Origin of the sequence: Chryseobacterium sp. 2VB (genome assembly GCF_005503635.1) — a bacterium.
Taxonomy (GTDB): domain Bacteria; phylum Bacteroidota; class Bacteroidia; order Flavobacteriales; family Weeksellaceae; genus Chryseobacterium; species Chryseobacterium cupriresistens.
On record NZ_SCNC01000012.1, the window covers coordinates 1 to 115343 of the forward strand.

103 protein-coding genes, 9 tRNA genes and 1 other RNA gene (1 of these 113 running past the window's edge) are annotated in these 115343 nt (G+C 37.0%); 30 read left to right on the forward strand and 83 right to left on the reverse strand.

Features of this window, described 5'->3' with window-relative positions; all coding sequences use genetic code 11:
- Positions 1-189 precede the first annotated feature (189 nt).
- The 5 genes from FFS26_RS12580 to truA form a co-directional block, all read right to left on the reverse strand.
- Positions 190-1947 (reverse strand): ABC transporter ATP-binding protein, encoded by a 1758-nt coding sequence (locus FFS26_RS12580; RefSeq protein WP_110008191.1) that lies wholly within the window; start codon positions 1945-1947, stop codon positions 190-192.
- 131 nt (positions 1948-2078) lie between these two features.
- Positions 2079-2849, reverse strand: a complete 771-nt coding sequence (locus FFS26_RS12585) for an alpha/beta hydrolase (protein WP_110008192.1) — start codon at positions 2847-2849, stop codon at positions 2079-2081.
- Between the two features lie 86 nt (positions 2850-2935).
- The gene (locus FFS26_RS12590) at positions 2936-3523 is read right to left on the reverse strand and encodes a Crp/Fnr family transcriptional regulator (RefSeq protein WP_137905177.1); all 588 of its coding nucleotides are present in this window, start codon (positions 3521-3523) and stop codon (positions 2936-2938) included.
- Between the two features lie 69 nt (positions 3524-3592).
- Positions 3593-3934: a hypothetical protein gene (locus tag FFS26_RS12595; protein ID WP_110008194.1), complete on the reverse strand. Its 342-nt coding sequence runs from the start codon at positions 3932-3934 to the stop codon at positions 3593-3595.
- Between the two features lie 29 nt (positions 3935-3963).
- Positions 3964-4695, reverse strand: coding sequence for a tRNA pseudouridine(38-40) synthase TruA (gene truA, locus FFS26_RS12600; protein ID WP_110008195.1), 732 nt, complete (start codon positions 4693-4695; stop codon positions 3964-3966).
- Positions 4696-4803: 108 nt separating this feature from the next.
- On the opposite strand from truA, the gene lpxK reads away from it, so the two are divergent.
- The 6 genes from lpxK to FFS26_RS12630 all read left to right on the forward strand — a co-directional run bounded on the left by lpxK (position 4804) and on the right by FFS26_RS12630 (position 10695).
- Complete coding sequence (lpxK, locus tag FFS26_RS12605; protein ID WP_110008196.1) at positions 4804-5829, forward strand: tetraacyldisaccharide 4'-kinase; 1026 nt, start codon at positions 4804-4806, stop codon at positions 5827-5829.
- Positions 5813-6628, forward strand: a complete 816-nt coding sequence (locus tag FFS26_RS12610; protein WP_137905178.1) for a purine-nucleoside phosphorylase — start codon at positions 5813-5815, stop codon at positions 6626-6628. Before lpxK ends, FFS26_RS12610 begins: the two co-directional genes overlap by 17 nt.
- Before the next feature lie 210 nt (positions 6629-6838).
- Complete coding sequence (locus tag FFS26_RS12615; RefSeq protein WP_110008320.1) at positions 6839-7354, forward strand: TlpA family protein disulfide reductase; 516 nt, start codon at positions 6839-6841, stop codon at positions 7352-7354.
- Positions 7355-7435: 81 nt separating this feature from the next.
- Positions 7436-7891 carry a GNAT family N-acetyltransferase gene (locus FFS26_RS12620; protein WP_137905179.1) on the forward strand — a complete coding sequence of 152 codons (456 nt, stop codon included), beginning with the start codon at positions 7436-7438 and terminating at the stop codon, positions 7889-7891.
- 189 nt (positions 7892-8080) lie between these two features.
- On the forward strand, positions 8081-9178 hold the full coding sequence (dinB, locus tag FFS26_RS12625) for a DNA polymerase IV (protein WP_110008199.1): 1098 nt from the start codon (positions 8081-8083) through the stop codon (positions 9176-9178).
- Between the two features lie 44 nt (positions 9179-9222).
- A complete protein-coding gene (locus tag FFS26_RS12630) occupies positions 9223-10695 on the forward strand; it encodes an alpha-amylase (RefSeq protein ID WP_110008200.1) in 1473 nt (490 codons plus the stop codon).
- Between the two features lie 60 nt (positions 10696-10755).
- Here FFS26_RS12630 and FFS26_RS22525 read toward each other — a convergent pair whose 3' ends face one another.
- The 3 genes from FFS26_RS22525 to FFS26_RS12640 form a co-directional block, all read right to left on the reverse strand.
- Positions 10756-10923 carry a hypothetical protein gene (locus FFS26_RS22525; RefSeq protein WP_171006304.1) on the reverse strand — a complete coding sequence of 56 codons (168 nt, stop codon included), beginning with the start codon at positions 10921-10923 and terminating at the stop codon, positions 10756-10758.
- A gap of 247 nt (positions 10924-11170) precedes the next feature.
- Complete coding sequence (locus tag FFS26_RS12635) at positions 11171-12511, reverse strand: carboxylesterase family protein (protein WP_171006305.1); 1341 nt, start codon at positions 12509-12511, stop codon at positions 11171-11173.
- Between the two features lie 225 nt (positions 12512-12736).
- On the reverse strand, positions 12737-13639 hold the full coding sequence (locus FFS26_RS12640; protein WP_137905180.1) for a helix-turn-helix domain-containing protein: 903 nt from the start codon (positions 13637-13639) through the stop codon (positions 12737-12739).
- Positions 13640-13905: 266 nt separating this feature from the next.
- On the opposite strand from FFS26_RS12640, the gene FFS26_RS12645 reads away from it, so the two are divergent.
- On the forward strand, positions 13906-14961 hold the full coding sequence (locus tag FFS26_RS12645; RefSeq protein WP_110008202.1) for an NAD(P)-dependent alcohol dehydrogenase: 1056 nt from the start codon (positions 13906-13908) through the stop codon (positions 14959-14961).
- 53 nt (positions 14962-15014) lie between these two features.
- Here FFS26_RS12645 and FFS26_RS12650 read toward each other — a convergent pair whose 3' ends face one another.
- Complete coding sequence (locus FFS26_RS12650; RefSeq protein WP_110008203.1) at positions 15015-15443, reverse strand: winged helix-turn-helix transcriptional regulator; 429 nt, start codon at positions 15441-15443, stop codon at positions 15015-15017.
- An 82-nt stretch (positions 15444-15525) separates the two neighbouring features.
- Between FFS26_RS12650 and FFS26_RS12655 the strand changes: the two genes are divergently transcribed.
- A complete protein-coding gene (locus FFS26_RS12655; protein WP_137905181.1) occupies positions 15526-16404 on the forward strand; it encodes an NAD(P)H-binding protein in 879 nt (292 codons plus the stop codon).
- A 96-nt stretch (positions 16405-16500) separates the two neighbouring features.
- Here the strand turns inward: FFS26_RS12655 and FFS26_RS12660 are convergent, their stop codons facing one another.
- The 40 genes from FFS26_RS12660 to rpsU form a co-directional block, all read right to left on the reverse strand.
- Positions 16501-17784: an ectonucleotide pyrophosphatase/phosphodiesterase gene (locus FFS26_RS12660; RefSeq protein ID WP_110008205.1), complete on the reverse strand. Its 1284-nt coding sequence runs from the start codon at positions 17782-17784 to the stop codon at positions 16501-16503.
- A 110-nt stretch (positions 17785-17894) separates the two neighbouring features.
- The gene (locus FFS26_RS12665; protein WP_110008206.1) at positions 17895-18740 is read right to left on the reverse strand and encodes a GNAT family N-acetyltransferase; all 846 of its coding nucleotides are present in this window, start codon (positions 18738-18740) and stop codon (positions 17895-17897) included.
- A 175-nt stretch (positions 18741-18915) separates the two neighbouring features.
- Entirely contained in the window at positions 18916-19665 is a 750-nt protein-coding gene (locus tag FFS26_RS12670; RefSeq protein ID WP_110008207.1) for a DOMON domain-containing protein, read from the reverse strand.
- 1 nt (position 19666) lies between these two features.
- A complete protein-coding gene (locus tag FFS26_RS12675) occupies positions 19667-20191 on the reverse strand; it encodes an ankyrin repeat domain-containing protein (protein ID WP_137905182.1) in 525 nt (174 codons plus the stop codon).
- Positions 20188-20733 (reverse strand): YceI family protein, encoded by a 546-nt coding sequence (locus tag FFS26_RS12680; protein ID WP_110008322.1) that lies wholly within the window; start codon positions 20731-20733, stop codon positions 20188-20190. Before FFS26_RS12680 ends, FFS26_RS12675 begins: the two co-directional genes overlap by 4 nt.
- 11 nt (positions 20734-20744) lie before the next feature.
- Positions 20745-21092: a hypothetical protein gene (locus FFS26_RS12685; RefSeq protein ID WP_228406421.1), complete on the reverse strand. Its 348-nt coding sequence runs from the start codon at positions 21090-21092 to the stop codon at positions 20745-20747.
- A 1-nt stretch (position 21093) separates the two neighbouring features.
- Positions 21094-21936, reverse strand: coding sequence for a DUF5777 family beta-barrel protein (locus tag FFS26_RS12690; RefSeq protein ID WP_110008210.1), 843 nt, complete (start codon positions 21934-21936; stop codon positions 21094-21096).
- Positions 21937-22061: 125 nt separating this feature from the next.
- Entirely contained in the window at positions 22062-22712 is a 651-nt protein-coding gene (locus FFS26_RS12695; protein ID WP_110008211.1) for a Crp/Fnr family transcriptional regulator, read from the reverse strand.
- 294 nt (positions 22713-23006) lie between these two features.
- Complete coding sequence (locus FFS26_RS12700) at positions 23007-23312, reverse strand: DUF3467 domain-containing protein (RefSeq protein ID WP_002976436.1); 306 nt, start codon at positions 23310-23312, stop codon at positions 23007-23009.
- A gap of 87 nt (positions 23313-23399) precedes the next feature.
- Positions 23400-27665 carry a DNA-directed RNA polymerase subunit beta' gene (rpoC, locus tag FFS26_RS12705; protein ID WP_110008212.1) on the reverse strand — a complete coding sequence of 1422 codons (4266 nt, stop codon included), beginning with the start codon at positions 27663-27665 and terminating at the stop codon, positions 23400-23402.
- A gap of 127 nt (positions 27666-27792) precedes the next feature.
- Entirely contained in the window at positions 27793-31614 is a 3822-nt protein-coding gene (gene rpoB / locus FFS26_RS12710; protein WP_137905183.1) for a DNA-directed RNA polymerase subunit beta, read from the reverse strand.
- A 581-nt stretch (positions 31615-32195) separates the two neighbouring features.
- A complete protein-coding gene (locus tag FFS26_RS12715; RefSeq protein ID WP_137905184.1) occupies positions 32196-32645 on the reverse strand; it encodes a hypothetical protein in 450 nt (149 codons plus the stop codon).
- A 269-nt stretch (positions 32646-32914) separates the two neighbouring features.
- The gene (rplL, locus tag FFS26_RS12720) at positions 32915-33283 is read right to left on the reverse strand and encodes a 50S ribosomal protein L7/L12 (RefSeq protein WP_062675820.1); all 369 of its coding nucleotides are present in this window, start codon (positions 33281-33283) and stop codon (positions 32915-32917) included.
- A gap of 46 nt (positions 33284-33329) precedes the next feature.
- Positions 33330-33917, reverse strand: a complete 588-nt coding sequence (gene rplJ / locus FFS26_RS12725) for a 50S ribosomal protein L10 (protein WP_110008215.1) — start codon at positions 33915-33917, stop codon at positions 33330-33332.
- Between the two features lie 17 nt (positions 33918-33934).
- Positions 33935-34627 carry a 50S ribosomal protein L1 gene (gene rplA / locus FFS26_RS12730; RefSeq protein WP_002976422.1) on the reverse strand — a complete coding sequence of 231 codons (693 nt, stop codon included), beginning with the start codon at positions 34625-34627 and terminating at the stop codon, positions 33935-33937.
- 11 nt (positions 34628-34638) lie between these two features.
- Positions 34639-35082, reverse strand: a complete 444-nt coding sequence (gene rplK / locus FFS26_RS12735) for a 50S ribosomal protein L11 (protein ID WP_047435399.1) — start codon at positions 35080-35082, stop codon at positions 34639-34641.
- Between the two features lie 266 nt (positions 35083-35348).
- Positions 35349-36017 (reverse strand): hypothetical protein, encoded by a 669-nt coding sequence (locus FFS26_RS12740; RefSeq protein WP_137905185.1) that lies wholly within the window; start codon positions 36015-36017, stop codon positions 35349-35351.
- A 7-nt stretch (positions 36018-36024) separates the two neighbouring features.
- Entirely contained in the window at positions 36025-36672 is a 648-nt protein-coding gene (locus FFS26_RS12745) for a hypothetical protein (protein ID WP_137905186.1), read from the reverse strand.
- Positions 36673-36683: 11 nt separating this feature from the next.
- A complete protein-coding gene (locus FFS26_RS12750; RefSeq protein WP_137905187.1) occupies positions 36684-37304 on the reverse strand; it encodes a hypothetical protein in 621 nt (206 codons plus the stop codon).
- Positions 37305-37822: 518 nt separating this feature from the next.
- Complete coding sequence (nusG, locus tag FFS26_RS12755) at positions 37823-38365, reverse strand: transcription termination/antitermination protein NusG (protein WP_002976412.1); 543 nt, start codon at positions 38363-38365, stop codon at positions 37823-37825.
- A 19-nt stretch (positions 38366-38384) separates the two neighbouring features.
- Positions 38385-38591, reverse strand: coding sequence for a preprotein translocase subunit SecE (secE, locus tag FFS26_RS12760; protein WP_002976410.1), 207 nt, complete (start codon positions 38589-38591; stop codon positions 38385-38387).
- Positions 38592-38603: 12 nt separating this feature from the next.
- Positions 38604-38674, reverse strand: a tRNA-Trp gene (locus FFS26_RS12765).
- A gap of 65 nt (positions 38675-38739) precedes the next feature.
- Positions 38740-39927 carry an elongation factor Tu gene (gene tuf / locus FFS26_RS12770; protein WP_110008219.1) on the reverse strand — a complete coding sequence of 396 codons (1188 nt, stop codon included), beginning with the start codon at positions 39925-39927 and terminating at the stop codon, positions 38740-38742.
- A 260-nt stretch (positions 39928-40187) separates the two neighbouring features.
- Positions 40188-41294, reverse strand: a complete 1107-nt coding sequence (locus FFS26_RS12775) for a hypothetical protein (protein WP_137905188.1) — start codon at positions 41292-41294, stop codon at positions 40188-40190.
- Between the two features lie 2 nt (positions 41295-41296).
- Positions 41297-41863 carry a hypothetical protein gene (locus FFS26_RS12780; RefSeq protein WP_137905189.1) on the reverse strand — a complete coding sequence of 189 codons (567 nt, stop codon included), beginning with the start codon at positions 41861-41863 and terminating at the stop codon, positions 41297-41299.
- 160 nt (positions 41864-42023) lie between these two features.
- A complete protein-coding gene (locus tag FFS26_RS12785; protein ID WP_137905190.1) occupies positions 42024-45122 on the reverse strand; it encodes an efflux RND transporter permease subunit in 3099 nt (1032 codons plus the stop codon).
- A 69-nt stretch (positions 45123-45191) separates the two neighbouring features.
- Positions 45192-46277: an efflux RND transporter periplasmic adaptor subunit gene (locus FFS26_RS12790; protein WP_110008224.1), complete on the reverse strand. Its 1086-nt coding sequence runs from the start codon at positions 46275-46277 to the stop codon at positions 45192-45194.
- A 4-nt stretch (positions 46278-46281) separates the two neighbouring features.
- Complete coding sequence (locus FFS26_RS12795; RefSeq protein WP_137905191.1) at positions 46282-47523, reverse strand: TolC family protein; 1242 nt, start codon at positions 47521-47523, stop codon at positions 46282-46284.
- Positions 47524-47736: 213 nt separating this feature from the next.
- Entirely contained in the window at positions 47737-49101 is a 1365-nt protein-coding gene (locus FFS26_RS12800; protein WP_110008226.1) for an ATP-binding protein, read from the reverse strand.
- The gene (locus FFS26_RS12805; protein ID WP_137905192.1) at positions 49102-49782 is read right to left on the reverse strand and encodes a response regulator transcription factor; all 681 of its coding nucleotides are present in this window, start codon (positions 49780-49782) and stop codon (positions 49102-49104) included.
- 251 nt (positions 49783-50033) lie between these two features.
- A tRNA-Thr gene (locus tag FFS26_RS12810) sits at positions 50034-50105 on the reverse strand.
- Between the two features lie 41 nt (positions 50106-50146).
- A tRNA-Gly gene (locus FFS26_RS12815) sits at positions 50147-50219 on the reverse strand.
- An 86-nt stretch (positions 50220-50305) separates the two neighbouring features.
- Positions 50306-50386, reverse strand: a tRNA-Tyr gene (locus tag FFS26_RS12820).
- 18 nt (positions 50387-50404) lie between these two features.
- Positions 50405-50481: transfer RNA gene (locus FFS26_RS12825), tRNA-Thr, on the reverse strand.
- A gap of 89 nt (positions 50482-50570) precedes the next feature.
- Positions 50571-50643, reverse strand: a tRNA-Gly gene (locus FFS26_RS12830).
- Positions 50644-50732: 89 nt separating this feature from the next.
- A tRNA-Tyr gene (locus FFS26_RS12835) sits at positions 50733-50813 on the reverse strand.
- A 17-nt stretch (positions 50814-50830) separates the two neighbouring features.
- Positions 50831-50904: transfer RNA gene (locus FFS26_RS12840), tRNA-Thr, on the reverse strand.
- A 109-nt stretch (positions 50905-51013) separates the two neighbouring features.
- Complete coding sequence (locus FFS26_RS12845; protein ID WP_002976393.1) at positions 51014-51304, reverse strand: HPF/RaiA family ribosome-associated protein; 291 nt, start codon at positions 51302-51304, stop codon at positions 51014-51016.
- Entirely contained in the window at positions 51301-52188 is an 888-nt protein-coding gene (locus tag FFS26_RS12850) for a tyrosine-type recombinase/integrase (protein WP_110008229.1), read from the reverse strand. The genes FFS26_RS12845 and FFS26_RS12850 overlap by 4 nt, the downstream gene beginning before the upstream one ends.
- 79 nt (positions 52189-52267) lie before the next feature.
- On the reverse strand, positions 52268-52465 hold the full coding sequence (rpsU, locus tag FFS26_RS12855; protein ID WP_034693154.1) for a 30S ribosomal protein S21: 198 nt from the start codon (positions 52463-52465) through the stop codon (positions 52268-52270).
- Between the two features lie 270 nt (positions 52466-52735).
- Here rpsU and ssrA point away from each other — a divergent pair.
- The 7 genes from ssrA (at position 52736) to pyk (ending at position 58618) form a co-directional block, all read left to right on the forward strand.
- Positions 52736-53137, forward strand: a transfer-messenger RNA (tmRNA) gene (gene ssrA, locus FFS26_RS12860).
- A gap of 368 nt (positions 53138-53505) precedes the next feature.
- Positions 53506-53961, forward strand: coding sequence for a hypothetical protein (locus FFS26_RS12865; protein ID WP_110008245.1), 456 nt, complete (start codon positions 53506-53508; stop codon positions 53959-53961).
- A gap of 475 nt (positions 53962-54436) precedes the next feature.
- The gene (locus FFS26_RS12870; RefSeq protein WP_002976354.1) at positions 54437-54676 is read left to right on the forward strand and encodes an acyl carrier protein; all 240 of its coding nucleotides are present in this window, start codon (positions 54437-54439) and stop codon (positions 54674-54676) included.
- Positions 54677-54710: 34 nt separating this feature from the next.
- Positions 54711-55955, forward strand: a complete 1245-nt coding sequence (fabF, locus tag FFS26_RS12875; protein ID WP_002976350.1) for a beta-ketoacyl-ACP synthase II — start codon at positions 54711-54713, stop codon at positions 55953-55955.
- Positions 55956-55964: 9 nt separating this feature from the next.
- Positions 55965-56729, forward strand: coding sequence for a ribonuclease III (rnc, locus tag FFS26_RS12880; protein WP_137905193.1), 765 nt, complete (start codon positions 55965-55967; stop codon positions 56727-56729).
- The gene (locus FFS26_RS12885; RefSeq protein ID WP_110008247.1) at positions 56707-57180 is read left to right on the forward strand and encodes an IPExxxVDY family protein; all 474 of its coding nucleotides are present in this window, start codon (positions 56707-56709) and stop codon (positions 57178-57180) included. The genes rnc and FFS26_RS12885 overlap by 23 nt, the downstream gene beginning before the upstream one ends.
- On the forward strand, positions 57173-58618 hold the full coding sequence (gene pyk / locus FFS26_RS12890) for a pyruvate kinase (protein ID WP_110008248.1): 1446 nt from the start codon (positions 57173-57175) through the stop codon (positions 58616-58618). Before FFS26_RS12885 ends, pyk begins: the two co-directional genes overlap by 8 nt.
- 213 nt (positions 58619-58831) lie before the next feature.
- Here pyk and FFS26_RS12895 read toward each other — a convergent pair whose 3' ends face one another.
- The 3 genes from FFS26_RS12895 to hutI all read right to left on the reverse strand — a co-directional run bounded on the left by FFS26_RS12895 (position 58832) and on the right by hutI (position 62480).
- The gene (locus FFS26_RS12895; RefSeq protein WP_137905194.1) at positions 58832-60124 is read right to left on the reverse strand and encodes an aldehyde dehydrogenase family protein; all 1293 of its coding nucleotides are present in this window, start codon (positions 60122-60124) and stop codon (positions 58832-58834) included.
- Positions 60125-60262: 138 nt separating this feature from the next.
- Positions 60263-61183: a formimidoylglutamase gene (gene hutG, locus FFS26_RS12900; protein ID WP_137905195.1), complete on the reverse strand. Its 921-nt coding sequence runs from the start codon at positions 61181-61183 to the stop codon at positions 60263-60265.
- Positions 61184-61256: 73 nt separating this feature from the next.
- Positions 61257-62480, reverse strand: a complete 1224-nt coding sequence (hutI, locus tag FFS26_RS12905; RefSeq protein WP_110008251.1) for an imidazolonepropionase — start codon at positions 62478-62480, stop codon at positions 61257-61259.
- Positions 62481-62657: 177 nt separating this feature from the next.
- On the opposite strand from hutI, the gene ruvB reads away from it, so the two are divergent.
- From ruvB to coaE, 4 genes are read left to right on the forward strand one after another with little or no spacing between them, the layout of a single operon-like run.
- Complete coding sequence (ruvB, locus tag FFS26_RS12910; RefSeq protein WP_110008252.1) at positions 62658-63680, forward strand: Holliday junction branch migration DNA helicase RuvB; 1023 nt, start codon at positions 62658-62660, stop codon at positions 63678-63680.
- A gap of 57 nt (positions 63681-63737) precedes the next feature.
- Positions 63738-64349, forward strand: coding sequence for an FMN-binding negative transcriptional regulator (locus tag FFS26_RS12915; protein WP_110008253.1), 612 nt, complete (start codon positions 63738-63740; stop codon positions 64347-64349).
- A gap of 13 nt (positions 64350-64362) precedes the next feature.
- Entirely contained in the window at positions 64363-65229 is an 867-nt protein-coding gene (locus FFS26_RS12920; RefSeq protein WP_137905196.1) for an MBL fold metallo-hydrolase, read from the forward strand.
- A gap of 9 nt (positions 65230-65238) precedes the next feature.
- A complete protein-coding gene (gene coaE / locus FFS26_RS12925; protein WP_110008255.1) occupies positions 65239-65868 on the forward strand; it encodes a dephospho-CoA kinase in 630 nt (209 codons plus the stop codon).
- Positions 65869-66011: 143 nt separating this feature from the next.
- Here coaE and FFS26_RS12930 read toward each other — a convergent pair whose 3' ends face one another.
- The 12 genes from FFS26_RS12930 to lpxB all read right to left on the reverse strand — a co-directional run bounded on the left by FFS26_RS12930 (position 66012) and on the right by lpxB (position 86212).
- Positions 66012-70442, reverse strand: a complete 4431-nt coding sequence (locus FFS26_RS12930) for a GEVED domain-containing protein (protein ID WP_137905197.1) — start codon at positions 70440-70442, stop codon at positions 66012-66014.
- Positions 70443-70609: 167 nt separating this feature from the next.
- Positions 70610-73645, reverse strand: coding sequence for a reprolysin-like metallopeptidase (locus FFS26_RS12935; RefSeq protein WP_137905198.1), 3036 nt, complete (start codon positions 73643-73645; stop codon positions 70610-70612).
- Between the two features lie 277 nt (positions 73646-73922).
- Positions 73923-74588 carry a DUF6048 family protein gene (locus tag FFS26_RS12940; protein WP_110008258.1) on the reverse strand — a complete coding sequence of 222 codons (666 nt, stop codon included), beginning with the start codon at positions 74586-74588 and terminating at the stop codon, positions 73923-73925.
- Positions 74554-75030 carry a hypothetical protein gene (locus FFS26_RS12945; RefSeq protein ID WP_110008259.1) on the reverse strand — a complete coding sequence of 159 codons (477 nt, stop codon included), beginning with the start codon at positions 75028-75030 and terminating at the stop codon, positions 74554-74556. The genes FFS26_RS12940 and FFS26_RS12945 overlap by 35 nt, the downstream gene beginning before the upstream one ends.
- Positions 75031-75060: 30 nt before the next feature.
- Positions 75061-76473 (reverse strand): 23S rRNA (uracil(1939)-C(5))-methyltransferase RlmD, encoded by a 1413-nt coding sequence (gene rlmD, locus FFS26_RS12950; RefSeq protein WP_110008260.1) that lies wholly within the window; start codon positions 76471-76473, stop codon positions 75061-75063.
- Positions 76474-76581: 108 nt separating this feature from the next.
- Positions 76582-78123, reverse strand: a complete 1542-nt coding sequence (locus FFS26_RS12955) for a TlpA family protein disulfide reductase (protein ID WP_110008261.1) — start codon at positions 78121-78123, stop codon at positions 76582-76584.
- A 309-nt stretch (positions 78124-78432) separates the two neighbouring features.
- The gene (locus FFS26_RS12960) at positions 78433-79200 is read right to left on the reverse strand and encodes a succinate dehydrogenase/fumarate reductase iron-sulfur subunit (RefSeq protein WP_062675785.1); all 768 of its coding nucleotides are present in this window, start codon (positions 79198-79200) and stop codon (positions 78433-78435) included.
- 24 nt (positions 79201-79224) lie between these two features.
- Positions 79225-81237, reverse strand: a complete 2013-nt coding sequence (locus FFS26_RS12965) for a fumarate reductase/succinate dehydrogenase flavoprotein subunit (protein ID WP_110008262.1) — start codon at positions 81235-81237, stop codon at positions 79225-79227.
- Between the two features lie 15 nt (positions 81238-81252).
- Positions 81253-81915 carry a succinate dehydrogenase cytochrome b subunit gene (locus tag FFS26_RS12970; protein WP_110008263.1) on the reverse strand — a complete coding sequence of 221 codons (663 nt, stop codon included), beginning with the start codon at positions 81913-81915 and terminating at the stop codon, positions 81253-81255.
- 145 nt (positions 81916-82060) lie between these two features.
- Entirely contained in the window at positions 82061-83833 is a 1773-nt protein-coding gene (locus FFS26_RS12975; RefSeq protein ID WP_137905199.1) for a ComEC/Rec2 family competence protein, read from the reverse strand.
- Between the two features lie 141 nt (positions 83834-83974).
- Positions 83975-85066, reverse strand: a complete 1092-nt coding sequence (locus FFS26_RS12980) for a glycoside hydrolase family 99 protein (RefSeq protein ID WP_110008265.1) — start codon at positions 85064-85066, stop codon at positions 83975-83977.
- A gap of 42 nt (positions 85067-85108) precedes the next feature.
- The gene (lpxB, locus tag FFS26_RS12985; RefSeq protein WP_137905200.1) at positions 85109-86212 is read right to left on the reverse strand and encodes a lipid-A-disaccharide synthase; all 1104 of its coding nucleotides are present in this window, start codon (positions 86210-86212) and stop codon (positions 85109-85111) included.
- 78 nt (positions 86213-86290) lie between these two features.
- On the opposite strand from lpxB, the gene FFS26_RS12990 reads away from it, so the two are divergent.
- From FFS26_RS12990 to FFS26_RS13000, 3 genes are all read left to right on the forward strand, one after another.
- A complete protein-coding gene (locus tag FFS26_RS12990) occupies positions 86291-86800 on the forward strand; it encodes a DUF2480 family protein (RefSeq protein WP_110008267.1) in 510 nt (169 codons plus the stop codon).
- Between the two features lies 1 nt (position 86801).
- Positions 86802-88061, forward strand: coding sequence for a protein O-mannosyl-transferase family (locus tag FFS26_RS12995; protein ID WP_137905201.1), 1260 nt, complete (start codon positions 86802-86804; stop codon positions 88059-88061).
- Between the two features lie 80 nt (positions 88062-88141).
- On the forward strand, positions 88142-88801 hold the full coding sequence (locus tag FFS26_RS13000; RefSeq protein ID WP_137905202.1) for a DUF937 domain-containing protein: 660 nt from the start codon (positions 88142-88144) through the stop codon (positions 88799-88801).
- A gap of 57 nt (positions 88802-88858) precedes the next feature.
- Here the strand turns inward: FFS26_RS13000 and FFS26_RS13005 are convergent, their stop codons facing one another.
- Together FFS26_RS13005 and FFS26_RS13010 are read right to left on the reverse strand one after the other, a co-directional pair.
- Positions 88859-88978, reverse strand: a complete 120-nt coding sequence (locus FFS26_RS13005) for a 30S ribosomal protein THX (RefSeq protein WP_065119703.1) — start codon at positions 88976-88978, stop codon at positions 88859-88861.
- A 120-nt stretch (positions 88979-89098) separates the two neighbouring features.
- Positions 89099-90493: an MATE family efflux transporter gene (locus tag FFS26_RS13010; protein WP_110008270.1), complete on the reverse strand. Its 1395-nt coding sequence runs from the start codon at positions 90491-90493 to the stop codon at positions 89099-89101.
- 112 nt (positions 90494-90605) lie between these two features.
- On the opposite strand from FFS26_RS13010, the gene FFS26_RS13015 reads away from it, so the two are divergent.
- The 3 genes from FFS26_RS13015 (at position 90606) to FFS26_RS13025 (ending at position 94705) form a co-directional block, all read left to right on the forward strand.
- Complete coding sequence (locus FFS26_RS13015) at positions 90606-90968, forward strand: ankyrin repeat domain-containing protein (protein ID WP_137905203.1); 363 nt, start codon at positions 90606-90608, stop codon at positions 90966-90968.
- A gap of 138 nt (positions 90969-91106) precedes the next feature.
- A complete protein-coding gene (gene aspS / locus FFS26_RS13020; protein ID WP_110008272.1) occupies positions 91107-92861 on the forward strand; it encodes an aspartate--tRNA ligase in 1755 nt (584 codons plus the stop codon).
- Between the two features lie 512 nt (positions 92862-93373).
- Entirely contained in the window at positions 93374-94705 is a 1332-nt protein-coding gene (locus FFS26_RS13025) for a M12 family metallopeptidase (RefSeq protein ID WP_137905204.1), read from the forward strand.
- 82 nt (positions 94706-94787) lie between these two features.
- Here the strand turns inward: FFS26_RS13025 and FFS26_RS13030 are convergent, their stop codons facing one another.
- Both FFS26_RS13030 and FFS26_RS13035 read right to left on the reverse strand, forming a co-directional pair.
- Entirely contained in the window at positions 94788-96065 is a 1278-nt protein-coding gene (locus FFS26_RS13030) for an adenylosuccinate synthase (protein ID WP_137905205.1), read from the reverse strand.
- 171 nt (positions 96066-96236) lie between these two features.
- Positions 96237-96806 (reverse strand): Crp/Fnr family transcriptional regulator, encoded by a 570-nt coding sequence (locus FFS26_RS13035; protein WP_110008275.1) that lies wholly within the window; start codon positions 96804-96806, stop codon positions 96237-96239.
- A 146-nt stretch (positions 96807-96952) separates the two neighbouring features.
- Here FFS26_RS13035 and FFS26_RS13040 point away from each other — a divergent pair, with 146 nt between their 5' ends.
- From FFS26_RS13040 to ligD, 3 genes are all read left to right on the forward strand, one after another.
- Positions 96953-97738, forward strand: a complete 786-nt coding sequence (locus FFS26_RS13040) for a Ku protein (RefSeq protein WP_110008276.1) — start codon at positions 96953-96955, stop codon at positions 97736-97738.
- Entirely contained in the window at positions 97738-98343 is a 606-nt protein-coding gene (locus FFS26_RS13045) for a DNA polymerase ligase N-terminal domain-containing protein (RefSeq protein WP_137905206.1), read from the forward strand. The genes FFS26_RS13040 and FFS26_RS13045 overlap by 1 nt, the downstream gene beginning before the upstream one ends.
- Before the next feature lie 71 nt (positions 98344-98414).
- Complete coding sequence (gene ligD, locus FFS26_RS13050; RefSeq protein ID WP_137905207.1) at positions 98415-100286, forward strand: DNA ligase D; 1872 nt, start codon at positions 98415-98417, stop codon at positions 100284-100286.
- A gap of 31 nt (positions 100287-100317) precedes the next feature.
- Here the strand turns inward: ligD and FFS26_RS13055 are convergent, their stop codons facing one another.
- The 6 genes from FFS26_RS13055 to FFS26_RS13080 all read right to left on the reverse strand — a co-directional run bounded on the left by FFS26_RS13055 (position 100318) and on the right by FFS26_RS13080 (position 105820).
- Positions 100318-101853 carry a T9SS type A sorting domain-containing protein gene (locus FFS26_RS13055; protein WP_171006306.1) on the reverse strand — a complete coding sequence of 512 codons (1536 nt, stop codon included), beginning with the start codon at positions 101851-101853 and terminating at the stop codon, positions 100318-100320.
- Between the two features lie 149 nt (positions 101854-102002).
- Complete coding sequence (locus FFS26_RS13060; RefSeq protein ID WP_137905209.1) at positions 102003-102848, reverse strand: mechanosensitive ion channel family protein; 846 nt, start codon at positions 102846-102848, stop codon at positions 102003-102005.
- Between the two features lie 269 nt (positions 102849-103117).
- Positions 103118-103852, reverse strand: a complete 735-nt coding sequence (locus FFS26_RS13065) for an SDR family NAD(P)-dependent oxidoreductase (protein WP_110008280.1) — start codon at positions 103850-103852, stop codon at positions 103118-103120.
- A gap of 184 nt (positions 103853-104036) precedes the next feature.
- Complete coding sequence (gene yajC / locus FFS26_RS13070) at positions 104037-104396, reverse strand: preprotein translocase subunit YajC (protein WP_002976292.1); 360 nt, start codon at positions 104394-104396, stop codon at positions 104037-104039.
- Positions 104397-104406: 10 nt separating this feature from the next.
- A complete protein-coding gene (locus FFS26_RS13075; RefSeq protein WP_110008281.1) occupies positions 104407-104913 on the reverse strand; it encodes a DUF1573 domain-containing protein in 507 nt (168 codons plus the stop codon).
- A gap of 1 nt (position 104914) precedes the next feature.
- Positions 104915-105820 (reverse strand): transcription antitermination protein NusB, encoded by a 906-nt coding sequence (locus FFS26_RS13080; RefSeq protein ID WP_110008282.1) that lies wholly within the window; start codon positions 105818-105820, stop codon positions 104915-104917.
- A 91-nt stretch (positions 105821-105911) separates the two neighbouring features.
- On the opposite strand from FFS26_RS13080, the gene FFS26_RS13085 reads away from it, so the two are divergent.
- Both FFS26_RS13085 and FFS26_RS13090 read left to right on the forward strand, forming a co-directional pair.
- The gene (locus FFS26_RS13085) at positions 105912-107573 is read left to right on the forward strand and encodes an ABC transporter ATP-binding protein (protein ID WP_137905210.1); all 1662 of its coding nucleotides are present in this window, start codon (positions 105912-105914) and stop codon (positions 107571-107573) included.
- A 99-nt stretch (positions 107574-107672) separates the two neighbouring features.
- Positions 107673-108008, forward strand: coding sequence for a DUF3276 family protein (locus tag FFS26_RS13090; protein WP_027375472.1), 336 nt, complete (start codon positions 107673-107675; stop codon positions 108006-108008).
- A gap of 128 nt (positions 108009-108136) precedes the next feature.
- Here FFS26_RS13090 and FFS26_RS13095 read toward each other — a convergent pair whose 3' ends face one another.
- The 9 genes from FFS26_RS13095 to FFS26_RS13135 all read right to left on the reverse strand — a co-directional run.
- Positions 108137-109339, reverse strand: coding sequence for a hypothetical protein (locus tag FFS26_RS13095; RefSeq protein WP_110008284.1), 1203 nt, complete (start codon positions 109337-109339; stop codon positions 108137-108139).
- Between the two features lie 259 nt (positions 109340-109598).
- A tRNA-His gene (locus FFS26_RS13100) sits at positions 109599-109674 on the reverse strand.
- Positions 109675-109709: 35 nt separating this feature from the next.
- Positions 109710-110429: a bacillithiol biosynthesis deacetylase BshB1 gene (gene bshB1 / locus FFS26_RS13105; protein ID WP_062675760.1), complete on the reverse strand. Its 720-nt coding sequence runs from the start codon at positions 110427-110429 to the stop codon at positions 109710-109712.
- 82 nt (positions 110430-110511) lie between these two features.
- The gene (locus tag FFS26_RS13110; protein ID WP_137905211.1) at positions 110512-112164 is read right to left on the reverse strand and encodes a tetratricopeptide repeat protein; all 1653 of its coding nucleotides are present in this window, start codon (positions 112162-112164) and stop codon (positions 110512-110514) included.
- Between the two features lie 91 nt (positions 112165-112255).
- Positions 112256-113128 (reverse strand): PstS family phosphate ABC transporter substrate-binding protein, encoded by an 873-nt coding sequence (locus FFS26_RS13115; RefSeq protein WP_137905212.1) that lies wholly within the window; start codon positions 113126-113128, stop codon positions 112256-112258.
- Positions 113118-113315 carry a DUF308 domain-containing protein gene (locus FFS26_RS13120; RefSeq protein ID WP_171006307.1) on the reverse strand — a complete coding sequence of 66 codons (198 nt, stop codon included), beginning with the start codon at positions 113313-113315 and terminating at the stop codon, positions 113118-113120. The genes FFS26_RS13115 and FFS26_RS13120 overlap by 11 nt, the downstream gene beginning before the upstream one ends.
- A gap of 75 nt (positions 113316-113390) precedes the next feature.
- On the reverse strand, positions 113391-114233 hold the full coding sequence (locus tag FFS26_RS13125; RefSeq protein ID WP_062675757.1) for an energy transducer TonB: 843 nt from the start codon (positions 114231-114233) through the stop codon (positions 113391-113393).
- A gap of 29 nt (positions 114234-114262) precedes the next feature.
- Positions 114263-114832 carry an ExbD/TolR family protein gene (locus tag FFS26_RS13130; RefSeq protein ID WP_110008287.1) on the reverse strand — a complete coding sequence of 190 codons (570 nt, stop codon included), beginning with the start codon at positions 114830-114832 and terminating at the stop codon, positions 114263-114265.
- A gap of 11 nt (positions 114833-114843) precedes the next feature.
- Positions 114844-115343: the 3' portion of an ExbD/TolR family protein gene (locus FFS26_RS13135; protein ID WP_047435560.1), read on the reverse strand. Its footprint extends 109 nt past the window's final position; 500 of the gene's 609 nt are visible here — the last part of the coding sequence; the start codon falls outside the window, past its right edge — the gene reads right to left on this strand; it ends in the stop codon at positions 114844-114846.

Genomic DNA, 115343 nt, shown 5'->3' on the forward strand with positions numbered 1-115343 from the left:
TTTGAAGTTTTAAACTTAAACTGTAATCCTTCTGTGTACGTTTAATGTACGTGGATGTTAATGTTTCTGCCATAACGATTCTTTTTTGTGTATCGCTATTTCAGGACGAGACAAATTATAAAATAAAAAAGAGAGTCATTGCTGACTCTCTTTTTTGTTTATCTCATTCAAAAGAAAATTTCTTCCCGATTATGATTCTTTTTTTTCTTCCATTTCCACTTCATGTCGAAGCTGAGCTTTGTAAAGCGTGGCATAATATCCGTTCTTATCCAGAAGTTCAAGATGCTTTCCTTCTTCTACGATTTTACCATGCTCCATCACAATAATCTTGTCTGCTTTCTCAATGGTGGAAAGTCTGTGGGCAATAATAATGGAGGTCCTGTTTTTCGTAATTTTCTCTGTAGCTCTCTGAATCAGCTTTTCACTTTCATGATCAATGGAAGAGGTAGCTTCATCCAGAATTAAAATTTTCGGATCTGATAAATAAGCTCTCAGGAAAGACAGTAACTGTCTCTGACCTAAAGAAATTGAAGAACCTCTCTCACTCACTACATAATCGTATCCGCCAGGAAGCTGTTCAATAAACTGATCTACCTCAATTTCTCTCGCTCCCGCTTTTATTTTTTCCAGTGTGATACTATCATCCCCGAAGGCAAGGTTTTCAAAAATACTTCCGTGGAAAAGGAATACATCCTGCAGCACCACGCCGATATGACTTCTAAGATTATAAAGCTCGTAATCTTTTAAATCCACATCATCAATGAGGATATTTCCGGAATTGATATCATAGAGTCTTGTAATCAGACTGATAATGGTAGACTTTCCGGCACCTGTTGCCCCAACGATGGCTACCGTTTCTCCCGGATTTACTTTAAAGTCAATTCCTTTCAGTACTTCCTGCTTTTCATCATAAGCAAAGTGTACTTTCCGGAATTCAATTTTTCCTGCAAAATGATCTTTCTTCACGGTTCCGTTATTCGGCATCGAGTTTTCTTCATCCATTAATCCCAGCACTCTTTCTGCTCCTACAATTCCTCGCTGGATATTGTTAAAACGGTCAGCAATCTGTCTCAAAGGACGGATCAGCATTGAAATATACTGGATAAATGCAATCACGACTCCGGCACTGATGGTAATATATCCTCCATAGAAAAGAATAAATCCTATGAATAATGAAGAAATAAGTTCCACCACAGGGAAGAACAGTGAGAAAATAAATACGGTTCTCAGCAATGCTCCTTTCAGGGTAATATTGATATCATCAAATTTCTTAAACTCAGATTCCTGTCTGTTGAATACCTGAATAATAGACATTCCTGCCAGTCTTTCCTGAACAAAAGAGTTTTGATTGGCTGTCCAGTTTCTCTCATCCCCGAAAGCTTTTTTCAGCCTTTTCTGGAAGAATCTTGTAATGACTACCATCAAAGGTAAGATGGCCAGTGTAATATAACTGAGGTGAACATTGGTACTGAACATCATCACCAATACAAACAGAATTCTCAGGATATCTCCAAATACCATCAGGAAACCATCTGTATATACGGTCGCAATGGTTTCCACATCTCCTACAGCCCGCGTTACCAGCTGTCCGATGGGTGTTTTATCAAAAAATGAAGTTTTGAAATAGATCAGTTTAGCATATAATCGCTCTCTGATATCCCTGATCACATTCTGTGAGATAAAATTTGAAAAATAAACCAGGAAAAAGTTTAATATCGTTTCAGCAAACACCAATCCCACAAGGATGTAGATGTGTTTCATCATCAAAGCTTTATCATGCAGCTTTGTAATGTCATTATCCACCACCTGCATGGTAAGATAAGGCCTGTAGGTGGAAACGATGGAAAGGAATATGGAAATGATAAGGGTAAGGATGAACCAAGAACGAAATTTCATTCCGATAAAGAACAGCCTCTTTATAATTCCCCAGGTATCTTGTTTTTTCATTGTACGAATCGAAAGAAAGAATTAAAATAAAATTCTATGCAAAAATAAGACATTATAACCGGACTGCCTTTACAACTTTTGCAAATCGTCATAGAAAATATCAGATACTTACCATTTACAATATGAATAGATTAAGTATTCTTTTGTATCCAGCCTAAAACATATTCTGCTACTTCTTCCCAATTTTTCTCTCCACAGATGAAATGACTTCTCCCTGCAAACTCTTTAAAATCTACAATGCTTCCCGGATCTTTGTAAGCCCCTGCTATTTTCTTTGAAAATGCTGCCGGGAAAATATGATCATTAGAGCCTGCAATGAACAGCAGCGGTTGATGGGGTTTCTTTAAATCTAATTTTGCAGAAGCTTTAAACAAAGGATCTTTTGCCAATTTTCTGCTTTCAGGAACTGCTACTGTCTCGTAAAGCCTGTCACTTTCTTTCTTTGAATAATTATTGAAAAAAGCTTTGTGATACCATTCTTTTTTTCCCATATATGGACTGTTTCCTTTGAAGAAATTCACTACAGGCCAAACAATTTTAATGGTAGAAAAAGGAGCCATGATATTTTTCGGAGGAGCACCGTCAATACTTATACCAGCTACTGCTTTTCCCATGTCAATCAGCTTCTGAACCATAAGTCCTCCAAAAGAATGTCCGATAACAATAGGCTTTTCGGGAAGACTGTCAATCAGTTTCACAAGATTGTCCACGGTATCGTCAAAACCGACATGTCTTAATTCTCCGGGAATATTATTTTTTAAGTATACGGGATCCCCTCCATGTCCCGGATTTGAGGGTGTATGTACAGTATATCCCTGCGCTTCAAAATAAGTTTTCCATTCTTTCCAGCTTGTATTATTCACAAATAACCCATGAATGAATACGATCGTTTTTGTTTTCATAATTTTCACTTTTTTGTTTTGTTAAATTGATGAAACAAATTTCTGCAGATAAAATGACGAAAACTTTAACCCAGGTTAAAATCGTACTATTTGCCTGAAATTTTTTTTCTTATCCTGCTCAGAGAAGGCCCCTGAATCCCTAGATAAGAAGAAATATGATACAGCGGAACATTACTGAAAATATCCGGATGCTCTTTCATCAGATCCAGATAACGTTCTTCCGGAGACTTTAATAAAAATCCTTCTACCCTTGTCATGGTAACGTTAAATGCTGCCTGTGCCAGAAGTCTCCCAAATTTTTCCCATTGATGCGACTGCTGGTAAAGAGAAATAAGATCTGCATGCCGGATAAAAATAATAGATGCATTCGTAAGGGCCTGTGTAAAATAATCACATGGGATCTGATTGAGAAAACTTTTAAAAGAAACTACAAAACCATTGGCCGAATAAAGAAAAACATTCTTTTCTTCACCCGTATCTCCATTGATGACATAAGAACGAAAAACTCCATCGACAATAAATCCTAAATAAGAACAGACGTTTCCCTGAAGATTATAAAATTCTCCTTTTTTATATTCTTTTGGAAACCAAAAATTTTCAGACAGTCTGAAATCTTCTTCTGAAAGTCCCGCAAAATGATATAATGCGAAGGCTAATTTATCAATTTCAGTCATGGCTATTTTTTTAGTATTTCTTACAGTATTTAAAAATAATCTTAATTTCCGATACTAAAAAAAGAAATCTTACTGATCAATAGTCTTCCCAATCTCCTCGATTTCGATGGTCTTTGCCGGTCTTTCTTTTATAAATTTATTTTCAAGGAATTTATAAACTCCCCAAACCGCAACAATAGAGATTAACCAGCCAACGATATTCACTGCTGAAAATCCTGTATAATTGACATTTTCTGCGGATTCAGGATCTGTTAATCCCATATACATACCATAACCGAAGCCTAACAAAAGCTGGGTCCCCAGATAAATACCGATAGCCAGAACACCATACTGCCACTTTGTTTTTCCAAACCTTTCTGCTAATTGTGCATAATACCGGTAAGCGCCGATAAGAATAAAAATTGATAACATGATTATTATTTTGTTTTTTAAGTTTTTATTTAAAATTCATATCCCACGTCTACAAGATACAGCCCGTGTCCCGGAGCTGAAGTTCCCGCAGCGTTACGGTTTTTGTCTTCAATCACTTTACGGAGATCTTCAGGCTTCAGTTTTCCGGTTCCTATTTCTACCATCGTTCCGACAATCGCGCGAACCATATTTCTTAAAAAACGATTGGCAGAAACCGTGAACTTCAGCTCTGAACCGTTCTGCTCCCATACTGCTTTGTAGATTTTACAGATATTGGTTTTGTTGTCGGTTTTTAATTTGGCAAAACTGGTGAAATCTTCATATTCAAAAAGAATTTTACAGGCTTCATTCATGGCATTAATATCCAGTGATCTTTTCCAGTGCTGCCATGCAGATTCCTGAGTGAAGGGATTTTTTTCCAGGGAAATATAATATTCGTAGGTTCTGTACGTCGCATCAAAACGGGCATGAAAATCGTCTTTTACCGGAAAAATTCTTTTAATGGAAATATCGGGCGGAAGAAAACTGTTCAGCCTTCTTGTAAGCTGATCATCCAACTCTTTTTCCGTATCAAAATGGGCAAATATTTTTTTGGCATGAACGCCTGTATCGGTTCTTCCTGCTCCTGTTGTTTTAATCTCTTCGCGCAAAATGGTAGACAGCGCTTTTTCCAGTTCTTCCTGTACAGAAATAGCATCCGGCTGTATCTGGTAGCCGAAATAATTCTTTCCGTTGTAAGAAAATTCAATAAAGTATCTCAATGTATTGTAATAACTCCACAAAAATACTTTAATTTAACGAAATATTTGTTGAAAAGTCTTCGAGAATATTACATCAATGCTTATGAAAATTCCTATTTTTGCAATCGTATGAAAAGATGGTACCTTTATCCTTTTTCCCTTGGTTATCATTTGGTAACGGGTATCCGGAACACAATGTATGATCTGGGAGTTTTTAAGTCGACGAAATTCAAAACACCGATAATCAATGTCGGGAATCTTTCTGTGGGCGGAAGCGGAAAGTCACCAATGGTGATGTATCTTGCTCAGTTCCTGTCCAAACATTACAGAACCGGAGTGCTTTCACGGGGTTACGGAAGGCTTACAAAAGGCTATGAAGTAACCAATTACGACAGCAACTACAAAATGGTGGGTGATGAAGCGATGCAGCTTTTTGAGCGTTTTAAAAACCGTTTTGTCATTGCTGTTTCCGAAGAACGTGTTCCCGGTGCCAAAAAGGTGATCGATGATATGGACCTTGAAGTTCTTGTACTGGATGATGCCATGCAGCACAGAGCCATCAAAGCCGGATTCAATATTCTGATGACCGATTTCAGTGATCCTTTTTTCAAGGATTATCTTCTTCCTGCGGGGGATCTGAGAGAATCAAGAGCCGGATATAAAAGGGCTGACATCATCATGGTCAGCAAATGTCCTGATGAACTGACAGAGGAAACAAAAAGGTATTATATTTCAAGAATACGACCTTCTTACGGACAGAAAGTATTTTTTTCATCCATCGGTTATGACGAAAATGTCTACGGAAAAGACAAAATGCTTCCGGATAACAACCTGAATTATTATGATATTTTGCTGATCACCGGAATTGCGAACCCTAAACCGCTTCTGGAACATCTGGCAAAATTCTCAAAAAGGGTAAAACATTTAAAATTCAGAGATCATCATAATTTCACGGATGATGATATTAAAAAAATCCTTGCCGAGTATAAAAAATTAGGAGAATATAAACTGATATTAACCACAGAAAAAGACTATGTGCGTCTGAAAACTTTTGACTATCTTAGAGAAATTGTTTACTACTGGCCTATCAATGTACTGATTGATAAGAAAGAAGAATTCAATCAAATCATCTTAGATTATGTTAGAAAAAATTAAAGAAACTGCAGATTTCATTAAAAATATCATTCAGGGAACCCCTGATTTTGCAGTGGTTTTAGGATCCGGACTGGGAAAATTACAGAATGAAGTAGAACAGATCCATGTTTTAGAGTACAAAGATATTCCTCATTTTCCGCAAACTACAGTGGCCGGACATACCGGAAAACTGATTTACGGAATTCTGGAAGGAAAAAAAGTACTGATGATGAGCGGACGTTTCCATTATTATGAAGGACATTCGATGGAAACCGTAACATTCCCGGTGAGAGTTTTCAATCTGCTGGGTATTCAAAATCTTATTCTTTCCAATGCCTGCGGTGGTGTAAACCCGGCTTACAATGTTGCAGACATCGTTATTCTGAAAGATCATATCAACATGATGCCCGAGCATCCTTTACGAGGAAAAAATATAGATGAGCTCGGACCTCGTTTTGTAGATATGAGCGAACCTTATAACAAAAAAATGATTGCCACAGCGGAACAGGCAGCTGCAGATCATCATATTAAAATTCATCAGGGAGTTTATGTGGCACTACAAGGACCAACCTTTGAAACCCCGGCCGAATATGGCATGATTAAAGCTATTGGTGGGGATATGGTAGGAATGAGCACCGTTCCCGAAGTTATAGTTGCCAGACATATGGGAATGGATGTTTTCTGTATTTCCGTGATCACAGACCTTGGCGGACCGGATGTCGCTTTTGCCGTTTCCCACGAAGAAGTTTTAAATGCAGCCAACAAAGCTATGCCCAATGTAATTGCCGTTGTCAAAGGCCTGATTAAAAACTATCAGTAAAAATAACCTAATACTGCAACTGAAGACGTAATATTCCCATCCTCTGGAGGGGTAGCAAAAACTCAAAGAATTTTTGACGGGGGTGGTTTTCACACTCTCACTCTCCTATTCCATAGAATCCATCAATATTATAAATTTTTCCTAATTCACCGGAAATCAGTTTCAGATTCCAATTCATTGTTTAGATTTGTACCCATGAAATTGTACGAAATGAAAAAGCTGATATTAATTTTTATGATGGGTATTTTTGGGATAAGTTATTCACAAAAAGCACCTGCTGTCCTTAAAACAGGATTTTCAAAAGAAGCTTTACAGCAGAAGCTGGAAGATGAAGAAGGGAAAACCGTTACCATACAACAGATTCTGGATCAGCATAAAGGGAAAGTTTTGGTCATTGATTTTTGGGCAGGATGGTGCAGAGACTGCTTAAATGCGCTGCCAAAAGCGAAGGAATTAGAAGAACATAATAAGAATATTGATTTTGTATTCCTGTCATTAGACCGTTCAAAAGAAGGGTTTGAAAAAAGTATGGAAAGATTTGATATGAAAGACAAAGAAAATTATTGGTTTTCCACAGGCTGGAAAAATGATTTCAATAATTATGTAGACCTTAACTGGATCCCGAGATATATGGTGATTGATCAGAAGTCTTCCATTGCAAAATATTATGCAATATCTCCTGAAGATCCTGAACTTCAACAAACCATCGACAAACTTTTACAATAGTTATCCTTAACTTTAACAACATAAAAACTCATTGGAAATTTTAATTTTCAATGAGTTTTAAAATTTTATTTATATAACACCATGATCACAAGAGAAGCCACAGAAAAGGATTTAGAAATCCTTTTAAAATTTGAACAGGGAGTTGTTACTGCCGAAAGACCTTTCAACAGTACATTGATTGAAGGAGAGATTCATTATTATGATTTGAAACATTTAATACAATCTCCGCAAGCAACCGTAATTGTTGCTGAAGAGGATAATGAAATTATTGCTTCAGGATATGCCCTGATCAAAAAAGCAGAGAAAGATTATTATCAGTTTAAAGAATATGCTTATCTGGGCTTTATGTACGTAAAACCTGAGCACAGGGGAAAAGGAATCAATAAAGTGATTACCGATGAACTCATTTCCTGGTCAAAATCAAGGGGAATGACTGAGGTAAGGCTGGACGTATATGCTCAGAATGAATCTGCCATAAAAGCGTATGAAAAAGCAGGATTTGAACCTCATCTTCTCACCATGAGACTGAAGAAGTAAATGCAGGAAGCTGGAAGATTGAAGCTGGAAGTAGTCTATGCACTAAGAATAGCCTGTGATTTTTTTTAATTAATTTTCAATAAACAGGTCATCAATTTCTATATCGTCCTTATTAACTTCCAGCCTCCCGCTTCACACTTCCATCATATAAAAAATTTACCGTCAATAAAGGAATCCATATCTTTGTATATGGATTTTTCTTTGCCTCTTCGTAAAATTATTCATGTGGATATGGATGCATTCTATGCTTCTGTGGAGCAACATGATAATCCCACACTGAAAGGCAAGCCCATCGCCGTAGGAGGACAACACCGTGGTGTAGTGGCAGCAGCAAGCTATGAAGCCAGAAAATTTGGTGTCCGATCTGCCATGCCCAGTAAAACAGCCAAAGAAAAATGTCCGCAGCTTATTTTTGTTCCTCCCCGCTTTGCCCGATACAAAGAAATCTCGAAAAAGATCCGGGAAATTTTCTATGAATATACGGATCTGGTAGAACCTCTGTCTCTGGATGAAGCTTATCTGGATGTCACCGAAAATAAAAAAGGAATGGAATCTGCCAACCTCATCGCCAAAGAAATCCGCCAGAAAATTTTTGAACAGACCGGATTAACAGCTTCTGCAGGAATTTCAGTGAATAAGTTTCTGGCTAAAGTTGCTTCTGACATCAATAAACCTAATGGCCAGAAAACCATTCATCCTGATAAAATGGAACAATTCCTGGAAGAATTGCCCGTAGAAAAATTTTATGGGGTTGGAAAGGTTACGGCTAACAAAATGTTTAGTTTAGGAATTTATAAAGGAAAAGATTTAAAAAAGAGATCACTAGAAGATCTGATAAGGCTTTTTGGAAAATCCGGCCAGCATTATTATAATGTGGTTCGCGGAATTCATACATCCGAAGTGAAGCCTCACCGGATTCAGAAAAGCGTAGCCGTGGAAAGAACTTTTTTTGAAGATCTTCTTGACGAGCAGCAGATCAATGAAAAGCTGGAAAGCCTGGCTGAAGAAATTCATCAGAGATTACAGAAAAATAATATTCTCGGAAGAACTTTAACATTAAAAATAAAATATAAAGATTTCTCTCTTTTTACAAGAAGCATTACGAAAGAGGATTATTTCTCTTCGCCGGAACAGTACTACAACACCGGAAAAAAACTATGGGAACTCCGGCCGTTTGATAAAGCTGTCCGGCTGCTCGGATTGTCTCTTTCCCAACTGAATACGGAAGAAAAGAAACAGGTTTCCGTTCAACTAAAAATCCCGTTTGAGGAATTTGAAAATGAATAGATCATATTTTTTTACTATCTTGTATCAATCAAATCAGCAAATTTATGAACCCAACCATGATTCAGTTTTTTCACTGGTATTCTGAAGGAGACGGAAAGTTGTGGAAAGAAGCCGAAAAACAGGCAAAATATCTGGCAAAACTTGGAATTACTTCTGTATGGTTCCCTCCAGCCTATAAAGGAACAAATGGCGGTTACTCGATTGGTTATGATGCCTATGATCTGTATGATCTCGGAGAATTTGACCAGAAGGGAACTATTCCTACCAAATACGGCACTAAAAACGATTATATAAAAGCTATCAAAGCCTTAAAGAAACAAAATATACAAGTCATTGTAGATATTGTTCTGGGACATAAAGCCGGAGGTGATGAGCTTGAAAAATTTAAAGTCGTAAAAGTAGATGAGGAAAACAGGGAAAAAGTGATTTCCGATGTCATCGAAATAGAATCTTATACTAAATTTACCTTTCCCGGAAGAGGAAAAAAATATTCTGATTTTGAATGGAACTTCACCTGCTTCAGCGGTGTAGATTATGCCGAGGGTATGGACTCTCATATCTTTAAAATCCAATCCGAATATGGAAATGACTGGGAGGAAATGATTGATGATGAAAAAGGAAATTATGATTACCTGATGTATAATGACATCGAACACCGGAATCCTTTTGTACGGGAAGAACTCAACCATTGGGCAAAGTGGTATTTTGACCAGACAGATTTTGACGGCGTGAGACTGGATGCTTTAAAGCACATTTCATTTGATTTCTATAAAGAATGGCTCACTCTGCTCCGCTCCAATTCCGGGAAAAACATTTTTGCTGTAGGCGAATACTGGGCTCCGGGATATCTTCATTTACTTCAAAAGTATATTGAAGTGACGGAAGGCTGCATGAGTCTTTTCGACAGTTCTTTGCAAAATAACTTTCATACAGCTTCCAGAGAAGGTGATTCTTATGATCTCCGAAGAATTTTTGATGAAACCCTTACCCAGGCAGATCCCCTACATTCGGTAAGTTTGGTAGCCAATCATGATACACAGCCTTTACAGGATCTTGAAGCTCCTGTAGAGCCATGGTTCAAGCCACTTGCCTATGCTCTTATTTTATTGAGAAAAGACGGTTATCCATGTGTTTTCTATCCTGATCTTTATGGTGCTCATTATACGGATAAGGACAGAGAGGGCAACGATCAGGAAATATTCATGCCTAAAATTGATGGAATTGAAGAATTATTAAAAGCCAGAAAAGAACACGCCTATGGTGAGCAGCATGATTATTTTGAGGATGCCAACTGTCTTGGATGGGTTCGTACAGGAGATGAAAAACATAGTGGATGTGCAGTCGTTTTAAGTAATAAAGATGCCTACAATAAGCCTATGGAAGTAGGAAAACTTTATGCCGGAAAAAAGTTTAAAGACCTGCTGAAAAGATTCGAAGAAAAAGTAATTATTGATGAAAACGGATGGGGAAATTTCCCTGTTCCCGCAGGAAATGTGAGTGTTTGGATTCCTGAATGAAATTAATTTAACCAGAAACCCCTTGTCAAGGTTTGGAACCTTGACAAGGGTCTTTAAGATTTAGCAGTAAATATATCTGCAATTCCAAACATCTATAGCCCATTCACAACAATACCCTTCTTCGTTGGAAGTACAGCATACTCTGTCTCTGTTGATATCTCCGGCTTTTAAACTCTTTAATTCCTGACGGTTCAGTTTTCTTACTTTGAAGTCTCTGTTTGTTTTCATAATTATTATTTTTTATGGTTTAGATAATAAATATACATTAAAAATTATAATTATGAATAAACATTTAATACTAACTACCTGATTTAGTATATACAATTTTCATTATTAAAGATAAATATTGAGAATATGATGAGCCACCCCGTCAAAAATTTTTCGAATTTTTGCCACCCCTCCAAAGGATGGGAATGTTTACATCTTCAGTTGGATTTCGGTTAAGATTAGAGATTTCCTAAAGTTGGATTTATTATTACATCTTTCGCAGTTCCAGGATTTCCGGTCTTTCTGAGGTGTCAGCTATTTTTCCGGTTCTGGCAAATTCTGCCCAAAGTGCCCGTAATTTTACACCATTTTCATGAATACGGCTCCAGGGAATATCTTTCAGCAGTTCGGAAGATTTCCAGGCTGCCTCGTTACCAAAAATCAATGGGAGATCTATACAATGTGGTGCTCCAATGTGATTATCTTTCAATTTTGAATAAATCCTGAAGAGATAGACATTTCCACCGGCTTCAGCCAGGTTCCTCGCAAACTGTCTTGCCGGATTTCCGTAGATAAGCGCAGTCGTTTTTTCAACTGTTTTATCCATGAGTTTTAAACCCAATCCTTTTCCGAAGTATTTATTCAAGGCCTCTGAAGTTTTAAGATAAAAAGCAGTTTCATCATTATTTAAGCCAATCAGAACATCATATTTCTGAGCGTTTTTTTTCCACATTTTCACAGATTCGTCTTCTTTACACAAAGGAAAATGTCCGTATTGAGTACCAAAAGGCATTGCTGCTTTCAAACCATATTTTATTACAGAGGGTACCAATACTTTATATTCGTCCATCATTTTTAAAACATCGGTTTCATCTTTCAATATTTCTGTTTTTTTCAGAAATTCTGCCGACATTTTTTGTCTTTTATGGCGTAATCCCAGGGGAGCACTCTGAATAATCACACGCTGGAATAAGCCCTCCACACCTTCTGATATCATTAAATGGGCAATAGCATCGCCTCCTGAAGACTGTCCGAGAAGGGTAATATTATTTTCATCGCCTCCCAGATCAGCTATATTGTTTTTGATCCACTTTAGTGCTTCGATGATATCCAACAGTCCTAAATTGGCAGGTCTTTTTTCATCTCCCCCTAAAAATCCAAATAATCCCAGACGATATGAAACACTCACAACGATAATATGCTGTTCTTTTACCCATTCGGCGGGATCGGCTGTAGCCAGATCTCCACAGCCTATTTCATGAGAGCCTCCATGGATCCAGACCACCACAGGAAGTTTTTCATTTTTAGAAATTGTTTCAGGCCGGGTTATGGAAAGGTATTGGGTAGATTCATCTGCTCCAAAACTTTCAACAGGTGTCGCTCCGATCATTTTTTCTACAAGCGGACTTAAAGCCTGCGGGCACACCGGAGTTTTTTCCGGAGAAATAATGATTGAAGATAGAGAGGTTTCTACAGCGACTGGTTTTTTAAATCTTTCAGAATGGGCATAACGGATACTTCTGGCTCTGATAATTCCATTTTCTTTTAAGGCTAAAATTTTTCCGAAACGAGTCTCGAAAATAGTGGTATTCTGCTGATTGGGTGTCATCTTTACAAATGTGAAAACTTTTCTCTTTAAATTTAATTATTTAAACGCAAATATCACAAATGCAGGCACAAATATTCACAAACCATCATTGTGTTATTTGTGAAAAAAATTAGTGTTATTCGTGTTGAAAAAATCTAAACACAAATTCCACAAATGCAGGCACAAATATTCACAAACAATTATTGTGTTATTCGTGAAAAAATTAGTGTTATTAGTGTTAAAAGACTAGTTCAGGATTTTATATTCGCTGGGAGAAATCCCTACTTTGGTTTTAAAAAGTCTTGTAAAATGCTGTGGATATTTAAATCCTAAATCATAAGAAATTTCACTTATTGTTTTTGTCTGATCCAGAATCTGTTCTTTGGCTATATCAATCAGTTTATTGTGGATAAACTCCTGAGCTGAAATTCCCAGTTCTTTTTTGATCAGATCTCCGAAATAATTGGCAGATAAATTCAGCTTTTCTGCAAAATAATTGACCATTGGAAAACCTATATTTTTGGGATTTTCAGATTTTAAATAATCATCCACCAGATTTTCAAATTTCCCGATGACTCCCTGGTTGATGTGATCTCTTGTAATAAACTGGCGGTCATAAAAACGCATGCAGTAGTTCAGAAAGAGTTCAATATTATTAACAATTAAAGATTTACTATGCTTATCAATAGCTTGTTCCAGCTCCAGTTTAATATTTTTAAAGCAATCCAGCACTACTTCCCTTTCTTTTTCTGAGAGATGAAGCGCTTCATGCACATCATAAGAGAAGAAGGAATAGTCTTTCATATTCTTCCCTAAGTTGGTTCCTTTAATTAAATCCGGATGAAAAATAAGGGCAAAACCTGCGGGCTGGATAAATCTGTCATTATTATAAATTCCATACGTCTGTCCGGGAGCAATAAAAACTAAAGTTCCTTCCTGATAATCGTAGCTGTGTTTCCCATACTGCATATCTCCGCACATTACATCTTTCAGAAAAACGGTATAAAACCCGAATTTTCTTTGGTGCTGGCAGATAGGATCAGATTTGGAAAAATCAATAATACTCACCAGCGGATGCAGGGTTTCATGATTGGCCATTTTATTGTATTCCGAAACACTGTTGTAAATTTCAACCTTCTGATTTTCCATGAAGTACATTTTTATTACTATTCAAAATTACCACTTTCATTTGTAACTGAAATGGTGCCAGTAAAATTGGTAAGTAATTCGGTAATCTGTATAAGTTTTGTTTACAGGAAAGTTTCGACTTTTGTATCGTTATAGAAAGTTTTAATACGGACATTCCTCAAAAAGGGAAAAGCTTTTCCGGATTAGTTCTCTTAAGGAACAGCATAGGTTCATATTGAATATCATAATTTATAACATTTATAACCCTAAATAAACTAAATATAAAAATGAGTACAATCACAGTAAAAGCTTATGGTGCAGAGTCTACCACGGCAGATCTGAAAGAAATGAATATTGAAAGAAGAGAAGTCACCTCAAAAGATGTAGAAATTGAAATTCTATACTGCGGGGTATGCCACTCTGACCTTCATACAGCCAGAAACGACTGGGGCGGATCTTTATATCCTGTAGTTCCGGGGCATGAAATTGTAGGAAGAATTACCAAAGTAGGAAGTGAGGTTTCCAAATTTAAAGCGGGAGATCTGGCAGCAGTAGGATGCATGGTGGATTCATGCGGACATTGCGACAGTTGTCAGCACGATCTGGAGCAATACTGCCAGAATGGATTTACAGGGACTTATAACGGAAAAGATAAGCATCTTGGAGGTCATACTTTTGGAGGATATTCTCAAAAAGTAGTTGTTGATGAACATTTTGTTTTAAGTGTTCCTGAAAACTTAGATCTGGCAGCAGTAGCACCCCTTCTGTGCGCAGGGATTACCACATGGTCACCGTTAAGACACTGGAACGCTGGTCCGGGTTCAAAAGTAGCCGTTGTAGGATTAGGCGGTTTAGGTCATATGGCTATTAAACTAGCAAAAGGACTGGGAGCAGAAGTTACTTTATTCTCAAGAACTCCGGGAAAAACGGATGATGCGAAACAGCTTGGAGCAGATCACGTAGTAATCTCTACGGATGATTCCCAAATGGATGCTGTAAAAGGTAAATTTGACCTTATCATCGATACGGTACCTTACGAACATGACATCAATCCTTATATGCAGACTCTTTCTCTGAATGGAACTCTGGTTCTTGTAGGATTCGTTGGTGAATTCCAGGAAACGCAGGTAAGTACAAGACCTATGATCTTCCAACGCCGTTCTGTAGCAGGATCTTTGATCGGAGGTATTGCAGAAACCCAGGAACTGTTAGATTTCTGTGGAAAACATAATATCGTATCTGATATCGAGCTGATTAAAATGCAGGATATCAACAATGCATATGAAAGAATGCTTAAAAGCGATGTAAAATACCGTTTCGTGATTGATATGCAGTCTTTATAATTCTTTGATAGAATAGTAACAGAAACAGGCTCTTCGGATTGAAGAGCCTGTTTTTATTTTTTAAGATTCTGGCTGAAAGCATTCTGATCCTGATTCGTTATATATCTGTTTCCTTCAGCACATTTATTATCATTTCTTTCCATATCCTGAAATGCCCAGGCTGCCATGGCATCAATCACGGGGGCCAGTTCATTCCCTGCGTCACTTAGTTTATACGTCACATGAGGCGGTACTACAGGTTTTGCTGTTCTGATAATGAGTCCGTCGGTTTCAAGCTGTTTCAAATGCTGGATGAGCATTTTTTCTGTTACGGCCGGAATTGCTTTTTTCAATTCACTGTATCTTTTTTCTCCTGTGGAAAGATTGAACAGGATAATAGGTTTCCAGAATCCACCGATCCTTTCCATAACATACATTACAGGACAATCCTGTACCGTCTTTCTGTTTTCCTGGATAGTTGAACTTTCTTTGATGGCTGTCATAATTACATACTTTAGGGTAAGTACTTGTATAAAAGTAAGTACAAATATAACTTTGTTCTCAGAAATAAAAAAATATTCACATATGAAAATTGTAATCACAGGATCACTAGGAAATGTAGCTAAGCCATTAGCCCAACAGTTAATTGCAGAAGGGCACGATATTACAGTAGTAAGCAGCAGCGAGGCAAGAAAACAGGATATTGAATCGATGGGTGCCACGCCAGCCATAGGATCTATCACAGATGTTAACTTTTTAACTCAGACTTTTGAAGGGGCTGATGCGGTTTTTGTAATGACTCCTCCGGCTATCAGCCCTGATAAAATTGTAGAAAATACTACCAATGCAGGGAAAAATTATGCGGAAGCTTTAAAAAAAGCTAATGTAAAAAGAGCTGTAATGTTAAGCAGTGTAGGCGCTGAATCTCCGGTAGAAAACGGCCCGATTGCAGGTCTTCACAATATTGAAAAAATATATAATGAAGCAGAGAACACTTCTTTTACTTTTTTAAGAGCCGGATACTTTTATAATAACTTTTTCAATGATATTCCTTTGATTCAAAATGCAGGAATCATTGGAGCAAATTATCCTGCAAGTATTGAAGTACCGGTTGTACATCCAACTGATATTGCGAAAGCTGCTGACAAAGAACTGGTAAACGACGGAAATACCAATACGATCAGATATATTGTAAGCGATATAAGAAAAGCCTCTGATTTTGCTAAAGTTTTGGGTTCTGCTGTTAATAAGCCGGAACTTCCATGGGTAGAGTTCTCTGATGAAGATTCTTTAAACGGAATGCTGCAGGCCGGACTCCCTGAAGATATGGCCAAGCTATATGTTGAAATGGGAAGAGGAATAAGAACCGGTGTTGTACAGAAAGATTTTATTGATCACTGTTCTCCGGTTACAGGAAGTGTTAAATTAGAAGATTTTGCAAAGGATTTTGCTTCTCAATTTTAATTTCTTTTGTCTTTTTAAAGACTAATAAAATTAGTTTCGGCGCACCAAAGGTGCGCCGAAACTGTTTTTTTACTATTATATTTTAAGCCTTAAGAATTATTTCTTCTCTTTCAGGGCTTCTTTTAGAACTTTTAATTTTCCATCAATAGGCTGATCGATTTTTAATCCTAAAACCTCAGCCACCAAAGGATAAACATTGATGTTCGCAAATTCATCAATCACCAGATTGTTTTTAAATTCTGGTCCCCAGGCAAAGAAAGTAGCTTTCATTTCCGGTACCACTTTAGGGTTATAGCCGTGTTTTCCAACAGATGTTTTCTTACCTTTCTCCAGGAAAATCTTTGGTGCTTTCGGAATCAGAAGAATCTGTCCTATTCTGTTGTACTGGTCATCCCTTGTAGCGAAATGCAGGTATCTGGGAAGCTTTTTATCCAGATATACTTCGTAGTCGTCTGTTTTATTGGCTTTCAGTTGTTTATAAACTGCTTTTACCTCATCAGGGTTTTTAACGTAGACTCTTAGTAAAGTCTGGGAATTATAAAAATCAAATCTGTTTTTATCAAAAAGAAGAGCAGGAATTTCCAAAGGTGTACCGCCGTCTACTTTAATCATCCCGTGATCGGAAACAAAAACAAAGTTGACATTTTTCAATCCTAATCCATTTACTTTCTGAACAAGATCACCAATAGCCTGATCTATCAGATGAACAGCTATTTCCGTTTCTTTCGCATCAGGACCAAAATGATGCCCGCTCCCATCTACTTCCGGGAAGTACAATGAAATAAAATGAGGTCTTTTATCTTCAGGCAGTTTCAGCCAGTTTACCACTTTTTCTACCTTTTCGGAAGGTGTGAACTTTTCGTGATATGGATAATAATAAGTGGGTCTCATCCCTCCTGCATCGCTGGCAGATCCTACCCACATTAAAGAGGCCGACACCATTCCCTGTTTTTCAGCAAGCCCCCAAAGCGGAGTTCCTCCATACCAGCTTCCGTCCTCAGCATTTTTCTTATTGCTCATCGCATATCCTTCTTTTCTCTTATAATCATAGAAAAAATTATCAATCAGGCCATGATGGGAAGGATAAAGCCCTGTGATAAGACTCCAGTGGTTGGGGAAAGTAATACTTGGATAGCTTGGAATCATTGCTTCAGCCTTTACACCGCCATTAGCCAGTTTTAAAAGATTTTCAGCATTATATTTCTTAGCATAATCATAACGGAAACCATCCGTTGATATCATAATCACATAAGGTTTCGACTGTGCTTCAGTACTGTTTTGTCTTCCTGGTATTACAACCTGGGCAGTATCAATATTGGCCTGCTGGGCAAAAGCCGTAAAGGAAATGAGCAGCAGTAAAAAATGGATTCCTCGCTTCATTATTTTAAAAATTTTCGGCAAAGTTACATCCTATCCTTCTCCCTGAAAAGTTTAAGAGATTAAAAGTATATTAAAACCTCTTATTTTGTTTGAATCAAAATTAATCGCTGTTAAATAGACCTTTTCATTTCAAATTGTGACAGCCAGTTGTTCAGTCCTATTTTTTCGCTAAGAAACTTATCTGTACTTTCTGAAGAATCATCCACATTGTTTAACGCTATCGCCTGCCCGTTATTTTTTTCTCTGATAGCATTAAAGAGCTTTGTACCAATTCCCTTATTTCTGTAATTCTTATCTACAGCAAACTGATATACTTTTTTCGATGCAGGACCATAAACAATATATCCGACGAGCTTTTCCCTTTCATAAGCACCTAAAGTCACATAATTTTCAGGCATCGGTTCCAATACGAAAACTGATCCCTGCCATGAAGGTTCAATATCCCAGAATGAACATAACAACTCCCATTGAAATTCTTTCAAATCCTTAATAGAAACCTCAGCATTTTCTTTTCCCTGCTGAATACTTCCGTTGAAGCAAAGTAATCTTCGTACAATCGTAAACCCGAGATTTTCATAAGCTCTGATGGCAGGCTGATTTCCTTCAATCACTTCAAGCAATAAGGTATTGGCATTTCTATCCTTTAAAACAGGAATGATAAAATCATACATTTTTCTCACCAATCCCTTGCCTCTGCTTTCCGGAACTACTCCTGTACCGCCATTGTAAATAATTTTCTCCCCGTTTTCAATTTTTTCAGACTGAAGGATAAAGGCAACCAGTTTCCCCTCTTCAAATGCTCCGGCAGACAAACTCAGATCTAATTTTTCTGCTGCAATTTTTGAAACAAGCACTTCTTTTGTCAAGTGAAAAGGAACAACATAATCAGAAAATGAGTAATTGAATACTGATAAAAGTTCATCTATTGTGATATCAGCTAAGGTTTTGAATTCCATAGGATCGTAAAAATTATAAGGTCAAAAAATTTTCCTTTATTAAGAATCAGGATACATACAAATATAAGAATTTTAAAGCAATCACCCTGAAATTGGGACTTTAAGAAAAAATGATACCCCTGAAAAATCAGAGGTATCTGTTTAAAAAATATTGAGGTGTGTTTTTTCTGAAAAATTATTCTTTGATCAGTTTTTCATAAGATGTACTTCCGTCTTTAAGCTGAATTTCAAGATAGTAACTTCCTGATTTCAGATTTTCAATACTGATGCTTTCTCCATCTGGTTTTACTGACAATACTTTTCTGCCTGTTGCTTCGTAGATATCAACGGATTTTATTTTGTCAGAATTTTTGAAATTAACGGTTGATTTTGCCGGATTAGGATATAGATTTACCTTTTTGCTATCAGCTGTAATTTCATTGGTGGATAAAGTGGCAGCTGTCATCGTCAATGTTGCATATCCTCGTCCTGCATCATGATATCCTAAAGAAGTTCCTCCACTTTTACGAGCATAGAAAATATTGATGGTTCCCGCAGCATTGGCAATGGCAAAATCTCCTGTTCCACCTGTAAGTGACCTTGTTGCCACTACAGTTCTTGTAGATCCGGATACGGTGTTCGAAGTTTCTGTCCAGTCCTGAGATGCATCGGCCGAGGGTGCATTAGGAACATTATTGAACGAATAGTCTCTATTGGCAGAAGAGTTATAAATAAATCCGTCTGATCCCGCAGCCATCCCGGTAGTTCCAAAACCTATTCCCATCATAGAGTTGCTGTCACCTGTTACCGTAATCGTTACTCCTGAAGGAGTTGTATCTAATTTCACCGTCATGGAAGTTGCCGGTAAGTTTACCGTTCCTGACGAAAACTGTGCCAATGCGAAATTGGCAAGAAGTACGCTTAGCGCTAGTAGAGTTTTTTTCATATCAATTTTTTAAAAGATTAATAATTTCCTTGTTATTGGTTTGTAATGCATATTCGAAAGGGGTCATTCCCATTGAATCTTTCTTTGTTTTATCTGCTTTATACTTCAGCAGCTGTTCTACCAGATCTTTATTTCCGGATTTTACAGCCCAGAATAAAGGGGTGTATCCTGTTTCATCTGCAATATTGGGATCTGCTTTTTTCTTAAGCAGATGTTCTACAAGGTCTTTGTTGTATTTAATCGCAAGACCTGCCAATGCCGTTCCTTCACGGCTTTTGTAATTGACATCTTTTACATTTTCAATCAGAAAATCGGCAACGTCTGTATTTCCTCTGTAACAGGCCAGAATAAGGGGTGAAAATCCGTATTCATTGGTTTGATTGATCACATCCGGATTTTGTTTCATCAGTTCCTGTACTTCAGCAACCGTTCCGCTTCTGGCAATATCAAATATTGATTTCGCTTTTTCCTGAGCAGATAACAATGAACTCAGGAACAGTCCCAATACTAAGATTATATTTCTCATTGTTTTACCATTACATAGTTATATTCGATGTTGACATTTTCAGCCACTTTCTTGGTTACCATTTTTGGAATGGTCACTTTATAATCTACCGGTCTGGCTACAAATCCACCCTGCATATAGATTTTGCCGTCTTTTGCGTATAATGTGGCAGAAGAAGTAACAGCCTTGTCTACCCCATGGAAGTTTAGCGTTCCCTGAACGGTATATTTCTGAGGACTTGTGGTAAGTTTTGTTTTATCAAAGTTGACAATTTTCCCTTTGAAAGTAGTTTTCGGATATTTTGCAGATTCAGCGTAGCTTTCATTGAAATGCTCTTCCATTAATTTTGTTTTAAAATGAAAGTTTTTAACGGTTGAAACAGATGCCATTTCACCGTTATCTGCATTCAGAATCACAATATTATTATCATCCTGGGCAAAGATATCGTCAAACAGAGGTACTGATGCTTCAAAAGTTACTTTTCCTGTTTTGGAGCTATATTTCTGTGCCGAAGCGTATCCCGCAGAGAGAAGTAATACGCTTAATAATGCTAATTTTTTCATAATCATTTATTTTAATTTTCATTTAATCCGTCAGCTTTCCATTTGATGAAAATATTGATCTGAGCGGCAGATAATGATCCTCCCTGAGGCATTTTCCCGGGATCGCCATTAGGTCTTTGGATACGGTCCAGAATTCCGTCTATATTATTCTTTACCTGATCATAAGTAACGAGAGGTTTAAAACTTCCCGCAGAATGACAGCCTATACAGCTGTTATCCACAATTGGTTTTACATCTGCTGTATATTTTACAGGTGCTGTGATGGGTGTATTATCAGAAATCTCTTCGTAAGTTCTGCTGTCACAAGCCGTTAGTATGATTGCTGACGACAATATCAATAAGGATGTTAGCTTTTTCATATTAAAAAACTCTGTAAAGATTAAACCCAAAGAAAATATGTCCCTTTCCCCATGCTCCTGTGGCATTGGTAAGATATCCGATATCAGAATTAATCTGGGAGTTTGTCAGTAAAAGCTGGAACACATGTCCTCCGGTTTCTATATCTACGCCCAACGATAAAGGGTTTTTATAAAAACTGTGATCGTCAAAATTCACAAAGTATTCTGCATTCACAGAAACTCGTTTTGAAATTTTATAGCGTCCTCCCAAACCTGCCAGAAACTGGTTTTTGTTTTCAATGGTAGGTTCGTAAAGGTTTTTATGAACAAATGAAGGCGTAAGCTGTACTGAAAGCTTATCACTGAATCTTCTTGAGATCAATGCCTGGGTAAGATAAGAAAGCCTGTCACTGAATGTAAGGTGAGGATAAGTGTCCTTATCCAGTTCAGTATTGGCTCCCATTACGTTATACCCCACAATATCCACCGGGAAGTTTTCACTTTGTTTTATCAATCTGTATTTCACTGCTCCTTCAAATGTTTTCATATTGGTTTCTCTGGAAAGGCTTACAGATATTGCGTCTGAAATACCATAGATAACACCTAATTTGGTGGAAGCATGATCAAGACCGAAAAAGTCTTTAAATCCAGCGCTTATATCACCAAATCTATGGGCAACGATAATGTACCATTCTTTTTTGGCTGCAAGTTTTGTAGATTGTCCTGTTACAATCTGAAGGGCTTTGAAAGCAGGTTGTGAGGTTTCTGTATTGGTTTTAACCGTGTCAATATCTTTCAGCAGGTCTTCCTGTGCAAAGACAAGACCTGAAGAAAACATTGACAAAAATAAGAGAGTTTTTGTCATATACAATTTGAATTAAATTATGATATGACAAACTTATTGAGTTCTCAATTCAAAAATAGGTGATAAAAGTCACCAGTCAAATTGTTTTTATCAATAATAGAAATAAACTTTTCAAACAATTGAAATTAGACCGTTCTAACATTTTCATTTACAGGAACTTTTATTCCTTCTTTGGTCTGCATAATTTCACCTTCGCTTTCAATTTTTTTCAAAACTCTGCTTACCACTTCTCTTGAAGTCCCCAAACTGTTGGCAATTTCACGATGGGTAATCTTAATAGGGTTGTTTCCTGTGGATACAATCTGTTGTTTGATATAGTTCAGAACCCTCTTATCCAGTCTGTGAAAAACAGCATCGTTCACCATATTCATCACTTCTGAAAATCTCCGGTCATATTCATGGTAAAAGAGCTTATTAATTTCAGGAAACCTTATAAGCCATTCGTGCATGACAGAAACGGGAATAAGAATCGCTTGCGAATCTTCTTCTGCGATGGCATATACCCTGCTGATATAATCTGTCAGAATGGATGAAAAGGTCATGAGACAGCTATCTTTCGGTTTGATATAATAGTAGATCAGTTCTCTTCCGTCATTTAAGGTAAAGACTTTGATAGAGCCTTTTATGAGGAAAGGAACAAATTTATTCTTCTGTCCTTCTCTTATGATCTCTGTTTTTGCTTTTATATCAACAGCAACAGCATGTTTTTCAAGCTCCGATAAAAATTCGGCACCCAAAAAGCCAAATTTACTTACAGCGAACGAGTTATCAATCATATCTTATATTTTCTGCTTTTTCTTAAACAAAGATATAAAATTGATATATGCCTACTACATATTTTCACCTCATTAAAGAAAATTAACAATTAGACAAATCCAATATGAATTTCAGTGATGTTATAATTCAATAAAAAACAAATATATTATAGATATACATGTAAAAATAACATAAATATATAAAATACCTATTTGAGCGTTTTTTGTTTTTTAATTAAAATGCTTATTTTTTTTAATTAAAAAACAAAAAGCCCCGGATAAATCCGGGGCAATTATATGATTACAAAAGAAATCTTAAGCTTGAACGTTGTTTCCTCCTAATACGAAAGGCTCAACTTCTTTGATTTCTCCGAACTGTTGCTCGTAGTTAGCGATGTTCTGTTGAAGAGCGTTTAACACTCTTTTAGCGTGAAGTGGAGCAAGAATTACTCTTGATCTTACTTTAGCCTGCTGAACACCTGGCATCAACTGAATAAAGTCTACTACAAATTCAGATGGAGAGTGGTTTACCAATGCAAGGTTAGCATAGATACCAGCCGCTACCATTTCGTTTAATTCGATGTTGATGTTTCCGTCTTGTGGATTTTGATTGTTGTCCATTGTTATAAATTATGTTTTTAAAATTCGAAATTTGAGATTGTGAAAATATAAAAATAATTTCAAATCCCAAATTTCAAATCATTAATTTTAGTTAAGGTCTTCGAATTCTTTCTTAGAACCAACAATAACGTTCTGATATTCTTTAAGACCTGTACCTGCAGGGATTCTGTGACCTACAATTACATTTTCTTTAAGACCGTTAAGATCGTCTATCTTACCAGCAACTGCTGCTTCGTTAAGAACTTTAGTTGTTTCCTGGAATGATGCTGCAGACATGAATGACTTAGTTTGAAGGGCAGCTCTTGTAATACCTTGCAGTACCGGAGTTGCAGTAGCAGGAAGAGCTTCTCTTACTTCTACCAATGCTAAATCTTCACGCTTCAACTTAGAGTTTTCGTCTCTTAATTCTCTTGCAGTAATCATCTGACCTGGCTTGAATTCTTTAGAATCACCAGCATCTACTACTACTTTAAGACCGAATACTCTGTTGTTTTCTTCCAGGAAGTCATACTTATGTTCAAGAGCTCCTTCAAGGAATTGAGTATCACCTCCATCTACGATAGATACTTTCGTCATCATCTGTCTTACGATAATTTCGAAGTGCTTGTCGTCGATTTTTACCCCCTGTAGACGGTAAACTTCCTGAATTTCGTTTACTAAGTATTCCTGAACGGCAGTTGGACCTTTAATTCTCAAGATATCTTCCGGTGTGATAGAACCGTCAGAAAGTGGAGAACCTGCTCTTACGAAGTCATTCTCCTGAACAAGAATCTGGTTGGAAAGTTTTACCAAGTAAATTTTTCTTTCTCCAGTTTTAGCCTCAACAATAAGTTCACGGTTACCTCTCTTGATTTTTCCGTAAGAAACTACCCCGTCGATTTCAGTAACAACCGCTGGGTTTGAAGGGTTTCTTGCTTCGAATAATTCGGTAACTCTCGGAAGACCTCCGGTGATATCCCCTGCTTTTGCAGATTTTCTTGGGATCTTGATTAAGACTTTACCAGCCTTAATTTTTTCACCATCGTTAACCATTAAGTGGGCTCCTACCGGTAAGTTGTAAGCTTTTTGCTCAACTCCTTTAGAGTCTACCACTTTCAGGGTAGGTACGGCTTTCTTATTTCTGGATTCAGAGATTACTTTCTCTTCGAATCCTGTTTGTTCGTCAATTTCAAGCTGGAATGAAATACCCTGGATGATATCCTCGTATTCTACCTTACCTGAAGTTTCAGCAATGATAACCGCGTTATACGGATCCCATCTACAGATTGTATCTCCTTTCTTCACTTTATCACCTGGTTTTACAGATAATATAGATCCGTAAGGTACGTTAGCTACCATTAATGGAGTTCTGGACTCATTATCAGCAACTAATCTGAATTCTGTTGAACGGGAAACCACGACCTCAGCTGTATTACCGTTTTCATCTTCTGAAGTAATAGTTCTTACTTCATCCATTTCTACGATACCATCTCTTCTTGCCACGATAGATGGGTTTTCTGATACGTTTCCTGCAGTACCCCCTTGGTGGAAGGTTCTCAACGTAAGCTGAGTACCTGGTTCCCCAATGGATTGTGCTGCAATTACACCTACCGCTTCACCCATGTGAATCACTTTACCTGTTGCCAAGTTTCTACCGTAACATTTCGCACAGATACCTTTCTTAGCTTCACAAGTTAATGGTGAACGAACCTCCACAGCTTCTAATCCAGCTTCTTCGATTCTCTTCGCCAAAGATTCAATGATCACCTGATCTGCACTTGCGATAAGCTCGTCAGTTTCAGGATCGTAAATATTATGAAGAGATACTCTACCTAAGATTCTTTCAGAGATTCTTTCAACGATCTCGTCATTTTTCTTAAGTGCAGTAACTTCTGTACCTCTTAGAGTTCCACAGTCGTCTTCTGTAACGATAACGTCCTGTGCAACGTCTACCAATCTTCTCGTTAAGTAACCGGCGTCGGCTGTCTTAAGAGCGGTATCCGCAAGACCTTTACGGGCACCGTGGGTAGAGATAAAGTACTCTAGAATCGAAAGACCTTCCTTAAAGTTGGCAAGGATCGGGTTTTCGATGATCTCCGCTCCGGTAGAACCAGCTTTCTGCGGTTTTGCCATCAAACCTCTCATCCCTGATAACTGACGGATCTGTTCTTTAGAACCCCTCGCTCCAGAGTCAAGCATCATGTATACAGAGTTGAAACCACCTTGGTCAGTTTTCATTCTGCTCATGATCATTTCAGTTAATCCGGCGTTGGTATTTGTCCAAACGTCGATTACCTGGTTATAACGTTCTGTATCGGTAATCAGACCCATGTTATAGTTGGCTCTAATTTCGTCTACAGTTTCGATTGATTGTGCAATCATCTGCTTTTTCTCAACAGGAACTACGATATCCCCAAGTGAGAAAGAAAGACCTCCTTTGAATGCGTTTGAATACCCTAGGTCTTTCATTGCATCAAGGAACTTCACAGTGGTAGGGAAATCCGTATCAGCAAGGATCTTACCGATAACGTTTCTCAATGATTTCTTAGTCAGAAGTTCATTGATATATCCTACCTGCTTAGGTACAATCTGGTTGAACAGGATTCTACCTACAGAAGTTTCGATTAGTCTTGTAACGATTTCTCCGTCTTCTTTGATAGGTAGTCTACATCTTACTTTAGCATTTAAAGATACTCTTCCTTCAGCATAAGCAATTTCCGCTTCTTCAGGAGAATAGAATGCAAGACCTTCTCCTTTTACTTTCATCGTCTCTGTAGAGCTTAATTCTTTAGTCATGAAATAAAGACCAAGAACCATGTCCTGAGATGGTACTGTAATTGGAGAACCGTTTGCAGGGTTCAGGATGTTTTGAGAACCTAACATCAATAACTGAGCTTCAAGGATCGCTTCTGGTCCTAACGGTAAGTGTACCGCCATCTGGTCACCATCGAAATCGGCGTTGAAGGCTGTAGTTACTAACGGGTGCAGCTGGATTGCCTTACCTTCGATCATCTTAGGTTGGAAAGCCTGAATACCCAGTCTGTGAAGCGTAGGTGCCCTGTTCAATAGTACCGGGTGACCTTTCATCACGTTTTCAAGGATATCATAAACTACCGGTTCTTTTCTGTCGATAATTCTCTTTGCAGATTTTACTGTTTTTACAATTCCTCTTTCAATCAGTTTTCTGATGATGAACGGTTTGTAAAGTTCAGCTGCCATATCTTTAGGAATACCACATTCGTGAAGCTGTAAGTTTGGACCTACAACAATTACCGAACGCGCAGAGTAGTCAACCCTTTTCCCTAGTAAGTTCTGACGGAAACGACCTTGCTTACCTTTCAATGAATCAGAAAGTGATTTCAATGGTCTGTTTGACTCAGATTTTACTGCAGAAGATTTTCTTGTGTTATCGAATAATGAATCTACAGATTCCTGAAGCATACGCTTCTCGTTTCTCAAGATCACTTCAGGAGCTTTGATCTCCAATAATCTCTTCAAACGGTTATTTCTGATGATAACTCTTCTGTAAAGGTCATTCAGGTCAGAAGTTGCGAAACGTCCTCCATCCAATGGAACCAATGGTCTTAGTTCTGGCGGGATAACAGGAAGCACACGCATGATCATCCACTCTGGTCTGTTGATCATTCTTGTATTAGCACCTCTCAATGCTTCTACCACGTTCAATCTCTTAAGAGCTTCAGTTCTTCTTTGTTTTGAACCTTCGTTGTGAGCTTTGTGTCTCAAGTCGAAAGACAATGCATCAAGATCGATTCTTTTTAATAGATCTTCCACAGCTTCAGCCCCCATTCTGGCGATGAATTTGTTTGGATCAGAATCATCAAGATACTGGTTTTCTACAGGAAGAGTTTCCATGATATCAAGATACTCTTCTTCTGTAAGGAATTCCATATTTTCAAAATCAGAACCGTCTAATTTTTTAGCAATACCTTGCTGAATCACCACATATCTTTCGTAGTAGATGATCATATCTAATTTCTTAGAAGGAATTCCTAAAAGGTATCCGATTTTGTTTGGTAATGAACGGAAATACCAGATGTGTGCAATTGGAACTACAAGGTTGATGTGCCCGATTCTCTCTCTTCTTACTTTTTTCTCAGTAACTTCTACTCCACAACGGTCACAAACGATCCCTTTGTAACGAATTCTCTTGTATTTACCACAAGCACATTCGTAATCCTTTACAGGACCAAAGATTTTCTCACAAAATAGCCCATCTCTTTCAGGCTTGTGAGTTCTGTAGTTAATAGTTTCCGGTTTTAAAACCTCCCCTCTTGAGTCTTGTAAAATAGACTCCGGTGAAGCTAAACCGATGGTTATTTTATTAAATCTACTTGATTTATTTTTATTTGACATTTTTTGTTATTTGAGATTTGACATTTGAAATTTGAGATTAATGAATCTCTAAAAATTTTATTTTAATTTTTGTTTGAAATCTGCGTACAGAATTTCAAATTTCAAATAAATTAATTTCAAATGGAATTTATTCCTCAAGTCTTACGTCTAATCCAAGACCTTGTAACTCGTGAAGTAATACATTGAATGATTCCGGAATACCTGGTTCAGGCATAGATTCACCTTTTGCAATTGCTTCATAAGTTTTTGCTCTACCAATCACGTCATCCGACTTCACAGTAAGGATCTCTCTCAGGATGTTAGATGCACCGAATGCTTCAAGTGCCCAAACCTCCATCTCTCCGAATCTCTGACCTCCGAACTGAGCTTTACCTCCTAACGGCTGCTGAGTAATCAATGAGTAAGGACCGATAGAACGTGCGTGCATTTTGTCATCAACCATGTGTCCTAATTTCAGCATGTAAATAACCCCTACAGTCGCAGCCTGAGTAAATCTTTCTCCGGTACCACCATCATAAAGGTAAGTGTGACCGAATTTAGGAAGACCTGCTTTGTCTGTATATTCAGTAATCTGATCAAGAGTTGCTCCATCGAAGATTGGTGTAGCGAACTTCATACCCAGCTTCTGACCAGCCCATCCAAGAACTGTTTCATAAATCTGACCGATGTTCATACGGGAAGGTACCCCAAGTGGATTCAATACGATATCTACAGGTGTTCCGTCTTCCAGGAATGGCATATCTTCTTCACGAACGATTCTTGAAACGATACCTTTGTTACCGTGACGTCCTGCCATTTTATCTCCTACATTCAGTTTACGTTTCTTAGCGATGTAAACTTTAGCCAGCTTCATGATACCTGCAGGAAGTTCATCTCCGATTGAAATAGCAAATTTCTCACGGTTTTTAACTCCTTGAATGTCGTTATATTTGATTTTGTAATTGTGAATCAATTGTTTGATCAATTCATTCTTGTCAGCGTCTACTGTCCAGTCTGAACCGCTAACGTTTACATAATCTTCAACTGAAGTTAATAACTTGTGAGTGAATTTCACACCTTTACCGATGATTTCTTCGTCAAGGTCGTTTTGTACCCCCTGAGAAGTTTTACCGCTTACCAGTGTATTTAATTTTTCAATTAACGTATTTCTCAACTCGTCAAACTTAGCCTTGTAAGTGTTTTCAATTTCTTCAAGTTTAAGTTTTTCTTCAGTTCTTTTCTTTTTGTCTTTGATGTTTCTTGAGAACAATTTCTTGTTGATAACAACACCTCTTAATGATGAGTCTGCTTTCAGTGAAGCATCCTTCACATCACCAGCTTTATCACCGAAGATTGCTCTAAGAAGTTTTTCTTCAGGAGTCGGGTCAGATTCACCTTTTGGAGTAATTTTACCAATCATGATATCTCCAGGCTTCACTTCAGCACCGATTCTGATCATACCGTTCTCGTCAAGATCTTTCGTAGCTTCTTCAGATACGTTTGGAATATCTGCTGTAAGCTCTTCCATACCTAATTTAGTATCACGAACTTCAAGAGAATATTCATCTACGTGGATTGAAGTAAACCAGTCCTCACGTACAACTTTTTCGTTGATTACGATTGCATCCTCGAAGTTGTACCCTTTCCAAGGCATGAACGCTACCACTAAGTTTCTACCAAGAGCCAATTCTCCTTTTTCAGTAGCATACCCGTCGCAAAGTACCTGTCCTTTTTCCACTACATCACCTACTCTTACGTTTGGTCTTAGGGTAATGGTTGTACTCTGGTTCGTTTTTCTGAACTTAGTAAGGTTGTATGTTTTAGTAGCAGACTCGAATTGTACTAAATCTTCGTCTTCGCTTCTTTCGTATTTAATAACGATTCTGTCAGCATCTACGTACTGTACTGTACCCGTACCTTCAGCGTTAATTAAAATTCTTGAATCTCTTGCAACCTGCTGCTCAAGCCCTGTACCAACGATTGGAGCCTGTGGCTTCAATAGAGGAACGGCCTGACGCATCATGTTGGATCCCATCAATGCACGGTTCGCATCATCATGTTCCAGGAATGGAATTAATGAAGCAGAAATACCGGAAATCTGGTTTGGTGCTACATCGATAAGATCTACCTGGCTAGGTTCTACTACCGGATAGTCACCATCCAATCTTGCAATGATTCTGTCTGTTTCAAATTCACCGTTGTCGCTCAATTCAACGTTTGCCTGAGCAATTACTTTAGATTCTTCATCTTCCGCATTTAAGTAGATAGGATCTGCGTTAAGCTCAATCTTACCGCCTTCTACTTTTCTATATGGAGTTTCGATGAAACCTAGTCTGTTGATTTTAGCATAAATACCTAAAGATGAAATCAAACCGATGTTTGGTCCTTCCGGAGTTTCAATCGGACAAATTCTTCCGTAGTGAGTGTGGTGAACGTCTCGAACCTCGAAACCTGCTCTTTCTCTTGATAAACCACCAGGCCCCAGTGCAGATAATCTTCTCTTGTGAGTGATCTCTGATAGAGGGTTGGTTTGGTCCATAAACTGAGAAAGCTGGTTGGTACCAAAGAACGAGTTGATTACTGATGTCAATGTCTTTGCATTTACAAGGTCAAGCGGAGTAAAGATTTCGTTATCTCTAACGTTCATTCTTTCCTTGATTGTTCTTGCAATTCTTGAAAGACCTACCCCGAACTGTCCAGCCAACTGCTCACCAACAGTTTTAATTCTTCTGTTGGATAAGTGGTCAATATCATCAACCTCTGCTTTAGAGTTGACAAGCTCGATTAAGTGTCTTACAATAGCAATGATATCTTCTTTTGTAAGAACCTCAGTTGTCGTTGGAATGTTAAGACCTAGCTTTTTGTTCAATCTGTAACGTCCAACTTCACCTAATGAATATCTCTGCTCAGAGAAGAATAATTTTTCAATGATTCCTCTTGCTGTTTCCTCATCTGGCGGATCTGCGTTTCTTAACTGACGATAAATATACTCTACCGCTTCTTTTTCAGAGTTAGTAGGGTCTTTTTGTAATGTATTCTGGATGATAGAGAATTCGTTGCTGTTTTCTTTGTGAATCAGGATTGACTTCACACCAGCATCAAGAATAAGATCCAAATGTTCTTTTTCAAGAATCGTTTCTCTATCCAGGATGATTTCGTTTCTTTCAATAGAAACTACCTCACCTGTATCTTCGTCTACGAAATCTTCGAACCAGGTGTTCAATACTCTCGCAGCCAATGTTCTTCCTTCTACTTTTTTAAGGGCAGCTTTAGAAACTTTCACTTCTTCAGCAAGGTCAAAGATCTGAAGGATATCCTTGTCAGATTCGTAACCGATTGCTCTTAATAAAGTTGTTAATGGTAATTTTTTCTTACGGTCGATATACGCGTACATTACGCTGTTGATATCAGTTGTAAATTCCATCCAAGATCCTTTGAAAGGGATAATTCTTGAATAGTAAAGTTTGGTTCCGTTTGCGTGGTAAGTTTGTCCGAAGAATACACCAGGTGAACGGTGAAGCTGCGTAACGATAACTCTTTCAGCACCATTGATGATAAAAGAACCACTTGGCGTCATATAAGGAACCGGACCTAAGTATACGTCCTGAACCACAGTCTGGAAATCTTCATGTTCCGGGTCAGTACAATACAGTTTAAGTCTAGCTTTTAGAGGAACTGAATAAGTAAGTCCTCTTTCCACACACTCATCGATTGAATAACGTGGAGAATCTACCAGATAGTCTAAGAATTCTAATACGAATTGGTTTCTTGAATCCGTAATTGGGAAATTCTCTTGGAAAGTCTTGTAAAGAGCTTCTGTCTTTCTGGCTTCAGGAAGTGTATCAAGCTGGAAAAATTCTCTGAAAGATTCAATTTGGATATCCAAAAAGTCCGGAGTGATGATTTTTCCTTTCGCTGATGAGAAATTAATTCTCGGATTTCCTTGAGTTGTTGATTTTGTTTTACTCATAAAACTTTTAAGAAAGGGTTAAAAAATATTTTGATTCATTAAAAAATATCAGAAAAGAACAAGAAACAAGATAAAAGTAAAAGGTAAAAGTGTTTTTGGCGCTCACAAAGGACCTTAGATTCTTTTAAACTTCCTACCTGGTTCTTTCTAACTGCAACACTGGTATATCTTTTCACAGCGTAATGCAAAATATTTTTATTACTTTTGAGGCTGTATTACCGCAGTATTTATATACACGAAATCCCCTCCACTTTTACATAGTGAAAGAGTTGATTTTCAGTATTTTATAAATTTACATACAATTTTTCGCGCCAAAAGAAGGGCAAAGATACAAAAAGTTATCCACAAAAACAAATAAATCATCTCATTTTGAGACTCTTAAAAACGAGAGAGGCTGCCCAAATATGAGCACCCCCTCCACAACACAAGCTAATCCTACGATTATCTCACAATAACCTTATAAGATTTTATTTTTGGGGTTCCCGTGACTGTATAAATACAAATACCTACCTGGGCGATTTCCCGGAAACTTACAGATCATTAGTAGAACGATGGTTAATAATTTATTTTTCATTTCTATGCTATTTGATGTTTTTTATAAATGTATTTTTTGAAAGGACAATTCTATTCTCATCTAATTTATAAATAACACCACAAAGGCGCTTATAATTATAAGATGTTACAGGATTATGAATAATGCCATCCATTCTATTAGGCAGTCGATTTACTACTTCTGAGGAAGGACATTTCAGAATTGCTGTTTTAAAAAAAGGAAAATTATCCCGGAAACCTTTATTACATAACCAATAGCTTTCTTTTTGACCGGCAGAACCGTTATACAAACCTGTCCAATAATAAACGGAAACATCAGCAAAGCAACCCCATAAATGATTGGTAATAGCTGTACCATATGAGAACCCAGGCTTTGCCCTTATTAGAGATATTATCTTCGTGTTTAGTTTTCCTATAGCCGTCAAAATCTTTAGAAGCGTAATCTTATGACCAAAGAAAAGAAGGTTATTTCTATCCAATTATTGTGTTTTTTTCAATACAAATATAATATTTTTTCAATTAAAACAATAATTAACTAACAAAAATTCACATAAAATAATTAAACACAATAATAAACATAAAAAAAATCATATGTTACCACAAAATATGCAATCATAAAAAACTATATCAGTATTAGTAATAACAATATTATATTACTATTAAAAATTAAAAGACACATTTACAAAAGCTTACATACAAAAAAGCCCGGGCAAATGCCCGGGCTTCTTTATTTATAATACAATTGAAATTATTTCAATTCTACTTCAGCACCAGCTTCTTCTAATTGCTTCTTAAGAGCTTCAGCTTCGTCTTTAGAAACACCTTGCTTAATTGCAGCAGGAGCTCCGTCTACGATATCTTTAGCTTCTTTAAGACCAGCACCAGTTAAATCTTTTACTAATTTAACGATAGCTAATTTAGAAGCACCTGCAGACTTAAGAATTACATCGAATTCAGTCTTTTCTTCAGCAGCATCACCTGCACCACCTGCAGCAACAACTACAGCAGCAGCAGCTGGCTCAATTCCGTACTCATCCTTAAGGATAGCAGCTAATTCGTTTACGTCTTTTACAGTTAGGTTTACTAGCGTTTCAGCTAAATTTTTTAAATCTGACATTGTTGTAATGTTTTTGTTGATTATTTATTTAATTTTTTGAGTGTAATTATTCAGCAGCTGGCGTTTCGTCAGTGCTTTCTGCAGCAGCTTCAGGAGCTTCAGCAGGAGTTTCTTCTACCGCAGGAGCAGCTTCTTCAGCTTTAGCTTCTACAGTTTCAGGTTTGTTTTGAAGAGCAGAAACAACTCTCTGGATTGGAGACTGAAGTAATCCGATGATTTCACCGATCATTTCTTCTCTAGACTTGATGTTAGCCAACATGTCCAGGTTGTTGTCACCAACGTAGAAAGTTTCTTGAACAAAAGCAGACTTTAAAGCTGGCTTTTCTTCTTTCTTTCTGAATCCTTGGATCAATTTCGCAGGAGCGTTTGCTGTTTCAGCAATCATTAACGCTGAGTTCCCTTTGAAAGATGGGAACATTTCAGAGTAATCAACTCCTTCAATTTGCTCCATTGCTTTTTGTAAAAGTGTATTTTTTACAACTTTCACTTTGATATTTTGTTTGAAAGCCTGTCTTCTGAAATCTGAAGATTTACCAGCGTTCAAACCTTCTAAATCTGCTACGTATACTACTTTTGCATCCTGAAGCAAATCTTTGATCTCTTGTATTGCTACAACTTTTTGGTCTTTTGTCATTGTCTTAAGGATTATTATTAGTTAACAGATTTAGTATCAATTGCAATACCTGGGCTCATTGTAGAAGATAAATAAATACTCTTCACATAAGTTCCTTTAGCAGCAGTTGGTTTCATTTTGATCAATGTCTGGATTAATTCCTGAGCATTTTCTTTGATCTTGGCAGCATCGAAAGATACTTTACCAATACCAGCATGGATAATACCATACTTGTCTACTTTGAAATCAATTTTACCTGCTTTTACTTCAGTTACTGCTTTACCAATTTCCATTGTTACAGTTCCTGATTTAGGGTTTGGCATTAAACCTCTTGGACCTAATACTCTACCTAATGGACCTAATTTACCCATTACAGCTGGCATCGTAACGATAACGTCAACATCTGTCCAACCTTCTTTGATTTTTTGTAAATATTCGTCAAGACCTACATAGTCAGCACCAGCAGCTTTAGCTTCTGCTTCTTTATCTGGAGTTACAAGAGCTAATACTTTAACATCTTTACCAGTACCGTGAGGAAGAGATACAACACCTCTTACCATTTGGTTTGCTTTTCTAGGGTCTACTCCTAATCTTACAGCGATATCTACAGAAGCATCAAACTTTGTAGTGTTCACTTCTTTTACAAGAGCTGAACCTTCTTCAAGGTTATAGATTCTTCCTTTTTCTACTTTGCTTAAAGCTTCCTTTTGCTTTTTAGTTAATTTTGCCATTTCTTTAAGTTTTAAGCGTTAGTTGGTTTAGTTCCTGTTACTCTTAATCCCATAGATCTGGCAGTACCTGCAACCATAGAAAGAGCAGAGTCCATTGTAAAACAGTTAAGATCCGCCATTTTATCTTCAGCGATTTTCTTTACCTGTTCCCAAGTTACAGAACCTACTTTGTTTCTGTTTGGTTCACCAGAACCTCCCTTGATCTTAGCTGCATCCATTAGCTGGATTGCTGCAGGTGGAGTTTTAATAACGAATTCAAAAGATTTGTCTTCGTATACTGTAATTACTACAGGTAAAACTTGCCCTGGCTTATCTTGGGTTCTTCCGTTAAATTGCTTACAAAACTCCATGATGTTCACACCTGCAGAACCCAATGCTGGACCTACTGGTGGAGAAGGGTTAGCTGCGCCACCTTTCACCTGAAGCTTTACCATTTTAAAGACTTTCTTAGCCATTGTTTGTTTTTTAAATTTGAATAATTAATGAGTTTGGAAGCATTTATTATTCAGTAGGTTATGCACTCACATAACAATAAACCTACTTTTTGGACTGCAAAAGTATAAAATATTTTTGAAATAGCAAACGGAAATTGCTGATTTTTAAAAGTTTTAGAAAAATAAATCATGTTTCCCTGTCAAAGAATTGAAAATACAGTCAGTAAAAACGAAAACGGTTATTTTATGCAAATAACCGTTTTAAAATATTTTAAAAGGAAGGCTGATTAAAAACCTGAAGGTTTATTAATTGTTTTTGTAGAACCGTCGTTTCCTCCAAGATCATCATTGATATCGTTTATATTTTGCTTTTCAATTAATCTTTTGTAAGCCATCAGATAAAGATCAACCGTAAAGTTATTATAGGTTCTTGATGGTGTAGTTGTGTTGGTGGCAATCATTCTGCTATCTGTAAATCTAGCTCTGACATGCCATGTTCCGTTACTTTTGAAAGCCACTACATCCGGTGATCCCTGTTTGTTATCATTCACACCGTTGTCGCCATAATCAAGCATTACACTCGTATTTCCATCGTTCAGCTTGAAGGAATAATTGTGGAGGATAACCAAAAAGTTGTTGGCATCAATTTTAGTATCATAATCTGTAATGCCTGTTCCAGGTACACCGGTAAGGGTAAGTTTAAGATAATTGAACAGCCCGCTGCTTTCCAAAGCCGGATCATACAATTGTAAGGCATTCTGCGAAGTGGCTAAAAAGGTTCCTCCTGTCATCGTAGGTTCTCCCGGATTTCTTAAATATAAGGAATTCGTATATGTTTTTCCATTAACATCAAGTGTTTCTGCGGGATTAGCAGTGTTGATCCCTACTTTTCCTTTCTGGGCATTTAAAAACATCCCAAGATATAGGATTATTGTGATATAAATTTTTCTTTCCATAGTTTTTTTATTGAAGGCCCAGTGGCGTATTGGTTGATACTCCCGAATATCCCGGTGAAGCAGATGCTGAAACAGAACCGTTAAAAGTTCCCCAGTCTTTCACTAAGGATTTTTCAAAGACATTTAAGGTAAGTGTCCAGGTTCCATTGATGGAAGAAACAGTTCCTGCTCCTTTAAAAGCTAAATTAATAGCATGATACTGTTTACCGCCGCTGGTCACCTGTGTAATTTCAGTTGAGTAAGAACCATACGATTTTGGGGTCGTACTTGTGTTCGCTGCTGAAACCGCTCCTGTAAAAACAGCACCTGTAATGGCCACCACATATTTACTTGCATCTAATCCTGTATTGAGATTCACAACTTCATCCTGTCTTACATTTTTCAATACAACATTATACATATTTACAGGGGCTACATTACGGAGCGATATATCCAACAGCTTCACCTTACCTACCGGTGAAGTATCTTTTGACCGGGTAAGAAGAAGATAGTTTCCGCTTGCCTTTGTATTTTCAGTATCTATTAAATAAGATTCTACTAATGTTTCCCCTTCAACATCAAGAGTTCCTTTGGGTGTTTTAGTATTTATTCCTACTTGTGCATTTATGCTTAAAGCAGCAAAACCCGTAAAGAGTATCGCAATAATTTTTTTCATAATTTATGTTTTTATTGAATTAATGGAGCTGTCGCAGCACCAGTAGCTGCCCCATTAAGGTTTTGTGTTGAATTAAAATCTTTCGCGTACGACCTGTCAAACACCAGTAAGTTGAGTGTCCAGACTCCTGTAGGTAAAGAATTATCAGGGGCAAATCCATGGTAATCTGCCTTAAGCTTCCATGTCCCTCCTGAAGAGTAAGCAAAGATCTGTGGCACTGGGGTAAGCCAGTCTCCGGAATAAGTTCTTGTAGGCTGTGTAAAACCAAAAGACGAGATAACCACTAAAAATTTGCTGGAATTGATCTTGGTGTCAAATTGGTTTACCCAATCTTTGTCATTAGGATCGCAGGTAATTTTGAATTGAACAAGGTTAATAGGAGCCGGTGAATTAGGTACAAAAGAATCATTGTACGCTGTAATTTTGTTGTCCGGTGCCGGAGATTTGATAATGAAAGTGTAATTCTCGTCCGCTTTCAGTTTTTCCAGGGGTTGTTTAAAAACAATTCCTGATGTCTTCATTGTACCGTTTACGGTAAGCTCTTTTTCTGGTGTCGCAGTATTGATGCCAACCTGCGCACTCATGAACACACATGTGCCCACCAGAGTGATCATCGAAATAATTTTTGTCATTGAGTTATGTGTTTATAAAGCTTATGCTCTTTGGTGGCTTATCTGAATTCTATTCTTATTTAAAAACAACAAAGAATGTCCATACCTCTGTAACCAGTGTATGAAATAAAAAGAATAAAATTTTGTGGATTAGCTAACAGCTTGGTTGCAAGAAGTATGCCATATGAAAGTGAATTAAGGAACTAAAAGGAACTTGATTCATAAAAAACAAAAAATAATCACGTAACGGTGATAATTTAATCAAAGTAAACTACTTTATAGAAGTAGCCAGCAGACTTATGAAATTTGAAAATCAACATAATAATTTTAACAAACTTAAAAAAACTCTAGCTAGAGTAAAAAAAATATAAAGATTCAATTTCAATATTTCATTATGAATTAATAGAGCTGCATTATTATTTTACCGAAAAAATAACTGAGAAGCATCGCCAGAGATTATTGTCAAAATATATTGAAATGGTATCAACGAAAAAAGACTGCTTTAAAAGCAGTCTTTTTTATATTTTATAAGTAATATATTATACTTTTTCTACTTGCATGTAGCTCAATTCCATTGGAGTTTTTCTACCGAAGATCAATACAGAAACTTCAATTTTCTTTTTGTCTTCAAGAATCTTCTCAACTGTACCATTGAATCCGTTGAAAGGTCCATCGATTACTTTAACGTTTTCACCTACTACATAAGGAATTTCAACATCGCTTGCAAATTCTGAAAGTTCATCCATTCTTCCAAGCATTCTGTTAACCTCTGATTTTCTCATTGGAACAGGATCACCTCCTTTTGTTAAACTTAAGAAAGAAATAACTCCAGGGATATTTTTAATAACGTGAGGAATCTCTCCCATCAGGTCAGCTTCAATCATCAGGTAGCCAGGATAGTAAGGTCTCTCTTTAGGAACTTTTTTACCGTTTCTAATCTGGATTACCTTTTCCATAGGAATAACCACTTGAGTAACGTACTGCTCAAACCCTAAACGTTTGATTTCTGTCTCAATATAGTTTTTCACTTTATTTTCCTGTCCGCTGATTGCTTTCAGCACATACCATTTCAATTCGCTCATTATGGAAAATACTTAATTATTAATTGAACAAGTTGATTAGCATTCCTATTATGTTGCTGATTGCTTTTGAAAACAATTCATCAACTCCAAAGGTAAATAAAGCCAGAATAACTGTCGCAATAGTCACTACAATTGTAGAAGACTGAAGGTCAGCCCATTTTGGCCATTCAACTTTATGTCTGAATTCGTTATAAGAACCTTTTAAAAAATCGACAAATGAACTCATAATTTATATTTGCACGGGCACAAGGATTCGAACCCTGATCAACGGTTTTGGAGACCGGTATCCTACCATTGGACGATGCCCGTAGTTAAAAAAAGCTCCGTAAAGAATGTTCCTTACGGAAGCTTTTTTATATTGTTTTAGATGTGAATTAATCGATGATTTCAGTTACCTGACCTGCACCTACTGTTCTACCACCTTCTCTGATCGCGAATCTAAGACCCTCGTTAAGAGCGATTGGCTGAAGTAATTCAACAGTGATTGTTAAGTTATCACCAGGCATTACCATTTCTACACCTTCTGGTAAGAAGATCTCACCTGTAACGTCAGTAGTTCTTACGTAGAACTGAGGACGGTATTTGTTGTGGAATGGAGTGTGACGTCCACCTTCTTCTTTAGAAAGGATATAAACCTCAGCTTTGAATTTTTTGTGTGGCTTAACTGAATCTTTCTTAGCGATAACCATACCTCTCTTGATGTCAGTTTTTTCAATACCTCTCAACAATAGACCTACGTTATCACCAGCTTCACCTCTGTCTAGGATTTTTCTGAACATCTCAACCCCTGTAATAGTAGAAGTTAATTTTTCATCACCCATACCTACGATATCAACTGGATCACCAGTGTTGATAACACCAGCCTCGATTCTACCAGTTGCAACAGTACCTCTACCTGTAATAGAGAATACGTCTTCGATTGGCATTAAGAATGCTTTATCCTGATCTCTAACAGGCTGCTCGATCCAAGTATCAACTGCATCCATTAATTCTTCAACAGTCTTAACCCACTTCTCGTCTCCGTTAAGAGCTCCAAGAGCAGATCCCTGGATTACTGGAGAGTTATCTCCGTCATATTCGTAAGTAGATAATAAATCTCTAAGTTCAAGTTCAACAAGCTCTAAAAGCTCAGCATCATCCACCATGTCAACTTTGTTCATGAAAACAACGATTCTTGGTACGTTTACCTGACGGCAAAGTAGGATGTGCTCTCTAGTTTGAGGCATTGGTCCATCAGTTGCAGCACATACTAAGATAGCTCCATCCATCTGAGCAGCACCAGTTACCATGTTCTTAACATAGTCGGCGTGACCTGGACAGTCAACGTGTGCATAGTGTCTGTTTTCAGTTTCGTACTCGATGTGAGCTGTATTAATAGTGATACCTCTTTCTTTTTCTTCTGGAGCAGAGTCAATAGAAGAGAAATCTTTCTTCTCAGCAAGACCCTTGTTAGCTAATACACTACTGATAGCTGCAGTAAGTGTAGTTTTACCATGGTCAACGTGACCAATAGTACCAATGTTCAAGTGTGGTTTGTTACGATTAAACGTTTCCTTTGCCATGATTTAAAATTATTTATTTATTGTTTTTCAAATTTTCGGTGTGCAAATATAATGAATTTTTAAATACCAAAAACTTTTTATTAAAAAAACTTTCAATATTATCATCCAGTGAAGGACAAACCTTATATTTCAACGTATTGAGACTGCAAATTTACACATTTTTCCGGATTGAAAAAATCTTTCTGAAACCTTTTATGAAAAAGCCTGAAACCCAATATAAAAAATAAGTTTCAGAAAGCAGCATTCACTCTTAGCTGTGTTTATTTCAGAATATTATTCCGATCAGTCTTCCTTACTGACCGAATCAATAGATACAATGAAAATAAAAACGCACTTCCCAGCACAATAAGAGGTGTGGAAAGTTTGCAGAATGCAATAAGGGAGAAGAAACCGTTTATCACAGACCCCATTGTATTAATATTAAAAATTTTCAGTACTAAAAGGTAAAGGATCACTACTGCAATAGCTGCTTTCCTATATTCCGGATTAAATATTCTGAGCATCCCATTCTTTATCCGGTTTCTGAAACCTGACGGCAGAAGCCATGCCGGAATAAAAAGACTGTAAAGTCCTATGGAATTCATAAAAGATATATTCAGCATCAATAATACATTAAGGTGAAAGAAAATAGTTACCAGCAACATATACCTGAAAAATTTCGGGGACATGAACGCTACAATAAAAACCATTTCAAAAATAACAGTAAAATAATCCAGGGCTTCCCAGAATATTTTAGAATTAATTCCTTCATAAAAATCCGAAAGCAGATCGTTCCACCCTATAATAAACCTATATTGCGTAAAAAATATCTGAGTATACTGAGTGTCAGTGCTTAGCCAGCCTCCCAGAATTTTAGAAAACCCGGCAGTAAACATTCCGAAGCTGAAAATCAAACTTATCATAAACAGAGGCCACGATTTTGCCAGCTCATCCGTTTCTTTTACGGGCTCAGGAAAGAAGCTAAAGGTTTTGTTCCAGGGAGAGAATGCCATTATCATGATCGGAAGTGTATAAATAAAATCGTGATTCACTTTTCCAAACGAATAGGCATAATTATTCGTCAGTACATACAGGATCATATACAATATTGCAAATATTCTAGGTTTATATCCTATCAGTATCAACAATAAACATGCGTAGATCATATATCTGCAAAGTACAAAAAATGCTTCAGAAGGGACAATATCAGTGAAAGACAGGATGCTGATAGGCGGATGCATAGCACTGTTAGGAATAGAATGGATCCAGCTGTTATCTGCTACTCCCGACCATAACAGAAACATGGAAAAGAATATCCTGTAAAATGCCAGGAACTCATAGCTGGGACGGTAAGAAACAAAGGGAAGTTCTTTTAGTTTATTCATCATTATTAGTTTAAAAAACGATAACTCAGTACAGTATCATACACTGATTTCTGGGTCATTTTTCTTGTGGTTATATCAAAATCTTTAGTTTCATTGATTACCTGTATAGCGGCGACTTTTTTATCGGGAAATCTTTTCTCCAGTCTGTTTACAATGAATTTTTTACTTTCTTCCATATCCACTTTTTTAATGTTCCGGTTAAGGATAGATTTTTTCAACAGGTAAAGCCTCTTTTTATAAGGAGGAAGGGAATTCACACGGCTGTCCAGAACCGGATATTTCCTTGGAAAAAGCAAATTCTGAATAAGGGTAATCTGTATGGTTCTCGGTATACTTTCTCCCAGATAATCATTATTGACCAAAATACTGTCTGATCCGTCTTTAAAAAAGACATGGGAAGTGGTTTTGGTAAAATTAATATATTTTCCATCTTTTATGGGATAGGATGCAAATCCCGGAAAGTTAAATGAAGGATAGGTTTCTTCAATATTAATCTTAAAAACCAGTTGCAGAGGAAGCAAGACGATTAAAAAGCCAAACAAAAAAAGAACTCTTTTTTTGTAGCGTTTCATTTTGTGTTTTAACATTTGTGTATAAAGATGAGGGATTAATTATAAGATATCACTTGTTTATTTTTCTAATTGCCCAATTTAATTATTTTATTTGAAATCAGACGACAAGAAATAAAAAAATCGCCTTAGGAATTTCCAAAGGCGAAATATTATAACAAAATTAAATTGATTGCAGTTTTCTTGTTCTGTTGAAGATCCAGAAAATAATCGGGAAAATAAGCAGGGTAAGCACTGTAGCTGTAATCAGTCCTCCGATAATGACAATTGCGAGAGGTTTCTGAGACTCCGATCCGATTCCTGTAGACAAGGCAGCCGGCATAAGCCCGATGGAAGCCATCAATGCTGTCATAATGACAGGTCTTGTCCTGGATTTTACTCCATTTAATATAGCGGTATCGATATCCATTCCGTCTTTAACATTCTGGTGGAATTCTGTAATAAGGATTACCCCGTTCTGGATACAAATTCCCAGGAGAGCAATCATTCCTACTCCGGCAGAGATTCCAAAATTGATTCCGGTAACATGTAAAGCGATGATTCCTCCAATCAAAGCAAAAGGTACGTTCGCTAATACCAGAAGAGAATCTTTCATATTGCCGAACAGAATAAACAGCAGGAAGAAAATCATCAGAATACTCACCGGTACTACCTGCGCCAGTCTGTGTGAGGCACGCTGCTGGTTTTCAAACTGACCTGTCCATCCTATTGAATAACCGTCCGGAAGTTCAATCGTTTCTACTTTTTTCTGAGCATCCGCAATCGTACTTCCCAAATCCCGGTCACGGATGGAGAATTTAACCCCGATGTATCGCTTGATATTGTCTCTGTAAATAAATGCGGCTCCGTTATCTTTAACAATGGTGCTTATTTCTTTTAAAGGAATCTTTGCTCCATCCTGTGTAGGAACCATCAAAGCAGCAATGTCATTTTCATTGGTTCTGTATTCCTGAGAATACCGAAGACGGATCGGGAACTTTCTTTCCCCATCAAACATTTCAGAGGCAGTTTTTCCACCAAATGCCATTTCCAGCACAGCCTGAGCATCTGCGGGCATCACTCCATAAGCGGCCATTTTATCTCTGTCCAAAACCACGCTTACTTCCGGCTGGCCGATATTTTTAATAATTCCCGGATCCTTCACGCCTTGTACGTCTTTAATTTTAAGCAAAACTTCGTGGGCTAATTTGTCAAGGGTTTCCAGGTTATCACCATAGATTTTGATTCCGTTTTCAGCTTTAAAACCAGCCACTGCTTCTGCTACGTTATCGGAAATCGGCTGGGAGTAGTTGAACGTAATTCCCTGATAACTTCTGAGTTTTTTGTCTATTTCATTGATCAGTTCATCATAAGTAATTTTACGCTTCCATTCTTCTCTTGGCTTAAGATTTACCGCAAACTGTACAAATCCGAATCCGTTGGGATCTGTTCCATCATTACTTCTTCCCGTCTGGGCAAGCACATCTGTCACTTCTGAAAAGCTCATAATGTCCTTCTTTAAAAGATCAGCTGTTTTCAGAGATTCTTTTAATGAGGAGCTCATCGGCATTTCGGCTGTGATCCACAATGAACCTTCATTCAACTGAGGCAGGAACTCTGTTCCAAGGAATTTACCCGAAAACAAAGTAACAGCCAGAAAGGAAATCGCTACAATCATGCTCATCTTTTTATGTCTGAATGTTAAATTAAAGCCTTTCAAAACGATTCTGTCCCAGAAGTTCACAAACGGATTATTTTTTTCTCTTACATTTTTATTCAAAAGGATATGCGAAAGAACAGGAACAAGAGTTAATGTAAATATCAATGCTCCCATTAATGCAAACCCTAATGTAAATGCCAACGGAGAAAACATTTTTCCTTCTACTTTCTGGAATGAGAAAATGGGAATCAAGGAAGTAATGATGATTAATTTTGAAAAGAAGATGGCTTTTCCCAGTCCTGTTCCGGTTTGCTTAATCCATCCTCCCTTGGCGAGTTTATTAAACTTCTCTGTCCCGTACTTATGCGCTTTATGATCCAGCATTACGAAAAGGCCTTCCACCATGACGACGGCTCCGTCTATGATAATCCCGAAGTCTACTGCTCCCAAAGAAAGCAGGTTCGCACTCATCCCTGCCAGTTTTAAACATAAAAAGGCAAACAATAAGGATAATGGGATAATGATGGAAACAATCAGCGTGGTTCTCCAGTCTGCCATAAAGATCAAAACAATAACCGTTACCAGTACAATACCTTCAATAAGGTTATGCATTACGGTATGAGTGGTAAAATCCATCAGATTGTCACGATCGTAGAAAGTCACCATTTTAACATCTTTCGGAAGTACTTTCTCATTAAGCTCTTTAATTTTAGCCTTCACACCAACTAAAACTTCTCTCGGGTTCTCCCCTTTTCTCATCACAACGATTCCTTCTACCGTATCATCATGATGATTAAGAGCGGCCTGCCCTACTCTGGGCATGGAACTTTCATGAACTTCTGCAACATTTTTTACCAAAACAGGGTTTCCACTGTCATTCTGAATGGTAATATTTCCAATATCTGCAACAGATTTTACCAAACCTATACCTCTTACCACATAAGCCTGACCATTTTTTTCAATGACATCTCCTCCTACGTTCAGGTTACTTTTGGTGACAGCATCATATACCTGAAGCGGCGTAAGGTTGTATTTATCCAATGCCCTCGGATCGATACTCAGTTCAAAAACTTTATCCTGTCCTCCGAAAACATTGATATCCGCAACGCCGGGAACTCCTCTTAAAGCACGGTCTATTACCCAATTCTGCAGGGTAAGCAGCGCCCGGGAATCTTTGGTTTTACTTTCGAGCGTATATCTGAAAATTTCACCGGTTGGCCCGTAGGGTGGCTGTACTTCGGGATCTACCTCATCAGGAAGGCTAATGGTTCTTAACTGGTTATTGACCTGATTTCTGGCAAAAGTATCGTCCACCCCGTCGTCAAACAGAATTTTAACAATAGAAAGCCCAAACATGGTGGTACTTCTCACACTTGTTTTCTTTTGAACCGGGCTCATCGCCAATTCAATGGGAGTAGTAACAAAACGCTCTACTTCTTCTGCACTACGCCCATTCCATTGGGTAATGATGACAATCTGAGTATTGGTTACATCCGGAAAAGCTTCAATAGGCATGTTTTTGAAACTTATAAAGCCGGAGATGGCTAAAATCGCTACCCAGATAAAGGTAAATGCTTTATTTTTTAATGAAAAAGCAATTATATTTTTTATGAATTTATTCATGATAGATACATTGATGACCTAAAAAAGCCGTTAAAGAAAAATGTCAGTATTCTTAATGGTTTAATAAGACTAGCTGTTCAATGAACGGTAGATCAGCAGCTGGTTGTTGGTAATTACTTCTTCTCCTTCTTTCAGACCGTCTGCAATATAGGTGACATCACCAACCTGCTTTAATACTTTGATTTCCCTGATCTTCACATCTGTCCTGGATTTAAAAATCACTACGAAGCTTTTATTATCATCAAAAATCACTGCTTTGGAAGGAACGGTAAGTGTAGAGTTGCTTTCCAGGCTGGTAACTTTTATCGTGGCTTTACTCTCTGGGATCAAAAGTCCGTTGGCATTGTCCAATACGACTCTTACCTGCATGGCATTGGTCTGCGGATCAATAATCTTGAAAATTTTATCAATTTTCCCATCAAAAACTTTGTCCGGATAAGATAGAGTAGATACCTGAGCTTTCATTCCAAGACTGATTTTATCAATATCAGATTCATTGACATTCATAATCGCCCATACATTGATGGTGTTGGCCACATCAAAAATATTATCACTTCTGTCACTTCTCAGCTGCATATCTTTATTGATACTTTTCTGAACAATATAACCGCTGATAGGTGCTACCACACTGTATATATTCCCGGTTTTTACATTATAAACCGTACTTACTGCTGCAGCTCTCTGTAACTGATCTTCGGCTTTTTGCAACTGGCTTTTAGCTTCCAGTACATCTCTTTCGGTATTCAGTTTTCCTTCATAGAGTTCTTTCGCGACACGAAGGTTATTTTTTGCCACTACCAGATCTGTTTTTGCATCACTAACATCCTTCTGAATTTCTGCAAGCTCAGTACTTCTGATGGTGGCTAAAACCTGTCCTTTTTTTACATAGTCGCCCAATTCTACATTGACGCTCATTACATTTCCTCCAACTAATGGGTAAACATCTATATAACTGTTTTTGTCTGCGGAGATTTTTCCGTAAAAACTGTATTCGTCTTCTATATTTCTTTTTTCAACCTTTGCCAGGGAAATAGAGTTCAGCATCGTATTACTGAGTTCAAATCCTTTTTTGGTGTGAATATTTTTCTCTTCCTCTTTTTTTGAACAGGCTATTAATGAAATAACCATCAATACGGGAATAATATATGTTTTCATGATTTTAATAGAAGATTTTCGTTTGTACTAGTTGATTAAGCTGTTCTGCAGACTGCATGATCTCATTTTTCATATCGTAGATCTGAAGGGCTGTTTCCCTGTAGCTGTCCATAAAGTCTGTGAATTCAATCAGGTTGACATTTCCCTTTCTGAAATTGTTCAGCATTCCTTTATAAACAAGCTCCATATTCTGAAGATCCGTCGTTTTCACATCCTGCAGCTGATCATATTGTGCTTTCCAGGTTTTGTAGGCAGACTGGACTTTAGTTTCCAGAGTCAGCTTTTGAAAGTCTGCATTTTTCTGGTTTTGTTGAATCGCATAATTTGCTTTTATCACATTCCCCTGGTTGGCTTTCCATAGCGGCAAAGGAATTCCCAAGGTTAGATTCGCTTCGTTATTAAAAGTTCCTCCCGCCTGATCCCATGCAGCTCCTACTGTAACATCAGGGACATTCAGTGATTTCTGCCATTGTGCATACAGCTTACTGTTATCAATAAGCTTTAGATTATACCGGTAATCTGCATTATTTTCCAAGGCTTTACCTTTCAACTCTTCTTCATTACCGAAAGGCTGTGCTGCCAAAGCTTCTTTAGCTTCGGTTTCGGACATCGTTGGCTCTATTTCTTCTGAAACTCCTGTCAGAACTTTCAGATTCTGTTCAAAATCAAGAATATTTTTGTTGATCTCCAGCTTATCATGATTGAGTTGTATAAATATGCTCTGTAATCTGACAGCATCTTTAAGAGAAACATTTCCTTTGGAAGACTGTACACGGTAAGCATCTAAGAGATCATTCATATATCCCAGCTGCCTGTTGGTGTTTTCCAGTTTTAGTTTTTCATAATAAAGATTGAAATAAGCAGAACGAAGCTGATATCGTAAATCTACCAGCAATTGGGAAAACTGAAGCTGGGCCAGTTCTTTATTGGACCTGGCAAAAGCAATTTCATTTTTCTTTTTGCCACCCATATAAATTAATTGAGTAATACCTGCTCCCTTAGAATGTCCTACATCAAAAAACTTTTTGTCCTGCGGATTGTAAGCATTGAACTGTCCGCTTAATTGAGGTAATTCCCAGATTTTAGCCTGCAGAATATCCGCATCAGCCATATTGATATTGTACTGTTCGGCGAGCAGCTGGAGGTTGTTCTTCTGAAACGCTTCTTCGCATTCCAAAAGAGACATCTGCTGTTGTGCCGCCATGAATGAGGAAACGGCGAGGCACAGCACTGCAATTCTGTTCATTATTTTTATTTTTAAATCACAAAATTGCTTTGATGCGATTAAAAGAAACTTAAATGACGCTTAAAAAAATATTAAAATAGGCTTGAGCAGGCCGTTTATCCAATAAATCACCGGATAAAACAAGTGAATTTTTCTCTAATTATTGAATTTTTGTTAAAAAAACCAATCGCAGGTTTAACAAAAAACAACTGTTTTATATCAGTTGTTTTTCATTTATTTTTTAAAACTTAGGGTAAACTTATTGATGAAATCTGCTGGTGAAGAATATACAATATCTGCATCATGATATTCCAGAATCCTTTTGACAATTCTAAGACCTAATCCTGACCCCGCTATATTCTGTGCATTATTTCCTCTCGTGAAAGCTTCAAACAGTTTAGCCTGCTCATCTTCAGAAATAGTATTACCATGAGAAATAACTTCGATGGAAAGATTATCATTGGTTTCAGTAATCAGGACCTTCACCTCCGTATTGTCCGAATACACAGCAGCATTTTTAAACAGGTTGATAAAGACAATCACTAATAATGACTGAATTCCCTTGATGGTTAAGAATGCATTTTCAAAACTATTTTCATTGATCAGAAAATCCAGTTTCAGCTGTGGATAACTTTTCTCTACAGCTTCAAAAGCTTCAAAAATAACTTCATCAATTCTTACTTCCTCATAAATACTCTGGATATTTTCTTTATCAAATTTTGTCAGCAGCAAAAGCGAGTTGGTCAGATCGGACAGTTGATATACATCTCTCTGGATTTGCTTTAAAGATGATAATGTCTCCGGAGAATGTTCTTCAAACTTAATCAGGTTTTCCAGTTGAAAGGCCATTCTTGTTATTGGGGTTCTGATCTCATGCGAAGCACTGGCAGTAAAATCTTTTTGGGACTGAAATACATCATCCAGCCTTCCAATCATTGTATTAAAAGATTTTGCCAGAACGCTTACTTCATCATTTGACTGTTCTACCGGGATCTGTGTGGTGAGTTTATGGGCAGTAACTTCAGAAATTTCTTTGTTCAGATCTTCCAAAGGACGGAGGAACTTTTCCACAAAATAATAGCTGAAGAAACCAATAAGCATAGTACTCATCACATACGCTGTAATCAAAAGATATTTAAGATATCCCAATTTGGATTTTCCATTGGTATCAAATGCACTTGTAAGGATATAATAATTTTCACCATTGATATTCCTGAGCGCGGCGTAAATTTCCGGGACGGTTTTTTCCGTATAGATAATCTTCTTTTTGTCCAGCTCTTTAAGCATGGCACTGTCCCAAATGACATTCCTGTCTTTAATCGTGCTGTAGATGAGTTCTTTTTTTTCGTTGAAAATTAAAATCTTTTCATTCAAAAGGATATTATCTGAATTTTCATTGAAAAAAACTGGTGCTTCTTCTTCAAAGTCTTTGGATTTTGAAATGAAATGGGAAGTAAATTCAAGCCTCTGCCTGAATCTTTCTTTAAATTCATCTCTTCTGAAATCATTAAAAGATAAATAAATGACCGCCATCACCATCCCAAAAAGTAGTGAGAAGGCGATACTGATCGTTAGGGCTATCTTTCTTTTTAAAGACATTTATAATGGACTTAGGTAGTATCCGAAACCTGAACGGGTGTGGATCAGTTTTATTTTAAAATCTTTATCAATCTTTTTCCTCAGAAAATTGATATAAACTTCTACGGTATTGGTATTCGTATTAAAATTATGTTCCCATACATGTTCTGTAATCTGTTGTTTGGAAACCGTTCTTCCCTGCGCTTCCGCAAGATAAACCAACAGCTGGAATTCTTTTAATGTAAGTGTTATTTCATTTCCTCCACGATAGACCTTCTGTTCTGTTTTATTGATAATAAGATCGTCAACTCTTAGAATATCCTGATCTGAATTATCAGAAGGTGCCTTTCTTCTCAACAGCGAATTGATTCTTAGCAGAAGTTCTTCAAACTGAAATGGCTTTACAAGATAATCGTCAGCCAGTCTTGTGAAAGCATCTTTTTTATCAGAGATATCCCCATAAGCAGAGATGATAATGATGGGGGTATTTTTGTCAAAAGAGCGGATCGTCTGGCAGACATCAAGTCCATTTATCTTAGGAACATTAATATCGAGTAAATACAGATCATAACTACTGTTTTTTATCTGGCGGAGAAAAGTTTCCCCGTCATAGATTTTATCACAATTAAAATTATTTGATTCTAAAAATCTGCACAATTCTGCAGACAGAATGAGATCATCTTCCAGTAAAAGAATATTCATCAAAAATTTATTTTACACGAATTTAACGAAAATTTTATGATTGTGATTGTAAACCTAAAGTAAAATTCATGACCTATCCTCATTTGATCTTTAAAAATTTCAGGTGAAAATATTTAGATGGAGCAATTGAGTATTTTATCTAATCGGGTGTTTAACGATAATATCTCTGTAAGAACAAAATTGATTTATTTTTATTTTCTAATCTAAAATTTGGGCATAAAAAAATCCCGAAGAAATTCGGGAAAATCGAGAGCCAACTACGGGACTTGAACCCGTGACCTCTTCCTTACCAAGGAAGCACTCTACCGCTGAGCTAAGTCGGCATCAACTAAAAAAATCACACTAAGTAGCGTGATTTTCGTTGAGCGGAAGACGGGGGTCGAACCCGCGACATTCAGCTTGGAAGGCTGACGCTCTACCAACTGAGCTACTTCCGCAATTTTGTTTCCAAAATTATTGGTAAACGCTGTGCAAAACTAAGAAAACTTATTTAATCTTGCAAGTTTTTTTATAATATAAAATGTGGGGAGAGCAGGATTCGAACCTACGAAGCCGAAGCAACTGAGTTACAGTCAGTCCCATTTAGCCACTCTGGAATCTCCCCAGATATTTTATATTAAAATGGAGCCTCCAGAGGGATTCGAACCCACGACCCCGAGATTACAAATCACGTGCTCTGGCCAACTGAGCTATGGAGGCATTTTAATAAAGGACTGAAACTGATCGAGAAACTCTACTCTACACATTCCAGTGTTAAAAAAATCACTCTTAATGGTGTGATTTTATTGAGCGGAAGACGGGGGTCGAACCCGCGACATTCAGCTTGGAAGGCTGACGCTCTACCAACTGAGCTACTTCCGCAATTTTGTTTCCAAAACTATTGGTAAACGCTGTGCAAAACTAAGAAAACTTATTTAATCTTGCAAGTTTTTTTTTATAAAAATATAAAGTGGGGAGAGCAGGATTCGAACCTACGAAGCCGAAGCAACTGAGTTACAGTCAGTCCCATTTAGCCACTCTGGAATCTCCCCAAAAGTTTATATTTTAGAGCCTCCAGAGGGATTCGAACCCACGACCCCGAGATTACAAATCACGTGCTCTGGCCAACTGAGCTATGGAGGCAAATATAAAAAAGAATTCAAAAGATCGCTGTTCCTTTTTTGCGAGTGCAAATATAGAACGGATTTTTTGAATTCTCAAATTTTTTATAAACTTTTTTTAACTTTTTTTTCTACGCCATTTCTTTTTTCTTGATTAATAGCTTTTTAGCAGTATCAACGCAAAGGTCCAGACTTTCTTCAAAACTTGTAGTGGTCTTCTTTACTACGATATCGTCTCCCGGAACCGCTAAAATAATCTCGGCAGTCTTATTGGCTTTATCCGAATTATTTTCAACTTTCAAGAACACCTTACACTCCTGAATTTTGTCATAGAAGGTATCCAATTTACTTACTTTTTTGTCGATGTGTGATTCTAGTGGTTCGTGTGGAGTTAAACCAATTGATTGTACTGAAATCTTCATAATTCTTCTTTTTTTGATGCTCGAGGGTGAGCCTGATTAAACACTTTTTTCAATTGTTCAATATTAGCATTCGTATAGACTTGAGTACTGGCAAGGCTGGAATGCCCTAATATTTTTTTCACTTTGGAGATCTCCGCCCCATTATCCAATACGTGGGTAGCAAAGCTATGCCGAAGGATGTGAGGACTTTTTTTTTCTTTCGTTGTTACAAGACTAAGGTACTTATTAACTACCACATAAACAAATTTTTCATTGAGTTTTTTCCCTTTCTTATTGACGAAAAAATATGATTTAAATTCTGTCTGCGGATTTCTTATTTCCAGATAACTTTTCAGAAGTTCAGACAATTCATTGGAAACGGGAATTACCCTTTCTTTATTCCCTTTTCCTATTACTTTTAATTCATTTCCATATAAGTCAACATTCTCAAATATCAGGCCACAAAGTTCCGCTTTACGCATTCCCGTCTGATAAAGAACCTCCATAATGCACTTTTCAAGCACGTCATGTACCTGTTCAAAAACTCTTTCATTGAGATCTGTCATTTCCTCTTTAGACATAGGAATCTGTTTTTCAGCATAAAACTTCAGGGAAGAAATTCCTTCAACGGGAGAAACTGTAATTTCACCTATTTTTAAAAGAAAAAGATAAAAACTGCGGAGAGAAGATAATTTTCTATTGATACTTCTTTTCGAAATGTCATTTTCACTCAGTTCGACAATAAAATTCCGGATAATTTTCTTGTCTGCCTTGGCTAAATTGTCAGAAGATTCTGTTCGGAGAAAGAAATGGGAAAAGTCTTCAAGGTCTTTTTGGTAGCTTGTGATGGTATGAGGAGAATATCTTTTTTCGAATTGTAAGTATTCTAAAAACTTTTCCAGCATCATAGGGTATAAAAATAAAAATTCACTCCTCAAATATAAGAATTTAAGAAGTGAATTAATATATGGTTAAGAAAAAATCTTAAGCCTGCTCTTCTTTGCTAAGCGCTCTTTGTTTGTAAGCCGCTTTTAGTCTAGCTTGTCTCAAAGTTACAGAAGGCTTAATAAACTGTTGTCTAGATCTTAATTGACGAACAGTTCCTGTTTTATCAAATTTTCTCTTGTATTTTTTTAAAGCTCTGTCGATGGATTCACCATCTTTTACTGGAATTATTAACATATTTTACATCTCATTTTGGATGGCAAAAGTAGACATTTTTTATCAGAACACAAAATATATTGCCATAAACAATCACTAATCCACCCTATGACTGTTAAAAAAACCCGTATTAAAGCCTGTTAGCAAACAATAATATTTTTATCCACAATCACTGGATATTCAATTCTTACTACCTTCAGGTTACTCATTTTATTTCCTAATTTCTATTAAAACCATCGATATTAATGAAATGTAAACAAAAAGCACTATCTTTGCATTAACTTTATTCATGGGGTTGACTGGTTTCGACAGCAAGACCAATGGGTAAGTAAGCATGCAGAGAACCGTAGCGCGATCTCTATAATCCCTTGCTACAAAATTTTAACTGGCAACGAAGAGTTCGCTCTTGCAGCTTAATATCGAAGTATAGTAGATCAAGCGTTTTCCCGAAGATTTTAGTAGGGAAGCAAGATATTCCACAAATGCTCTGTTCTGCGGCGTTTGATCCTGGGATATAGGAATGCAGAAATAAGGCTTTAGAAGCTTTGGCTAAAGCTCGAAAATTTCAGAAGATAAGCTGGTCGTTGGGTGTCTATCCTCTGCTTCCAGTCGAAAACCAATGGTAGAATAAGCATGTAGAAAGCTTATGTATTGCTTGTTTGGACGAGGGTTCGAATCCCTCCAACTCCACTAAAAGGGAATCTACTATTGTAGATTCCCTTTTTTTATTTCCACATCCGTATTACAGTTTTTCTGTCATAAAAAAATCATCTCATTAAAACCCACCACATCATTTTATCTCTCTAACGATAGATATTTGTGTTGGAAAATTTTCTTACAGAAAGATACAAACTCAACTTACCTACCCTCCTACAATCTTATTAATATAGACATTAACATAAAAGAAATTACAACAAAAAACATATCTTTACGTTAATAATTGGGACAAAAAAAGTAAAGCACACTTTATTATGTTTCAAAAAGGTAAATCACAAGCCTAATTTTGAATTTAAACTAAATAACAATACTCAACATTTGAGTAGCTTAATAATAACTAAACCATGAGAAATTTATTATTATCTCTTTTATCATTATCATTTTTAACGTTCAACTGTTCCGGGAATGATGATAACTTACCTAATAATGAGCATGAAAACACCACAACTCCTCAACCTCCGGCACAGCATTTCCACCCGCCAACGTGGATACAAGGTGTTTGGGCATGGAAACAAACTAGTGTTGCACCAGTTCAATACATAAAATTCACACAGGATGATATCATTTTACCTAACAATATAAGTTATAACAGCTTAATAAACCAATCCCAAAACGCAAATCTGGTACTGGCAATTGAAAAAGAAGGATATACAAGTACATTATATTTTTATACAGAAACCCGCAAACCAGCTACCGGCAATCTGTATAGCGCTGACGAGTTTAGGGTAAAAAAAATAAATGATACATTGATGGTAAGATATCCGGATTTTTCTCCAGCTATCTACTATACAAAGCAATAACCAGCGTTAAAATCAGACTGAAACTCAAGTCTTCATCAAAACATTCGAATTAAGTAACTAACCATGAGACAAAATCCTCAGTTAGTCACGGATATTAATGTTTGGGTATTTCAAATAACATTACAGCCAACATGATAAACTATATAGTAAATTGTATAGTCTAAGAAGAATTTATAAAAAAACTTTTAAAAAGCTGATCAGTGGTAATTATACAGAAATAAATAAACTAGTTTTCATAAAACACGAAGCTAATAATACTGAAATTTGTATGATCTATCTTCTAGATCTTCATATTAGTTTTTCATGACAATTTACATCTCTACATTAACAACAATATAACCACCTGAAAACTAAAAGACTAAAGCGAAACAATCTAAAATGAAAGCTTCCGGTCCACAAAAAAGACTAAAAAAATGTTTTATCGTAAAGAATTTTATATATTTGCACCATCTAACAATTAAAAAAATAATTTACTATGTCAGACATTGCATCAAGAGTAAAAGCTATCATCGCTGATAAGCTTGACGTTGAAGAAACAGAAGTAACTCCTGAAGCTAGCTTCACTAACGATTTAGGAGCTGATTCACTAGATACAGTTGAGTTAATCATGGAATTTGAAAAAGAATTTAACATTCAGATCCCTGATGACCAAGCTGAAAAAATTACTACTGTAGGACACGCTATCGCTTACATCGAAGAAGTAGTAAATAAATAATATTCTTCAACAAAAAAGAAATTAAACAAAGTTTATGGAATTAAAAAGAGTAGTTGTAACCGGATTTGGAGCAATAACACCAATAGGAAATAATGCAAAAGAATACTGGGAAAATCTTGTGAAAGGTGAGAGCGGTGCCGCTCCGATTACTCTTTTTGATGCCACAAACTTTAAAACAAAGTTTGCTTGCGAGGTAAAAAATTTCGATCCGTTACAGCATTTCGATAAGAAAGAAGCTAAAAAAATGGATAGAAATACTCAATTGGGACTTGTTGCTGCAAGAGAAGCAGTAGCGCATTCCGGCATTATTGAAGACAATGTAGATAAAAACAGAGTTGGTGTAATCTGGGGTTCCGGAATCGGAGGATTAGAGACTTTTGAAACTGAAGTGTTAGGATGGGCCAATACGGAAATTCCGAGATTCAACCCTTTCTTTATCCCAAAAATGATTGCGGATATCACTCCAGGACATATCTCAATTGAATACGGTTTCCACGGACCAAACTATACAACTGTATCTGCATGTGCATCTTCAGCAAATGCTATAATTGATTCCAAAATGCTGATCCAGTTAGGAAAAGCAGACGTGATTGTGTGTGGAGGCTCTGAAGCAGCCGTTACAGCAAGTGGTGTCGGTGGATTCAACGCAATGATGGCACTTTCTACAAGAAATGACGATCCAAAAACAGCTTCAAGACCTTTTGACAAAGACAGAGATGGATTTGTATTAGGTGAAGGGGCAGGATGTATTGTTCTTGAAGAATATGAGCACGCTGTAAAACGTGGTGCTACAATTTATGCAGAATTACTGGGAGGTGGTTTAAGTGCTGATGCACATCACATGACTGCTCCACATCCTGAAGGCCTTGGCGCTTATCTGGTAATGAAAAACTGTTTGGAAGATGCAGGCTTAACTGCTGATGAAGTAGATCATATCAACATGCATGGTACTTCTACTCCATTAGGAGACATCGCAGAATCCAATGCAATTTCGAAATTATTAGGCGAGCATGCTTATGACATTCAGATTAATTCTACAAAATCAATGACTGGCCATCTTTTAGGTGCTGCAGGTGTTATTGAAGCTATCGCTGCATTGGGAACTATTATTCATGGTACTGTTCCTCCAACCATCAACCATTTTACTGATGATGAAAATATTGACAGCAGACTAAACTTTACGTTTAATACAGCTGTGAAGAAAGATGTAAAAGTAGCCATGAGCAATACTTTTGGATTTGGTGGGCACAACGCTTGCGTTCTATTTAAGAAAATCTAAATTCAATGAATGGAGTTACAGAAATACTTTTCTAAATTCCTTCTCAAAAAAAGAAAAAGACAATTAACGGAGAGAGAGTATTTTCTCAGTACCGAGCTTAGAAAAGTATTGGGTACCGAGGTACAGAATATTGCTCTTTACCGCGAAGCTTTTTCTTTGAAAAATTCTTCTAAAAATCAAGACAGCAATTACGAAAGACTTGAATTTTTGGGAGATTCTGTTTTGGGTACAATTATTTCTTGTCATTTGTTCCAGACTTATCCTCAGGCCAATGAGGGATATCTGACACAAATGAAATCTAAGATTGTTAATAGGAAAAACCTCAATAAATTAGGAAAAGATCTCAAGCTTACCAGCCTTCTGCAAAAGCAGAACAGCTCATCAGCTTTGGGAGAGAATATCTCTGGAAATTTATTCGAAGCCTTAATCGGTGCCGTTTATTTAGACTTCCATTATGATACCTGTAAAAGGATTATTCTGGAAAAGTTACTGACCCCTTCCGAGATCAATAAGCTTGAAAACAAAATTGTAAGCTATAAAGGTCTCCTGCTCGAATGGAGCCAGAAGAAGAAAGTCAATATAAAGTATGAAACCTGCGAGGAAATACAGGCTAATAAATCTGTCGTATTCAGGTGCTATGTATGGCTGGGAGACGAAAAGATTGCTAATGCAACAGAGACTTCCAAAAAGAAGGCAGAGGAAAAAGCAGCACAGAGGGCATTTTATATTTTAAACAAAAAAGAAAATATACTTGGAAATTCAAAAACTTTATGATCTTGATGATATAGAATTTGAAGATATTGCCATAGGATTGGTAAGATTAGCCAAAGATATACCTGCTCACGAGTTTTTCTACAAAATAAATCAAATCAACAACCTCAGTTTTTCAAGAAAGAAAGATCTTGTCTTTCATGGAGGTTATTATGATTATTTTTTTCCAAGATATGAAGCCTATCACAAGTTTTCGAAGACCTGTTTTACCTTCATTTCCAATAAATCTTCCGAAAGTAAGCAAAAAAAAATCCAGACAGAACTCTTTACAGAAGAAGAAAACATTAAATTTTTATTAAATAATCAGGTAGATGTGGAATATATTCTGCATAGTTCGGAACAGTTTCCTGATTTTTCCGTAATTTTGCTCCCTGAAAATCTTGTTTTTCCAATTCAAGATTATACATTGAGTTCTGAAGAGGAACTTTATCAAATTATCCAGTATTATGAATAAGTATTTAAAGAAGACAAAAATTATCGCAACACTAGGGCCTGCTTCATCGTCGAAGGAGGTAATGTTAGATCTAATGAAAGCGGGTGTTGATATTTTCAGAATAAATTTTTCACATGCAGATTACGACTTAGTTCGAAAAAATATTGAAATAATTAGAGAGCTAAACAGTGAGTATGGTTATTCTGTAGGAATCCTCGGCGACCTTCAGGGACCTAAACTGAGAGTGGGAGTTGTAAAGGAAGGATCTTATCTGAACCCAGGTGATATTCTTACCTTTACCAATGAAAAGATGGAAGGAGATTCCACAAAGGTGTACATGACGTACCAACAGTTTCCACAAGACGTAAAAGTAGGGGAAAGAATCCTTATTGATGACGGGAAACTAATGCTGGAGGTTATCGAAACCAATGAAAAAGATACTGTAAAAGCAAAAACCATTCAGGGAGGTCCGTTAAGTTCTAAAAAAGGAGTTAATCTACCTAATACAAATGTTTCTCTTCCTGCCCTGACAGAAAAAGATGTTCAGGATGCTAATTTCATGCTTGACATGGAAGTTGACTGGATTGCTCTTTCTTTCGTGCGTCACGCACAGGATATCATTGACCTGAAAGAATTAATTGCAAACCATCCGAACGGTAAATTCAAGACTCCTATTATTGCGAAGATTGAAAAGCCTGAAGGCGTTAAAAATATTGATGAAATCCTTCTTGAATGCGACGGATTAATGGTAGCACGTGGAGATCTAGGAGTGGAAGTTCCAATGGAGGAAGTTCCTGCGATCCAGAAAAACCTGGTAGAAAAAGCAAGATTCTACTCCAAACCTGTTATCATTGCCACTCAGATGATGGAAACGATGATCAACAGCTTAACACCAACAAGAGCGGAAGTAAACGACGTTGCTAACTCTGTATTGGACGGAGCTGACGCTGTAATGCTTTCCGGAGAAACTTCAGTAGGCAGATATCCGGTACAGGTTGTGGAAAACATGGCTAAAATTGTAAAGAATATCGAAACGACTCACTTCTACCAACATAAAAATGAGCCAATCGAGAAAGATTACAACTGTATTGATGAAAGATTCATCACCAACAGGGTTTGTCTTGCAGCAGTAAGAATTGCTAAAACAACAAACGTTTCTGCTATTGTAACGCTTACTCACTCCGGATACACCGCTTTCCAACTTGCAGCACACAGACCAAACTCTCACATCATCGTATATAGTGGTAACAGAAGAGTAATCACAATGCTGAACCTTCTTTGGGGTGTTCATGCCTATTACTATGATATGAAGAAGTCTACCGACGAAACGATCATTCAGGTCAATATGTTAACGCACAACTATGGTTATATCGAAACCGGAGACTTCGTCATCAACATCAATGCTACTCCATCCTATGAAGGTGGAAAAACCAATACATTGAGATTGACTACGGTGTAAGCAATAAGCAATAAGCAATAAGCAATAAGCAATAAGCAAAATTACTTTTTGTAACAGCATAAAAAACTCCCGGAAACAAGTTTCCGGGAGTTTTTATTTTATAGTGTAAAGTTTACTTTTAACTTATAAAGGTAGTTTGTCATTCTGAACGCAACGAAGTGAAGTGAAGAATCTCTGAGATTCCCTGTTTCCCCGGCATGACATTTTATCCTTTTAATTTCCTACAATCGTCTTAGCTGTTACAAATTCTTTTAAAGCCAGTAAAGACAATTCTGTTCCATATCCTGAAGCTTTTGATCCTCCGAAAGGAAAACGGGGGTCAGAGCTGGTCATGCGGTTGATATTGACTGTTCCTGACTCAAGGTTTTCAATAAAGAATAGCTGACGGTCTTTATTTCTAGTCCATACGGAATTGGAAAGCCCGAATGGAATATCATTGGCCATCTGTAAAGCTTCTTCATCATTTTTCGCAATCATCACCATACCCAGAGGCCCGAAAAGTTCTTCTTTTAAAATAGGATTTCCTTCCTGAACTCTGATTAAACCTGGTTTAAATTCATTTTCAGAAACTCTTTCCAGAGGAATAATAATTTCAGCACCATTTTCCAATGCCCTGTTGAACTGAGCTTCCAGTTCATCAGCAAGGTCAGGTCTCGCCATTCCGGCCAGTTTGGTTTCTTTATCTAAAGGATCTCCAATCTCATATTTCTTATATTCTTCAATAAAGATTGGCAAGAACTGATCTTCAATTTTTTCATCAATGATAAATCTTTTTGCCGCTGTACAGGTTTGTCCACAATTTTGAAGTCTGGATTTTGCTCCTGCTTTGGCTGCTTCTTCAAGATCTGCATCATCAAAAATGATAAATGCATCACTTCCTCCTAATTCAAGCAAAGATTTTTTGATATTTAAACCGGCTATTGAAGCTACTTCTCCTCCGGCTTTTCCACTGCCTGTCAAGCTTACTCCTTTTACAGTATCATGTTCAAGGATTTCCTTAACCGCTTTATGTCCTACTTCAAGATTCTTGAAAACACCTTCAGGAAAACCTGCTTCCAGAAGAACTTCTTCAATGGCATTTCCGCTTCCGAAACAAATTGAAGCATGCTTCAAAACTATTGTATTTCCTGCTAAAATGGCAGGAGTAGCAAATCTCAATACCTGCCAGAAAGGAAAATTCCACGGCATTACTCCTAAGATTACTCCTTTCGGAGCATAGTGAACTTCAGAATAAGCAAATTCCGATTCTACTTTTTCTGGTTGTAAAGTATTCTCGGCGTCTGCATAATAATTCATCATTAAAGCACATTTTTCCACTTCAGCAATAGATTCTGAAATGGGTTTATTCATTTCTGTTGTAATTATCTTTCCAAATTTCTCCGAATTATTCTTTAAAATTTCCGCTGCTTTTGCAATTAACTTCTGCCTTTCCTCAAACGGCACTTTTCTCCACACTGAAAACGCTTTATCTGCTTTAATAAGCTTGCTTTCAATTAATTGTTCCATAATATAAATTTCTGTTTTAAATTCAGCTAATGAATTTATAAGCGCCTTTATTCTAAAAGCACGGTGAAATCAGCAAATTCCATTCCTTAAGGGTCAATAAAATAATGATTTTCTCTATCGGAAGAATATAACTTTATCTTAAATCATTAGCCATTCGTTCACAAGACATGCTGCCAGTCTTGCTGTTCTGTCCTGGATATCGAAAGAAGGGTTCACTTCTGCCACGTCCAGCGCTACCAGTTTTTTATTTTTTAAGATATGTCTGTAAAAATGCATAAAAGCTGTATCTGCAAAGATACCGTTATATGCCGCCGCAGAAACTCCGGGAGCGACTGATGCATTAAAGACGTCCATGCAAATGGTAAGATAGGCATAATCTACACTGTCCAGCAGTTCGTCAATACGCTGATAGACGGAGGTAAGATTTTCAAAAAATAATTCGTCTGCCAGAATATATTTCATTCCATAATGATGAGCAGTATCAAAAAGCTTTAATGTATTGGAATTTCTCTGGATTCCAATATGCAAAGAATGGATAGGTCCCTCCTGAGCAATCTGCCAAAACCCGGTTCCCGAGCTTGGCCCTACTCCTTTTTCCGGCTGTCTGTTATCAAAATGGGCATCAATATTGATGATTCCTATTTTCTGTTCCGGAAAGGCTGTTTTAACGCCCAGATAATGAGCATACGTCACTTCATGGCCTCCACCTAAAACAAGAGATTTCCCTCCTTTTAAAAGTACTTTTGACACATTTTTGGCAAGGTTATTCTGAGTATTTTCCAGATTGCCGTCTTCACAGGTAACATTCCCAAAGTCCAGCATGGAAAAGTCAGGAAGAATCACCGGAAAATTAGACATATTTTTCCTGATCACATCCGGAGCATCTTTTGCTCCCTGACGTCCTTTGTTTCTTCTTACTCCTTCATCTACAGCAAAACCGTGCAATGCAAAATCTCCTGTAGAAATATTGTCGTAATTACGTTCTTCTTTTACCCGTTGAAATATTCTGTGATAGAGAAGTTCTTCTCCGTCCAATCTGCCTTGCCAAATAGTACTCATTATTCAGTCATTTGCCTATTGTCTGTTCTTCAATCAGCATCGATTGAAGAACAAATATGGTTATTTAATAATTTTATATAAGATTTCCATCAATATAAACATGTTCTGCTTTCAGGCTTCCCTGGTTATACAGTACATTCTGGAAATTATTGGTTTTAAAAGTGACAAAATCTGCCTTTTTCCCTGTTTCCAATTGTCCTCTGTCTTCAAGGTTCAATGCATAAGCAGCACGGAAGGTCATACCTGCCAAAACTTCAGCTGTTGTAAGCTTTTGGAAGGTTGCTAAAATAGAAGCCTGGGTAATGAGATTTCCCATTGGGGCAGATCCCGGATTCCAATCACTTGCTATCGCTACAATAGCACCTGCGTCTAATAATTTTCTTGCCGGAGTAAATTTCTCGCCAAGTCCAAGGCTCGCTCCGGGAAGAGCTGTTGCTACTGTGTCAGACTCTGCAAGGAATTGAATATCTTTATCAATTGTTGCTTCCAGATGGTCTGCAGACTTCGCTCCCACTTCTACTGCAATTCTTGAACTTCCAGGGGTAAACTGATCTGCATGAACGGTAATTTCAAAACCTAATTCTTTTGCTTTTAATAAGAATTCTTTACTTTCTTCAGGCTGAAAAGCAGATTTTTCAATAAAAATATCTACTCTGTTTGCCAATTCTTCTTCTTTTACTTTCGGTAAAATTTCGGTAATGATATATTCCAGATATTCAGGGTTGCTTCCTTCAAAATCTCTTGGTTTTAAGTGGGCTGAAAGGCAGGTAGGAACTAAAGTAGCTTTAGTTTCATTCTGTGCTTTTTTAATAATTCTAAGCATCTTCAACTCGTTTTCAACATCCAAACCGTAACCGCTCTTCACTTCGATGGTGGTAATTCCCAGATCAACCAAAAAGTTGATTCTTTCTATTAAAGTTTTTAACAGTTCTTCTTCTGATGCATTTCTTGTATGCTGTACGGAACTCCAGATTCCACCACCACTTTCCGCAATTTCAAGATAAGTTTTCCCTGCATTGCGCATCGCAAAATCGTTGGCACGGTTTCCTCCGAAACAAATATGGGTATGTGAATCTACAAAAGCAGGAAGAACAACCTGCTCTCCTTCAATATGTTCAATTTCTATAGTGGGATTTTCTGTTTTTAATGTTTCAAAACTTCCAACTTTCTGAATGGTATTCTGATCTACCACAATTCCTCCGTCTGCAATAATTTCAAGCTGTTCATCAGAAAGTTTTCCTCTTAGTGGTAAATTAGCAAGTGTTACCACCTGCTTAAATGGTCCTATTAATTTCATTAATATGTATTAATAATTTCTTCTCTCAAAAATACTTAAAATATCCCAATTATTTAAATCTTAGCGGTTCTCATTTTCAACCCAGGCTTAAACCGCTGTATCAATCTCAACGTTTTCTCAATCTGGCCTTCAACCTTTGTCTAAATTTGCTATCTTTGAGGTAAATGAAATGAATTAATGCCAGATTTTTTACATCCAGATAAGGAAAACTACTCAAACGAGGAGCTGATGCAGGAAGAGCAGATCCGTCCCCAGAGCTTTAAAGATTTTGCGGGACAGAGAAAAACGCTGGAGAACCTTGAGGTTTTTGTTACCGCTGCGAAAAGACGTGGCGGAGCACTAGATCATGTTTTATTACACGGTCCGCCGGGGCTGGGTAAAACGACTTTGGCCAATATTATCGCTAATGAACTTGGGGTAAACTGCAAGATTACATCCGGCCCCGTATTGGATAAACCGGGAAGTTTAGCGGGTTTGTTGACCAATCTGGAAGAAAATGATGTTCTTTTCATTGATGAGATTCATCGTCTTTCTCCTGTAGTAGAAGAATACCTGTATTCTGCCATGGAAGACTATAAGATTGATATTATGCTGGAAACAGGTCCCAATGCCAGAAGTGTACAGATCGGCTTAAATCCGTTTACTCTGGTGGGAGCTACTACAAGAAGCGGAATGCTTACGAAGCCAATGCTTGCCCGATTCGGGATTCAGAGCAGGCTGGAATATTATTCTATTGAGCTTTTATCAACCATTATTCAAAGAAGTGCAAGGGTTTTAGGTGTTGTTATTTATGAGGATGCTGCGATAGAAATAGCAAGAAGAAGCCGTGGAACGCCAAGGATTGCCAATGCATTACTGAGAAGGGTACGTGATTTTGCTGAAATTAAAGGAAATGGTGAGATTGAGATCAAGATCACAAAATATGCTTTGGACTCTTTAAATGTGGATGAATTTGGTTTGGATGAAATGGACAATAAAATCATGCGTGTCATGATTGAAAATTTTAAAGGAAAACCGGTTGGTATTTCTGCCCTGGCAACATCAATTGCCGAAAATCCGGAAACACTGGAAGAAGTATATGAACCGTTTCTGATTCAGGAAGGTTTTATTATCCGAACTCCAAGAGGACGGGAAGTTACCGACAAAGCTTACAAACATTTGAATATTACAAGGCCTAAAAACCCGGGAGAGCTATTTTAAGTTCAAAGTTTTGAGTTCAAAGTTAAAAGTTTAAGGTTAATGAGAATTGATTAGTTAATGTTTATACCTAAATTATACAGAAGCGAAGATTACGATTTGATGAGAGAGATTATCAAAGAAAACTCTTTTGCTTTACTGATTTCTTCTGTTGATAAGATACGGGCAACCCATTCCATGATGATGCTTAATGAGGATAATCCTGAAAATATTTATATTGAAACCCATATTTCACGGGCTAATCCCCAGGCAAAAACCTTACAGGATGGTGATGAAGTTCTTTGTGACTTTTTGGGAGCCCACACTTATATATCCAGCAGCTGGTATGATCATATGAATGTTTCCACCTGGAATTATGAGGCGGTACAGATTCACGGAAAAGTTGAAATAATGGATCATGATGAACTGTATGTCCATTTGGATAAATTAACGTCCAAATATGAAAATTTCCAGCAATGTCCAATGATGGTGAAAGACATGGGAAGGGAATTTGTGGAAAAGGAAATGAAAGGTGCTTTTGGGATTAAAGTTATTCCAACCGAAATATTCATCAAACAAAAACTTTCTCAGAACAGAAAAGAAAGTGATTTTAATAATATTATCAGCCAACTTGAACAGTCTGATGATAACGCAAGAAAAATTGCGGAGAAAATGAAATTAATAAAGAAATAATCAAAATATACATATGAAGTTATATCCAATACAATGTGGAAAATTTAAACTGGACGGCGGTGCTATGTTCGGAGTCGTCCCGAAGAGTCTGTGGGAAAAAACAAACCCGGCAGACGAAAAAAACCTGATCGATCTGGGAACGCGTTCTTTGCTTATTGAAGACGGAAAAAAATTAATCCTGGTAGACTGCGGTCTCGGCAACAAACAGGATGACAAGTTTTTTGGACATTATTCTCTTTGGGGAGACGATACTCTTGATAAAAATCTTAAAAAATACGGCTTTATAAAGGAAGATATTACGGATGTATTCCTTACTCATCTTCACTTTGACCACTGCGGCGGAGCTATAGAATGGAATGACGACAGAACCGGATACAGACCTGCCTTTAAAAACGCCAACTTCTGGACGAATGAAAACCACTGGCAATGGGCTACAGAACCCAATGCAAGGGAAAAAGCCAGCTTCCTGAAGGAAAATATTATGCCGATGCAGGAAAGCGGACAACTTAACTTTTTACCACTTCCTACTACCGGAAACTACGGTTTCGCTCCTGATCTGAAGATGGACGTTATCTTCGTAGACGGACATACAGAAAAACAAATGCTTCCTGTAATCCAATATCAGGAAAAAACGGTTGTTTTTGCAGCCGATCTTATTCCTACCGCGGGACATATCAATCAGGTATACGTGATGGGATATGATACCAGACCTCTTTTAACACTGGAAGAAAAAGGGAAATTCCTTAAGCAGTGTGTAGACAACGAATATTTATTGTTCTTTGAACATGATGCTCATAACGAACTGGCAAGTCTTAAAATGACCGATAAAGGGGTAAGACTTGATGAAACGTTTAGCTTTAATGATGTTTTTGGATATTAATTTTTAATCATGGAAGAATTACATTCAGAAACACAGCAGACAGAGCCGGAACCAGCACCCAAGATCATTGGTTTAACAGGAGGAATAGGTTCCGGGAAAACCACAGTAGCGCGCTTCATAGAGGAATTCGGTTTTCCGGTTTATTATTCCGATGACAGAGCAAAAGCTATAGTTAATGAGAGTGAAGATCTGAAAATAAAAATCAAAGAACTTCTTGGTGAAGATGCTTATGATGAAAACGGATTGTATGACAGAAAATTTGTAGCGGATAAAGTTTTTAAAAACAGAGATCTGCTTCAGCAGTTGAATGAAATTATTCATCCCGCTGTAAGAATTGATTTTGAAAACTGGGTTAAGAAACAAAGCAAATATTTAGTTTTTAAAGAAACAGCTTTACTGTTTGAACTGAAACTTAACAGACAATGTTATAAATCTCTTCTGGTGACAGCCGAGGATAACATCAGGATCAAAAGAGTGATGGACAGGGATAATAAAACCTACCGCGAGGTAGAAGCGGTCATGGAAAAACAAATGCCCGAAAGGGATAAAATTAAAATGGCAGACTGCATTATCTACAATAATACCAATCTGGAAGAATTAAAAGAAGAGACTGAAAAAGTGATTTTCAGTATTGAATAAATAAAAACTCGTTAGAAGCTTTTCTAACGAGTTTTTTTCTGCAAAAATATTTCCTGGAAGGTTGTTATTCAACAAGGATCTTTTTATAAAAAATAAGCCCCCATTTCCGGAGGCTTATTCTATTTGATTTGAAATTTAAATAATTATTCTTTGATAAATTTCTTTTGGGTAGTATTACCGTTGTCATCGATATCAATTACATAAACACCGTTAATCAATCTGCTTACATTGATCTGGTTGTTGAGTAGGATACCGTCTGCGATAACCTGTCCGGCTGCATTGTAGATCTTATATTTAGCTCTCTTGCTAACATTTTTCACAAACAGCACTGAGCTTACCGGGTTAGGATAAATCATAACACTGGTCTGATCAACCGGGTTAGCAACAACAGGTTTAGAGATTCTTACCGTGTAATCCTCTACTTCTCCGTTTTTGAAGTCAGTACAGTTTACAGGAATACCGTCTCTCGACATGGCTACTCTCATCACTACATACTTATAATCTGTCATACTTACAAAGGCATCTGCCGGTACATTGAATTTACCTGAAACAGGGCTGTTTGAATTTGGCGAAGAAGTAAATACTCTTTCATTGATGTCAAACTCTCCGTTTCTGTTGAAGTCAATCCAAACTGCGATTCCTTCGTTGTAAGTAGTTCCTGTCCATTTTTTCTCAATGATGATCTCATTGTCAGTGGATCCCTGGATCATCTCGATGAATGTTTTAGGAACTCCTGTGTAATCTGTATAAGTAGATGCTCCGGATTCATTCTCCATTGTTTTCTTACCAGTAGGCTTCACTGTAACTTTAGAGATATGCTCTCCTGTTGAGTTTTCAGCCTTCATCTTACAGTAGATTACTGTAGGAGTTGTAAAGTAGTAAGGAGGAGTATAGTTTCCTGGTGTACCGTTACAGATATTTACTACCTGCATTTCATATTTTGTTAATTCTGTAAGACCTGTCAATACAAGGTTATTAACTAATGATGGTACTTCTGTCCAGCTTGGAATACCTACTTTTCTATATCTAAGCACATATGTTGCTCCCGGGAACGGATCCCACTGAATTGCCGCTGATGTAGGAAGTAATTGGGTAATGGTTAATCCCGGAGGCGGAATCTCACATATTCTTTCTGTAGTAAATACTTTAGGGTTAGAATATGGATTTAATGTACTCTCACCGTTACATTGGTTAGCAATCTGTACTTCATAAGTTGTATATGGCTCTAAAGGAGTTGCACTTCCTAATACATAAGTATTGGCAGGAGCTGCCGGTAAACTTATAGTAGCCCATGTAGTAGTACCTACTTTTCTCCATCTCATGGTATACGTAGAACTTGCTGCAAGCGGAGACCATGTAATCAATGCTGTTGTTGGAGTAATATTAGTTACTGTCACATTCGGAGGAGTAGGATCACATCTTGTAGTAAATGTTTTGATTGGAGTTGCTGTTCCAACGATATCTCCACAGATTGCCGCAACCTCTACTTCATAAGTAGTTGCCGGTGTCAATCCACTGATTACTAAAGGAAGGTTACCTAATTGTGCAGAAGCATATACCTGTGTCCATGCCGTTGTTCCCTGAACTCTGTATCTCACCACATAGCTCACTCCTGCTCCTGTGATGGTAACAGTAGCTGTTGTATGCGTTGTTGTAAATGTTGGTGCGTTAGGAGTTGCATTGCTGCAAGGTCTGATTCTTACTCTGTAGTCTTCTACTTCTCCATCTACTGCGTTCTGACACATTACAGGAGCACTTGTACGTTTCAGTACAACCCTCATTGTAGTGGTTAATAGTCCTGTGTAAGCATTCGAAGGAACTGCAAAAGTAGCCGTCACCGGAGTTGTTGTGTTGGCTGGAGAAATTAAAATTCTCTCGGCATCTGTAAACTGTCCGTTTCTGTCAAAGTCGATCCAGGCTGTTACAGCATCGTTACCTGTTGCACCTGTCCAGCCTTTTGCTACGGAAATTTTATTATTCTGAGAATCTACATCTAAAGTAATAAGAGTTTCCGGAGAAGTATAGCTGATATAATTGGTCTGTACCGAAGTATTATTCATCGGAGGAACTCCAAGGTTCGAAGAGGTAACTGTTACATTCGAAATATGGTCATTCGTACCGGTACCTGTCATTTGACAGTAAGTTAATGGAGGGGTTGTGAATGTTACTGTTGACGAGTAAGAACCTGTGGAACCGTTACAAGTTGTAGAAACCTGAACATCATAATTAGTCTGCTCTGTAAGACCAGTAATTCCATAGAAGTTCTGACCCGCAGGAACTGTAGCTGTCTGCCACACTCCACCCGGAGAAACTCTCCATCTGATATTATAAGTAGCTCCTGTTGTTGCCACCCATGATACCGTTGCTGTAGTAGCTCCGATATTATTTACTGTAATATTTGTTGGAGCGGCCGTTGAACAAGGCTGAGCATCTACAAATTTTACTGCATAATCTTCCACCTCTCCCTGAGTGAATGTACCACAAGGGTTAGCATTATCAAAATATCTCATTACTACACGCATACGGGTAGGAAGAGTTCCTGTATACACGTTACCACTTGCAACGGTAGGTACTGAGAAAGTAGCCGTTACAGGAGTAGTTGAATTGTATGTGGTATTAAGAATTCTTTCACTGGTTTCAAATGTTCCGTTTCTGTTAAAGTCTACCCAGGCTGAAACTGCATATGAAGAAGGAGAACCCGGCCAGTATTTGTTTACAGAAATTTTATTATTTGCTGAACCTCTTTCAAAGATCACTACTCTTGTAGCATCCGGTGTATAATCTTTATAATTGTCAGATCCGGAATTACTCATCATAATAGGAGTATTCGTAGGAGTAACAGTTACATTATTAATATATCCGCTTGTTGCAGTATTGCTTGTAGGACCTGCTGTACAATAAGTAAGAGTAGGTGTTGTAAAGGTAACAGTTGGAGAGAATGCACCTGTTACTCCTCCACAAACAGTGGCTACCTGTACATCGTATGCAGTCTGTTCCAATAATCCGGTAAGTAATTGGTTACTGATTAATGGTGTATTTACTGCAATCTGCTGCCATGCTCCGGAAGGAGAAACTCTGTATCTTACGATATAAGTAGCTCCTGTAGTGGATGTCCAAGTAACATTCGCTGAAGAAGGAGTTACATTATTAACCATGATATTAGATGGCGGTGCTGTAGAACATCCTGCCAAATCGATGAGCTTTACTGCATAGTCTTCAGTTTCACCATAAGAATAAGTTCCACAAGCATTAATAGGGCTGTATTCATTTAATACAACACGCATTTTTGTAGTCAGGTTTCCTGTATAAACACCACCGGCAGCAGTTGGTACTGTAAATGTAGCGGTAACCGGAGTTGTTGTATTACTTGGTGAAGTAAGTACTCTTTCAGTCGCTTCAAAAACACCATTCCGGTTAAAGTCAATCCAAACCCCTGTTAAGAAGCTGTATTGGTAACCTGGCCACGTTTTTGAAACTGAAACGGTAGCAGTACCTCCTCTTACCAAAGTAACTACTCTTGAAGGATCTGTACTGTAATCTGTATAGCCACTCTGACCAGAGTTACTGTACATAGACGGAGCACCTTGTGCATTGACAGAGACTTGGCTGATATATCCATCAATAAAGGTACTTGTTGCACCGGAGTTACAATAAGTAAGTGCCGGAGTTGTAAAGTTGACACTGGAAGAGAATGCTCCCTGTACACCACCACAGATAGTAGCTACCTGAACTTCGTACTGTGTCTGCTCAGTTAATCCGGTAATAATCTGATTTCCGACCAAAGGAGTTGTAACATTAATTGTTACCCAAGGGCCGCCTGATACAGGTCTGTATCTTACAACATAAGTGGCACCTGCAGAAAGATACCAGCCTACATTAGCAGAAGTTGTTGTCAGGTTAGAAACTGTAATATTGGTGGGCGGAGCTGTTGAACAAGCCGGAAGCGGGTGGCTTTCCAACTGTATTCTCGGAATATCTGCAAGTCTGTCTTTTGCAGAAGGAGGAGCAGCAGGATCCGGATTTGCACCATCTTCATAATAGATGATACCTCGGTTCGCTCCTGCATTGTATGATCCCCAGGCTGTACCAGGTGAAGATGAGTAACCTGGAGTTTTTTCATTTACAGCAACCACAAGATTGTCTGTTCCATTCCATAAAAATGGTGTAGCCAATTGAAGAGTTACCCAGTTTCCATTCGTTAAGTTAGGTAGATCTCCGGCATACACCTGAGTCAGAGAACTTAGTGGCACCCAGTTTGTGTTGGATGTAAAGGCAGTCTGGGTTGTATTTCCCATGTATACCACCCAATCCTTATATACAGCCTGAGAGGATGAAACGGTGGTGGAATAAAACTTTATAGCCGTGATATAGTTTGACGTGCCTATAGCAGTCGTAAGCTCTGCAGCAGTATAAATCTGCTGAGAATAACTATACCCATAATAGGAACGTATGGGGAGATACACAGAGGTACCCGTTCCTGTCCCGATCTGGCCTGCCTGAGCCGAGACTTTGGAGACAAAGCCTGTACAAATCAAACAGAGAAACAGAATTAAAGAGGTAAAGAATTTCTTCATAATGTTTTCATTATAATATTAATCACACAAATCTAATCATTTTTTATTATTAATTTATAAGTACATTTATGTTTTTTTTATAAAAAAATAACAAATTAACTACTTATGATCTAAATAAAGAAATCCCCGGGAAGTTCCGGGGATTTACTAATATTTAAAGGTTATCTTTATTTCTTGATAAATTTAGATTTGAACTGTTCAATTCCTTTATCATCAATGGTAATTATATAACCACCTTTCACTAAAGCTGAAACATTTACTTTTCCATTATTGATATTTCCTCTGTCTACTAATTGTCCGGCAGCACTATAAATTTTATAAGTTGCTTTATCCGAAACTTTAGTAATATTTAAAACATCAGTTGCAGGATTTGGATAAATCTGGATACCATTATTTTTAACATCGTTTTCAGAAGTAGAAAGGTTACCTGTGATCACTACATTATAGTCTTCAATTTCTCCATATTGGAAGTTAACATCACATACATATTCTGCAGGTAATGACAGACCAACGTTTCCATTTCCGGTTCCGGCACCTACATAGAATGCCACAACTCTCATTCTTAATGGCTGTCCTTCTACTGCATTACTTGGAATCGCAAAGTTTCCACTTACTACCGTTGATGGCTGTGTTAAAGTCACCGGATAATTCAATACTCTTTCCGAATCACTGAAAATACCATCCTTGTTAAAGTCAATAAATGCGGCTACAGCATCATAATCTGCAACATCAGGGTTGCCTACTTTAACAGATATAGGATACGTATTTCCTTTTGTTAAGTTAATCTGAAGAGCTGAATTCGTTGTATAGTTTGTATAAGTACTGCTTGCTGAAGTATTATTTATATTTGCTACAGTTACATTCGCAATATACTCATAGTTTGCATTTGTTGTAGAAGCTGTACAATAAGTAAGTGAAGGTGTACTAAAGTTCACAGATACAGAATATGTTCCTACTGTAGTTCCACAAACTAATGCTACCTGAACTTCATACGTAGTACCATCAATTAAACTGTTCAGGTTGATTGAAGGCACTGCTGTATCAGCTTCAGTCCAAACTGTTGTACCTACTTTTCTGTAACGTACTTTATAAGTTGCACCAGTATAAGACATCCAGGATACACTTCCTGAAGACACGGTGATATTGCTTACCACAACGTTAGTTGGCGCAGCACTGCTACAAGCAGATAGAGGTGCAATAGTGACAGGTCCTACTGCATAGAAAACATTTCCTATTGAAGAAACTCTTACTTTAATAGTCTGACCGTTCAATGAAGAAGGGAAAGTAAAGTTTTCAGTTCCGTCGTTAGGTGTTGAAGCAGATAATACAGTCCAGTTTGTACCGTTATCTGTAGTATAGTCAATTTTTACATTCGTAACATTATAAGGAGCTGCATTGGTATTGGCAACAATCCATTGAATTGGAGTTGGCGTATTTACATCAGCATATTGGTTAGCCAATCTGAAAGCACCATTATCACCTACAACAATAGTCTGAATTTTAAAAGCAGATTGCTGTTGGGCTACATTGGAATTATTATCTCTTACCGTTAATGCAAAATTTGTAGTTCTTGCCTTAGTAGATACGGCTTCCCATGTATTGTTCGCGTTATTTAAAACTCCGCTCATTACAGAAGTAAATTTCGGGAAGTATCTTGTCGGGCTCGCGTTTGGAGCAGCAGATCTGAATGATGCTCCTGATGTTGTATTTCCTAAGTTATACTTATCAATAGAAACTGAAGCATCATCTACCTCCTCCCAGGAATAAGTCATTGGATCATTTTCAGGATCTGTAGCAGAACCTGTTAAAGCAAAAGCAGTACCTTTAGGTATAGTATATGTTGGAAGATCAGCAATTACAGGTGGATTGTTGGTAATTGTAGTTTCTACATCACAAGTTTTTGCAATTAAATTAGCCTGTACCTGACCGATACTTGCTTTATGGAAATAAGGATCAGAGTTTTGCTGAACATCTGTATCAGGGCCGGTAATACCTGCATATCCCATGATGGTAGTTCCTGAACCTGGTTCCATATTGACTCCGCTTCCTTCAAGATTATGAGAGAAAGTATGGTTAGCTCCTAACTGGTGCCCCATTTCGTGTGCAACATAATCGATATCAAAGGCGTCACCAGACGGAATTCCATTCGCCGGAGAAGTAAATCCTGAACCTTTTCCTTTAGGAACTGCAGTTGTAGGATTGATACATACACACCCGATACATCCGGCGTTTCCTCCACCTCCTGATTTACCGAACAAGTGTCCGATATCATAGTTTTCGTTTCCAACATTGGCTGTCAAAGCTGCTTGCAGCTGTGTGTTCCAAGCCCCTTGTGAGCCCGTTGCAGCTGCAGCATATGGATCGGTTGCCGGATCAATATAAATTACATTTGGAAAATTCTGTAAATTCAAATGCAATGCAAAATCTTTCTCAAAAACTCCATTTACTCTGGTTAGCGTGTTATTGATGGCAACCAATGCAGGAGCTCTTTTCTCGGCATCTGTAGCAGTAGCAGGCACGTTTGCAAGTGTCATAAAGTATTGTGTATACTCACCTGTAACAGACATTGCCAGTCTCATTGTTCTGTATTTCTTATCAGAACTTTTGTTAAAAGTTGTTGGCTGATTAGTGAACGACTGTCCGTTTTTTAATAAAGCATCTATTTCCTTTTTAGCAGCAGGAGATTCTTCTGTAGAACACAGGAAACCGTTCTTATCCTTTTTTGTTTTAGGATGAACAGCATAAATCGTTTTGTCTGCTGATGCCGGATCGATAAATTCATATTTATCTCCATGGATAATCATTGACTGAAAATCATTAGGAGCGATACTGAATCTTAAATATTTGGTAGGGTCATCGACACTTGTTCCAACATAAGATCCCAATTCATACTTGTCTGCCAGTTCTTTTACAACTACCGGAAAACTGTATACATTAAACCTTTCAATCTTCCCGCTCATAGTAGGAAGAGAAATTACTACAGGAGTGGAATTGGCTCCCATTTCCTGTGCATTCTTCAGCTGAGATCTCAGTAAGTTCAGGTCCAGTTTATAGTACCCGTTACCTCTTACATTAGATTGATCTACTCTAAATCCTGTACTTCTTTTGTTGTCGTCTCCTTTTTTAAGAGAAGTAGGTGTCCATTGTCCGAACACTGTCCCTCCTATGCAAGTTAACATTAAAGCAGTAAATACTCTTTTCATAAATTAAAACACAATTATAATTTCCGCCAAATATAGCTATTTTATAAATCAAACAAATGAAATAACTTAATATTTTTTAATATTATACATCTAAAAAACATATTCATTAAAAAAAACACAAATCAAAAAATATGATTAATTTTATATTCTATATATTGTACAATTCAAGAATTATAATTTATAGAAATTATAAGTAACATTTATTAAAAAAAATACAAACTTTAGAACAATCTAAAGTTTGTATTTTATGTATTTTAAAACTTATGTATTACTATTTTTAGAACTTATAAGCAATATTCCATGCAAACCCCATATTAAACTTTGAGGAACTTCTTCCAAAACCGGGAACGATCATTGGAGAAATATCATCCTGTTTGGAAGTGTAAACCATATATCTTGGCTGAAGATTTACATCTATATAAAAATTGGAACTAAACAATTGCACTCTGCCCCCCAATGTACCTTCAAGCCAGAAAGAAGACTGAGAGGATGAAGGAAATGCTTCAGAGGAACTGCTTCCCCCAAATCCGCGAACGGGAATTGCCATATATTCCTGGTTATAGAATGATCCTGCTGCTTTTCCACCAGCATAAAATCCGTTGAATTCATTCTCTGCATCTTTTGCCAGCATATAGAAAGCCCCCAACTTAACGAAGGGACCGCTTGCTTTTGCATCATAACCATTCTTCTGATACACATTCTTTTCAAAACCTGCTTCCGCAATAGCATGCAGATTTCCTTTTATCTTTGACGAAATAAATCCCTGATACAGTTTTCTGTCTGAAAAGAATCCGGCTCCGGTGTTCAGAACATCAAGGCCAACCATAAAATTGGGTTCATATTTCTCATGAACTTTCTTTTCTGCTTCCTTTTTTTTCTCTTGTGCCCAGTTTATTATTCCCAATAAACTAAAAAGAAAGGTAAAGATTAGTCTTGTCTTCATTCTCTATTTGATTTTGCCCGGCTTCCAGTTTCAGAACAGGATTCGGAGTTACTAATTCTGAACTTAAATTCTCATAAGATTTTTTGATTCCGCATCCCGGAGATACATAGGTAGACTTTGTACTATAGCTGATTCTTACATGAGACTCCGGGCCTTTGAATCTGGTTTTGAAATAAACATCCGTATAGGGTGAGTTGTCTACACGTAAAGGAATTAACCTGGAATCAATGTTGGCAAGTTTTCCCAAATCCACCTTTCCTCCACCATAGTCTACTGATACATACAATGTATCTATGGTTGTATCCTTTCCTTCCGCCAATGTTCTGAAACCTACCTTCATTCTGGGAGTTCCTTCTCCGCTTTCACAGATATCATCATCTCCGCCACAGGAAAAAAGCATTCCTAAAAAGCAGATTGCTATGAGAAATTTAAAGTACTTCATATTAAGATTTGAAATTCAAATTTAAATAATTTATTTTTTAACAAGCAATGCAATGTTCTCAACATGGTGCGTTTGCGGGAACATATCTACCGGTAAGATCTTTACTAAAGTATAATGATCTTTCATCAGGGCAAGATCTCTCGCCTGTGTTGCTGAGTTACAACTTACATAAACTACTTTTTCAGGTGACAGTTTTAAAATCTGCTCTACAACCTTCTGGTGCATTCCATCTCTTGGAGGATCCGTGATTAACACATCTGCTTTAGGATGATTCGCCATAAATTCATCATTGAAAATATCTTTCATATCTCCACAATAGAACGTTGTATTTGTCAATCCGTTCAATGCGGCGTGTTCTATAGCTGCGTCTATGGCTTCCTGTACAGATTCTATTCCAATCACCTGTTTTGCATTTCTTGCTACATACTGGGCGATTGTTCCTGTTCCGGTATAAAGGTCATACACTACTTCATCTCCTTTAAGATCTGCAAACTCCAATGTTTTTCTGTATAGCTCCAGTGCCTGTTTGTAGTTGGTCTGAAAGAATGATTTCGGACCGATTTTAAACTGCAGTCCGTCCATTTCTTCCATAAGGTATCCTTCCCCGAAATATACATTGATATTTAAATCATAAATAGAGTCATTCTGCTTAGGATTAATAGCATATACCAATGTTTTAATCTGCGGGAATTTTTCTAATAAGAATTCAAAAAGTTTTTCTCTGTTTTCTTTTTCTTCTCTGTAAAGCTGGAAAAGAACCATCCATTCTCCTTTGGAGTTCTGTCTCATCATTAAGGTTCTTAAGAATCCTTCCTGATTTCTCACATCAAAAAAGTCAAGGCCAGTATTAACGCCATATTCTTTTACAGCCAGTCTAATGGCATTGGAAGGATCTTCCTGAAGGAAACACTCTTTCAAATCAAGAATCTTGCTCCACATTCCCGGAATATGAAAACCTAAGGCATCTTTGCTCCCGAAATTTTCTTCGGAGCTTATTTCATATTGAGTAAGCCATCTCGCATTAGAGAAGGAAAACTCCATTTTATTTCTATAAAAATATTGTTCTTCAGACCCTAGAATCGGAACCGTTTCAAAGTCATCAATTCCTCCGATCCTTTTGATATTATTATAGACTTCTTCCTGTTTAAAATCAAGCTGTTTTTCATAGCTCATATTCTGCCACTTGCATCCTCCGCAAGTACCAAAATGAATACATTTAGGCTCAACTCTGTAAGGTGATTTTTCAAGAACTTCAATTGCTTCGCCTTCATAGTATTTAGACTTTGCTTTTTTCACTCTCACATTCACAATATCACCTGGAATGGCGCCTGTTACCATTACCGTTTTACCTTCCTCTGTTTTTCCTATTGCCACGCCTTTTGCTCCGGCAGTCAACAATTTTATATTTTCAAGAGTCAGATCTCTTTTTTTCTTCCTACTCATTCTAAAATTTTCTATTTTCCTAATTGAAACTTTAACGTTCCGGTTTGCAAAAATACAATAAAAAAAACCTTATCCGAAGATAAGGTTTCTATACAGTGTTAAAGTTTATTATTTTGTTGGAGCCGGCTGTGGATTTGCTTGCTGTGGGGCTTGCTGCATTGCAGATGGATCAAGCTGCAGTTGTGGCTGCATTTGCGCATTCGGATCTACTTTCGGAGCAGAAAGACCTGTCAGTTTATCAAGAATTGTCACCAATTCCTGCTCACCAAGGTTGACGAAAGATCTGCTGGCAATTTTACCGTCTTTATCAATGATTACAAAGCAAGGTAATTTGAATCCGTATACCCCATATTTCTTAGCGATATCTGAGTTCAATCCTCCTTCTCCGTAAACATTTACTCCCTGAATTCCTTTTAATAAAGAATTACTTGTTTTAATGAACTGGTCTTTTGTATCATCAACGTTTACAAAGACAAAATTCATTTTAGACTTATAGAAGTTTACGACTTCTTTTAATACAGGTACTGTAGCTTCGCTAATGTAAGGGTTCCATGAAGCATAGAAGAACAGCATATAAGGTTTCCCTTTGTTTTCAGAAAGCTTGTAAGCTTTTCCGTCTTGTTTTGCTAAAGCGGCTTCGGGAGCTGCCTCTCCGATTTTAAGTCCTGTAATCGCTACCTGCATTTTTAAAAGGTCGCTTTTAATGGTAGCATCTTTAATATCTGAATCGATGATCTTCTTAATTTTGTCGATATTAGCAGCCGGAGTTGTTGGATGAATATCAGCCTGAGCCATTACAAATGCAAGAAGATAATCTTTTGTTGTTTGAGATAAATCTTTTTTAGTTTTTAAATATTGGGCAAACATCTCAGAAGTTGTAATACCTGTTTTTCCTTTGCTGTTTGCTTCAGCATATTTCTGGAAATCAGGAGTCATTTTTACCAAAAGATATTGTCTGTAAAGAGGAATGGTTTTCACCATTGCTTCTTTGTCTGTTTCTAACTGGGTTTCGTAATCTTTAAAAGCTTTAGAAGATTTGTAAGAAGGGTTTCCGGACATTGGGCCGTGAGACATTTCATAGTTGGCAAGCAAATTAAGAATGGTTACTTTCACATCATTTTTTTTCCACTCTAATAGTCCTTTGCTTGGATTATTTTTCTTAGCAAGGTCATCCACGTTTTTATTAATATCCGCTTCAATTTTATGCATTCCTTTCAAAAATGCAGCTTCATCTCCTGCCATCAAAGCGCCTAAGTTAACTTTATTACCATACTCAGCTAAAAATTTCTGAGAAGCTGTAAGGAAATCATTATTCTTTTTAGCATCTCCGGTAATCACATATTCATTTGGGAAGGTAGCTCCGTTTCCTGAGATATTCACTTTTTGTCCTCCTTCAAGATAGATCAGGCTTTGTCTGCCTGCGTAGTTGATTACGTACATCCCATCCTTGGGAGCATCAAAACTTCCTGAAAAGTTTCCGTCTTTATCGAGACCTATATTAATTAAAGGCAGGGTTCCTACTCCTGAAGCTTCTACAAATTCAATTCTTTCCAATGGTGAGCTTCCGGTAATTTTTCCTTTTACTTCTACTTTTTTTGAACAAGACATCACAAAGAATGTGATGATAAACAATAAAAGATATTTTTTCATTTCAATTTTTAATATTACACAAAAATACGCTTTTTAGGGCTTGCTAATTCACACTAATTATTTTTTTTAAAAATTTTATTATTACCGTTCAAAAGGGGTATTCCAATTATTGAATGACACCTTTTTGATGGTAAAAAGCATTTGAAAGCTTTTTCATTAAAACGATTCAACTACCTTTCAAATATATAGTTTATAAATAAAGAATGACGAAGATCCGGCCATAAGTTAACAAACTTTAACAGAGTCTTCTTTTTCATAAAAAAATCGCCTCCAAAAATGAAGGCGATTTTCTATGTATCAGAATCAATTCTATCCTTGATCTACAAGAGCAGCCATGTATTCTCTGTTCATTCTTGCAATGTTTTCAAGAGAAATACCTTTAGGGCATTCTACCTCACATGCTCCGGTATTTGAACAGTTTCCGAATCCTTCCTCATCCATAGCTTTCACCATGTTCAGAACTCTTCTCTTAGCCTCTACTCTACCTTGTGGAAGTAATGCATACTGAGAAACTTTTGCTCCAACGAATAACATTGCAGACCCGTTTTTACATGTCGCTACACAAGCACCACACCCGATACAAGCTGCTGCATCCATTGCTTTATCTGCATCTTCTTTAGGAACAGGAATAGCGTTAGCATCCAAAGTATTACCGGAAGTGTTCACAGAAATGAAACCTCCTGCTGCCATTACTCTGTCGAATGCGCTTCTGTCTACCATCAAGTCTTTGATAACAGGAAAAGCAGCACTTCTCCAAGGTTCAATAACGATAGTCTCTCCATCTTTGAACATTCTCATGTGAAGCTGACAAGTTGTGATACCTGTATCAGGTCCATGAGCTCTACCATTGATGTAAAGAGAACACATACCGCAGATTCCCTCACGACAGTCGTGGTCGAAAGCGATAGGTTCTTTTCCTTCGTTAATTAAATTTTCGTTCAGGATATCTAACATCTCTAAAAATGAAGAGTCTGTAGATACATCTGATATTTTATAGGTCTCAAACTGACCTTTAGTTTTACTATTTTTTTGTCTCCAAATTTTCAGCGTAAGATGTAAGCCTTTTTTTGCACTCATAATGTTATATTTATAGGTTGGAGATTATTTATAACTTCTAGTTTTAACCTCGATGTTCTCGTAGATCAGTTCTTCTTTATGCAACACTTCCGCGTTGATATCGTCTCCCTGATATTCCCAAGCTCCGACGTATTTGTAGTTTACGTCATCTCTTTCCGCTTCTCCATCCGGAGTTGAATGGTCTTCACGGAAATGTCCACCACAAGATTCGTTTCTGTGCAGTGCATCGATAGCCATTAATTGTCCAAGCTCAAGGAAGTCTGCTACTCTGAATGCTTTCTCAAGCTCAGTGTTCATTCCTTCTCCTTCTCCCGGAACTTTTACGTTTTTCCAGAAGTTGTTTCTTACTTCTTCAATTTCCTTAATCGCTTCTCTTAAACCTTCAGGAGTTCTTCCCATTCCTACTTTATTCCACATGATGTTTCCTAACTGCTTGTGGAAATAGTCTACAGAGTGAGTTCCTTTATTGTTTAAGAAGAAATTAATTTTCTCTTTAATTCCTTTTTCAGCCTCGTCAAATGGTGCTGAATTGGTAGGAATAGTTCCTGTTCTGATATCTGCAGAAAGGTAATCTGCAATCGTGTAAGGAAGTACAAAATATCCGTCAGCAAGCCCCTGCATCAATGCAGACGCACCTAATCTGTTTGCCCCGTGATCTGAGAAGTTAGCCTCACCGATTACGAAACATCCAGGGATCGTAGATTGAAGGTTATAATCAACCCATACACCACCCATTGTATAGTGAACAGCAGGATAGATCTTCATTGGAGTTTTGTAAGGATCATCAGCTGTAATTTTTTCGTACATTACGAATAAGTTACCATACTTCTCCTCAACCCACTTTTTACCAAGATCATAGATCTGCTGATCTGTAGGATTATGAATATGTTTTTCGATAGCGGCTTCTTTACCTTTTTTCATGATCTCTGTAGAGAAATCAAGGTAAACACCTTCTTTAGTATCATTATTTTCAATTCCGTATCCGGCATCACATCTTTCCTTAGCAGCTCTGGAAGCTACGTCTCTAGGTACAAGGTTACCGAATGCAGGATATCTTCTTTCCAGATAATAATCTCTATCTTCTTCTTTAATATTTTCAGGTCTTAATTTGCCTTCTCTGATCGCTACTGAATCTTCAATTTTCTTAGGAACCCAGATTCTTCCTGAGTTTCTTAATGATTCAGACATCAAAGTCAGTTTAGACTGCTGTGTTCCGTGAACTGGGATACAAGTAGGGTGAATCTGTACGTAGCATGGGTTTGCGAAGTAAGCTCCTTTCTTATGGATTTTCCACGCAGCTGAAACGTTAGATCCCATTGCGTTGGTAGAAAGGAAATATACGTTTCCGTATCCTCCTGAAGCAATTACCACTGCGTGAGCAGAGTGTCTTTCAATTTCTCCTGTTACAAGGTTTCTTGCAATAATTCCTCTTGCTTTTCCGTCAACAATAACAAGATCCAACATCTCATGACGGTTGTACATCTTGATTCTTCCTTTACCGATCTGACGGCTCATTGCAGAATAAGCACCTAATAATAACTGCTGTCCGGTTTGTCCTTTTGCGTAGAAAGTTCTTTTTACCTGAACCCCACCAAATGAACGGTTATCCAACTGGCCACCGTAATCTCTTCCGAAAGGAACCCCCTGGGAAACACACTGGTCAATAATATTTGCAGAAACTTCAGCTAATCTGTAAACGTTAGCTTCTCTTGCTCTATAGTCACCACCTTTGATGGTATCGTAGAATAATCTGTAAGTAGAGTCACCATCTCCCTGGTAATTCTTAGCTGCGTTGATCCCTCCCTGAGCTGCAATCGAGTGAGCTCTTCTTGGAGAATCCTGATAGCAGAATGCTTTTACGTTGTATCCTTGCTCAGCTAATGTAGCTGCAGCAGAACCTCCTGCCAAACCTGTACCTACAACAATAATATCAATTTTATCTCTGTTGTTTGGTGCAACAAGGTTCATATGGTCTTTATGATTTTTCCACTTGTCTTTAAGAGGACCCGCTGGAATTCTTGAATCTAATTTACTCATATTAGTATATTGATATTATTGAGTTATAAAATGGAAAACTGCTACGATGATGAATCCTGCAGGAATAAGAATTGAATACCATTTCCCGAAAGCTTTGATCACCGGCGTATATTTTGGATGTCTGGCACCGATAGACTGGAATGAAGACTGGAATCCGTGAGCTAAGTGTAACCCTAACAAAACAAAAGAGATTACATATAAAGCCACTCTCCAAAGATCAGCAAACTTTTCATGAAGCTCAGGCCAGAAACGTTCTGCATCAGGAGTCAATCCTTCTACATACTTGTAATTCATTTCGTGTAACCAGAAATCATATAAGTGAAGCGCCAAGAAAGCTAAAATAACAGCTCCTGAAATAATCATATTTCTGGACATCCATGAAGAATTCACTGATGCGTTGTTCGCTGCATACTTTACCGGACGCGCTTTATTATTCTTGATCTCAAGCACAAATCCCATTATAAAATGGAAAATTACTGCAAAACCAAGAATAGGCTGCATTAAGAACTGCACAAAAGGATTATAGCCCATAAAGTCGGATGCTGTATTGAATGCATCTTTGTTTAGAACTGATAACAAATTGGTTGTCAAATGCAGTATAAGAAAAATCAGCAAAAACAGAGCTGATAATGCCATAGCGTATTTTCTACCTATCGTAGAACTCGTTAAACCTGCCATATAAGTTTAAATTTGAATTTCCACAAAATTAAGAAAGTTTAACAATATCGAAAAGTGAGAAATCTCACAAATAGACAGTTTGTAATCTTTCTAAATAAGATTTTCATCCGTTATAAATACAGGAAAATGGCTAAATTCAGAACCGTTATTTCAGATCATAAGTCTTATCTCTGAAAACTACTTTTTGAATGGAGGGTGAGAAGGTTTTTATTTCAAAACGATCTACTCTTCTGGAAGCACAATATGGGTTGACTATATACTGTAAAATCTTCGTCTTATTTTTCATATCCGGAATCCAGAAACATACTCTGCTACCATTTTTTACTGAAAAAATCCAGCTTTTATTAAAACGATGAACCAATATCTCTTCTTTCTGATTTTCAAAAGCCGTGATTCCGCTTCTTATCATCAGAAAGAGTAAAACTGCCATCACCAAACTCATCCTATTTTTCACATTGAATTTCAGAATAGCCGGCCTTAACCAATATACAAACACAGATGCAGAAATCACTTCTATCCCACTCATTGGAATATTTTCAAAGAAAAGAAAATCAACCTCAGCAAACCAGTGGATCATCTTCAGCAGAACCTGAATAACTTCATCATACACTCTGTTTATAAGATCAAAATCAATTCCCAAAGAAATAAGACCGGTCATTACAAATGAAAAGACAATGATGATCTCAGAAAAAGGAACAATAACAACATTGGCAATAATTGATATAAATGAAAACTGATGAAAATAACAGAGCACCAGAGGAAGTGTTGCCAGCTGTGCTGATAGACAAATTGTAATGGTGTTATACAAAAGTTTTTCGATATCATTATTCTGTTTTGGAAAGCATTTCAGCAATGGCTGATTCAACCAGTAAATTCCCAAAACAGCCAGAAAGCTAAGCTGAAAACCCACATCAAAAAGCTGCTGGGTATCTCCAATCAGAATAAAAAAAGCAGATAAAGCAAGTGAATGAAGAAGATCCGGTTTCCGCTGGAGCAAAACGAAAATAAAATAAACACTCAACATGATACAGGACCGCAATACTGAATTACCCAATCCGATAAAAGCGGCAAACACCCAGATGAAAATCAAACTGAGAATAACCGCATATTTTCTGAGCTGTAAAACAGTAAAACGAATCAGAAAAAAATAGAATATCCCAAAAACAACCACAATATGAGTTCCGGAAATGGCCAGAAAATGAACCATTCCTGATCTATTGAAATCTCTGACGGTGCCAGCATCAATCTCTGTTCTATCGGCCAGAATAATAGCTTTTAGAAATTCTTTAGTTTTTTCTGAAATTGCTGTCTTATCTATTTTTCTAAGAACCTCAAACCTGTATTGTTTAAGCCGGTCTGCCCATGTTAAATCATTCCGTTCCGCAGAAACAATTCCTTCTGAAATATAAATCTGGTAATGAATATGCTTCCTTTTCAGGTATTGGGCATAATCGAACTGAAAATCATGTGTTGGCGCCTGAGGTTGCGTAATATAAGCCTCAGTTTTGTAGTAGTGAATAAAATCCAGTTCTTTCCTGTCTTTTGGAATATAAAAAATTGAATTGAAACAGGTTCCTTCTGCCTGTATTACGCCTTCATATTTTCTATACTTTTCAGAAGAATTTAATTTCTGAGAGATCTTAAATGTAACTGTTTCATGTTTCTTTATCAGAAGCTTATCGTCTGACAAAGAGGTATTATAAAAATGAAGAATAATGCCTCCTCCAAACAATAGGAGCATCAGTAAAACAGTTTTGGTTTTATGTAGAAAATAAGAATGAAAGCAGATTACAACAAGCAGAACCAAACAAGTTACAGCAACCCCATCAATAAAATATTCTGCCAATGCTATTTTATCCTGAAAAAGAATTCCAAGAATAAAACATACTGCCAGAATAAGAAGAGGCTGCTTGTTCAATTTCCATTAATTATCCTTTTAAAATAAGTGATTAAAGGAGAATTTATAAACTCTTAAAGAACTAAATAAGCGCTTTGTCTTCATCAAAAATGTCAACAGAACGCTTTATTTTTTGTTTTAAAAATTAAGTTTGAAAGTATATTATTTCTTTTTCAGAAATTTATCCGTCAAACGCTTCGTTTCTTTGATATAAAATAAAGGATCTTTACCGTAATCTTCATATTTGAAATCACCTGCTTTTTTAGGAACAGCAGGCTCTATTTGTGTTCCTTCATGCCATTCATTGAATGATGTAATTCCAATAAATTCCGGTTTTACCCTAATAGCTGCATCAAACAACTTCTCATAATATTTTCCGTTATCTCTGCTTTTGAAATTAGCTTCATTCCATGGGCGGATTCTTGTATCGGAATAACCAGGACCTACACACGGAATAAAAATCAGATGATGATCTTTAGCAAATTTGGCCATAAAATCCCAGTTGTCTGCTGTACTTCCATACACAAACCCTTCACTGGCAAAATAAGTGTAGAAACCGTCAAAACCAGATTTATTAAAGAATTTAGCATCATCTTTCTCCACCCAAAGCCCGATATAAAGTGCATCTAAATCTGTGTTTCTAACTGTTCCCTCGCCATTTTTGGATAATATTTTCATCCATTCTTCTTTGGGGATTTTATAACTGTCATAGACATAAAACAAAGGCTTCCCTTCTTTTTTATAGAAAGCATGATGATGAGAGTAGGTTTTTACCAGATAAGAAAGCTGTTCTTTTAATTCTGATGTATTTTTATAGAACGGCTCAATATGAAAGGCAATTTTTAAATCAAAGCGATCTGCAATATCCAGATATTTGATAAGACTTTTATCCGTGAACGAATCTTTTCCCAGCCAGCTTACCACCACCACTCCCACCCCGGAGTCTTTGATCATTTTCATGTGCTGCTCTATGATTTTTGTGTCATTCGAGCTATAATTTCCAAGCGCCGGGTAAAAATTAGCACCAATATCATCTCCTCCTGTGTGATGGCCCAGATTATTCCATTTCGGATTGCTCCAGTGAGGAAGGATCTCATGATTCCAGTGCTGATAACTTCCGTCCGTTGCAGGATTTCCGTACCAGCCGTAATAAAATATCTGGATTTTATCTCTTTTATCGTTCTGCTGGGCAAAACTGTTTGAGAAAAATAATGTAAACGTTAATAATAGGAGAAAACGGCTAAAATAATTCATAGTTACAATGTAGATTAAATTCTCAAAAGCATTTGATAAATACTATACTTTCAATATTACCTCAGCAGCATGCTCACTTGCGCCTTTTCCACCTAGCTTTTCTCTAAGAAGGTTATAGTCATTCAGAACCTGTTCTCTTTTCTCTCCAGCTATGATTTTATTCAGTTCTTCTACCAGATTTTTAGTATTCAGATCATTCTGAATCAATTCTTTTACGACTTCTCTGTCCATAATCAGATTAACCAGAGAAATATAATTGATATTTTTCACCAATCTTTTAGCAATGGCGTAAGAAATTTTACTTCCACGATAGCAAATCACTTCAGGGATATTCAGCAAAGCTGTTTCCAGCGTTGCAGTTCCGGAAGTCACAAGAGCTGCCTTTGAGCATCTTAGCAGATCATAAGTTTTATTGGAAACAAAATGAACATTATCATCTACATATTTCTGATAAAATTCTTTTGGTAAACTTGGCGCCCCGGCAATGACAAACTGGTAATTTTTAAAATGCGATCTTACGGAAAGCATGATTTCAAGCATTTTTTCCACCTCCTGTTCTCTGGAACCGGGCAGCAATGCTATGATTTCTTTTTCGTTCAATCCATGCTCTGACTTGAATTTTTCAATACTGATTTCCTGCAGATCCGAAATAGCATCCAGCAAAGGATGACCTACAAAATGAGAGTGAACGCCGTGTTTTCTGTAAAAATCTTCTTCAAAAGGAAGAATCACCATCATTTCATCCACATACTTTTTGATAATTTCTACGCGGCCTTCTTTCCACGCCCAAAGCTGCGGAGAAATATAATAAACAACTTTAATTCCCAACTCTTTGGCAAATCTTGCAATTCTCAGATTGAATCCCGGATAATCTACCAGAATCAGGACGTCAGGTCTGTTTTTCTGAATATCCTCTTTACAGAATTTGATATTATTCAGAATAGTACGGAGGTTCATCACCACTTCCAGAAATCCCATAAAAGCAAGGTCACGGTAATGTTTTACCAGAGTTCCTCCCTGAGCTTTCATAAGGTCGCCACCCCAAAATCTGAATTCCGCTTGGGGATCCTTGTGTTTTAAGGCTTTCATCAGGTTGCTTCCATGCAAATCACCGGAAGCTTCTCCTGCAATAATATAATATTTCATTTCTATAGTAAGGATAGAGAACAAATTAAGACAGATATGATCTTAATTCGTAAATTTGTTCAAAGATAATGATAAAAAATGTCAGAAGAATTTGAAATCCGGAATAAAGTTGCAGAAAGCGGCCTTATCAATTTTGACCTTACCACTTTACTGCCAAAAGGGGAAAGAAAAGGTATTGACCTTAAAGATTTCCTTTTTCAGGAAATGATCCTTAAAGAAAAGGATTTTCGTGAAAAGGTAGATGCAATCGATACGGAACAATATAAAGATACTTATATATACATCTACAATTCTGTAGATACCATTATTCCTCTTTGGGCTTATTTTGTTTTAACTGCAAAACTTACAGATGTAGCTAAGAAAATAGTTTTTGGAAGTCGTGAAGACCTGGAAGTTATTTTAATGCATAACGCCATCCAGACTCATGATTTTGAGGAAATGAGAGGAAAGAGAGTCCTTGTAAAAGGATGTTCAGATAAAGAAATTCCTGAAAATGCTTATATTGAATTGGTAGAACAATTAAAGCCAATAGTAAAATCCCTGATGTTCGGAGAAGCCTGTTCTAATGTTCCTATTGTAAAGAACTAATATGAACAAATCTTTATCAGCCGTATTTTTATTTATTATTTTTCTTGGTATCTATTATTGCGGGAGTTTTTCAAAAATTCCTTTTGCTGACTGTGTAGGATTTGTGCTGAGTGCAGAAAAAGGCATATGGGAAACAACCGCTACCGCAACCAGTCACTTTTTATATATTAATACTGTTATTTTCATTAAAAATCTCGCAGGCATCAACGCTATTGAAGCAAGCAGGTTTTTAGTAGTTTTTTCAGGAGCAGCCACAGTTTCTGTCATTTATCTTACGGTGAAAAGTATTTCAAAAACAGAATGGGCATCTATTACAGCTGCTTTTGTATTCGGCTTCAGTTTTACCTTTTGGAGAAATGCGGAAATCGTGGAAGTATATACTTATAATTCGCTTTGGGTAAGCCTTTTTTTCTTTTCGGTTATCAAAAGTTTTACGGAAAACAAGAGAGTCTATATTCTGTTAAGCAGTTTATTTCTAGGGGTAAGCTTATGGGTACATATTCAGAATATCCTTCTGATTCCTGCTTTACTGATCTTTTTATTTTATTTCAGAAATGAAAAAAAATATGCAGCCGCTTCATTATTGATTTTTATTCTGCTATTCGGTTCTTTATTCATCTTGAATATTTCCCAGGGACTTCCTTTCAAATCTCCTTATAGTTCTGACCAGGGAACTTGGGTAGAAGACTCCCTGAAAAAAGACATCATTCAATACATAAAGGATTTCTTTCAATCTTTCGTATATCTTATTTATAATTTCAATCTGTTTATATTTTTTGGTATCGCAGGTATCCTGTCTCTGTACAAAACCAACAGAAAAATGTTTTTTGTTTTTGCTGCGGGGGCCGTATGTGTATATGGGTTTTCAACGTTTTATGCGGTATCAGACAATTACGTTTTCTTTCTGCCTTTCAATGTCATTTTTGCTTTGTCTATCGGCTACGGTCTTTCTTCTGTCAAATATGCCCATCTTAGAAAATTTTCATGGGTCTGCCTATTGATTCCTGTAGGATATCTTCTACTGTATAAAGTCATTTTTTTAACTGAGAAAGGAAAAGAATTTCATTCATTTAAGGAGTATAAAGGCGGACTCTCTTATTATGTACTTCCTTGGATGAATAACAATGTAGGTATTCTGGAGTTCACCATTGATAAAAAACAGGCACCGGAACCCATTGAATGGATGACCGCTAGTGCAGCAGAATATATAAAGCTGTTAAAAAGCAGAGGGTATACAGAAGAGCAGATCAGAAAACTTTAACAATATTTGTGAAAGCCGGTTATTTTCTGAGGCATATTTTTTGATAACTTTGGTTTACTTAATACTAAATAAACACAAAAATGAGTTTAATTGACCTTCTTACAGGGAACACCGGCAATCAGGTTGCTGAACAGGCTGAGAACAAATTCGGAATCAGCAAAAATCAGGTAATTGCCCTATTAGCCGTTGCTGCACCTCTTATTATTTCTTATCTTAGAAATAAATCTCAGGATGCTAAAGAAGCGGAAGCTTTAAATAATGCTTTAGATAAGGACCATAACGGCAGTATTTTAAATGATGCTTCACAAATTGAGGCAAGACAGGCTGAAGGCGGATCGATCCTTGATCATATCTTTGGTGGGCAAAAAAGTACTGTTGAAAACCAATTATCACAGAATACAGGAATTTCAATAGACAAAATTGGTCCTATCCTTGCGATGCTGGCACCTGTAGTTATGGGCTATATCGGACAGCAGAAACAACAGAGTAATGTAGGAGCAGGCGGCTTGGGAGATCTTTTAGGAGGAATTCTTGGAAACGCTTCCAATCAGGCTCAATCCCAGCAGTCTAATCCTTTGAATGACATTCTTGGAAGTGTTTTGGGAGGTGGAGGACAATCTCAATCATCAGGAAATCCTCTGAACGATATACTGGGAAATGTGTTGGGTGGCGGAGGAAACCAACAACAAGGCGGCGGCGGACTAGGCAGCATCCTTGGCAATATTTTAGGTGGTAAATAATTAATTTAATTTTCATAAAAAAGACCGGAGGTATGATCTTCGGTCTTTTTATTTTGATTACTTTTTAGATTTTTCTTCAGAAGCTGCAAAAGATTTTGAGGCTTTTTTAGGTCTTCTTTTACCATAACTTCCGGAATTAATTTTTCCTCTTCTTGATTTTTTGTCTCCTTTTCCCATAGTATTATGTATTTGTTGTTCTACGAATTTAGAAAATACAATACTAAAATCCAATTAATGAAGCTGTTAAAGTTTTATAAATTAGGGAGGGAAGCTGTAGAACTCCATCACCCACGCTTTCTACACTTTTATTGTCTTCCATTTTCCTTTTTTAAATAAGATAAAGGCAACAATGGTAATCAATGTTTCTGCGGCTGGAATTGATATAAAAACTCCTTTTGGCCCCATATCAAGATATTTTGATAAAAAATAGGCCAGCGGAATCTGAAACAGCCAGAAACCGAAAAGATTAACCCATGTAGGAGTCCATGTATCACCAGCTCCATTGAATGCGTTGATCATCACCATCCCGATTCCATAGAAAATAAATCCTATACTCATAATCTGAAGGGCATTTTTAGCAAAATCTTTAATCGCCATTTCCTGAGTAAAAAAGCCTACTAAAAAATTCCCCATAAAAAGAAAGATCAGACTTACGATCAGCATAAAGATGACATTATATTTCACGGTTTTCATCACCGACTGTTCCGCTCTCAACATTTCATTCGCTCCCATATTCTGTCCTACCAATGTAGAGGCAGCATTACTCAAACCCCAGGCCGGAAGCATAAAGAACATCATCAGTCTTAAAGCGGTCTGATAACCTGCCGATGCATTCTCTCCTCCTGTAGTTGCTACCAGTTCTGCAAGAAAAATCCAGCTGCACGAAGCAATGACAAACTGAAAAATGCCGGGAGTTGCAATTTTTATAATAGATTTGATTAATCCGTAATTCGGTTTAAAATAAGAAATCAGAATACGGATCTGAGTATCCGCGACCAAAAGATGGTACAGCTGATAAATTACCCCAATACTACGTCCGATTGTTGTTGCCAAAGCAGCTCCCGTAAGCCCCAAAGCAGGTACAGGTCCCAATCCTTTTATCAGAATCGGACAGAGAATGATATTCGCAATATTCGCGATCCATAAACTTTTCATAGCAATCATAGCATTTCCGGCTCCTCTGAAAATCCCATTAATTAAAAATAAAAGCATAATGATCGTACTGCTTCCCATCATAATTCTGGTAAAATTCTTCCCATAAGCTGCTGCCTCTGGTTTTGAGCCCATCAGGATCAGGATTTCTTCTGCATAGATGACTCCCAGTAAGCTTAAAACAAAAGTAACCGCAAAAGAAACCAGCAATACCTGCGCAGCACTTCTGGAAGCCTGTTCCGGGTTTTTCTCACCAATTCGTCTTGCTACCAATGCTGTTGCCGCCATACTCATCCCAATCGCAATAGAATACATTATGGAAAGTACAGATTCGGTAAGCCCTACCGTTTGAATCGCAAAACCGCTTTCTTTCAGATGGCCGACAAAATAAAGATCCACAAGAGCAAATACGGATTCCATTGCCATTTCCAGCATCATGGGAATGGCTAAAAGCAGTACAGCACTTCTAATATTCACTTTCGTAAAATCGGTCTCTTCACCGCTGAATGCTTTTTTCAAAAATTCAATATATCGTGTCATTTCACAATTAATAATTTATGTAATTCCAAAAATACAAATCCAATTATTAGAAAAACTTAGCAATTGGTAATAAAATTTAATTTAGATTTGTATATTCTTAAAAATTATCCTTATGAAAAAAATAATCTCTACTATCTTTCTATTTGGAATGTTACTGTCTGGCAGTATGTTATCTGCCCAGAAGATGACTCAGGAAAAGATGAAAGCCATTTATTCTGATGATATAGCAACATTTAAAAAACAGTTTGCTCCGGGAGATTACAACAAATGTTTCCTTGTGGGAGATATACTTTATTCACCCCTTGGCTTCAGTGTAATGTCTGACAGAAAGAATATTATCAACTTCCTTTTGGACAATAAGGCTAATGTGAATAAAAAATGTCAGAACAAAACACCTCTTGAAGTAGCTGATGAAACAAAAGGCAGTGAAGAAGTAAAGAGAATTCTGATCGCAAAAGGTGGTAATAGAATTTAAAAATATCTAAAAACAATATATGAAACTTCCGAAAGGGAGTTTTTTTTATTTATAAAACCTGCAAAAATCTTATCTTTGCCAACGAAAAATTCAAGGTCCGGAACTGGACCTTAAACATTGAACTTTAAACAAATAATTATGTTTCGATCACACACCAACGGAGAGCTATCTCTGAAAAATCTGAATGAAGAAGTTACACTATCAGGATGGGTACAGACTATCCGTGATAAAGGATTTATGATTTGGGTAGATCTTCGGGATCGTTACGGAATTACCCAGCTGGTTTTTGACCAGGACCGCTCTTCTGCACAATTGATGGAAGAAGCTAAAAAACTGGGCCGTGAATTTGTGATTCAGGCTACCGGAAGAGTTATTGAAAGAGTAAGCAAAAACCCTAATATTCCAACCGGGGAAATCGAAATTCTGGTAGAGAAACTGACAATTCTGAACGATTCTCAGCTTCCTCCCTTCACCATTGAGGATGAAACGGATGGTGGTGAGGAATTAAGAATGAAATACCGCTATCTGGATATCAGAAGAAATCCGGTAAAAGATAAACTGATCTTCCGCCACAAAATGGCACAGAAAGTAAGAAATTATTTATCTGACGAAGGTTTCATTGAAGTGGAAACCCCTGTTTTGATCAAATCTACTCCGGAAGGTGCAAGAGACTTTGTGGTACCAAGCAGAATGAACCCGGGGCAGTTTTATGCGTTGCCACAATCACCACAGACTTTCAAACAGCTTTTGATGGTAGGTGGAATGGATAAATATTTCCAGATTGTAAAATGTTTCCGTGATGAGGATTTAAGAGCAGACAGACAGCCGGAATTTACACAGATCGACTGCGAAATGGCTTTCGTAGAGCAGGAAGATGTCATGAATGTATTTGAAGGAATGACTAAAACTCTTTTAAAAGACATTACCGGTCAGGAATTCGGAGATTTCCCAAGAATGACTTTCGCAGATGCGATGAGAAAATACGGAAATGACAAGCCGGATATCCGTTTCGGAATGGAGTTCGTAGAATTGAATGAACTGGTAAAAGGAAAAGATTTCAAAATATTTGATGATGCAGAATTAGTAGTAGGAATTAATGTAGAAGGATGTGCAGACTATACAAGAAAGCAGATTGATGAACTTGTGGATTGGGTTAAACGTCCTCAGATTGGTGCTTCAGGAATGGTTTGGGCAAAATTCCAGAATGATGGTGTAAAAACCTCATCGGTAAACAAATTCTACAACGAGGAAGATTTAGCAAAAATCATCGAAAAATTCGGGGCAAAAGAAGGTGACTTGATGTTGATTCTTTCCGGAAACGAAAATAAAGTAAGAGCTCAGCTTTCAGCATTAAGAATGGAACTTGGAAACCGTTTGGGATTAAGAAAAGGAAATGAGTTTGCTCCACTTTGGGTAGTAGACTTTCCGCTATTGGAATGGGATGAAGATACCGGAAGATACCATGCAATGCACCACCCGTTCACCTCTCCGAAGCCAGAGGATATCCACTTACTGGAAACTGATCCTGGTAAAGCAAGAGCTAACGCTTATGATATGGTTCTGAACGGAAACGAAATCGGTGGAGGATCTATCAGAATTTTTGACAGAGATCTTCAGTCTAAAATGTTTGATTTATTAGGATTTACCAGAGAAGAAGCAGAAGCTCAGTTTGGATTCCTTATGAATGCCTTCAAATACGGAGCACCGCCACACGGAGGTCTGGCGTTCGGATTTGACCGTCTGGTAGCAATTCTTGACGGAAACGAAGTCATCAGAGATTATATCGCATTCCCTAAGAACAATTCAGGACGAGATGTAATGATTGACGCACCTGCTTCTATTGCAGATGCACAGCTCGACGAACTGGAATTACAATTGAACTTAAAAGCATAAATGTAAAGCGGGATTTTCATCCCGCTTTTTTTATATTCCCATACAGCCTTAAGTTCACTTTGAGCTTCCTGATATTTTATACTGACAATACTATTTTGAAAAACAAATCTTAATCAAGTAATATTATTTAGAATCAAAAAACATTACAAATTTTACTATAATTTATCAATTTAGTAGCAAAACAAACTTTACACTGGTAAAATATGCATTTTTACATACTATATCAAACATTCATGAAATAACTTAATTCATAATTTAATAGTAAAAATTAAATTAAAACAATTGCATCAACGAAATAAATACATTTTTCAAATAAAAAAACAACAAATCAATCATTATATTATGTTATATGTAAATATGATTTTTATTAATATATTTACGTTACACAGCTGAATTATAATGAAGACTTAAACAAAACTTAAGAGTTGATGTATTTTTATAATCTCATGCGTATGATAATAATATAGCTGTTCATATTTTAAACCTTGATCACCAAACAAATATTAAATAATATGAAAAGCAAACTATTACTATTATCAGGATGCCTTGTTCTGGCCCTGAATTCATGTAGATCGGATATTGAAAATCCACAAACAGATTCAATCGACCTTACAACGACTAAACAAGACAATGCGAAGATTCACAAATTATTAATTGACGGAAAATACACCTATATTAATGAAGTCAATGGCGAATATTTTTATGCAGATGATATAACAATCAGTACCGAGCAGTTTAATAAATTAAAAAGCCTGGCTAATTCAGAAATATCCACAGCTCAAAAAAGTACTATTGTAAGCTCATTTATTAAGACGTGGCCGAATGCCACAGTCTATTATACATTACCCAGCCAGGGAACTATGAGCACTCAGAATTATAATACGTTCCTTACCAATATCAGCAAAGCGTTTGAGATGATCTCGTCTCAAACCACTATGCAGTTTGTTCAACGTACCAATCAAACAGAATACATCACCTTTACTTATACAACTTCCAACAGCTCTCCACTTGGATGGCAGAAAAACAGAGTTAACGGTATTAAGATTTATAATATCACGTATCCCGCCATTATCGCTCACGAAATAATGCATTCTATGGGAATCATGCACGAGCAGTGCCGCCCGGACAGAGATCAGTACATTATTGTAGATGTTAACAAAGCCGTAGAAGGGAGCCGCCATAACTTTAATATTTACAATGATTACGCAGGATATGGAGCTTTTGATTTCGGTTCAGTCATGATGTATCAGTCTACAGACTTTGCTATAAACCCAAGCCAGCCTGTAATGACTAAGCTGGACGGATCCACTTTTACCAAGCAAAGGACAGGACTGTCTGCCGGTGATTATGCCGGAATCAATCATTTATATGGTCCTGTTAATGCCAGTTCTGCCATCAACGGTACTTATACGATGACAACAGCTTTAGCGAATAATAAAAATGTAGATATTACCGGAAGTTCCACTACAGATGACACCAGTATAATTTTGTATTCAGCTTCCACAGGAAATAATCAGAGGTTTACTTTCAGTAAATCAGATCATGGGTATTATATCATCAAATCTATACTGGATCCTTCAAAGGTGCTAACCGTAAGAGGTAACGGAACAACGAATGGAACGGCTGTTGAATTAAGAACCAATGCTAATGCCGATTCTCAGAAATGGTTATTATTCAATCTGGGAAACAATGGCTTTGGATTTGCTCCGAAGAATGCACCAGCATTGAGATTAGAGGTAAAAGATGGCTTAACAACCAATCTTACCCCTATTGTAATCGGCACTACAGATCAAACGGTTCAGCCTTCTACAAAGCAGCGCTTTACACTTACAAAAGTTAATTAAGTTTTTTACATACAATAAAGAGGTTAGAAAATATTTTAACCTCTTCTGTTTATAAGATCAATATATATTGCCTGGCATAAAACTATTTGCTGATCAATTTCAACATCTGCTCCCTTCCCGGCCCTGTCGACAGATACGCTACAGGAATTCCCAATTCTGCTTCCAGAAATGATAGAAACTCATTCACTTCTTTTGGCAGCTCTGAAGGGCTTCTCATAACTGAGAAATCAGCATTCCAGCCTGCCATCTTTTTCAATACAGGCTTAGCATTTTCAGGCAGTGTTGTAGCACTCGTTTCGATAGTCCCATCTTCCAATTCATAATGGGTACAGATTGCTACAGATTTTAATCCGCTCAAAACATCCGCTTTTGTCAGAACCAGCTGGGTAACTCCGTTGATCATTACCGCATATTTTAAAGCAGGCAAATCCAGCCATCCGGTCCTTCTGGGACGTCCTGTATTGGAACCAAATTCATTTCCTTTCATTCTGAGATCATCTCCAAATTCATCTAAAAGTTCCGTTGGAAATATACCATTTCCCACACGGGTACAATACGTTTTCGCTATCCCGTAAATCTCACCGATCTTTTTCGGTGAAACACCTAGACCGCTACTCGCGCCTGATGCTGTCGTTGAGGAAGACGTTACATACGGGTACGTACCATGATCAATATCCAGCATTGCTGCCTGAGATCCTTCTGCCAATACTTTTTTACCTTCAGATAAAGCTTTGTTAATATAAATTTCAGTTTCTGTACAATTGAATTTTTTAAGGAATTCCACCGCATCAAAAAACTCTTTACTGATTTCTTCTAAAGCAGGCAAAACAATCATTCCTCCTTCTTCCAGCATTCTGTAATCTCTATCCAGAATATGCTGTGCCCTGCTTTGAAAATCTGATGAAAATATATCTCCTGCTCTCAGGTTCTGTCTTAATATTTTGTTTGAATACGCCTGGGCAATCCCATTCTTTGTAGTCCCGATCGTAGTATACTCACGACTTTCTTCCATGAAAATATCCAGAAGCTTATGCGTTGGCATTACCAGGTGTGCTTTTTTGGAAATAATGATATTGTTTTCCGGCTGAATGGTTTTATCAAATACCTGAAGATTCAGAATTTCTTTTTTAAAACTTACAGGATCAATAACAGTTCCCGTACCAATCACATTCTGTACTTCTTTCATAAAGATTCCCGAAGGAATCATTTTAAGCGTTATTCTGCGCCCATTTCTTTCAATGCTGTGCCCAGCATTAGATCCGCCGTTAAAACGAGCTGTAATGTCGTAATTTTCACTGATCAGATCAATAAACTTTCCCTTTCCTTCATCTCCCCATTGTAGTCCTAATACAATATCCATATTCGTACTTTAAATTTTATGAAGCAAAGCTATGGCAGTCAGCAGGAAAGACCATTGTCATTTGACAAAAAGAGATTTATGAAATGTTTGAAGTTTGAAAAATCGACAAACTCTATTGCCCCTGCACGCTCATTAAGATCATCTATCAATTATCATTTATCAATAATAATTCTAGACAATATTTCTCCTGATCCTGCTCAGTGAAGACGGCGTAACACCTAAATAAGACGCCAGCATAGACTGCGGAACCCTGTTGGCAAGGCCAGGATAATGATTTAAAAAATGAATATAACGGGATTTAGCATCCTGGTTCAGCATGATACTTGCCACCTTCAGTTTATTCTCTACAACAAAGGCGTGGATCCTTGCAAACAGAATCGGCCATACTGTGATTTTCTCTTCCAGAATTTTAAAATGTTCACGGTCAATCACCAGTAATACAGCATCGGTAATCGCTTCAATATCTTCATGCGCGGGCAGTTGATCCGTAAAGCCCTGAAAATCTCCGATAAATCGCCCTTCGTAAATAAAATACCGTGTGAAATCGTCACCTTGCTTGTTGTAATACAAAGACCGGAAAACCCCTTCCTTCACAAAGGCAATTCTCTGACTTACTTTCCCGGCTTCTATAAAAGGCTCTCCTTTTTTTACTGTCATTTCCTGAATTCCTTCAGCAATCAGCAGCTCGTCCTGAGGATTCAGTGTTCCGAATTTTTTGATATAAGTAAAAAGCTCTTCCATATTTTGATATAACCACGGATTGCGGAAAGATAAAGATATAAAAGTCGGAGATAAAAACAATTGTCATTTGGCAACAAAGTCCATGAAAGGTACCACACGGGCTTCTGTCGGCATATTAATTGCTTGATTTTTAAAAACGTAAGACAATGAAAGCAATCTGGAACGGCGCAATTGGCTTCGGATTAGTCAACATTCCTGTAAAAATTTATTCCGCAACGGAAACCACAAAACTGGATCTCGATATGCTCGACAAATCTGATTTTTCAAACATCCGGTTCAAGCGAGTAAATGAAAATACAGGAAAAGAAGTAAAATGGGAAAACATTGTTAAAGGTTATCTCATGGATGACAAATATATCGTTCTTGATGAAGAAGATTACGAGGCTGCAAGCCCGGAAAAAACAAAAATCCTTTCTATTGACCAGTTTGTAAAGGAAGTAGAGGTAGACAGTATGTATTTTGAGACTCCTTATTATCTGGAACCTCAGAAAAATGGTGAAAATGCCTACAGACTTTTATTAAAAGCTCTTGAAAAAACATCCATGGTAGGAATAGGAACTTTCGTACTCCGCGAAAGCGCTGCTATTGGGATGATCCGTCCTTACAATGATGACATACTGGTTCTTAACCGGCTGAGATTTGATCAGGAAATAAGAGACTATTCAGATTTAAAAATTCCTGCCCAAAAAGCTCCGAAACCTGCAGAGCTGAAAATGGCTGTCAGCTTGATTGAACAGCTTTCTCAGGAATTTGATCCCGCAATGTATAAAGATACCTATTCTGATGAGCTGATGAAGATCATCAAGCAGAAAGCAAAAGGCAAAAACGTAAAAGCCCAAAAAGCGCAGCCTGCAAAAGAAGGTAAAGTGATTGACCTTATGGCCCAATTAAAAGCCAGCCTGAATACCTCTAAATCCAAATCCGCATCGTAATGGCTCTCAAAGATTATCATAACAAAAGAAAGTTCGATGAAACCAGCGAACCTAAAGGAAAAACAAAGAAAAGCAAAGACAAACTGATTTTTGTGATTCAGAGGCATGCAGCCTCCAGACTTCATTATGACTTCCGGCTTGAAATGGAAGGTGTACTGAAGAGCTGGGCTGTTCCGAAAGGCCCGTCTTTGGACCCAAAAGACAAACGTCTTGCCATGATGGTAGAAGATCATCCTTACGATTATAAAGATTTTGAAGGAAACATCCCGGAAGGAAATTATGGTGCCGGACAAGTGGAAGTATGGGACAGCGGAACCTATGAACCTTTGGAGGAGAATTCAAAACTTTCTGATGAAAAAGAACTTCTGAAGGAACTTCATGCCGGTTCTTTAAAATTCATTTTGCATGGCAAAAAGCTGAAAGGTGAATTTGCTCTGGTTAAAATGAAAAATAATGATGACAACTCATGGTTGCTTATTAAACATAAGGACAAATTTGCAGAAAGTCCTTACGATGCTGAAGAAAACACTTCACCAAAATCTCTGGTTACCCAATTTTTAGAGGAAAAAAAAAGCCTAAAATTAAAAGAAAAAAAGAAGTCGTAACTTCTCAAAACCCTTTTAGAAACTTCAATTCTCTAACGAATGAAAAAAAGCTCAAGTCTTTCATTAAACCAATGCTGGCTAAACTTTCAGAGGAACCTTTCAATGATAAAGACTGGATCTTTGAAATAAAATGGGATGGCTACAGAGCTATTGCAGATCTCAGCTATGATACTCCGCTTTTCTATTCCCGGAATGGAATTTCCTTTTTATCAAAATTTGACAAAATTGCTCAGGATTTCGAACAACAAAAACACAGCATGATCCTGGATGGCGAAGTTGTGGTCTATAACGAACAGGGAAGGCCTGATTTTCAGCTTTTGCAACAAATCGGGGATAACCCTGGTGCCGCCCTTACCTATCAGGTTTTTGATATTCTATGGCTTAATGGCCATTCTACAGAAGATCTTCCTTTAATTCAACGTAAAGAACTTTTAAAAGAAGCTTTAACAGAAACGGAAAGGATCAAGTATTGCGATCATATTCCTGAAAAGGGCATTGAGTTTTTTGCGCAAATGAAAGAAATGGAACTGGAAGGGATGATCGCAAAAAGGGCAGACAGCCTGTATGTTGAAAATCACAGAACCACCGATTGGCTTAAAATCAAATTTTCCAATACAGAAGAGGTCATTATTTGTGGTTTTACGGAACCCAGAGGATCCCGGGAAAGCTTCGGAGCGTTGATATTAGGAAAATTTATCGATGGGCAGCTTACTTACTGTGGTCATACAGGAACAGGTTTCAATACGGCTTCTTTGAAAGAAGTGTATGAGAGACTTCAGAAAATAATTGTAAAGTCAGCTCCATTCGAAACAGCTCCGAAGACCAATATGCCGGTAACGTGGGTAAAACCTGAGCTGGTATGTGAAATCAAATATTCTGAAATTACCAAGGACGGAATCTTCAGACATCCGGTTTTTATCACAATCAGGGATGACAAAAGCCCGGAAGATACTAAAGATCCATCCTTCACCGAAAAATCTAAAGATATGAATACGAAAGCTTCACCAAAAAAGACAAAAGTTTCTGAGAAAGAAAAAGAGGTTACCTTAGACAAGCATTCTGTAAAGCTTACCAATCAGGATAAAGTCTATTTTCCTAAAGATGAAATTACGAAAGGAGATGTTATTGAATATTATCAATCCGTAGCCCGGTATATTTTACCTTACTTAAAAAATCGTCCGCTTTCTCTGAACCGTTTTCCCAATGGAATTGAAGAGCAAAGCTTTTATCAGAAAGATGCTGGAGATCATGTTCCGGACTGGATAAAAACCACCCAGGTCTATTCCGAGTCGAACGATAAATACATTGATTATATTTATTGTAATGACAAAGCAACATTAGCCTATCTGAATAATTTAGGCTGTATAGACCTCAATCCATGGAACAGTTCGTTACCTGATCTTGAGCATCCTGATTATCTTGTTTTAGACCTTGATCCTTCTTCAAAAAATACATTCGATGAGGTGATTGAAACGGCACTTCAGGTGAATGAAGTTTTAAAATCAATTAAAATAAAAGGTTACTGCAAAACCTCGGGGAGTACAGGAATTCACATTTATATTCCGATGGGTGGTAAATATGATTTTGACCAGGTAAAAGATTTCGCTCATATCCTCATGAAACAGGTGAATGAAAAACTGCCCAAGATTACCACGTTGGAAAGGAGTCTTCAAAAAAGGGATAACAAAAAAATTTACCTTGATTACCTGCAAAACAGAACAGGGCAGACTCTGGCAAGTGCATACAGTCTGAGGCCAAAACCCGGAGCTTCAGTTTCCATGCCTTTGGATTGGGATGAGTTGAAGCCTGGTGTGAAACCAACAGATTTTACTATTAACAATGCCCTTGACAGAATTAAGGAGAAAGGAGATTTGTTTAAACCGGTTTTGGGTAAAGGAATCGATATGATGAAGGCTTTGGAGCTGCTGCAGAATATAGAGTAAAAAAAGAGACGAGAAAATTCTCGTCTCTTTTTTATTCCTTTATAAACTTGTTGGTTATACTTCCGATTTTCAGATAATATATCCCGTGTTCAAGATTACTAACGTCTATCTTATTATCTTTAATAATTGCTTTCAATATATTTCTTCCATTTGCATCTGTAATTTCTACATTATTGTCCTTCATTTTTCTGGAATTAATATTCAGGATATTCTTTACAGGATTAGGATATATACTTACACTTTCACCCTTAATTCTCTCCTCTTTAGCCGTTAATATATTTCCATTATTTAAAACCTTTGTAATAATACCTTTATTCGGCGTCTGATGATTTCCAAAAATCAATATTTTCTGATCAGCCGTCATGATTGCAGATCTCATAAATTCCTTATAATTTAAATCAACATCAACTATTCCGTTATTCCCAAAACCCGAATCTACGGAACCATCCGGATTAAATTTTTTGATAAATTGGTTAAGGTCTGCTGCGTTTCCCGTGGGGCTTGCCATACATACCAAAAATAAATGGTTGCTATTATCTAATAATAAAGTAGGATAAAGAATATTATTATCAACATAATAATTATTGCTATTATAGTAAGATTCATTAACAATACCATTCGTTCCAAAACTATTGTCCAGATCTCCATTTTGATTTAATTTCATCAACGTGATCAGAGATACTGGTGAAGCAGCAGAAGACGAAACTCCATATATGTAAGTGTTATTATCTTTACCTGTTGCCGTACAGAAATAAGTTGAATAATTTTGAATCGGGGTGTAAGATATTGAATTATTATTATAAGTAGTATCTAAAATGCCATCTGCAGAATACCTTGACTTTACAAATTGTCCATCTGTTTTTTGCCCGATTAATAGTAATTTTGAATCATTTTGAAGTACCAGGCGTCCTAAATTTGCTTCCTGCAGCACAAGACCATTATTTCCAAACGTGGTATCAATAGAACCATTTTCATTAAGGCGGAGAACGGCTAATTTTGATAACTGGTTATCTACTACTGTTGTGCACAGCAAAATTTTGTTATTACTAGTTAAAATTACATTATGAAAATTAAAAGGGCCAGACAGTCCAAGGGTGTCAAAAAATGAATTAAATACAGAATTAGCAACCACTCCATTAGTACCAAACCCTATATCATAAGTTCCGTTTTCATTCAACCGGATTAACTTATTGCCCAAAATATCACCAAGGATAATTTTTTGATCAGGCTGAATACACATTTTAATCAAACGGGAAATCGGGTTGGAAGAAACTGGCGGAATAAATACTGTATTGAAACTGTTATCTATAGTACCATCAGCATTCAGCCTTTGAATTACATTGGTAGTAGACTGGCTGCTATTGGGTATATTGTAAAAGGTTCCGCTTACCATAATTTTCTGCTGTGCAGTAAAAGCTCCGGTTTCATAAATAAATCCGTATGCATTGTTAGGCGTGTATGTATATATTCCATTATTGCCAAAAGATGGATCTAAAAATTGGCTTTGTGCTGTTACAGATGTTACTGCACTAAAAATTCCTATAAAAAGGAGCAGTTTATTAATCATAGTTAGTAGTTTTTTGCAAATATAATGTAATATTTGAGCAGGCAATATTAATCTTAAATATTTGTAGCAACAGCAGTTATTCGCATAACTCAGTAATAAAAACTCCCACATAATATAACGCAGGAGTTTCTTAAAAAAATTAAATATAATTATTGATTGTAAATATGCACATCTCTTTGAGGAAAAGGAATTCCGATTCCTGCTTTATCGAGAGCTTCTTTACAACCGATGATTAATTCTTCATTCATTGTCCAGAAGTTTTCAGTGGAAGTGCTTACTCTTACCGATACATTGACAGCACTGTCTCCAAGCTCTGTTACTACTACCTGGGGCACAGGTGTTTCAAGAGCATATTGATTATTTTTAATAACTTCCATTAGAATATCCTTGGTCTGCCTAAGATCCGCATCATAAGCAACTCCGATATCCAATGATGTTCTTCTTGTTCCCAGCTGGGTAAAATTGGTAATGCTATTATTTGACACTACCCCATTAGGAATAACAATCAGTTGGTTTTGTGGTGTAACCAGTTTTGTATGAAAAATATCAATAGCCTGTACAGTTCCTGACACACCTGAACTGGTAGAAATAAAATCTCCAATTTTAAAAGGTTTTAATAATAAAATTAAAATTCCACCTGCGAAATTCGTTAAGGATCCCTGTAAGGCTAAACCTACTGCCAGTCCTGCGGCACCAATCATGGCAACAAATGCAGAAGTCTGTACTCCAAGCTGCGTTACAACAACAATAAACAAAAGAATATTTAATCCCCAGTTGATAATATTTAAAAGAAAGTGCTGCAGTGAAGCTTCCATATTTCGTTTTTTGAAAGCTTTTTCAACCAGCTTTTTGATCATTCTGATCATCCATGAGCCAATCAGGTAAATTAATAATGCAGAAATGATTGCAGTAAAAATCCTCGGTGCCCATGAAATTGCTGAAGAAATTAAGGTGTCCCAGTGTTGTTGAATCTTGTTCAATTCTAAATCGTCCATTTTTATACTATGTGTTACTATTTATATCAATACAGCATTGATATCTTCTGCAGGATTTGAAAAAAGAATTCTACCCTTCCCTACCTGAGCGAAGGTGAATCATATTTATCCTTGAAATAGATTGACAGCAGAAAAAGAATGTTTCAGCTTTATTCAATAATCATTCAGAAACTGAATCTTGCAGGAAGAAATAATTTTTGGGACATAGAATTACAAAAACGATACCGAACTGTCTGCTATTAGAGAAAAATAATATTAATGAAAATTCCTTAAGGTAATTTCGCAACCAGGCTTTCCGGCAAAAGTCTAAGAATATGATAAATCATTTTCCATTTAAAATTTGGAACAATGGTAAAAGAGTTTCTTGCACCGACAATAAATTTCGCCACATAATCCGGTTCCATGATCAGGGATTGATTCAGTTCCAATCCTTCATTGATTTTTGTTCTGATATACCCGATAACCAAAGCATTCACGATGATTTTACGGGAAGCTAATTCCTGTCTCAGTCCTGCCAGAAACTGTGTAAATGCAGCCTTGGTACTTCCGTAGACAAAATTGCTTTTTCTCCCTCTTACCCCTGACAAGGATGAAAGACCAATTATTCTTTCCAGGTTCGTATTGCTTTTATCCATTGCAATAATACTCAGAATAGACACACCTCCCATATAATTGACCTCCATCATTTGCTTTGCTCCCTTGAAATCAGTGAGAGCTTGTTGGTTGTCTACTAAAAAACCTGCAGCATAGACTACAATATGAGGCTTTACAGAAAGATTGTAATAAAACTGATGATGAGAACCAAAATCAGCAGCATCAAAATACAAAACAGAAACTTTTGAGCGGTCAAGATTGTTTGAATCAACGAAATGATCCAAAGATGTTGTATTTCGGGAAGCAGCAATAACTGAGAATCCTTTTTCAACATATAGTATCATGCATTGTTTCGCTACATCTGAATTTGCGCCAAGAATAAGAACGGTTTTGTTTGTGTTTTGATTCATAAGGCAAAGATAATTTTTTTATTAAACACTAATCGCATTCATTACTTTCACAATTAGATACAAAAGCCGCCAGACATATTAAAAATATAGGAAGCAAATACGACTTATAAGATTTTAATCTTATAAAAAAGCTGCGGCGGGTGAACTTTGTTCACCCGCCGCAGCTTACTATTTTCAGACTGAATTATTTTTTTTCTTCAGTTGCTGTTTCTTTTTTGTCATCTGCCTTATCAGCAGATTTTGCTCCAAAGCGCGCTTCCGTCATTTCTCTTGAAACCGCAGCTTTTTCGAATTTCAGTTTTCCGGATAATGTTTCGATTACAAAACCATCATCCTGAACCTGAGCAATTCTTCCGTGAAGACCCGATGTAAGAACTACTCTTGTTCCTACCTTAAGGTTTTCCTGAAAGTTTTTTTCCTGCTTCTGTTTTCTCATCTGAGGTCTGATCATCAGGAAGTAAAACCCTACAAACATCACACCCATCATAATCAGCATCATTGATGAAGATCCTTGTGGCTGTGCCTGTAAAAATAATGTCAACATATTTTAAATATTATGGTTGAATGTTCGCAGTGAACGTTAATCTGATTGGCGATTTTTCTACGTTTGCAAAAACGTCAGCATACTTTTGAACATTTCCGTCGAAGCTTGAAGAATCAAAGTGCAAAGTAACTTTTCCTTTTTTACCCGGCATGATTGGCTCTTTTGTAAAATCAGGAGCTGTACATCCGCATCCTGGCTTCACTTCAGAAATAATTAATGGATTTTTCCCTGTATTGGTAATTTCATATACATGCTCTACTTTATCTCCTTTTTTAATTTTACCAAAATCAAAGCTGTTTTCAGATAAAGCTACAGAAGTAGATGGTTCGTTGGAAACCGGAGCTGCCGTTTCACCGGTTACAGCTGCTGCTGTAGAATCAGTGGTTACCGGAGCCGCAACAGCTGCAGAATCAGTAGTTGCAGTTTCAGCACTTTGAGTTTCTTTGCTTTCTTTTTTACATGAAACTAACCCAAAGCCTATAATTGACAAGGCGATAATTGATAACGTCTTTTTCATTTTATATTCTATTTTGATCTTTACAATATTTATCTAAAATACCATTGATGAAGATATTGGAACGGTCTGTAGCAAATACTTTTGCAATTTCAATATATTCATTAATGATCACTCTTGAAGGTGTGAAAGCAAAGTTATCAAGCTCTGCAATGGCTGTAGATAAAATTACTTTATCCATAAGAGAAACTCTTTCCAGATCCCAGTTTTCGAGTCTTTCTTCCAGCTTCTTTTCATTGTTCTCCCAGTTATTCAGGGTATCTCTCAACAATTTTGCAGCAAATGTTTTATCTTCTTCATCTTTAATCATTTTGATCAAAGTTCTGCTTTCTTCATCTTCTCTCAGGAAACCGATTGTTTTTTGTACCATTGAATTGGCGATATGGATATCATCATACCATGAAAGTTCCTTATCACCTAAATAATCATGAAAATCTTCATTCTCAGCAATATATCTTAAGAATAATTTCCCAATAAATTTCTGATCTTCTTCAAAAGAATATCCTTCTTCTTTCATGAAATCCTGATAACGTTTTCCAGCAGTAATTCTCTGGAAAGTTTTTACCAATAAGTCATCATGCATATCCCATTTCAATTGCTTGTGCTGACCTGTAAAAAATAATCTTTCAGGATTTTCTTCCAGTTTACGCAATACCTGGTTGTTGATGAATTTTTGGTTAGGATTAATATCAGCATCAGTTTTAAGAAATTTATTCTTACCAATTTCGATCTGATTCTCTGCCAAATCTTTCAGACCCACCAAAAAGTTGAGCTGATAGATGTATAGATAATAGATTTTCTCTATCCCGGCAAACATGTTTTTCTCTAAAACATCAAATTTTACAGGATTTTGGTAGTAAGAATACACGGTCTGTACTACTTTTTCACGGATTTGTCGTCTTCCTAACATTCAAAGAGCTTTTTTATGGCTGCAAAGATACAAAATTTAAAATTGATCAAATTCGTAGTGTGATGACATTTTTGTAATTTTGTCAAACTATATGAAAGCGCTAAAAACCTTAAACCCTTATTTTTGGAAACACAAAATACTATTGTTTTGGGGGGTACTCTTTATCATTGCCAGTAATTTCTTTAATATATATAAGGTTCAGTTTGTAGGAAAATCTGTTGATGAACTTACAAAAAATGGGAATCTCGGCTTCAACCAGCAGGTTTTAATCTATGTTGGAATTATTGTAGGATGTTCTCTTTTAACCGGATTCTTCACTTTTATGATGAGACAGACTATTATTGTTGCGTCAAGAAGAATAGAATATGAACTTAAAAATAAAATCTACAGACATTATCAGGATTTATCTTTAACGGATTATAAACAGATGACTATCGGAGACTTAATGAACAGATTGAGCGAAGATGTTGTTGCAGTAAGAATGTATCTTGGTCCCGGGGTGATGTATGTAGCCAATCTGATTGTCTTAGTATTGATAACGGCGATCTACATGGTAAAAACAGATGCTTCCATGACGATGTGGACTTTACTTCCTCTTCCTATTTTATCATATGCTATTTATAAGGTAAGCTCAATCATCAATAAAAAGTCAAAGATCATGCAGAAAAGCCAGTCTGCGATTTCAACTTTTGTACAGGACAGCTTTTCCGGAATCCGTGTGGTAAAATTTTTCGCCAGAGAAAAATATATCGAAAAAAACTATGGCATCAAAGTTACTGATTATCAAAACAAAGCCTTGGATCTGGCCAAGACAGAAGCGTATTTCTTCACCATTATTCTTTTCGTTATCGGTTTATTAAACGTAGCCATCATCTGGATTGGAGGTGCTAAATATATTGCCGGTGAATTAAGTATTGGTAAGATTGCTGATTTCTTCATGTATATCAACACCCTGATTTTCCCATTCTCTATGGTAGGATGGGTAACATCTGTGAATCAGAGAGCTGAAGCATCTATGCAGAGGATCAATGAATTCATGGATAAGAAATCGGAGATCATTAATACCAATTTTGAAAACTATCCTATCAAAGGAGATATTGAATTCAGAAACGTTTCTTATGTATATCCGAATACGGGAATCAAGGCACTGGATAATTTAAGCTTTAAAGTAAAAGCCGGAGAGTCATTGGCTATTATGGGTAAAACCGGTAGTGGAAAATCAACAATTGCCTTGCTGTTATGCCGATTAATAGATCCCACAGAAGGGGAAATTTTAATTGATGGCAAAAACCTGAAGGATCATAATCTGGAGAACTACAGAAACTTTATCGGGTATATCCCTCAGGAAAGTTACTTATTTTCTGATTCTATTGAAAATAATATTGGTTTTGCCATTGATCATCCTTCTCACGAGAAAGTAGTAGAATACTCAAAAATTGCAGATGTTCATAAGAATATTGTAGAGTTTAAAGATCAATATAAAACACTTGTTGGTGAACGCGGAGTAATGCTTTCGGGGGGACAAAAGCAGAGAATTTGTATCGCAAGAGCCTTAATTAAGGACCCCAATATTATCATTTTTGACGATTCTTTGTCTGCTTTAGACACAGAAACTGAACAGAATATTCTGGAAAATATTGATAGAAAAATCAGCAATGCCACTTCCATAATTATCACACACAGAGAGTCTAGCGCTCAAAAAGCCCATCAAATTATCAACCTTACTGAAATTGCCAATTCTGTAACCGCTTAGCCATTTCATTCTCAATTGTTAAATAAATCATAAAAAAAATTTTGTGATTAAAAGAATTCTTTTATATTTGTTCTTAACAAGATTAAAAAATATCTAACAATGAGTGAATACAAGGAACGCCATGAAAATGAGATTTTCACGAAGGTGTTAAAAGCAGGGAGAAGAACTTATTTCTTTGATGTGCGCGAGACGAAAGCAGGAGATTATTATCTTACAATCACTGAGAGTAAGAAGAATTTCGGAGAGAATGGGGAAGCTACATTCGAGAAGCATAAAATTTACCTTTACAAGGAAGATTTTAAAAGTTTCCAGGAGATGTTTAATGAGTCCACAGATTTCATCATTAATGAAAAGGGTGAGGATGTAATTTCAGAAAAACATGACAAAGACTTCAAAAGCAGATCTTTTACAATTGATTCTGACGACGAAGTTTAAAAAAGAATATCTAAAAACACAAGCATCTGAAAAAGATGCTTTTTTTATGTGGTAAAAACAATGTTACTTAATTAGAAAAAGCAAAGAAAAGTGGCTTCTTTGGTAAAAAACTTATGTAATAAATCGGATTAAATCTCATTAAAAGCAAAAAGTGCTATTGTTAAAGGGTCAGTTGTAGATAATTTCGTATAATAATTTTTATTTTTTTGTATTTCAACAATCAATGAATATAATCCTTTGTCATATTCTGATAAACACAACCATCTAGTGCAAATATAACTGTCATATGTGAGACTTCCAACTTTAGTATTAGATCTAAGATCCCAATATTGAGTATTATCATTTATATTACCATTCATTAAAAAAGTAGATTTTACAAGATCTTTCGTAAAAGTGTTAATATATCTTTGGATGTCTGAGTACGAATAAATAGACTTTTTATTATATAATATTTTGTATTTATAGCATTCATATGGAAAACTTATTGTCAAACCCGCATGAGAAACATCCTCAGGCAAGTCATTTTTTTTCCAATAACTCCATTTATTAGACTGCAATTCATTATTATAGAATGTATTTGATTTTATAAAATTTGCTATTTGATATGCCTGTGCAAGATAAGAGAACTGAGAAGTTGCTCTGTACATTTGGATCAGAACCCTTCCAGCAGCACTTTGCATATTAAGAGGTAAAATTACTCCTGGATGCGCCAACGGAGAATTACTACTCTCCCATTCCTTATAATAACCTATACTTTTAGATTCAGTATGCCATTGTCCTTTATGATAATCAAGAGTTTCTTTTACTTTTTGAAGAATATTTTCTGCAATCTGAATATAAGTTTGGTTACCGTAACGGCCTCCGGAATTCGAAATTAACCGTTGAGTAGACTTATTAAGCTTAACTATTGCCGCAAATTTAGCCATTGGATAAACAATATTAGCACTATGGACTAAATGTGAATAAGGCTCTCCTTCATCAGTAATAATATTGTAATGATTAGTTGACCAAGCTGCTCCAGAAACTTTCCTGTAATCATAAATCTTATTTAAGCCTTTTACCTGACTTCTGAGATCATCTCTCCTATCTAGTACATTTCCCATAAACTTTATTAAGGTTTCAGCATACTTTTTTTCTTTCGTTTTTTCATACATCAGTACCAATGCTTCCATATGAGCAGAAACACCCCATGAAAATTCAAGTTGATCAGCACTTTCTGAATAACCTATTGATACATCATATCCTTTACTATCAAATAATTCTTTATAGTAAGATTGAGCATAAGATTTTAGAGTAAATAGCACAGTAAGGATTATAACAATTCTTTTCATAGTAGTAGCTTTGATTTTGAGGTCATTTTAAAGAGAATTATCTTCTCTTAATTCTGGTAAAACAAATATAAAAGTTTCAATCATCAATCCAGAAATTTATTTTAAAGGATTAAAAGAAAACCATTTTTATACGTTGACTCAAGATTATAAACATAACACATGAAAAATTTCGGAGAAAAAAAGTAAAAAAAGAAACCTTCAGAGGATACTGAAATGGTACAAAATAAAAAAGTACACTTTCAAAAAGTGTACTTTCTTTGGGTGAATGATGGGTCTCGAACCCACGACCTTCGGAACCACAATCCGACGCTCTAACCAACTGAGCTACAATCACCGTTTTCTGAGTGCAAATATAGGACAATTTCCTCAACTACCAAACAATTCCATCAAAATTTTTCAAAGAAATTAATCTTTCAGACGTAAAGCCCTCAGCATAAGCAACTCCCGATAACCGCCCTAAATCCTGTGCGCGGTACGTTAAACTTTCATAGAAGTCTTTTGTGGTAATGGGAGTCTCAGGTTCTTTAGAAGTTGGGTCATAAAACTGAGTTTTGTACGCCATACAAGCTTCCAGTTTTTTAGGCAGATACTCTGAAATGTCAATAACAAATTCCGGTTTAATATCTTTCCACTGAATATAATGAAAAATATGTTTTGGCCTCCACACTTCCTGAGATTCACCTTCCAGTACGGTTTCAATTTTTCTCAGTCCGGACAAAAAGCACGCATCCGATACTAATTTCGCTCCTTTTGCATGATCCGGGTGTCTATCATCAATTGCATTAGCCAAGACGATTTCTGGCCTGTATTTGCGAATCATTTTTACAATCCTCATTTGATATTCTTCGGAATTTACTAAAAATCCATCTTTCATTCCAAGATTCTCTCTTGCGGAAAGCCCAAGGATTTTGGCTGCATCTGCTGCTTCAGTTTTTCTGGTTTCATCTGTACCTCTTGTTCCAAGCTCTCCCCTGGTAAGATCTACAACAACGCATTTTTTTCCTTCAGAAACCATTTTAGCAATAGTTCCGCCACATCCAAGTTCTACATCGTCAGGATGTGCACCAAAAGCAAGTATATCAGTTTTCATAAACTCAAAGATAGGATTTAAAATAAAAACTTCCCAAACATTACGCATGGGAAGTTTTAATATCTATAATTTAAATTTTAAATTACTTGTTGATTTCTGCATTTAATTTTACAGCATCCTGATAAGTAGGGTCTAGCTGTAAAGACTTAGCTACATAATCTTTTGCTTTTGCTATATCAGAATCTTTGCTCATGTATGCTACCGCGAAGTAAGCATAAGCAAGGGTCTGTTTGTTAGCTTCCTGATCAGCAGGTTTTACTGTGCTGATGAATTTCTCATAAGCCAATTTTGCTGCTTCACTGTTTCCTGCCTGCTGGTAAGAATATCCCTGGCTGTAATAAGCCGGAGCCCAATCAGGAAGAAGTGCTGACATTTTTTGCCATGTAAGAATTGCTCCATTCCAGTTTTTCACATCCTGGTAAGCTGTTGCTAACTTAAATAATGAATCAGAATCCTGGCTGTTGGCAGCAACTTTCTGTTTCAATGCTTCAATTTCAGGATTAGTAGGTCCTTTATCAGCTTCTGCCTGAGAAGCTCCTCCACCACCTGCGATGTTTGCCAATTCAAGATCCCACTTCATTGTTTCATCCTTAGCAGCTTTTGCAATACCTACTTTTTGCTGAGCTTCAGCCATTAAAGCAGATTTTTTAGCAGCATCTTTTTCATCTTTTGCTAAACCGGCAGCAATAAGTCCCTGTAAACCTTGGTCTGCAGGCAATACTCTTGTTTTCTCTGCCTGAGAAACGAAAGTATCCATATTTTGCTTGGCGTCTGCATAATTTCTATCTGCATATGCATTATAAGCTCTCAATTTGAATTTGATAGGATCATCAATTTTATCAAAAATCTTATCTAATACCATTTTAGAGTTTGCATAATCTTCATTCGTGAAATATAGTTTTGCAATTTCTAATTGGGTATATGGATCTTCATCAGCATATTTTGTATAGTTGATAAGATCTTGAGTAGCCTTTGCATTTTGCTGGTATCTGATATCGTAACCAGCCAATGCTTTGTACGCAGGAGCGTATGTAGGATCTACAGCAATTGCTTTATCAACGCTTTCTTTCGCTTTTTGCCACACTTGAGCAGCCATCCATAAAGTAGCCATTCTCGTGTAAACTGAAGCTTTATTTTTTGCTACAGGTAACGCCTTGTCGTAAGCAGACATGGCTTCTCCCGGAGATCTTTTCAATCTGTAAGCATCTCCTAATGTATAATAATAATGTGCAGGAACACCTTTTTTCTCAGCTTTCTCAATAGCTTTAGTCAAAAACTGGATTGCCAGGTCCGGTGAACTGTTTTTCTCGAATAAAGTTAAAGCTTCTGCTGCTCTGAAAAGAACTTCAGCATCTTTTTCTCTTGAATCAGCAACTACTTTTTGAATTTCAGCAACAGCATTTTTATCGCCTTTACCTAATTTAACAGCAGCTAAACCAATTTTGTTCAGATAGCTTTTACCGTCTGCAGCTAATCCTTTATTAAAGTTTTCAGTTGCCTTAGCATAATCCGGTTCTCCTTGTCTTAAGAAAGTATTTCCCAAATAGAAGTAGTTTTCAGCTGTAGGCTCTTTAGCGATCATGTCAGTGAAGTTTGTTTTCGCCTGCGCAAATTTATCACTGTCTATACTGTTGATACCATCCTGCAGTGTTTGTGCAGAGGCAAAACCGGTAAAAAATACCACGGCTGCTCCAAAAGCAATCTTCTTTACATTCATATTCATTATATCTTTCATTTTATATTTTCTAATAATTGAGTTTTATTATACACAATTTTCAGACCAAATCAAAATTTTTAATAAGGACAAATTGTGAATTTAATATTTTTTAACGCATCTGAACTTCTCTCTTATAAATGTTATAAGGTTGTAAGCCTTCTTTCTGTACAATTTTCTGTCCTAAATGGGTACATGAAAATCTTATAAAGCCATTGGCAATGTTAAAGTTACCTTCATTAATCAGGAAATAAAGAACTCTGGTAAACGGGTATTCCATCGTGCGAAGTCCATCAAAATCTGCAGTATACGATTTCCCTTTCTCTACTACAGGAAGTACCTTCACCATGTCTCTTAGTTTTTCTGAAGTTTTATCATAAGGACGGCTGAAAGTATTCAATCCGATAACGCCAATTTTATCAGGATATTTTCCCAGTTCCTCTATAATCTTCTGATTTCCCGGAATAATGGAAAATTTCAGGTCTTTTGGCTGTTTTTTTAATTTCTCGGCAACAAAGTTCAGGTTACTGGAATTGGTTCCATCAAAAATAAATTCTTTTTTATCAGACATCAGACCGCTGCTGATTTCTTCCATTGAAATACTCTCTTTCGGAGAATCTTTAGGGACAACAAAAACCACCGCATCCGCAGCAAATTTAGCAGGAAGGAACTTCAGATCTGTTCTATCCTCATATGTTTTAATTTCTTCAGGATTAAGATTTCTGGACATCACCACCACTTTAGCACTTCCTTTCAAAAGATCAAGAAGTCCTAAATCTTCTTTCTTGGTTTCTACTTTGATATGTGTTTCAGGATAGTTGATCATATAGCCTTCGGCTAATGCTTCTGTGACGCTTTGAAAAGATTCATCAGTGAAAATGGTAAGATCACCTTTGTGATAGGAAGGAGCGTTTTTCTCCTTTTTGCAGCTTGCAAGCATTATGCTCAGTACAAAAATTACTGCAAGCTTGAAACTATTCTTCATTTCTCGATTTTTTAATTCTTGAGATCGCTCTGTAAATTCTGAAAATACCATAGATAATGAGCACCACTCCCAATGCATAAGCAACAGCTGGCTCTAAAATAGTAAAGAAGAATTTGTAGACAATCACTACAATTCCTAAAACGATATAAAACAATCCCGTAACCAGGGATAACCAATTGAACATCATGTAACAAAAATACCAAAAAAAATAAAAAGAGAAGCATAAGCCTCTCTTTTTATTTATATTTTGAATAAATAAGTCTTATTCAAAGTTCATCGTAAATGGTACGCTATAGTAAGATCTAACGCTCTCCCCGTTTCTCTTCGCAGGAGTCCATTTTTTAAGTTTCTTAACTACACGCATCGCTTCACTGTTGAAGTCGCCGTTTGGAGATTTTTCTTCAATAGTAACATTCGAAACAGTACCGTCTTTTTCTACAACGAACTTAAGCTTCGCTTTAAGTGTTCCTTCACCTCCTTCCATCAAAGAAGTATCAAAGTTATCACCCAGGAACTTTCTCAATGCTCCCATACCTCCAGGATATTCTGCAGACTGGTCAACATCTTTATAGATCTCGTTAGGGTTGTTCGCTTTCACTTCTACTGTACTAGCTTTAGTACCTGTAGATGGTGGTGGCGGTGGTGGTGTATAAGCCGGAGCTTTTACCCCCTCCTGATTCTGTAAACCAGTTGTTGTTTCCAACTGCTTAGAAATCGGCGGCGGTGGAGTTTCAATTTTCGGAGCTTTTACAGGCTCAGGAACTACGTTCTGAATTACCTCAATTTTCTCCTCTTCTTTTGGAGGTGGAGGTGGTGGAGGTGGTTCTTCTTCTTTAGGCTGCTCGATAATCGGATCTTCTTCGATAATATCTACAAGATCTGCCTTCACTTCCTGCTTAGGCGGAGCTGTAAGATTTTTAATCGTAAGATAGATGAACGGAGACAAAGCTGCCAAAAGGAATAATGCTGTTCCGATAATAAAAGACTTGGTTAAAAGTCTCGGATACTGATGTCTAAGATCATAGGCACCATATTCCTTGTTTCTATTTTCAAATACGATCTCGTCTAAAGTAAGATTCTGACCGTATACATTTTCATCTGCCATAGATTAGATATAACAATTTTATGGTTAAATTACTTTGTAGCAGCAGCCGGTGCAGCAGCACCTCCTACTTTTTTCTCATAAATAGCTTTTTCCCAAGGTTTGATATCAGTAACCCCGTACTGCTCACTTTTGGTAATTGCCATTTCATCAAGAATATCAACAAAGTTCTTATATACAGCATCGTCAGTTGGCTTAATGATCACGGTAAATTTCGTTTGATCTGCAGCTCTAGATTTTGCCTGCTGAATTACTTTTCTAATTCCTTCTCTATCAAGAGTAGTTTCCATAAGAGTCTGGTCATTCAAGGATGTAGCATCCTGCTGGTGCCAGAAAACTCTATTATTTTTTCCTAATAAGATAGAAATTGAGTTAGAAAGTTTAATTTCTGTTGGAGGTGGTTTTTTTGTTTCATCTTTCGGTTTAGCCGGAAGACCCAAATCCATAACGTTCGGTTTACTGAACGTAGTTGTGAACATAAAGAAGGTAATCAATAGAAAACCCAAGTCCACCATCGGAGTCATATCGACTCTGGTACTTTGCTTCTTGGAACGGACCTTGCCGCCCTTGCCGCCTTTCTCTTGTACTTGTACTTCTGCCATTTCTATCGATATTATTCGTTAGGTTTACCTTCTTGTGATGTAATCAACCAAAATTTAAGAAAATCAATATCTCTTAAACCCTCAAATAGACTTTTAACTTTAGGATACTCAGTTGTAACGTCACCTTTAATAGCTAACTTGTAGTCAGGGTTAACGCTCAAACTTTCTTTTACCCAATCAATTAATTGTTTATTTGTACTGTCCATAGGAATACCTGTAGGACTCTTATAATTTTTCTGCTCATCTGCAGGCAAATCCAAATACCCTTTAAGTTGGTTCATTGGAACTCCAATTGCCTGAATTTTCTGGAAAGCTGCTTTTTGGTTGTTGTCAAAAGTAATACCATACTTTTGTCCCATTTTATCCAAAAGTGCAAGTCTTTCTGATGCATTTTCTACTGGCTGGAAATAGAATTTTCCGTCCGGAGTAGCGTTGATAGTCATTAAACTAGCATCAGGAAGCAATTTTTCCGAAATTGAAGATGGCGGTTTGATCTGCTCCACGTCAGGTT

Coding starts and splice junctions, on each gene's coding strand:
- FFS26_RS12845 (WP_002976393.1), bottom strand. CDS start 51,304: ATGAAGATTTCAGTACAATCAATTGGTTTAACTCCACACGAACCACTA.
- dinB (WP_110008199.1), top strand. CDS start 8,081: ATGGATTTTTCTTTGCCTCTTCGTAAAATTATTCATGTGGATATGGAT.
- FFS26_RS12805 (WP_137905192.1), bottom strand. CDS start 49,782: ATGAATATTCTTTTACTGGAAGATGATCTCATTCTGTCTGCAGAATTG.
- FFS26_RS12935 (WP_137905198.1), bottom strand. CDS start 73,645: ATGAAAAGAGTATTTACTGCTTTAATGTTAACTTGCATAGGAGGGACA.
- FFS26_RS12685 (WP_228406421.1), bottom strand. CDS start 21,092: ATGAAAAAGCTAACATCCTTATTGATATTGTCGTCAGCAATCATACTA.
- FFS26_RS12980 (WP_110008265.1), bottom strand. CDS start 85,066: ATGAATTATTTTAGCCGTTTTCTCCTATTATTAACGTTTACATTATTT.
- FFS26_RS12645 (WP_110008202.1), top strand. CDS start 13,906: ATGAGTACAATCACAGTAAAAGCTTATGGTGCAGAGTCTACCACGGCA.
- hutI (WP_110008251.1), bottom strand. CDS start 62,480: ATGAAATTAATAGGACCATTTAAGCAGGTGGTAACACTTGCTAATTTA.
- FFS26_RS12655 (WP_137905181.1), top strand. CDS start 15,526: ATGAAAATTGTAATCACAGGATCACTAGGAAATGTAGCTAAGCCATTA.
- FFS26_RS13120 (WP_171006307.1), bottom strand. CDS start 113,315: ATGATGTTCAATTGGTTATCCCTGGTTACGGGATTGTTTTATATCGTT.
- FFS26_RS12800 (WP_110008226.1), bottom strand. CDS start 49,101: ATGTCTTTAAAAAGAAAGATAGCCCTAACGATCAGTATCGCCTTCTCA.
- FFS26_RS13090 (WP_027375472.1), top strand. CDS start 107,673: ATGAGTGAATACAAGGAACGCCATGAAAATGAGATTTTCACGAAGGTG.
- FFS26_RS12590 (WP_137905177.1), bottom strand. CDS start 3,523: ATGACTGAAATTGATAAATTAGCCTTCGCATTATATCATTTTGCGGGA.
- FFS26_RS12580 (WP_110008191.1), bottom strand. CDS start 1,947: ATGAAAAAACAAGATACCTGGGGAATTATAAAGAGGCTGTTCTTTATC.
- FFS26_RS12620 (WP_137905179.1), top strand. CDS start 7,436: ATGATCACAAGAGAAGCCACAGAAAAGGATTTAGAAATCCTTTTAAAA.
- tuf (WP_110008219.1), bottom strand. CDS start 39,927: ATGGCAAAGGAAACGTTTAATCGTAACAAACCACACTTGAACATTGGT.
- rnc (WP_137905193.1), top strand. CDS start 55,965: ATGGAGTTACAGAAATACTTTTCTAAATTCCTTCTCAAAAAAAGAAAA.
- FFS26_RS12780 (WP_137905189.1), bottom strand. CDS start 41,863: ATGAAACGCTACAAAAAAAGAGTTCTTTTTTTGTTTGGCTTTTTAATC.
- FFS26_RS12745 (WP_137905186.1), bottom strand. CDS start 36,672: ATGAAAAAAATTATTGCGATACTCTTTACGGGTTTTGCTGCTTTAAGC.
- rpoB (WP_137905183.1), bottom strand. CDS start 31,614: ATGAGTAAAACAAAATCAACAACTCAAGGAAATCCGAGAATTAATTTC.
- FFS26_RS12775 (WP_137905188.1), bottom strand. CDS start 41,294: ATGATGAATAAACTAAAAGAACTTCCCTTTGTTTCTTACCGTCCCAGC.
- FFS26_RS13115 (WP_137905212.1), bottom strand. CDS start 113,128: ATGAAGAATAGTTTCAAGCTTGCAGTAATTTTTGTACTGAGCATAATG.
- FFS26_RS13125 (WP_062675757.1), bottom strand. CDS start 114,233: ATGGCAGATGAAAATGTATACGGTCAGAATCTTACTTTAGACGAGATC.
- FFS26_RS13060 (WP_137905209.1), bottom strand. CDS start 102,848: ATGGACGATTTAGAATTGAACAAGATTCAACAACACTGGGACACCTTA.
- FFS26_RS12955 (WP_110008261.1), bottom strand. CDS start 78,123: ATGAAAAAATATCTTTTATTGTTTATCATCACATTCTTTGTGATGTCT.
- FFS26_RS13130 (WP_110008287.1), bottom strand. CDS start 114,832: ATGGCAGAAGTACAAGTACAAGAGAAAGGCGGCAAGGGCGGCAAGGTC.
- aspS (WP_110008272.1), top strand. CDS start 91,107: ATGTTTCGATCACACACCAACGGAGAGCTATCTCTGAAAAATCTGAAT.
- FFS26_RS13065 (WP_110008280.1), bottom strand. CDS start 103,852: ATGAATCAAAACACAAACAAAACCGTTCTTATTCTTGGCGCAAATTCA.
- pyk (WP_110008248.1), top strand. CDS start 57,173: ATGAATAAGTATTTAAAGAAGACAAAAATTATCGCAACACTAGGGCCT.
- FFS26_RS13080 (WP_110008282.1), bottom strand. CDS start 105,820: ATGTTAGGAAGACGACAAATCCGTGAAAAAGTAGTACAGACCGTGTAT.
- FFS26_RS13000 (WP_137905202.1), top strand. CDS start 88,142: ATGAGTTTAATTGACCTTCTTACAGGGAACACCGGCAATCAGGTTGCT.
- FFS26_RS12615 (WP_110008320.1), top strand. CDS start 6,839: ATGAAAAAGCTGATATTAATTTTTATGATGGGTATTTTTGGGATAAGT.
- FFS26_RS12740 (WP_137905185.1), bottom strand. CDS start 36,017: ATGGAAAGAAAAATTTATATCACAATAATCCTATATCTTGGGATGTTT.
- FFS26_RS12850 (WP_110008229.1), bottom strand. CDS start 52,188: ATGCTGGAAAAGTTTTTAGAATACTTACAATTCGAAAAAAGATATTCT.
- FFS26_RS13085 (WP_137905210.1), top strand. CDS start 105,912: ATGAAAGCGCTAAAAACCTTAAACCCTTATTTTTGGAAACACAAAATA.
- FFS26_RS13030 (WP_137905205.1), bottom strand. CDS start 96,065: ATGGATATTGTATTAGGACTACAATGGGGAGATGAAGGAAAGGGAAAG.
- FFS26_RS22525 (WP_171006304.1), bottom strand. CDS start 10,923: ATGAAAACAAACAGAGACTTCAAAGTAAGAAAACTGAACCGTCAGGAA.
- FFS26_RS13040 (WP_110008276.1), top strand. CDS start 96,953: ATGAAAGCAATCTGGAACGGCGCAATTGGCTTCGGATTAGTCAACATT.
- ligD (WP_137905207.1), top strand. CDS start 98,415: ATGCTGGCTAAACTTTCAGAGGAACCTTTCAATGATAAAGACTGGATC.
- yajC (WP_002976292.1), bottom strand. CDS start 104,396: ATGTTGACATTATTTTTACAGGCACAGCCACAAGGATCTTCATCAATG.
- FFS26_RS12675 (WP_137905182.1), bottom strand. CDS start 20,191: ATGAGAAATATAATCTTAGTATTGGGACTGTTCCTGAGTTCATTGTTA.
- FFS26_RS12660 (WP_110008205.1), bottom strand. CDS start 17,784: ATGAAGCGAGGAATCCATTTTTTACTGCTGCTCATTTCCTTTACGGCT.
- FFS26_RS12610 (WP_137905178.1), top strand. CDS start 5,813: ATGTTAGAAAAAATTAAAGAAACTGCAGATTTCATTAAAAATATCATT.
- FFS26_RS12595 (WP_110008194.1), bottom strand. CDS start 3,934: ATGTTATCAATTTTTATTCTTATCGGCGCTTACCGGTATTATGCACAA.
- FFS26_RS12945 (WP_110008259.1), bottom strand. CDS start 75,030: ATGAAGTACTTTAAATTTCTCATAGCAATCTGCTTTTTAGGAATGCTT.
- rlmD (WP_110008260.1), bottom strand. CDS start 76,473: ATGAGTAGGAAGAAAAAAAGAGATCTGACTCTTGAAAATATAAAATTG.
- FFS26_RS13110 (WP_137905211.1), bottom strand. CDS start 112,164: ATGAAAGATATAATGAATATGAATGTAAAGAAGATTGCTTTTGGAGCA.
- FFS26_RS12630 (WP_110008200.1), top strand. CDS start 9,223: ATGAACCCAACCATGATTCAGTTTTTTCACTGGTATTCTGAAGGAGAC.
- FFS26_RS12970 (WP_110008263.1), bottom strand. CDS start 81,915: ATGGCAGGTTTAACGAGTTCTACGATAGGTAGAAAATACGCTATGGCA.
- FFS26_RS12990 (WP_110008267.1), top strand. CDS start 86,291: ATGTCAGAAGAATTTGAAATCCGGAATAAAGTTGCAGAAAGCGGCCTT.
- FFS26_RS13035 (WP_110008275.1), bottom strand. CDS start 96,806: ATGGAAGAGCTTTTTACTTATATCAAAAAATTCGGAACACTGAATCCT.
- ruvB (WP_110008252.1), top strand. CDS start 62,658: ATGCCAGATTTTTTACATCCAGATAAGGAAAACTACTCAAACGAGGAG.
- FFS26_RS12700 (WP_002976436.1), bottom strand. CDS start 23,312: ATGGACAACAATCAAAATCCACAAGACGGAAACATCAACATCGAATTA.
- FFS26_RS12965 (WP_110008262.1), bottom strand. CDS start 81,237: ATGAGTAAATTAGATTCAAGAATTCCAGCGGGTCCTCTTAAAGACAAG.
- FFS26_RS13010 (WP_110008270.1), bottom strand. CDS start 90,493: ATGACACGATATATTGAATTTTTGAAAAAAGCATTCAGCGGTGAAGAG.
- FFS26_RS12635 (WP_171006305.1), bottom strand. CDS start 12,511: ATGACACCCAATCAGCAGAATACCACTATTTTCGAGACTCGTTTCGGA.
- lpxK (WP_110008196.1), top strand. CDS start 4,804: ATGAAAAGATGGTACCTTTATCCTTTTTCCCTTGGTTATCATTTGGTA.
- secE (WP_002976410.1), bottom strand. CDS start 38,591: ATGAGTTCATTTGTCGATTTTTTAAAAGGTTCTTATAACGAATTCAGA.
- coaE (WP_110008255.1), top strand. CDS start 65,239: ATGGAAGAATTACATTCAGAAACACAGCAGACAGAGCCGGAACCAGCA.
- FFS26_RS12915 (WP_110008253.1), top strand. CDS start 63,738: ATGTTTATACCTAAATTATACAGAAGCGAAGATTACGATTTGATGAGA.
- FFS26_RS12650 (WP_110008203.1), bottom strand. CDS start 15,443: ATGACAGCCATCAAAGAAAGTTCAACTATCCAGGAAAACAGAAAGACG.
- FFS26_RS12695 (WP_110008211.1), bottom strand. CDS start 22,712: ATGATTGATAACTCGTTCGCTGTAAGTAAATTTGGCTTTTTGGGTGCC.
- FFS26_RS12795 (WP_137905191.1), bottom strand. CDS start 47,523: ATGAACAGAATTGCAGTGCTGTGCCTCGCCGTTTCCTCATTCATGGCG.
- FFS26_RS13095 (WP_110008284.1), bottom strand. CDS start 109,339: ATGAAAAGAATTGTTATAATCCTTACTGTGCTATTTACTCTAAAATCT.
- rplJ (WP_110008215.1), bottom strand. CDS start 33,917: ATGACAAAAGACCAAAAAGTTGTAGCAATACAAGAGATCAAAGATTTG.
- FFS26_RS12670 (WP_110008207.1), bottom strand. CDS start 19,665: ATGAAAAAAACTCTACTAGCGCTAAGCGTACTTCTTGCCAATTTCGCA.
- nusG (WP_002976412.1), bottom strand. CDS start 38,365: ATGAGCGAATTGAAATGGTATGTGCTGAAAGCAATCAGCGGACAGGAA.
- FFS26_RS13055 (WP_171006306.1), bottom strand. CDS start 101,853: ATGATTAATAAACTGCTCCTTTTTATAGGAATTTTTAGTGCAGTAACA.
- FFS26_RS13075 (WP_110008281.1), bottom strand. CDS start 104,913: ATGAAAAAGACGTTATCAATTATCGCCTTGTCAATTATAGGCTTTGGG.
- rplL (WP_062675820.1), bottom strand. CDS start 33,283: ATGTCAGATTTAAAAAATTTAGCTGAAACGCTAGTAAACCTAACTGTA.
- FFS26_RS13025 (WP_137905204.1), top strand. CDS start 93,374: ATGAAAAGCAAACTATTACTATTATCAGGATGCCTTGTTCTGGCCCTG.
- FFS26_RS12665 (WP_110008206.1), bottom strand. CDS start 18,740: ATGGAATTCAAAACCTTAGCTGATATCACAATAGATGAACTTTTATCA.
- rplK (WP_047435399.1), bottom strand. CDS start 35,082: ATGGCTAAGAAAGTCTTTAAAATGGTAAAGCTTCAGGTGAAAGGTGGC.
- FFS26_RS12895 (WP_137905194.1), bottom strand. CDS start 60,124: ATGGAACAATTAATTGAAAGCAAGCTTATTAAAGCAGATAAAGCGTTT.
- FFS26_RS13015 (WP_137905203.1), top strand. CDS start 90,606: ATGAAAAAAATAATCTCTACTATCTTTCTATTTGGAATGTTACTGTCT.
- rpoC (WP_110008212.1), bottom strand. CDS start 27,665: ATGTCAAATAAAAATAAATCAAGTAGATTTAATAAAATAACCATCGGT.
- FFS26_RS12640 (WP_137905180.1), bottom strand. CDS start 13,639: ATGGAAAATCAGAAGGTTGAAATTTACAACAGTGTTTCGGAATACAAT.
- FFS26_RS12870 (WP_002976354.1), top strand. CDS start 54,437: ATGTCAGACATTGCATCAAGAGTAAAAGCTATCATCGCTGATAAGCTT.
- FFS26_RS12680 (WP_110008322.1), bottom strand. CDS start 20,733: ATGAAAAAATTAGCATTATTAAGCGTATTACTTCTCTCTGCGGGATAC.
- FFS26_RS13045 (WP_137905206.1), top strand. CDS start 97,738: ATGGCTCTCAAAGATTATCATAACAAAAGAAAGTTCGATGAAACCAGC.
- FFS26_RS13005 (WP_065119703.1), bottom strand. CDS start 88,978: ATGGGAAAAGGAGACAAAAAATCAAGAAGAGGAAAAATTAATTCCGGA.
- FFS26_RS12690 (WP_110008210.1), bottom strand. CDS start 21,936: ATGACAAAAACTCTCTTATTTTTGTCAATGTTTTCTTCAGGTCTTGTC.
- rpsU (WP_034693154.1), bottom strand. CDS start 52,465: ATGTTAATAATTCCAGTAAAAGATGGTGAATCCATCGACAGAGCTTTA.
- FFS26_RS12930 (WP_137905197.1), bottom strand. CDS start 70,442: ATGAAGAAATTCTTTACCTCTTTAATTCTGTTTCTCTGTTTGATTTGT.
- FFS26_RS12750 (WP_137905187.1), bottom strand. CDS start 37,304: ATGACAAAAATTATTTCGATGATCACTCTGGTGGGCACATGTGTGTTC.
- FFS26_RS12865 (WP_110008245.1), top strand. CDS start 53,506: ATGAGAAATTTATTATTATCTCTTTTATCATTATCATTTTTAACGTTC.
- FFS26_RS12790 (WP_110008224.1), bottom strand. CDS start 46,277: ATGAAAACATATATTATTCCCGTATTGATGGTTATTTCATTAATAGCC.
- rplA (WP_002976422.1), bottom strand. CDS start 34,627: ATGGCAAAATTAACTAAAAAGCAAAAGGAAGCTTTAAGCAAAGTAGAA.
- FFS26_RS12995 (WP_137905201.1), top strand. CDS start 86,802: ATGAACAAATCTTTATCAGCCGTATTTTTATTTATTATTTTTCTTGGT.
- FFS26_RS12785 (WP_137905190.1), bottom strand. CDS start 45,122: ATGAATAAATTCATAAAAAATATAATTGCTTTTTCATTAAAAAATAAA.
- FFS26_RS12585 (WP_110008192.1), bottom strand. CDS start 2,849: ATGAAAACAAAAACGATCGTATTCATTCATGGGTTATTTGTGAATAAT.
- hutG (WP_137905195.1), bottom strand. CDS start 61,183: ATGAGTACTATTTGGCAAGGCAGATTGGACGGAGAAGAACTTCTCTAT.
- FFS26_RS12940 (WP_110008258.1), bottom strand. CDS start 74,588: ATGAAGACAAGACTAATCTTTACCTTTCTTTTTAGTTTATTGGGAATA.
- fabF (WP_002976350.1), top strand. CDS start 54,711: ATGGAATTAAAAAGAGTAGTTGTAACCGGATTTGGAGCAATAACACCA.
- lpxB (WP_137905200.1), bottom strand. CDS start 86,212: ATGAAATATTATATTATTGCAGGAGAAGCTTCCGGTGATTTGCATGGA.
- bshB1 (WP_062675760.1), bottom strand. CDS start 110,429: ATGAAAACTGATATACTTGCTTTTGGTGCACATCCTGACGATGTAGAA.
- FFS26_RS12920 (WP_137905196.1), top strand. CDS start 64,363: ATGAAGTTATATCCAATACAATGTGGAAAATTTAAACTGGACGGCGGT.
- FFS26_RS12960 (WP_062675785.1), bottom strand. CDS start 79,200: ATGAGTGCAAAAAAAGGCTTACATCTTACGCTGAAAATTTGGAGACAA.